97 protein-coding genes, 2 tRNA genes and 1 other RNA gene are annotated in these 114,554 nt (G+C 67.0%); 53 read left to right on the top strand and 47 right to left on the bottom strand.

Annotated elements, in window-relative coordinates; genetic code table 11:
- Positions 1–23: 23 nt before the first annotated feature.
- The 6 genes from IHE57_RS10910 to IHE57_RS10885 form a co-directional block, all read right to left on the bottom strand.
- On the bottom strand, positions 24–1,394 hold the full coding sequence (locus IHE57_RS10910; RefSeq protein WP_209325658.1) for a lyase family protein: 1,371 nt from the start codon (positions 1,392–1,394) through the stop codon (positions 24–26).
- A gap of 5 nt (positions 1,395–1,399) precedes the next feature.
- The gene (gene pcaG / locus IHE57_RS10905; RefSeq protein ID WP_209325656.1) at positions 1,400–1,984 is read right to left on the bottom strand and encodes a protocatechuate 3,4-dioxygenase subunit alpha; all 585 of its coding nucleotides are present in this window, start codon (positions 1,982–1,984) and stop codon (positions 1,400–1,402) included.
- Positions 1,977–2,789 (bottom strand): protocatechuate 3,4-dioxygenase subunit beta, encoded by an 813-nt coding sequence (gene pcaH / locus IHE57_RS10900; protein ID WP_209373009.1) that lies wholly within the window; start codon positions 2,787–2,789, stop codon positions 1,977–1,979. The genes pcaG and pcaH overlap by 8 nt, the downstream gene beginning before the upstream one ends.
- 59 nt (positions 2,790–2,848) lie before the next feature.
- The gene (locus tag IHE57_RS10895) at positions 2,849–4,033 is read right to left on the bottom strand and encodes a 4-hydroxybenzoate 3-monooxygenase (protein ID WP_209325653.1); all 1,185 of its coding nucleotides are present in this window, start codon (positions 4,031–4,033) and stop codon (positions 2,849–2,851) included.
- Between the two features lie 173 nt (positions 4,034–4,206).
- Complete coding sequence (locus IHE57_RS10890; RefSeq protein ID WP_209325651.1) at positions 4,207–5,043, bottom strand: phosphosulfolactate synthase; 837 nt, start codon at positions 5,041–5,043, stop codon at positions 4,207–4,209.
- 93 nt (positions 5,044–5,136) lie between these two features.
- On the bottom strand, positions 5,137–6,498 hold the full coding sequence (locus tag IHE57_RS10885) for an MmgE/PrpD family protein (RefSeq protein ID WP_366933930.1): 1,362 nt from the start codon (positions 6,496–6,498) through the stop codon (positions 5,137–5,139).
- A gap of 268 nt (positions 6,499–6,766) precedes the next feature.
- On the opposite strand from IHE57_RS10885, the gene IHE57_RS10880 reads away from it, so the two are divergent.
- Together IHE57_RS10880 and IHE57_RS10875 are read left to right on the top strand one after the other, a co-directional pair.
- Positions 6,767–7,822: a YeeE/YedE family protein gene (locus IHE57_RS10880; RefSeq protein ID WP_209325648.1), complete on the top strand. Its 1,056-nt coding sequence runs from the start codon at positions 6,767–6,769 to the stop codon at positions 7,820–7,822.
- Positions 7,819–8,043, top strand: coding sequence for a sulfurtransferase TusA family protein (locus IHE57_RS10875; RefSeq protein WP_127363865.1), 225 nt, complete (start codon positions 7,819–7,821; stop codon positions 8,041–8,043). Before IHE57_RS10880 ends, IHE57_RS10875 begins: the two co-directional genes overlap by 4 nt.
- A gap of 1 nt (position 8,044) precedes the next feature.
- On the opposite strand, the gene IHE57_RS10870 is transcribed toward IHE57_RS10875, so the two are convergent.
- Positions 8,045–8,815, bottom strand: coding sequence for a class II glutamine amidotransferase (locus IHE57_RS10870; RefSeq protein ID WP_209325646.1), 771 nt, complete (start codon positions 8,813–8,815; stop codon positions 8,045–8,047).
- 76 nt (positions 8,816–8,891) lie between these two features.
- On the opposite strand from IHE57_RS10870, the gene IHE57_RS10865 reads away from it, so the two are divergent.
- Positions 8,892–9,425, top strand: coding sequence for an O-acetyl-ADP-ribose deacetylase (locus IHE57_RS10865; RefSeq protein ID WP_209325645.1), 534 nt, complete (start codon positions 8,892–8,894; stop codon positions 9,423–9,425).
- 10 nt (positions 9,426–9,435) lie between these two features.
- Here IHE57_RS10865 and IHE57_RS10860 read toward each other — a convergent pair whose 3' ends face one another.
- The 3 genes from IHE57_RS10860 to IHE57_RS10850 all read right to left on the bottom strand — a co-directional run bounded on the left by IHE57_RS10860 (position 9,436) and on the right by IHE57_RS10850 (position 11,697).
- Positions 9,436–9,687 carry a hypothetical protein gene (locus IHE57_RS10860; RefSeq protein ID WP_209325643.1) on the bottom strand — a complete coding sequence of 84 codons (252 nt, stop codon included), beginning with the start codon at positions 9,685–9,687 and terminating at the stop codon, positions 9,436–9,438.
- Between the two features lie 130 nt (positions 9,688–9,817).
- A complete protein-coding gene (locus tag IHE57_RS10855) occupies positions 9,818–10,504 on the bottom strand; it encodes a response regulator (RefSeq protein ID WP_209373005.1) in 687 nt (228 codons plus the stop codon).
- Complete coding sequence (locus tag IHE57_RS10850; protein WP_209325640.1) at positions 10,501–11,697, bottom strand: sensor histidine kinase; 1,197 nt, start codon at positions 11,695–11,697, stop codon at positions 10,501–10,503. Before IHE57_RS10850 ends, IHE57_RS10855 begins: the two co-directional genes overlap by 4 nt.
- A gap of 152 nt (positions 11,698–11,849) precedes the next feature.
- On the opposite strand from IHE57_RS10850, the gene IHE57_RS10845 reads away from it, so the two are divergent.
- Positions 11,850–12,254, top strand: coding sequence for a hypothetical protein (locus IHE57_RS10845; RefSeq protein WP_209325638.1), 405 nt, complete (start codon positions 11,850–11,852; stop codon positions 12,252–12,254).
- Positions 12,251–13,738, top strand: a complete 1,488-nt coding sequence (locus tag IHE57_RS10840; RefSeq protein ID WP_209325637.1) for a multicopper oxidase family protein — start codon at positions 12,251–12,253, stop codon at positions 13,736–13,738. The genes IHE57_RS10845 and IHE57_RS10840 overlap by 4 nt, the downstream gene beginning before the upstream one ends.
- A 92-nt stretch (positions 13,739–13,830) precedes the next feature.
- Here the strand turns inward: IHE57_RS10840 and IHE57_RS10835 are convergent, their stop codons facing one another.
- Together IHE57_RS10835 and IHE57_RS10830 are read right to left on the bottom strand one after the other, a co-directional pair.
- On the bottom strand, positions 13,831–14,541 hold the full coding sequence (locus IHE57_RS10835; protein WP_246475933.1) for a GTP pyrophosphokinase: 711 nt from the start codon (positions 14,539–14,541) through the stop codon (positions 13,831–13,833).
- A gap of 51 nt (positions 14,542–14,592) precedes the next feature.
- Positions 14,593–15,348, bottom strand: a complete 756-nt coding sequence (locus IHE57_RS10830) for an IclR family transcriptional regulator (protein WP_209325635.1) — start codon at positions 15,346–15,348, stop codon at positions 14,593–14,595.
- 151 nt (positions 15,349–15,499) lie between these two features.
- Between IHE57_RS10830 and mdlC the strand changes: the two genes are divergently transcribed.
- Genes mdlC through IHE57_RS10810 form a run of 4 tightly spaced genes read left to right on the top strand, consistent with a single transcriptional unit; the run spans position 15,500 to position 21,030 of the window.
- Positions 15,500–17,116: a benzoylformate decarboxylase gene (gene mdlC, locus IHE57_RS10825; RefSeq protein ID WP_209325633.1), complete on the top strand. Its 1,617-nt coding sequence runs from the start codon at positions 15,500–15,502 to the stop codon at positions 17,114–17,116.
- A gap of 8 nt (positions 17,117–17,124) precedes the next feature.
- The gene (locus IHE57_RS10820) at positions 17,125–18,588 is read left to right on the top strand and encodes a benzaldehyde dehydrogenase (protein WP_209325632.1); all 1,464 of its coding nucleotides are present in this window, start codon (positions 17,125–17,127) and stop codon (positions 18,586–18,588) included.
- A 29-nt stretch (positions 18,589–18,617) separates the two neighbouring features.
- On the top strand, positions 18,618–19,868 hold the full coding sequence (locus IHE57_RS10815) for an MFS transporter (protein ID WP_209325630.1): 1,251 nt from the start codon (positions 18,618–18,620) through the stop codon (positions 19,866–19,868).
- 13 nt (positions 19,869–19,881) lie between these two features.
- Positions 19,882–21,030, top strand: a complete 1,149-nt coding sequence (locus IHE57_RS10810) for a PrpF domain-containing protein (protein ID WP_209325628.1) — start codon at positions 19,882–19,884, stop codon at positions 21,028–21,030.
- A gap of 79 nt (positions 21,031–21,109) precedes the next feature.
- Here IHE57_RS10810 and IHE57_RS10805 read toward each other — a convergent pair whose 3' ends face one another.
- Positions 21,110–24,583, bottom strand: a complete 3,474-nt coding sequence (locus IHE57_RS10805; RefSeq protein WP_209373002.1) for a bifunctional proline dehydrogenase/L-glutamate gamma-semialdehyde dehydrogenase — start codon at positions 24,581–24,583, stop codon at positions 21,110–21,112.
- Between the two features lie 109 nt (positions 24,584–24,692).
- Between IHE57_RS10805 and IHE57_RS10800 the strand changes: the two genes are divergently transcribed.
- The gene (locus IHE57_RS10800; RefSeq protein ID WP_209373000.1) at positions 24,693–26,234 is read left to right on the top strand and encodes an FCD domain-containing protein; all 1,542 of its coding nucleotides are present in this window, start codon (positions 24,693–24,695) and stop codon (positions 26,232–26,234) included.
- A gap of 21 nt (positions 26,235–26,255) precedes the next feature.
- Here the strand turns inward: IHE57_RS10800 and mgtE are convergent, their stop codons facing one another.
- On the bottom strand, positions 26,256–27,599 hold the full coding sequence (gene mgtE / locus IHE57_RS10795) for a magnesium transporter (protein WP_209325623.1): 1,344 nt from the start codon (positions 27,597–27,599) through the stop codon (positions 26,256–26,258).
- Between the two features lie 261 nt (positions 27,600–27,860).
- Between mgtE and udk the strand changes: the two genes are divergently transcribed.
- The 3 genes from udk (at position 27,861) to IHE57_RS10780 (ending at position 30,745) form a co-directional block, all read left to right on the top strand.
- Positions 27,861–28,472, top strand: a complete 612-nt coding sequence (gene udk / locus IHE57_RS10790; protein WP_209325621.1) for a uridine kinase — start codon at positions 27,861–27,863, stop codon at positions 28,470–28,472.
- A 51-nt stretch (positions 28,473–28,523) separates the two neighbouring features.
- Positions 28,524–30,110 (top strand): HNH endonuclease, encoded by a 1,587-nt coding sequence (locus IHE57_RS10785; protein WP_209325619.1) that lies wholly within the window; start codon positions 28,524–28,526, stop codon positions 30,108–30,110.
- Positions 30,111–30,199: 89 nt separating this feature from the next.
- Positions 30,200–30,745 carry a hypothetical protein gene (locus tag IHE57_RS10780; RefSeq protein WP_209325618.1) on the top strand — a complete coding sequence of 182 codons (546 nt, stop codon included), beginning with the start codon at positions 30,200–30,202 and terminating at the stop codon, positions 30,743–30,745.
- A 4-nt stretch (positions 30,746–30,749) separates the two neighbouring features.
- Here the strand turns inward: IHE57_RS10780 and IHE57_RS10775 are convergent, their stop codons facing one another.
- A complete protein-coding gene (locus IHE57_RS10775; protein WP_209325616.1) occupies positions 30,750–32,681 on the bottom strand; it encodes an FAD-binding monooxygenase in 1,932 nt (643 codons plus the stop codon).
- A 101-nt stretch (positions 32,682–32,782) separates the two neighbouring features.
- On the bottom strand, positions 32,783–34,207 hold the full coding sequence (locus tag IHE57_RS10770; RefSeq protein WP_209325614.1) for an MFS transporter: 1,425 nt from the start codon (positions 34,205–34,207) through the stop codon (positions 32,783–32,785).
- Positions 34,208–34,336: 129 nt separating this feature from the next.
- Here IHE57_RS10770 and IHE57_RS10765 point away from each other — a divergent pair, with 129 nt between their 5' ends.
- Genes IHE57_RS10765 through IHE57_RS10740 form a run of 6 tightly spaced genes read left to right on the top strand, consistent with a single transcriptional unit; the run spans position 34,337 to position 40,800 of the window.
- Positions 34,337–35,827 carry a fumarylacetoacetate hydrolase family protein gene (locus tag IHE57_RS10765; protein ID WP_209325612.1) on the top strand — a complete coding sequence of 497 codons (1,491 nt, stop codon included), beginning with the start codon at positions 34,337–34,339 and terminating at the stop codon, positions 35,825–35,827.
- Entirely contained in the window at positions 35,824–36,540 is a 717-nt protein-coding gene (locus IHE57_RS10760; protein ID WP_343071895.1) for a GntR family transcriptional regulator, read from the top strand. Before IHE57_RS10765 ends, IHE57_RS10760 begins: the two co-directional genes overlap by 4 nt.
- A complete protein-coding gene (gene hpaE / locus IHE57_RS10755) occupies positions 36,537–38,042 on the top strand; it encodes a 5-carboxymethyl-2-hydroxymuconate semialdehyde dehydrogenase (protein ID WP_209325608.1) in 1,506 nt (501 codons plus the stop codon). Before IHE57_RS10760 ends, hpaE begins: the two co-directional genes overlap by 4 nt.
- Positions 38,043–38,095: 53 nt before the next feature.
- The gene (gene hpaD, locus IHE57_RS10750) at positions 38,096–39,208 is read left to right on the top strand and encodes a 3,4-dihydroxyphenylacetate 2,3-dioxygenase (RefSeq protein WP_209325607.1); all 1,113 of its coding nucleotides are present in this window, start codon (positions 38,096–38,098) and stop codon (positions 39,206–39,208) included.
- A gap of 33 nt (positions 39,209–39,241) precedes the next feature.
- Positions 39,242–40,027 (top strand): fumarylacetoacetate hydrolase family protein, encoded by a 786-nt coding sequence (locus IHE57_RS10745; protein WP_209325606.1) that lies wholly within the window; start codon positions 39,242–39,244, stop codon positions 40,025–40,027.
- Complete coding sequence (locus IHE57_RS10740) at positions 40,012–40,800, top strand: HpcH/HpaI aldolase family protein (RefSeq protein ID WP_209372998.1); 789 nt, start codon at positions 40,012–40,014, stop codon at positions 40,798–40,800. Before IHE57_RS10745 ends, IHE57_RS10740 begins: the two co-directional genes overlap by 16 nt.
- A gap of 16 nt (positions 40,801–40,816) precedes the next feature.
- Here the strand turns inward: IHE57_RS10740 and IHE57_RS10735 are convergent, their stop codons facing one another.
- Entirely contained in the window at positions 40,817–42,760 is a 1,944-nt protein-coding gene (locus IHE57_RS10735) for an LPXTG cell wall anchor domain-containing protein (protein ID WP_209325604.1), read from the bottom strand.
- A 367-nt stretch (positions 42,761–43,127) separates the two neighbouring features.
- On the opposite strand from IHE57_RS10735, the gene IHE57_RS10730 reads away from it, so the two are divergent.
- Positions 43,128–44,681, top strand: a complete 1,554-nt coding sequence (locus tag IHE57_RS10730; RefSeq protein ID WP_253720176.1) for a PrsW family intramembrane metalloprotease — start codon at positions 43,128–43,130, stop codon at positions 44,679–44,681.
- A gap of 8 nt (positions 44,682–44,689) precedes the next feature.
- Positions 44,690–45,880, top strand: a complete 1,191-nt coding sequence (locus IHE57_RS10725; RefSeq protein ID WP_209325603.1) for a MarP family serine protease — start codon at positions 44,690–44,692, stop codon at positions 45,878–45,880.
- A 23-nt stretch (positions 45,881–45,903) separates the two neighbouring features.
- Here the strand turns inward: IHE57_RS10725 and IHE57_RS10720 are convergent, their stop codons facing one another.
- The 3 genes from IHE57_RS10720 to upp form a co-directional block, all read right to left on the bottom strand.
- On the bottom strand, positions 45,904–46,845 hold the full coding sequence (locus IHE57_RS10720) for an endonuclease/exonuclease/phosphatase family protein (RefSeq protein ID WP_209372996.1): 942 nt from the start codon (positions 46,843–46,845) through the stop codon (positions 45,904–45,906).
- A 91-nt stretch (positions 46,846–46,936) separates the two neighbouring features.
- The gene (locus tag IHE57_RS10715; RefSeq protein WP_209325601.1) at positions 46,937–47,755 is read right to left on the bottom strand and encodes a winged helix-turn-helix transcriptional regulator; all 819 of its coding nucleotides are present in this window, start codon (positions 47,753–47,755) and stop codon (positions 46,937–46,939) included.
- A gap of 252 nt (positions 47,756–48,007) precedes the next feature.
- Positions 48,008–48,646: a uracil phosphoribosyltransferase gene (gene upp, locus IHE57_RS10710; RefSeq protein WP_209372994.1), complete on the bottom strand. Its 639-nt coding sequence runs from the start codon at positions 48,644–48,646 to the stop codon at positions 48,008–48,010.
- 72 nt (positions 48,647–48,718) lie between these two features.
- Here upp and IHE57_RS10705 point away from each other — a divergent pair, with 72 nt between their 5' ends.
- The 12 genes from IHE57_RS10705 (at position 48,719) to allB (ending at position 63,142) form a co-directional block, all read left to right on the top strand.
- A complete protein-coding gene (locus tag IHE57_RS10705; RefSeq protein WP_209372992.1) occupies positions 48,719–49,267 on the top strand; it encodes a tRNA adenosine deaminase-associated protein in 549 nt (182 codons plus the stop codon).
- A 26-nt stretch (positions 49,268–49,293) separates the two neighbouring features.
- Entirely contained in the window at positions 49,294–49,725 is a 432-nt protein-coding gene (locus IHE57_RS10700) for a nucleoside deaminase (RefSeq protein WP_209325598.1), read from the top strand.
- Between the two features lie 85 nt (positions 49,726–49,810).
- Positions 49,811–49,901 (top strand) — tRNA-Ser (locus IHE57_RS10695).
- Between the two features lie 277 nt (positions 49,902–50,178).
- Complete coding sequence (locus tag IHE57_RS10690) at positions 50,179–51,645, top strand: NCS2 family permease (RefSeq protein WP_209325597.1); 1,467 nt, start codon at positions 50,179–50,181, stop codon at positions 51,643–51,645.
- Positions 51,646–51,863: 218 nt separating this feature from the next.
- Positions 51,864–53,360, top strand: coding sequence for a xanthine dehydrogenase small subunit (locus IHE57_RS10685; protein ID WP_209372990.1), 1,497 nt, complete (start codon positions 51,864–51,866; stop codon positions 53,358–53,360).
- Entirely contained in the window at positions 53,357–55,738 is a 2,382-nt protein-coding gene (xdhB, locus tag IHE57_RS10680; protein WP_209372988.1) for a xanthine dehydrogenase molybdopterin binding subunit, read from the top strand. Before IHE57_RS10685 ends, xdhB begins: the two co-directional genes overlap by 4 nt.
- On the top strand, positions 55,735–56,520 hold the full coding sequence (gene xdhC, locus IHE57_RS10675; protein ID WP_209325594.1) for a xanthine dehydrogenase accessory protein XdhC: 786 nt from the start codon (positions 55,735–55,737) through the stop codon (positions 56,518–56,520). The genes xdhB and xdhC overlap by 4 nt, the downstream gene beginning before the upstream one ends.
- A 42-nt stretch (positions 56,521–56,562) precedes the next feature.
- The gene (gene guaD, locus IHE57_RS10670) at positions 56,563–57,849 is read left to right on the top strand and encodes a guanine deaminase (RefSeq protein ID WP_209372986.1); all 1,287 of its coding nucleotides are present in this window, start codon (positions 56,563–56,565) and stop codon (positions 57,847–57,849) included.
- 189 nt (positions 57,850–58,038) lie between these two features.
- Positions 58,039–58,869, top strand: coding sequence for a hydroxypyruvate isomerase family protein (locus IHE57_RS10665; protein ID WP_209325592.1), 831 nt, complete (start codon positions 58,039–58,041; stop codon positions 58,867–58,869).
- Positions 58,870–58,902: 33 nt separating this feature from the next.
- Positions 58,903–59,790 (top strand): 2-hydroxy-3-oxopropionate reductase, encoded by an 888-nt coding sequence (locus IHE57_RS10660; RefSeq protein ID WP_209325591.1) that lies wholly within the window; start codon positions 58,903–58,905, stop codon positions 59,788–59,790.
- Between the two features lie 125 nt (positions 59,791–59,915).
- Entirely contained in the window at positions 59,916–61,709 is a 1,794-nt protein-coding gene (gene gcl / locus IHE57_RS10655) for a glyoxylate carboligase (RefSeq protein ID WP_209372984.1), read from the top strand.
- 77 nt (positions 61,710–61,786) lie between these two features.
- Positions 61,787–63,142 (top strand): allantoinase AllB, encoded by a 1,356-nt coding sequence (gene allB, locus IHE57_RS10650; RefSeq protein WP_253720173.1) that lies wholly within the window; start codon positions 61,787–61,789, stop codon positions 63,140–63,142.
- An 81-nt stretch (positions 63,143–63,223) separates the two neighbouring features.
- Here the strand turns inward: allB and IHE57_RS10645 are convergent, their stop codons facing one another.
- Positions 63,224–63,691 carry a peroxiredoxin gene (locus IHE57_RS10645; protein WP_209325589.1) on the bottom strand — a complete coding sequence of 156 codons (468 nt, stop codon included), beginning with the start codon at positions 63,689–63,691 and terminating at the stop codon, positions 63,224–63,226.
- The gene (locus IHE57_RS10640; protein ID WP_209325588.1) at positions 63,688–64,872 is read right to left on the bottom strand and encodes a glycerate kinase; all 1,185 of its coding nucleotides are present in this window, start codon (positions 64,870–64,872) and stop codon (positions 63,688–63,690) included. Before IHE57_RS10640 ends, IHE57_RS10645 begins: the two co-directional genes overlap by 4 nt.
- Before the next feature lie 205 nt (positions 64,873–65,077).
- Here IHE57_RS10640 and uraD point away from each other — a divergent pair, with 205 nt between their 5' ends.
- The 4 genes from uraD (at position 65,078) to aceE (ending at position 69,756) form a co-directional block, all read left to right on the top strand.
- The gene (uraD, locus tag IHE57_RS10635; RefSeq protein ID WP_209325587.1) at positions 65,078–65,572 is read left to right on the top strand and encodes a 2-oxo-4-hydroxy-4-carboxy-5-ureidoimidazoline decarboxylase; all 495 of its coding nucleotides are present in this window, start codon (positions 65,078–65,080) and stop codon (positions 65,570–65,572) included.
- Positions 65,569–65,892 carry a hydroxyisourate hydrolase gene (gene uraH / locus IHE57_RS10630; protein ID WP_209325586.1) on the top strand — a complete coding sequence of 108 codons (324 nt, stop codon included), beginning with the start codon at positions 65,569–65,571 and terminating at the stop codon, positions 65,890–65,892. The genes uraD and uraH overlap by 4 nt, the downstream gene beginning before the upstream one ends.
- A 166-nt stretch (positions 65,893–66,058) precedes the next feature.
- A complete protein-coding gene (gene pucL, locus IHE57_RS10625) occupies positions 66,059–66,943 on the top strand; it encodes a factor-independent urate hydroxylase (RefSeq protein ID WP_209325585.1) in 885 nt (294 codons plus the stop codon).
- Positions 66,944–67,020: 77 nt separating this feature from the next.
- A complete protein-coding gene (gene aceE / locus IHE57_RS10620; RefSeq protein ID WP_209325584.1) occupies positions 67,021–69,756 on the top strand; it encodes a pyruvate dehydrogenase (acetyl-transferring), homodimeric type in 2,736 nt (911 codons plus the stop codon).
- 28 nt (positions 69,757–69,784) lie between these two features.
- Here aceE and IHE57_RS10615 read toward each other — a convergent pair whose 3' ends face one another.
- Positions 69,785–70,570 carry an IclR family transcriptional regulator gene (locus IHE57_RS10615; protein WP_209325583.1) on the bottom strand — a complete coding sequence of 262 codons (786 nt, stop codon included), beginning with the start codon at positions 70,568–70,570 and terminating at the stop codon, positions 69,785–69,787.
- 164 nt (positions 70,571–70,734) lie between these two features.
- Between IHE57_RS10615 and IHE57_RS10610 the strand changes: the two genes are divergently transcribed.
- The 3 genes from IHE57_RS10610 (at position 70,735) to IHE57_RS10600 (ending at position 74,407) form a co-directional block, all read left to right on the top strand.
- Positions 70,735–72,114, top strand: coding sequence for an NAD-dependent malic enzyme (locus IHE57_RS10610; RefSeq protein WP_209325582.1), 1,380 nt, complete (start codon positions 70,735–70,737; stop codon positions 72,112–72,114).
- Between the two features lie 100 nt (positions 72,115–72,214).
- Positions 72,215–73,522 (top strand): DUF6986 family protein, encoded by a 1,308-nt coding sequence (locus tag IHE57_RS10605; protein WP_209325581.1) that lies wholly within the window; start codon positions 72,215–72,217, stop codon positions 73,520–73,522.
- 60 nt (positions 73,523–73,582) lie between these two features.
- The gene (locus IHE57_RS10600; RefSeq protein ID WP_209325580.1) at positions 73,583–74,407 is read left to right on the top strand and encodes a bifunctional allantoicase/(S)-ureidoglycine aminohydrolase; all 825 of its coding nucleotides are present in this window, start codon (positions 73,583–73,585) and stop codon (positions 74,405–74,407) included.
- Between the two features lie 112 nt (positions 74,408–74,519).
- On the opposite strand, the gene mqo is transcribed toward IHE57_RS10600, so the two are convergent.
- A complete protein-coding gene (gene mqo / locus IHE57_RS10595) occupies positions 74,520–75,995 on the bottom strand; it encodes a malate dehydrogenase (quinone) (RefSeq protein ID WP_209325579.1) in 1,476 nt (491 codons plus the stop codon).
- A gap of 214 nt (positions 75,996–76,209) precedes the next feature.
- Here mqo and IHE57_RS10590 point away from each other — a divergent pair, with 214 nt between their 5' ends.
- Both IHE57_RS10590 and IHE57_RS10585 read left to right on the top strand, forming a co-directional pair.
- Complete coding sequence (locus IHE57_RS10590; protein WP_209325578.1) at positions 76,210–77,277, top strand: aminotransferase class I/II-fold pyridoxal phosphate-dependent enzyme; 1,068 nt, start codon at positions 76,210–76,212, stop codon at positions 77,275–77,277.
- A complete protein-coding gene (locus tag IHE57_RS10585; RefSeq protein ID WP_209325577.1) occupies positions 77,274–78,668 on the top strand; it encodes an FAD-binding oxidoreductase in 1,395 nt (464 codons plus the stop codon). The genes IHE57_RS10590 and IHE57_RS10585 overlap by 4 nt, the downstream gene beginning before the upstream one ends.
- On the opposite strand, the gene mmuM is transcribed toward IHE57_RS10585, so the two are convergent.
- The gene (gene mmuM / locus IHE57_RS10580) at positions 78,643–79,575 is read right to left on the bottom strand and encodes a homocysteine S-methyltransferase (RefSeq protein ID WP_209372982.1); all 933 of its coding nucleotides are present in this window, start codon (positions 79,573–79,575) and stop codon (positions 78,643–78,645) included. The two genes, IHE57_RS10585 and mmuM, sit on opposite strands and share 26 nt — an antisense overlap.
- Before the next feature lie 21 nt (positions 79,576–79,596).
- Between mmuM and tgt the strand changes: the two genes are divergently transcribed.
- Positions 79,597–80,880 carry a tRNA guanosine(34) transglycosylase Tgt gene (tgt, locus tag IHE57_RS10575; protein ID WP_209325575.1) on the top strand — a complete coding sequence of 428 codons (1,284 nt, stop codon included), beginning with the start codon at positions 79,597–79,599 and terminating at the stop codon, positions 80,878–80,880.
- Here the strand turns inward: tgt and IHE57_RS10570 are convergent.
- Entirely contained in the window at positions 80,856–81,596 is a 741-nt protein-coding gene (locus IHE57_RS10570; protein WP_209325574.1) for a queuosine precursor transporter, read from the bottom strand. The genes tgt and IHE57_RS10570 overlap by 25 nt on opposite strands.
- Complete coding sequence (locus IHE57_RS10565; protein WP_209372980.1) at positions 81,577–84,183, bottom strand: M3 family metallopeptidase; 2,607 nt, start codon at positions 84,181–84,183, stop codon at positions 81,577–81,579. Before IHE57_RS10565 ends, IHE57_RS10570 begins: the two co-directional genes overlap by 20 nt.
- Before the next feature lie 95 nt (positions 84,184–84,278).
- Between IHE57_RS10565 and IHE57_RS10560 the strand changes: the two genes are divergently transcribed.
- Positions 84,279–85,349 carry an AI-2E family transporter gene (locus tag IHE57_RS10560; protein WP_209325572.1) on the top strand — a complete coding sequence of 357 codons (1,071 nt, stop codon included), beginning with the start codon at positions 84,279–84,281 and terminating at the stop codon, positions 85,347–85,349.
- 2 nt (positions 85,350–85,351) lie between these two features.
- On the opposite strand, the gene IHE57_RS10555 is transcribed toward IHE57_RS10560, so the two are convergent.
- Positions 85,352–85,564 carry a hypothetical protein gene (locus tag IHE57_RS10555; protein ID WP_209325571.1) on the bottom strand — a complete coding sequence of 71 codons (213 nt, stop codon included), beginning with the start codon at positions 85,562–85,564 and terminating at the stop codon, positions 85,352–85,354.
- 214 nt (positions 85,565–85,778) lie between these two features.
- Here IHE57_RS10555 and IHE57_RS16580 point away from each other — a divergent pair, with 214 nt between their 5' ends.
- From IHE57_RS16580 to IHE57_RS10540, 4 genes are all read left to right on the top strand, one after another.
- A complete protein-coding gene (locus IHE57_RS16580) occupies positions 85,779–85,913 on the top strand; it encodes a hypothetical protein (protein WP_281389152.1) in 135 nt (44 codons plus the stop codon).
- The gene (locus IHE57_RS10550; protein ID WP_209372978.1) at positions 85,913–86,539 is read left to right on the top strand and encodes a M23 family metallopeptidase; all 627 of its coding nucleotides are present in this window, start codon (positions 85,913–85,915) and stop codon (positions 86,537–86,539) included. Before IHE57_RS16580 ends, IHE57_RS10550 begins: the two co-directional genes overlap by 1 nt.
- 99 nt (positions 86,540–86,638) lie before the next feature.
- Entirely contained in the window at positions 86,639–88,162 is a 1,524-nt protein-coding gene (exaC, locus tag IHE57_RS10545; protein WP_209325569.1) for an acetaldehyde dehydrogenase ExaC, read from the top strand.
- Entirely contained in the window at positions 88,162–88,581 is a 420-nt protein-coding gene (locus IHE57_RS10540) for a DUF779 domain-containing protein (RefSeq protein ID WP_209325568.1), read from the top strand. The genes exaC and IHE57_RS10540 overlap by 1 nt, the downstream gene beginning before the upstream one ends.
- A 120-nt stretch (positions 88,582–88,701) precedes the next feature.
- On the opposite strand, the gene IHE57_RS10535 is transcribed toward IHE57_RS10540, so the two are convergent.
- From IHE57_RS10535 to IHE57_RS10510, 6 genes are read right to left on the bottom strand one after another with little or no spacing between them, the layout of a single operon-like run.
- Positions 88,702–90,030, bottom strand: coding sequence for an alkylhydroperoxidase domain protein (locus tag IHE57_RS10535; protein WP_209372976.1), 1,329 nt, complete (start codon positions 90,028–90,030; stop codon positions 88,702–88,704).
- Position 90,031: 1 nt separating this feature from the next.
- Positions 90,032–91,090, bottom strand: a complete 1,059-nt coding sequence (locus IHE57_RS10530; RefSeq protein WP_209372974.1) for a putative FMN-dependent luciferase-like monooxygenase — start codon at positions 91,088–91,090, stop codon at positions 90,032–90,034.
- Between the two features lie 5 nt (positions 91,091–91,095).
- Entirely contained in the window at positions 91,096–92,778 is a 1,683-nt protein-coding gene (locus IHE57_RS10525) for a dipeptide ABC transporter ATP-binding protein (protein ID WP_209372972.1), read from the bottom strand.
- On the bottom strand, positions 92,775–93,635 hold the full coding sequence (locus IHE57_RS10520; RefSeq protein ID WP_209372970.1) for an ABC transporter permease: 861 nt from the start codon (positions 93,633–93,635) through the stop codon (positions 92,775–92,777). Before IHE57_RS10520 ends, IHE57_RS10525 begins: the two co-directional genes overlap by 4 nt.
- Complete coding sequence (locus tag IHE57_RS10515; RefSeq protein ID WP_209372969.1) at positions 93,632–94,732, bottom strand: ABC transporter permease; 1,101 nt, start codon at positions 94,730–94,732, stop codon at positions 93,632–93,634. Before IHE57_RS10515 ends, IHE57_RS10520 begins: the two co-directional genes overlap by 4 nt.
- Positions 94,729–96,438: a TIGR04028 family ABC transporter substrate-binding protein gene (locus IHE57_RS10510; RefSeq protein WP_209372967.1), complete on the bottom strand. Its 1,710-nt coding sequence runs from the start codon at positions 96,436–96,438 to the stop codon at positions 94,729–94,731. Before IHE57_RS10510 ends, IHE57_RS10515 begins: the two co-directional genes overlap by 4 nt.
- A 399-nt stretch (positions 96,439–96,837) precedes the next feature.
- Between IHE57_RS10510 and IHE57_RS10505 the strand changes: the two genes are divergently transcribed.
- The 3 genes from IHE57_RS10505 (at position 96,838) to IHE57_RS10495 (ending at position 101,053) form a co-directional block, all read left to right on the top strand.
- The gene (locus IHE57_RS10505) at positions 96,838–97,506 is read left to right on the top strand and encodes a VOC family protein (RefSeq protein ID WP_209372965.1); all 669 of its coding nucleotides are present in this window, start codon (positions 96,838–96,840) and stop codon (positions 97,504–97,506) included.
- Positions 97,507–97,610: 104 nt separating this feature from the next.
- Complete coding sequence (locus IHE57_RS10500) at positions 97,611–98,411, top strand: DUF3152 domain-containing protein (protein WP_366933929.1); 801 nt, start codon at positions 97,611–97,613, stop codon at positions 98,409–98,411.
- Between the two features lie 95 nt (positions 98,412–98,506).
- A complete protein-coding gene (locus tag IHE57_RS10495; RefSeq protein ID WP_209372963.1) occupies positions 98,507–101,053 on the top strand; it encodes an ATP-dependent Clp protease ATP-binding subunit in 2,547 nt (848 codons plus the stop codon).
- Between the two features lie 89 nt (positions 101,054–101,142).
- On the opposite strand, the gene IHE57_RS10490 is transcribed toward IHE57_RS10495, so the two are convergent.
- The 3 genes from IHE57_RS10490 to IHE57_RS10480 all read right to left on the bottom strand — a co-directional run bounded on the left by IHE57_RS10490 (position 101,143) and on the right by IHE57_RS10480 (position 103,128).
- Complete coding sequence (locus IHE57_RS10490; protein ID WP_209372961.1) at positions 101,143–101,958, bottom strand: YidC/Oxa1 family membrane protein insertase; 816 nt, start codon at positions 101,956–101,958, stop codon at positions 101,143–101,145.
- A gap of 174 nt (positions 101,959–102,132) precedes the next feature.
- Positions 102,133–102,438 carry a hypothetical protein gene (locus IHE57_RS10485; RefSeq protein ID WP_209325558.1) on the bottom strand — a complete coding sequence of 102 codons (306 nt, stop codon included), beginning with the start codon at positions 102,436–102,438 and terminating at the stop codon, positions 102,133–102,135.
- Between the two features lie 51 nt (positions 102,439–102,489).
- Positions 102,490–103,128 carry an endonuclease gene (locus IHE57_RS10480; protein ID WP_209372959.1) on the bottom strand — a complete coding sequence of 213 codons (639 nt, stop codon included), beginning with the start codon at positions 103,126–103,128 and terminating at the stop codon, positions 102,490–102,492.
- Between the two features lie 180 nt (positions 103,129–103,308).
- Between IHE57_RS10480 and IHE57_RS10475 the strand changes: the two genes are divergently transcribed.
- Positions 103,309–104,337, top strand: a complete 1,029-nt coding sequence (locus IHE57_RS10475; protein WP_209372956.1) for an iron-siderophore ABC transporter substrate-binding protein — start codon at positions 103,309–103,311, stop codon at positions 104,335–104,337.
- Between the two features lie 5 nt (positions 104,338–104,342).
- Here the strand turns inward: IHE57_RS10475 and IHE57_RS10470 are convergent, their stop codons facing one another.
- The 4 genes from IHE57_RS10470 to IHE57_RS10455 all read right to left on the bottom strand — a co-directional run bounded on the left by IHE57_RS10470 (position 104,343) and on the right by IHE57_RS10455 (position 107,405).
- Positions 104,343–105,689, bottom strand: a complete 1,347-nt coding sequence (locus IHE57_RS10470) for a L,D-transpeptidase (protein ID WP_253720171.1) — start codon at positions 105,687–105,689, stop codon at positions 104,343–104,345.
- Between the two features lie 178 nt (positions 105,690–105,867).
- Positions 105,868–105,963, bottom strand: an RNA gene (ffs, locus tag IHE57_RS10465) — signal recognition particle sRNA small type.
- A 48-nt stretch (positions 105,964–106,011) separates the two neighbouring features.
- Positions 106,012–107,013 (bottom strand): RNA polymerase sigma factor, encoded by a 1,002-nt coding sequence (locus IHE57_RS10460; protein WP_253720169.1) that lies wholly within the window; start codon positions 107,011–107,013, stop codon positions 106,012–106,014.
- Positions 106,974–107,405 (bottom strand): YciI family protein, encoded by a 432-nt coding sequence (locus IHE57_RS10455; protein ID WP_209372954.1) that lies wholly within the window; start codon positions 107,403–107,405, stop codon positions 106,974–106,976. Before IHE57_RS10455 ends, IHE57_RS10460 begins: the two co-directional genes overlap by 40 nt.
- 191 nt (positions 107,406–107,596) lie before the next feature.
- On the opposite strand from IHE57_RS10455, the gene IHE57_RS10450 reads away from it, so the two are divergent.
- Positions 107,597–107,681 (top strand) — tRNA-Ser (locus IHE57_RS10450).
- 93 nt (positions 107,682–107,774) lie between these two features.
- On the opposite strand, the gene IHE57_RS10445 is transcribed toward IHE57_RS10450, so the two are convergent.
- The 6 genes from IHE57_RS10445 to IHE57_RS10420 all read right to left on the bottom strand — a co-directional run bounded on the left by IHE57_RS10445 (position 107,775) and on the right by IHE57_RS10420 (position 114,198).
- The gene (locus IHE57_RS10445; RefSeq protein WP_209372952.1) at positions 107,775–108,581 is read right to left on the bottom strand and encodes an Fpg/Nei family DNA glycosylase; all 807 of its coding nucleotides are present in this window, start codon (positions 108,579–108,581) and stop codon (positions 107,775–107,777) included.
- Between the two features lie 251 nt (positions 108,582–108,832).
- Entirely contained in the window at positions 108,833–109,879 is a 1,047-nt protein-coding gene (locus IHE57_RS10440; protein WP_209372950.1) for an ABC transporter ATP-binding protein, read from the bottom strand.
- Complete coding sequence (locus IHE57_RS10435) at positions 109,860–110,861, bottom strand: ABC transporter ATP-binding protein (RefSeq protein WP_209372948.1); 1,002 nt, start codon at positions 110,859–110,861, stop codon at positions 109,860–109,862. Before IHE57_RS10435 ends, IHE57_RS10440 begins: the two co-directional genes overlap by 20 nt.
- Before the next feature lie 5 nt (positions 110,862–110,866).
- The gene (locus IHE57_RS10430) at positions 110,867–111,778 is read right to left on the bottom strand and encodes an ABC transporter permease (RefSeq protein WP_209325547.1); all 912 of its coding nucleotides are present in this window, start codon (positions 111,776–111,778) and stop codon (positions 110,867–110,869) included.
- Complete coding sequence (locus tag IHE57_RS10425; RefSeq protein WP_209372946.1) at positions 111,775–112,779, bottom strand: ABC transporter permease; 1,005 nt, start codon at positions 112,777–112,779, stop codon at positions 111,775–111,777. Before IHE57_RS10425 ends, IHE57_RS10430 begins: the two co-directional genes overlap by 4 nt.
- A 3-nt stretch (positions 112,780–112,782) precedes the next feature.
- On the bottom strand, positions 112,783–114,198 hold the full coding sequence (locus IHE57_RS10420) for an ABC transporter substrate-binding protein (RefSeq protein WP_209325545.1): 1,416 nt from the start codon (positions 114,196–114,198) through the stop codon (positions 112,783–112,785).
- Positions 114,199–114,554 lie beyond the last annotated feature (356 nt).

Below are 114,554 nucleotides of genomic sequence, written 5' to 3'. Positions count from 1 at the left end.
TGTCACTTTCTCTGTCATTTGTCTCAGTCGTAGGAAGGCAGGTCGATCTCCTGCGGTCCGGCCCGGTCGATGGCGGCCAGGATGTCCCGGCGGATGTCCTCGGCCTCGCCGAGGTAGCTTTCGGGGGTGAAGAAGTCCTCGATCCCGTCCTCGTCTCCGACCGCCTTCCGCAGCGCGGCCACCGGGTCGGTGCCGGCAGCGACGATGGCGGCGAGTTCGTCCTTGGACAGACGGTCACCGTAGACGATGGCCAGCTTCTCGCCGAAGAGCCCGGGACCGGCGGCATCGAGGTTCGCGCGCATGGCTTCGGGCCTCACGCTCAGGCCGGCGATCATCTCGTCGAGGATGATCAGCGACGAGATCGCCAGGGTCATCAGCTCGGACAGGGCCGGCCATTCGGCGTGCCAGGCCCCGTCGGAGCGTTCCTCGACCGCCTCGGCGGCGGCCGTGGTCAGGGTCGACAGCGCACCGGGAACACGCATGCCGTTGCGGTGGAGCAGCACCGCCGAGGTGGGATTCGACTTGTGCGGCATCGCCGAGGATCCGCCGGTCGAAGCCAGGGACATCTCCCCGATCTCGGGGCGGACGCCGACGAGGACGTCGCGGGCGATCGATGCGCCGACTGTCACGCACTGGGCCAAGTGGGACCCCCAGGACAGGATGCGGACGCGATCGGTGTGCCAAGGCACGGAGACCCGCTTCAGCGCTGCATCGGGGCCGACCATCTGCATGTGGAACTCGCGCAGCAGCGATTCCGTCGACGCTCCGGCGAACCACCGGATCGCCGCCCGTGTTCCCGCGGCCCCTCCGACCTGCACGTAGTCGACGAAGGGAGCCAGGGTCTGCACCTCGATGACCTCGGCGGCCCAGGCTGCGGCCTTGAGCCCGAAGGTCGTCGGCAGTGCGGGTTGGGTCAGCGTCCGGGCCAGGCACAGGGTGTCCGCATGGGATTCGGACAGGTCGACGAGAGACGCGCCGATGACCTCGAGGCGGGCCTGCATCTGCCGGACGACACGGGAGACGAGCAGACCGATCGCGGTATCGATGACGTCCTGGCTGGTCAGACCCCGGTGCAGGCAGCGCGCGGCCTCCGGGCTCAGCCGGGAGCGGACGAGACCGAGGAACGGGATGACGGGATTGCCTCCCGCCTCGGCGTTCTCACCCAGAGTCTGGAGCTCTGCATGGTCGTCGGTCAGCGTCCTGATGGTCGCATCGATGGCGGCAGTCACCTCGGTGCGCGCCTCCGACGACACCAGCCCCACCCGTGCCTGGGCGATGATCCAAGCCGTCTCGACCTGGCCGATCGCGGTGATGAGCGCGGCGTCGTCGATGGCCTCGGCGCCGCGCAGATCACCGGGGGCGAAGAGGAATCGGGTGTGGGCGGTGTCGGTCATCGGTGTCAGTCCTCGTGGCCGGGGAATCGGAGGAAGGGCGTTTCCTCCTCACCCTGCAACCGTATGTCGAAACGCAGTGATCCGTCAGCCCCTCGGGTGGCGATCAGCCGGTTTCTCTCGGCCTCATCGAGGGAGGACAGGAACGGGTCGGCAGCCAGCGCCTCGGTGTGCTCGGGCAGATAGATCCTGGTGAAGAGGCGATTGAGCAGTCCTCGGGCGAAGACGACGACGCTGATGAAAGGCGCCTTGTCCGCCTCGGTGGGGCCGGGATCGACGGTCGAGAAGCTGAATACGCCCTCGGGGTCGACGGCGGCGCGTCCGAAGCCGGTGAAGGTGAAGCCGTTGCGGCGCAGCGAACCCGTTTCACGGGGGACGACGCCGTTCTCATCGGGCTGCCAGATCTCGAGGATGGCGTCGGGCACGGGGACTCCGGCACCGTCGTAGACGACTCCGGTCAGCTGCACGGCTCGGGCCGAGCCCGGTGGGACGAGTTCGCTGTCGTGGTCGTAGGGCAGGGCGTAGCCGTAGAACGGGCCGACGGTCTGCCCCGGGGTCGGCGTGAGGTCCGGGGTCGCGGTGTGGTCAGTCATCGTCCTCTTCTTCCATCCAGGTCCGGTCGGCTCCGGTGAGCACGATGTCCCAGCGGTAGCCCATGAGGAATTCGTGCTCGGTGATGTCGTGGTCATAGGTCGCGACGAGGCGGTCGCGGGCTGATCGGTCGGTGATCGACTGATAGATCGGGTCGAGTGCGAAGAGCGGGTCACCGGGGAAGTACATCTGGGTGATCATGCGCTGGGTGAACTCGGATCCGAAGAGCGAGAAGTGGATGTGGGCCGGTCGCCAAGCATTGTGGTGGTTCTTCCACGGGTAGGGGCCCGGTTTGATCGTGGTGAAGGAGTACGAGCCGTCATCGCCGGTCAGGGTGCGTCCGACACCGGTGAAGTTCGGGTCGATCGGGGCCGGGTGCTGATCGCGTTTGTGGATGTAGCGACCGGCCGAGTTCGCCTGCCAGATCTCCACGAGCTGATTTCGCACGGGCCGGCCCTGTCCGTCGAGCACACGCCCGGTGACGCGGATGCGCTCGCCGATGGGTTCGCCGTCGGCCTGGATGGTCAGGTCCGATTCGAGGGTGCCGATGTCACGGTGGCCGAAGGCCGGGGAGAAGAGCTCGATGGTCTCGGGATCGGCGTGGCGGGGATCCTTCGTCGGATGCCGCAGGATCGAGGAGCGGTAGGGCCGGTAGTCCAGGCGCGGCTGGGTCTCCGGCTTCTTCCCGCCGTCCACGTCCTCGGTGTAGGCGGATTCGATGTCTGCGATCTCCTTCGACAGCGTCGCCTGGGACTCGGCGGCGTCATCGGGACCTTTGGCGGTGTCCGAGGTCGGCTGTGGACTCATCGTCGAACCTTTCTTCGTCGGGGCTGAAAACGTTGTGGCAGTCGTTGGGGGAGAGGAGCTCAGCCGTTGGGCCATCCGGTGTAGCACTCGGCGAGGTAGCGTCGGCCGTGCTCCGATTCGAGGATGGACTGGAGCTCGCCGAGGCTGCGCTTCGTCTCGAACGCATCCTGACCCGGGTCGGAGTGGAGCATCCGGGTCATCTGGTAGGAGAAGTTCTGGGCCTTCCACACGCGCTTCGTCGCGGTCTGCGAATACCCGGCCAGCGCCTCGGGATCGGAATCCCTGAGCGCTCTGATCAGCGCCGGAGCGAGCACGGAGACATCGGCGAAGGCGAGATTGAGGCCCTTCGCGCCGGTCGGGGGGACCGTGTGGGCGCTGTCGCCGGCGAGGAACAGCGAGCCGTGCTGCATCGGTTCGGTCACGGCCGAGCGGAACGGCAGCACCGTCTTGTCGGTGATCGGGCCGGTCTTGAGCTCGAAGCCGTCGGGGCCTGCGACACGGGATTGGAGTTCGGTCCAGATCCGGTCGTCTGACCAATCGGCGACGTCTGTGCCGGGGGAGGTCTGGAAATACATGCGCTGGACGGTGTCGCTGCGCTGGGAGATGAGCGCGAATCCGCGTTCGGAGCGGGAGTAGATGAGCACCTCGTGGCTGGGCGGGGCCTCGCAGAGGATGCCGAACCAGGCGAACGGGTACTCGTGGAAGAAGCGCTGCCGGGTGTTCTCGGGGATCATCGCCCGGCAGGGTCCGCGGGAGCCGTCGGAGCCGACGACGTACCGGGCGTCGATGCGCAGGTCCTCGCCGTCGGCGGTGGTGGCCGTCACCCAGGGGCGATCGGATTCGACATCGCCGAGGCGGGTGTCCGTGACCGAGTAGCAGATCGGCTCCCCGGTGCGTTCGCGCGCGGCGGCGAGATCGACGAAGATCTCGTTCTGGGGGTAGAGCCAGACGGATTCGCCGACGAGTTCTGGGAAGTCGAAGAGGTGGGAGGTTCCGTCGACGCGGATGTTGATGCCGTCGTGGCGGTGCCCGTCCGTGTGGACGCGGGATTCGACGCCGGCGGCCTCGAGCATGCGCACAGACCCCGCCTCGAGGATCCCCGCGCGGTGGGTGTGGGCGATGTCGTCGCGGCTGCGATTGTCGATGACGACGGAGTCGACGCCTGCATTGTGAAGCAGGTGGGCGAGCATGAGCCCTGCAGGACCCGCGCCGACGATCGCGACGTCTGTCTGAAGTTCTGGCACCGTGGCCTCCTTGCCTGTCTCGTCCCCTCAGTGTGCGCCCAGTCACGGACGCGAGGCGATCCGGTTCTCAATGAATGAGAGACCGGAGGGTATGGCGAAGGCACCGACGGGAACCGCCGGTGCCTTCGTTTTCGCAAGGCCGGTCAGTCTGACCGAGCCGCCTCGGCCTCAGCTCACGGAGCCGGGTTGATCACCCGTCCCCAGGTGGACTTGTTGCCCCAGATGTTCTGGCGCAGGCCCTCGAGCTGGAGGATCTGCGAGTGGTCGACGAACAGGTTGCATTCGTTGCCGTAGTTCTTGATGTACCACTCGAAGACGGGTCCGTCGGCGGCCTCGAACATGACGTTCTCCAGGCCGAGACCGTTGATGATGGAGGCGGCGGCCGCCGTGTTCCACTCATCGACGTTCTCCGTGATGCCCTCGGACTCGATCATGATGATCGAAGCTCCGGCGTCGAGCGCCCGCTGTCCGCGATCGACGAGGTCGCCGATGTCCTTCGCGGACTCGGCGGCGAGTTCGGCCTCACCGGAGTCTCCGCCCGAACCGATCTGGATGCCCAGTTCGGGCTTGGCCTTGAGCCCGGCCCTGACGACCTTCTCGACGAGGCGCTCCAGACCCGAGGTCGGGAGCATGATGAAGCCGGTCGAGATCTCGATGACGTCGAATCCGACCTCCTTGGCCTCCTTGAGATACTGATCGACCGCCTCGTCCCCATAGCGCAGGACCGTCTCGATCCAGCCGCCCGAGGACACATAGGCCCCGTTCTCGTGTGCGATGTCGCTGAACGCCCTGACCTGCTCGGGCGGGACGAGCGAGAAGGATCCTCCCGCCCACTTGATGCCGTCGACCCACTGGCCGGCGACGTCGAAGACATCCTGGAGGTGACGGGTGCCGTAGGTCGAGTAGTACGGTGCGCGGATCTCGGTCATGCCGACGGTGCGTGGCTTGGCCGGGCGGTATGCGCGGGGAACGAAGTTCATGGACACATCGAAATCAATTGCGTTCGACATGGTCTTTCCTTTCTTCGAATGTCGGCGCAGGTGCCGACGGGGTGCCGGCTTTCTGCCGGCGGCTGCCGGATCCTCCGGCGGGGTGACGCAGCCTCAGCTGCGAGTCTGGGGGATGCGTGCGAGGACCTCCGTGAGCTCACGGATCCGGTGGTTCTCGAGATCGTGGACGAGTTCGGCGATCTCGTCACGCTGCTCCGCCTCGGCGAAGGGGGAGACCAGAGCGTCGAACTTCCGGCGCGCTCCCTCCCAGTCGAGCGGGTTCGTCGTGAACCCCTCGTAGTCCTCGGTGCTCGCGTGCAGCTGCGTGCCGTCGTCGAGGGTGACGACGAGGTCGGCGCACATGTGATCAGGGAAGCGGTCACTGAACTCGTCGGAGGGCGTGATCGTCACCTTGTGCATGAGATCCTGCACATCCTCGGCGGTGATCCGGTCGGGGTCGTACTGCTCCGGATTGAGCTCGCCGTCGAGGAGGACGACCGCGACCATCCACGGCAGCGAGTGATCGGCCTCCTCCTTGGTGCGGATGGTGCGTTTGTCGCCCTCCTCGCCGCCGCCGATGATCGAATAGGCGACATCGAAGGTAGTCAGCTCGACACCCGAGATGGCCTCGGCGCGGAATCCCTCCTGCCGGCGGATAGCCTGTGCGGCGTCGAGGGCCGACTGCGAGTGGATCTCGGCATTGTGCTTCTTGATGATCGTGTCGGTGACCTTCTCGAGGTCCTCGGCCGACCAGTCGATCTCGAAATCGCCCGCCAGGGCCTTGAAGCCCTTGTTGCCTTCGAAGACCTCGGCCGGGCCGGTGATGCCGCGGGCGGCCAGCAGGGCGTCGAAGACTCCTTCCTTCGACACGTGCGGATAGGCCAGTCCCTTCCAATGGCTGAGGTCTCCCGTCCGCGTCACCCGCAGGGCGACGTTGGCGGTGCCGGCCATGGCCGCGGCGTTGGCGATCTGCTCGGCATTCAGTCCGAGGGCCTTGGCTGCGGCGGCTCCGGCGGCGAAGGCGCCCTGCGTCGTGTGGTCGAAGCCGAGGTCGCGGACCGGGGCGACGTCCGAGAGCCGAGCGTGGATCTGATAGGCGACGGCGAAAGCCGTGAGGAAGTCCGCTCCGGAGGCGTCGGCGTGTTCGGCCGCGGCGAGCACCGCACCCATGTTGTCCGAGGGGTGGTTCGTCTCGCCCTTCGCGAGATAGGCATCCATGAAGTCGAGGTACCTGCTCAGTGCGGAGTTGAAGAAGGCCGCATGATCGGGGCTGGCGTGACCGCCGCCGATGAGGGTGGCCCCGTGCCCGGCGTCGAGGTCCTCGATCAGTGACCTGATCTCCTTGAGCGGCTGCGCGTCGAGGGCGCCGATGGCGACGCCGATCGTGTCGAGCACGCGGATCTTGAGCTGTTCGAGTGCCGTGTCGCTGAGCATCTCCAGCGAGGCTCTGTCGACGAACTGGGCGAGTGACTGCACTTCCGTGAGTGATTGCACTTCCGTGAGCGATTGCCTTGGCTGACTGTCTGTCATGATGACCTCTCCTCTGTAGGTTAGGTTAACCTAATCATCTCCCAAAAGTATCTTGACGTCAAGATACTTTGGAGGAGATGTGCGTCACATCGTGCGCCGTTGGCCCGCTGCATTGCGGCATATGACGACACGACGTTGACTCGACGATGATTGTTGAGCAAAATGGAGGGCTGTTGCTCGTCTTGCATATCTGTCATCCAGAGAAAGCAGTGCCATGATCATTACTGGGCTTGTTGTCGGCCTGATCCTCGGGTTCGTCTTCCAGCGAGGTCGATTCTGCGTCACCGGGGCGTTTCGCGATCTCACCCTGACGGGGAACACCCGCTGGTTCTCCGCTCTCATCGTTCTTGTCGCGGTCCACTCGATCGGCCTGTTTCTGCTCAACAGCTTCGGCGTCATCACTCTCGAGGCAGAGCCCTTCCCGTGGCTGGCCTCGATCGTCGGCGGCCTTGTCTTCGGCTTCTCCATGGTCTTCGCGGGCGGCTGCGCCACCGGCACCTACTACCGGGCCGGAGAAGGGCTCGTGGGCAGCTGGTTCGCCCTCATCTTCTATGCGCTGTTCTCGGCCGTCATGAAACTCGGGCCGGGCGCCGAATTCACCGAGGGCATCCGTTCGATCACCCTGGACAACGGAAGTCTCCCGGCGAGCATGGGCCTGAGCCCCTGGGTCTTCGTCGTCGTCATCTCGGCCATCGCCGTCTGGCTGACCGTCCACCACGCGCGCAAGCTCAAGACCCCGATGGCCGCACTGCCTCCCCGGAAGACCGGGCTTGCCCACCTGTTCACGGAGAAGCGCTGGAACCCCTTCGCCACCGCAGTGGTCATCGGCATCATCGCCACGGTCGCCTGGCCGCTGTCGGCAGCCACGGGGCGCAACTCCGGGCTGGGCATCACGACGCCCTCGGCCCACCTCACCGGCTATCTCGCCACCGGTGACGCCGAGCTCATCGACTGGGGTGTCATGCTCGTCATCGGCATCCTCGTCGGCTCCCTCATCGCGGCCAAGGCCTCCGGCGAGTTCCGAGTCCGCGTCCCCGATCAGGCCACCATCATCAGGTCGATCATCGGCGGCATCGGCATGGGCGTGGGCGCGGCCATCGCCGGCGGCTGCACCGTCGGCAACTCCATGGTCTCGACCGCGCAGTTCGAATATCAGGGCTGGGTTGCGACTCTGTTCATGATCGTCGGCGCGGGAGTCGCCGCCAAGGCAACCATCAAGCCCCGTAAGTCGTCGGCCCCGGCGCCGGCGGCGGAAAGCAGGACAGTATGAAACAGGTACTCGAAACGGACGGTCTCGTCTGCCCCTTCCCCCTCGTCGAGGCGAAGGAAGCCATGGACGGGCTGACGGGCGGCGACGAACTCGTCATCAACTTCGATTGCACGCAGGCCACCGAGGCGATCCCGCAGTGGGCCGCAGAGAACGGCTACCCGGTCACCCACTTCGACCGCGTCACCGATGCCAGCTGGACGATCACAGTCCAAAAGGCCTGACTCACAGGCGAACGATGGTCTCTGCACCATCGGCGACGGTCAACCGCATGATCGTGTTCTGCTCGATGAGGCTCCAACCCTTGTGTTCGAGCCCAGAGGAGGACACGATCGTGGCGCCGTCGGCGAAGCGCTGCCAGCTCATCCGGTAGTAGTGATCATGATGGTCCGGCGGCAGCGGTCCCTGAAGATAGGGCACCTCGGTGCCGGCCGTGGCGTGGACGACGATCATCTCCTCAGGCGTGAGCAGCAGGAGGTTGATGCTCGGATGGTCGAAGTCCGCCCGCAGCATGCGCACGGTGCCGGTGACTGCGTCGAGCAGGGGCTCACCGTGTCGGGCCCGGCGGAGAACGAGTGCGAGGATGATCGCCGAATCGGTCGTGCCGCCGACCTGATCGATCTCTGCGATGCTCACGTATTCGCGCAGCCGCTCGATCGGACGCACGGAGCCGTTGTGCGCCAAAGCGATGTCCTCGGCGAGGAACGGATGCGTGTTCTCCTCGAGGTCAATCAGTCCTGTCGTCGCCATCCGCAGGTGGCAGATCCGTGCTTCCGTCGCCTCCGAATCCAATGCCCGAGTCAGCCGCGGATCTTCGGTGCCCACGTGGGGCGTGCGGAACCGGGCGATCGACTCGGTGTCGGAATCGAGCCACGCAGTTCCCCAACCGTCGTCGTGGACACTGCCCATCGACTGCCACTGGCGGCACTCATCGACACCGATGAGATCCGCGGCGGTCGTCGGGGTGGGGGAGATGAAACCGAGCAGCCTGCACATGAAGCCTCCTTCGCGCTGTCTCCAGGCTACCCCGCAGGCGGTGTGCAACTCCTGCGACTCTGTCTAGACTCGAGGCATGAAGATCACGGTACTCGAAGGCGATATCACCGAGACTTCCGTCGACGCCATCGTCAATGCCGCGAATTCGAGTCTGCTCGGAGGCGGCGGGGTCGACGGAGCCATCCACCGCGCGGCCGGCCCCGCACTGCTCGAAGCCTGCCGCGAGGTCAGGCAGACCACCCATGTGCGCGGACTGCCGCCGGGACAGGCGGTGGCGACGAGCGCCGGCGACCTCGGGGCGAAGTGGGTCATCCACACGGTCGGACCGGACCGGAATGCAGGGGAGGCCGATCCAGAAATCCTTGAGTCCTGCTTCGAGTCGAGTCTCAACCTCGCCGAGGAGGTCGGAGCCACCTCGATCGCGTTCCCGGCCATCGGTGGGGGAGTCTTCGGCTGGTCGCCCAGAGACGTCGCCGAGGCGGCTCACAGCGTCATCGTCGAAGGACGTGAGCGCGGACGCTGGGAATCGATCACAGAAGTCCAGTTCGTCCTCTTCAGCGAGCAGATGACCAGCGTGTTCTGTCAGGTCTTCGACCACGATCAGTGGTGAGGCGGCGCGCTCACACGATCGAGTGCCGCAGCTTGCGCACGATCGCCGCCGCCAGCGCCGCGGCACCGCAGCCGGCGGCTAACAGCAGCGGCACCCCGGAGATGAGGGACTCCACGACATACTCGGGTCCGGTCTGCAGGATCGGGCCCACGACCTTGACGAGGAGGAATCCGAGGATTGCGATGAAGAGGAAGAATGCCGCACTCTTGCCGAGTCGGACCGGCAGGCTCTTCGGATAGTCAGAGATTCTGGTTGTGCTCATCGTCGATCACCTTCGACATCGTCGGAAGGTCCAACCTGCTTGGACTCTGCTTCGAGGCTACTCCTCGAAGCAGAGCATGCTCTCAGAGATCGAAGGACGTTCGATGGGAATCGGCCCCGCACACAGCGCCTCAGCGCCGAGGCTGCCCACCGGGACGCACCAGACCGGTTTCATAGGCGAGGACGACGAGGGCGGAGCGATCGCGAGCGTCGAGGCGGGTGAGCAGTCGGCTGACATAGGTGCGTGCCGTGGCCGGGCTGAGGAACAGCTCGGCGGCGATCTCGGCATTGGTCAGGCCGCGACCGATGCAGCTGAGCACCTCGACCTCCCTTTCGCTCAGCCCCTCGAGCACACCGGCGTCGAGTTCGGCAGTGCGGCCATCGGCCACGGCACGCATCACCGCGGCGGTGATCGACGGTGCGAGCTGGGCGTCGCCGGCGGCGACCGTGCGGATCGCTGTGCGCAGATCGACGGGGGAGACGTCCTTGAGCAGGTAGCCGGCAGCCCCGGCTCGGATCGCCGAATAGACGTTCTCGTCCTCATCGAAGGTCGTCAGCACGAGGACTCTCACCCCGTCGAGAGCGGGATCGGTCACGATCGTCCGCGTCGCCTCGATGCCGTCCATGACGGGCATGCGGATGTCCATGAGCACGACATCGGGGCGCAGCTGACGCACATGGGACAGACCGGCTCGGCCATCGGCCGCCTCGGCGATGACGGTGATGTCCTCATCGCGCTCGGCCAGGGGTCGGAGGCCGGCTCGGACCAGTTCCTGGTCGTCGACGATGATGATGCGAATCGGTGCGTTCGGGCTCATGTGCTCTCCCCGTCATCAGCGGGCGGGCCCGCGGGCAGCCGGGCGCGGACGGTGAATCCGCGCTCGCCGGGACCGGCCGCGAAGTCTCCGCCCAGAAGGTGCACGCGCTCGCGCATTCCCCGGATCCCCGCCCCCTCCACCGGATCGTGGGCGAGACTGGTGCCGTCATCGGTGATGTCGAGGACGAGCTCGCTGCCGTCGAGGCCGATGGCGATGGCCACATGAGTCGCCGTCGAGTGGCGGAGGACATTGGTCATCGACTCCTGCACGATTCGGAACGCCACGGCATCGACATCTCGCGGCAGCCGGGCCGCATCGACGTCGACCTCCGCGCTCACCTCGAGCCCCGCCGCTCGGGCGGACTCGGTCACCCGTTCGAGCGAAGCCAGACCCAGTGCCCCAGCGGGAGACTGTGCGTCCAGCGATTCGTCGCGGAGGACCTTGACCGTGCCCCGCAGCTCACGCAGCGCCTCCGAGGTGGCCGTGCGCACCCGTTCGAGGGCGGCCGCCGCCTCCTCCGGGTCGCGTGCCTCGGCGGCCACCGAGGTGTGCAGGGCCGCCACGGACAGGGTGTGACCGATCGTGTCATGGAGGTCGCGGGCGATCCGCATCCGCTGGGACTGCATGCGTGAGGCCGCGGCCCGGGTCTGTTCCGCGGCCGTCAGCGCGGCGATGTGAGCGGCCTGGGCGCGCGTGTGCCGGACCAGTCGGACCACGGATCCGAGTGCGATCGCCGCGGCGGCCAGGGCCAGTTCGGTAACGAATCCGTAGCCGGTGAGGTGGGCACGGGGGTCGAGGTCGTCGAAGCGAAAGAAGGAGGACACGGCCACGAGGACCGCGGCGCCGACGACGGCCCAGGAGGTGCGACGCAGCTCGGCAGTCGAGAAGAGGGCGCCGACGGCCGGCAGCACCATGCCGATCGGCGGCAGGTCGAGCGCGTAATAGGCGAAGATGCCGAGGACGGTGACCGTGAGCACGATGATGGGCAAGTGCCGGCGCAGAAGCATGAGCGCCCCGAATCCGGCGGCCCAGACGAGGCCGGGAAACGGTGAGGTCTGTGCCGAATCCGCGGCGATGACCAAGGCGATGACCAGCGTCATCGCCACCGCCAGAGAGGCGTCGACCAGTCGGGAGTCGAGGCGCTCACGCGTGCGCGCCGCCCCGTCCGTCTCTCCTGCATCGTCGATGGCCATGGGTCCAGAATACGGAGCTTCGAGCGCCGGCGCAGTCGCTCGGCGTCGATCGGGCAGTCGCCTGCAGGCGACTGTGCCCGCGCCTCGGGGCGAAGGCAGCTGACGCTTCGGGGTCGATGTGCCGCAGCCGACGGAGCAGGAGGGTTGAGAGTATGAATGACAAACCCCGAACACGAGATCCTCTGTCCTGGCCGCTCATCGTCGGCCTGTCCTCTCTGGCCCTGCTGTGGCCGCTGACCGGGCTGTGGCCGGTCCTCGGGGAGGGGGCACCCCGGGCGATCATCCTCATCGGAATCACCGGCGCGGTGTGGATCGGGACCGTCGGTTTCGCCCGCCCCGCCCGCCCCGTGCTCACCCTGACCATCTGCGGCGCGGCACACGGGTTCATCAACCTCGCCTTCGGCGGGCTGCTTGCGGGCACCGGGGCGATCGGCGCCGGTCCCGCCATGCTCATGGCGTTCATCCCCAGCCTGGCAATGGGTGCGGGAGTCGGTGCGCTGGCCGGTCTGGCAGCCGCGGGCATCCAGGCGATGCTCGGTCGGCGGGAGGAACGATGAGACTGCGCAGACCCGCAGCGGTCGCGACCGTCTCACTGTTCGTCGCGGCCGGGCTGGCTGCGTGCGGAGTCTCGACCACCTCGGTGACGGAACCTGAGTTCACGAACGAACTGGCCATCCCACCGCTTGCCGACTCGCACGTTGAGGACGGAGTCCGCATCTTCGACCTCAGCGCGCAGGAGGGCACGAGGGAGTTCGCCGGCCAGGACGGGCCCACCCGCACCTGGGGGTTCAACGGCGACTTCCTCGGACCGACGCTGCGGGCCGATCGCGGTGAGGAGATCGCAGTCGACGTCGAGAACGATCTGACCGAGCCGACGAGCGTGCACTGGCACGGAATGCATCTGCCGGCGGACATGGACGGCGGACCGCACCAGATGATCGAACCCGGGCAGACGTGGACACCGCGCTGGCAGATCGATCAGGCCGCCTCGACGCTGTGGTACCACCCGCACCCGCATGGACAGACCGAGGATCATGTGTACAGAGGGCTGGCCGGAATGTTCATCATCGATGACGATGAGAGCAGGAAGGCCGAACTGCCGCATGAGTATGGCGTCGACGATCTGCCGCTCATCGTCCAGGACAAGTCCTTCGACGGAGACGGTGAGCTCGAACTCACCCACGACGGTGCCGAACCCGGGATGCTCGGCGACACCGTCATGGTCAACGGCACCATCGGAGGGGTGCAGAAGGTCACGACCGAGAAGGTCCGCCTGCGCATGCTCAACGGGTCGACGGCTCGCACCTATGCCTTCGAGTTCCCCGACCGGCCGATGACCCTGACCGCCGGCGACGGAGGCTTCCTCGACGAACCCGCCCAGGTGGACCGGCTTCGGCTCGCGCCGGGGGAGCGCGCCGAGGTGGTCGTGGGCTTCTCCCCGGGCGAGACCGTGCGGATGCGTTCGGCCGAGGTCGATCTCGGTGGAGTTGCGGTTCCGTCGACGATGGGCGGGTCCGACTCCTTCGACGTCCTCGAATTCCGTGCCGCCGATGACTTGGCGGCCTCGCCCGAGCCCGCGTGGTCGCCGTCGCGGCAGGCCGAGGAGGATGCGATGGACGAGGCCGATGCGGTCAAGACCAGGAAGTTCGAGCTCTCAGAGCGGGAGATCAACGGCGAGAGGATGGATATGAGCCGCATCGACGAGGTCGTCCACGTCGGTGACACCGAGGTGTGGGAGGTCCGCAGCTCACAGCCGATTCCTCACAGCTTCCATGTCCACGATGTGCAGTTCGAGGTGCTTGACGTTGACGGTGAGGCCCCGCCGGTGCCGATGAGCGGGCGAAAGGACACGATCTACCTCGAACCGAACCGCGTCTATCGACTCCTCATGCGCTTCGAGGACTACACCGACCCGCACCTGCCGTATATGTACCACTGCCATATGCTCCTGCACGAGGACGAGGGGATGATGGGCCAGTTCGTCGTCATCGACCCCGGTCAGGAGGACGAGGTCGGGGTGCCGGCCGGGCACGAGCACTGAGGCGGCGGCAATCCCCGGTCAACGTCCACTATGCAGACGAGGTGAGGCGAACAGGGCGCCGGGTCGGCTGGGAGCCTACCGGCCCAAAAGGCCTAGCCCTCCCGCATGCTCAGATCCCACAGGATCCGCAGCGCCTCGTCATCGAAGTCCTCGCCCGAATCGATGTCGGGAGCCCCGTCGTGGACTTCGGAGTGGAGCTGCTCCATCCGTCGGTCGAGCTGATCGGCGGCGTCAGCGGCCTCGGCGAGCTCCTCGATGAGCCGGGCGGGGACGTCTCCGTTGAACTTGTAGTGGATCTTGTGCTCGAGGCTGGCCCAGAAGTCCATCGCAATCGTCCGGATCTGCACCTCACAGATGACCGGCACCGGTCCGCCGCGGAGGAACACGGGCACCTCGAGGATCGCGTGCAGACTGCGATACCCGTTCGGCTTCGGGCGAGCGATGTAGTCCTTGATCTCGACGACCCGGATGTCATCCTGAGCGGTCAGGAGTTCGAGCACATGATAGGTGTCGGCGATGAAGCTGCAGGTGATGCGGATGCCGGCGATGTCGGTGATCTTCTGACGAATGACATCGATCTCGAGCGGCAGCCCGCGGCGGTGGACCTTCTGCAGCAGACTCCGCGGTGATTTCACTCGCGAGGAGATGTGCTCGATCGGATTGTAGCTGTGTGCGTGGAGGGACTCCTCGCGCAGAATCGAGATCTTCGTGAGCATCTCGTCGACGACGAAGCGATGCTGCATGAGCAGTCGGGAGAAGTCGAGGCGCAGGGCACGGAGGCTCTCGATCTGCTGCGGCGACATAGCCGATTCCCCTGATCTCATGATCCTCCCGATGTCTGAGTCCGTCTCAGTCTAGTCGGCGGCCAGATCCTGCGTGATCCTCGCCGAGGCGGTCCGCAGGGCGCGCATGATCGCAGGCGACCCCGTGTGGTGCTCGGAGCCGATGACGACGCCGAGGCCGGCGATCGCCACACCGTCCGTGCCGAAGACCGGCACCGTGATGCCGGTCGTGCCCTCGTCGATGTGCCCCGACAGCTCGGCGAAGTGGTGCGAGCGGATTGCCGAGAGCATTCTCCGCAGCGCGGCCGGATCCGTCGTCGTCTTCTCCGTGATCGCCGTCAACGGCCCCCGCAGATATGCCTCCCGCACGTGCTTGGGCGCATAGGCGAGCAGCACCAGCCCGCACGAGGAGGCATGCGCGGGCAGTCGCCCGGCCGTCTTCGACCGGTGGACGACCGCATTCGGCGCCGACATCCGCTCGATGATGAGCACCTCACGCTCGCGCAGGATGCCCAGCTGGGTGTTCTCGCCGACGAACTCATGGACGGCCATCATGTGCGGTCGGGCCACCGAGGCGAGGTCGACGGCGTCGGAGGCTCGATTCGACAGCTCCCACATCCCCACGCCGATCCGGATCCGCCCGGTGGGATCGCGCTGCAGCAGGTCATGGCGCATCATGTCGCCCACCAGCCGGTAGGCCGTGGACTTCGGCAGTTCGGCGCGGTCGGCGATCTCATCGGTGCTCAGGCTCTGATGGTCGGGGTCGAAGGAGGCGAGCACTCGGACGAGTCGATCGATCATCGATTCGCCGGATCGGGAGTTCGCCATGGACCTGATTCTAGCGGTAACGACACGAGATTCTCAATGAATGGGATCAGTGTGGCCAGTGGTGGTTCGGGTCACTAATGTGACGAGATGTGCACCACAGTCCGCTGTCGAGGGTGCCCCCGGATCCATCACTTCAAGGAGCATCACGTCGATGACGACAGTTACGGTTCGCCAGGCAGTCCACGAGCTCATGGCCTTCCATGGGATGACCACGATGTTCGGCAATCCGGGCTCCAATGAGCTGCCCTTCCTCAAGGATCTGCCCGCCCGCTACATCCTCGGCCTCCATGAGGCGACCGTCGTGGCGATGGCCGATGGATACTCGCAGATCACCAACCGTCCCACCCTGGTCAACCTCCACGCCGCCTCCGGCACGGGCAACGGCCTCGGGGCGCTGACGAACTCGGTGATCTCGAAATCGAAGCTCGTCATCACCGCCGGTCAGCAGGTCCGGGACATGATCGGACCCGAGGTCATGCTCGCCAATGTGCAGGCCCCGAAGCTCGCCGAACCGCTCGTCCACCAATCACTCGAGCCCCTGAGCGCTCACGATGTGCCCCGTGCCTTCTCCCAATCCGTCTTCGCCGCCGAACACGGACCCGTCTACCTCTCGGTGCCCTACGACGACTGGGACGCCGAGGTCCCCGCCGACCGGATCCGCCAGCTCTCCCGTCAGATCACCTCCGCCCGGACCGTCGACCCCGCCGTCATCGGTGAACTCGCACAGAAGCTGTGGTCGGCCTCGGCGCCGGTCCTCGTCCTCGGCCCCGAGGTCGACGACGAACGCGTCTGGCACACCACGATCGCCCTGTCCGAGGCCCTCGACCTCCCCGTCTGGGCCGCCCCGTCGCTGTCGCGTCTGCCGTTTCCGAACCAGCACCCGAACTTCCGCGGAGTCCTGCCCGCCGGCATCGCCCCGATCGAGCAGATCCTCGGGCCCCACGATCTCGCACTCGTCATCGGCGCCCCCGTCTTCCGCTATCACCAGTGGCAGCCGGGTCAGTACCTGTCCGAGACCACCGAACTCATCCAGGTCGGCGAGGACACGTCGGCGGCCGCTCGCGCGCCCTTCGGCGATGCCCTCATCGCCGACCCTGTCGAGACCCTCCTCGCGCTGGCGAAGACCCTCGACATCGCCGACCCAGCCGCAGAGTCCGATGCCCCCATGGCACCGACACGGGAGATCGCGCCTGCGGTCACCTCGGCGACCGACGGGGTCCTCCATCCGGAGGAGGTCTTCGCCGGCCTGCGCGAGACGATGCCGCGCGAGACCCGCTACGTCGTCGAATCCACCTCGACGAATGCGGCGTTCTGGGCGCAGATGGACCTCGAGGAGCCCGGCTCCTACTTCTTCCCGGCCTCCGGCGGGCTCGGCTGGGGACTGCCCGCCTCCATGGGCGTCGCCCTGGCCGACCCCGACCGTCCGGTCGTCGCGATCATCGGCGACGGCTCCGCCCACTACTCGATCTCGGCCCTGCGCACCGCCGTCGAGGAGGACATCGGCGTCATCATCGTCCTGCTGCGCAACGGCACCTACGGAGCACTCGACTGGTTCGCCGACATGCTCGGCGTCGACAAGGCCCCGGGACTCGATCTCGGCGAGGTCGACTTCGTCTCCATCGCCGCCGGCTACCAGATGCCCGCCGCACACGCCGCGGACGCCGCCGAACTCGACCGGCTGCTCGCCGAGGCACAGGAGCGCGCCGGCCGCGGGCAGGCCAGCTTGATCGAAGTCAACACCGAGAAGACCCGTCCTGAGAAGAAGTGAGGCAGACGATGAGTGAGAACACGTTCCTGGGATCCGACTGGCACGAGAAGATCTTCACCGGCACCTGGGCCGACGGCGCGGGGGAGACCTACGACGTCATCGAACCGGCCACGGGAGAGACCCTCGGCCGCCTCGGCACCGCCAGCGCCGATGACGTCAACGCAGCCGCTGCCCGCGCGGCCGCCGCACAGAAGGAATGGGCGCGCACGACCCCGGCCGAACGCGCCGCCGTACTCCGCCGCGCCGGAGCCCTGTGGGCCGAACACGCTGCGGAGCTCTCCGACTGGATCGTCCGAGAAGCCGGCTCCATCCCGGCCAAGGCCGCACTGGAGATCAGCTCCGCCGAACAGATCTGCTACGAATCGTCCGCCCTGCCCAGCCACCCCAAGGGACAGGTGCTGACCTCGAACGAACCGCGCTGGTCCTTCGCCCGCCGTGTTCCGGCAGGAGTCGTGTCCGTCATCGCGCCCTTCAACTTCCCGCTCATCCTCGGCATCCGCTCGGTCGCGCCCGCGCTCGCCCTGGGCAATGCTGTCCTGCTCAAGCCGGATCCGCGCACCGCCGTGTGCGCCGGAGTGGCCATCGCGAAGGTCTTCGCCGAGGCGGGACTGCCCGACGGTCTGCTCCAGGTCCTGCCCGGCGGGCTCGACGCCGGTGAAGCCGTCGTCGCCGCGCCCGAGGTCTCTGTCATCTCCTTCACCGGTTCGACCGCAGCCGGCCGCAAGGTCGGCGAGGCCGCCGGGCGCCTCCTCAAGCGCTGCCACCTCGAACTCGGCGGCAACAATGCGCTCGTCGTCCTGCCCGGCGCGGAGGTCGGTCCGGCCACCTCGGCGGGAGCGTTCGGCTCGTGGATGCACCAGGGGCAGATCTGCATGACCACCGGTCGCCACCTCGTCCACGAGTCCGTCTACGACGACTACGTCGAACAGCTGGCCGAGCGCGCGCGGAACCTGCCGGTCGGCAACCCCGCCACCGAGGACGTCGCGATCGGGCCGATCATCGACGAGAAGCAGCGCACCCACGTGCGCGAGATCATCGACAAGGCCACCGCCGACGGCGCCCGGCTCGTCGCCGGAGGAACGGGCGAAGGCGCCTTCGTCCCGCCCACCGTGCTCACCGACCTCAGCCCCTCGAACCCGGCCTGGTCGCAGGAGATCTTCGGCCCCGTCGCCCCCGTGGCCCGGTTCTCGACCCTCGAGGAAGCCGCCGAGATGGTCAACGACAGCGAATACGGGCTCTCGCTGGGCATCCTCGGTGACGTGGGCATGGCCATGGACCTGGCCGACCTCGTCGACACCGGCAAGGTCCACATCAACGAGCAGACCGTCTCCGACGAGGCCAACGTCCCCTTCGGAGGGATGAAGGACTCCGGCAACGGCTCCCGCTTCGGCGGGGCCGAGGCCAATATCGAGGCCTTCACCGAAACCCAATGGGTGACGATGCGCTCGTCCATCGCCCCGTACCCGTTCTGATCCGACCCGCCTACCACTCGGAGACACCGATGTCCTCAACCGCTCCTTCCGCGCCCGCCGCTGCCGCCAGTTCGGCGAGCCGGTGGCCTGCCGTCCTCTGCTGGCTCGCCGTCGCCCTCGAGGGCTTCGACCTCGTCGTCCTCGGCGCGGTGATCCCCGAGCTGCTCGCCACCGAGGCGATCGGATTCACCCCCGAGGCGGCCACCCTCGTGGCCACGCTCAGCCTCGTCGGCGTGGGCCTGGGCGCCGTATCCGTCGGCCCCGTCGTCGACCGGATCGGACGTCGGTGGGCGATCATCGGCTGCGTCATCGGCTTCAGCCTCTTCACCCTCTTCGTGGCCTTCGCCCCGAACGTCGCTCTGTTCACGCTGTTCCGGTTCATCGCCGGCCTCTTCCTCGGCGCCGTGATGCCCAGCTGCCTGGCCTATATCAGCGAATACAACAAGTCGGGCAAGACCGGCAAGGCGACGACCCTGACGATGACCGGCTACCATGCCGGTGCCGTCGGCATCTCGCTGCTCGCCGTCGCCTATTCGCACAACTGGCATCTGCTCTTCGTCGCCGGCGGCGTCGCGGGCCTGGTCATGGTTCCGCTGCTGTGGTGGAAGCTGCCCGAGTCGGAGGCGTTCCTCGCCGCTCAGGAGGCGAAGCGGAATCCGGCGGCCGCCTCGGCGACGGTGGAGTCCACGGTCAAGACGGGGATGGCCGGGCTCTTCGAGGGCAAGCTCGCGCTGGTCACCATCGGTGTGTGGGCGTCGAGCTTCATGGGCCTCCTGCTCGTGTACGGGCTCAACACCTGGCTGCCGAAGATCATGGCCGACGCCGGCTACGAGGTCTCGGACTCCCTCGTCATGCTCTTCGTCATGAACATCGGTGCCGTCGTCGGACTGATCCTGGCCGGCTGGCTGGCCGATAGGCACGGAACGAAGAAGATCGTGCTCATGTGGTTCGTCCTCGCCGCGGTCTTCCTCGCCGCCCTGAGCATTCCGATGACGAGTCAGGTCCTGCTCAACCTCGCGGTCTTCATCACCGGCGTCTTCGTCTTCTCCGCGCAGGTGCTCGTCTACGCCTTCGTCTCCGCGATCTACCCGGCGCAGGCGCGCGGCACCGCACTCGGCATGGCCTCGGGCATCGGCCGCATCGGTGCCATCGTCGGGCCGTTCATCACGGGTGCGCTCGTGACCGCGGGCATCGCCTACCCCTGGGGCTTCTACCTCTTCTCCGTGGTTGCCGTGCTCGGCTTCGCGGCCATGGTCATCGTGCCGAAGTCGGTGAAGTGACTACTCTGGAGCCATGACCCGCTGGATCGAAGCCGCTTTCGTGCGCGGCGGTACGAGCAAAGGCCTCTTCTTCCGTTCGGATGCGCTGCCCGAACTCGGCGACGACGGGGATGCGAGCCAGTGGGATGCGATCTTCTGCTCCGCGCTCGGATCCCCGGACTCGTTCGGTCGACAGCTCGACGGGATGGGCGGGGGCATCTCCTCCCTGTCGAAGGTGATGGTGGTCTCGGCATCGAGGCGTCCCGGAGTGGATCTCGACTACACATTCGCCCAGGTCGCCGTCGCCGAGGCGGTCGTGGACTACTCCGGCAACTGCGGGAACCTCTCGTCGGGGGTTGTGCCCTTCGCCCTGCAGTCCGGGCTGCTCACCGCAGCCGACGGGTGGCACGTGTTCCGCCTGTTCAACTCGAACACCGGGCAGTTCGTCGATGTGGGCCTCACGGTCGAGGACGGCCAGGCCGCCGTCGAAGGAGCGTTCGAGCTTCCCGGCGTCAGCGGCAGGGCGGCACCGATCGAGCTCATCTATCCCGACCCGGCAGGCAGCCGCACCTCAGATCTGCTGCCGACGGGTCGGCCGAGTGAGCCCATCGAGGTCGGAGGTGCACGGTTCGAGGTCTCCATGGTCGATGCCACGCTTCCGGTCGTCATCGTGCCGGCCGCGGCGATCGGCCTCAACGGTGATGAGTCACCGGAGGCCATCGACGCGAACCGGCCGTCGATGCTGCTCATCGCCGAGCTGCGCCGGAAAGCCGCGGTCCGCATGGGACTGTGCCAGAGCCCGGAGGAGGCACCGCAGGTCGTTCCGAAAGTCGCGATCGTCACCTCGCAGACGCCGACGACCCTGCTGGACGGGACGAAGCTGGCGGCCAAGGACTCCGATCTGCCGGTGCGCATGATCTCCATGGGCCAGACGCACAAGGCCGTGCCCGGAACCGGAGCCATGTGCCTGGCCGCCGCCGCACTCATTCCCGATACGATCGTCAACCGCATCATCACCCGTGCGGAGACTCCTGCGTCGGGCCCCGAAGTGCGTCTCGGAACCCCTTCCGGAGTCGTCACCGCCTCCGCTGTCTGGGACGCTGAGCAGAAGACGGTGACGGCGACCTCCCTGTTCCGCACCGCACGCGTGCTCATGCGCGGACAGGTCGCCGTCACGGTCTGAACGGTCTTCAACCACTGACGGCGGCCGCCCAGCCTCACTCGAGGCTGCGCGGCCGCCGTCAGTCAGCAGCGCTGAAAGCTCAGGCCTTGAGCTGGGCCGCGAGGGTGTGGAAGTCGCGGCTGGGGTTGCCGAAGCGGTGCAGCGTCATCGACACCGCCTGCTCCTGCACGTAGTACCGCAGCTCCACCCGCCCCGAGGACGTCACGGGTTCGTCGATGAGGGCGACCTCCGGACGAGGAGCGGCCGCGGCCAGCAGTTCGTCCTCGAGACGACCGAGGATGCGGATGCGCGCACCCACAGTATCGTCGTAGCGCCCCTGGCCGACCATCTCGGCGAAGCCCTGTGCCGACTCCGTACGCGCCGCGACCCCGGCGTTCGTGACGGCGATCTTCACATCGGCGGACACATCCTCGGCGACGGAAAGCTGCACGGTCGAGCCGACGGTCCGCGCCGCGTGCAGGGACCGCTCGAGGTCGAACAGGCTCGCCTCGGCCGTCACGCGCAGAGTGACCGGGCGCGAACGGTACCGGAAGATGTTCGCCTCGGCGCTCAGCTGTGACGGATCCTTCGCGGCCCCGAACTCGCAGTCGTTCCACCGCCGGTCATCGGCCTTCGCCGCCTCGAGGCTCTGTGCGGAGCCCTGGGCACCCGGCAGGGAGGCCGGGTCGTCAGCGAAGTGGCCGAAGAGCATGAGGTAGTTCGGACCGCCGGCCTTCGACCCCAGACCCACCGAAGACTGCTTCCAGCCGCCGAAGGACTGCCGGCGCACGATGGCACCGGTGATGCCGCGGTTGACGTAGGCGTTGCCGACCTCGACGCGGTCGAGCCAGGTGGCGACCTCTTCGGGGTCGAGCGAGTGGATGCCGCCGGTGAGGCCGAAGTCGACCGCGTTCTGGAACTCGATGGCCTCGTCGAGGTCACGAGCGTGCATGAGGCCGAGCACCGGACCGAAGACCTCGGTGAGGTGGAAGAACGATCCAGGCTTGACGCCGTCCTTGATGCCGGGGCTCCAGAGGCGTCCGGTGTCGTCGAGCTGCTTGGGCTCGAGCAGCCACGACTCGCCGGGCTCGAGCGAGGTCAGCGCGCGCCGCAGTTTGTCCGAGGGATCCTCGGTCAGCGGGCCCATCGTGGACGAGAGGTTGGCAGGCCAGTCGACGACCATCGACGCAGCGGCGTCGACGAGCTGACTGCGATAGCGCTCGGAGTCGTAGGTCGACCCGACCAGGATGCCCAGCGAGGCGGCCGAGCACTTCTGCCCGGCATGTCCGAATGCCGAATGCACGAGGTCGGCCATGGCGAGGTCACGGTCCGCGGCGGGTGTGATGACCAGGGCGTTCTTACCCGAGGTCTCCGCGTTGACGTGGAGTTCGGGCCGGAACGACTTGAACAGGGCAGCGGTCTCCGACGCACCGGTGAGTATGACCCGGTCGACGTCGGGATGCGAGACCAAGTGCTGGCCGAGCTCTCGTTCGATCGGGGCGCACAGCTGCAGCACATCGCGGGGGACACCGGCCTGCCACAGGCAGTCGACGATGAGCGCCGAGCAGTGCGGCGTCGGCTTCGAGGGTTTGTGGATGACAGCGGAACCGGCCGCCAGAGCCGCGACGGTGCCGCCGGTGGGAATCGCCACGGGGAAGTTCCACGGTGGGGTGATGACGACCATCTCATCGGGGGTGAAGGTCGCCCCTTCGAGGTTCTCGAGCTCGAGGGAATTCAGCGCATAGTAGCGGATGAAGTCGATCGCCTCGGAGACCTCGGGGTCGGACTGTGCAGGCATCTTGCCCACCTCGGCGGCTTCGACGGCGAGGAACTCCGCGCGACGGGCGGCGAAGATGTCCGCGGCCCGGTGAAGGATCTCGGCCCGGCCGGCGGCCCCGAGCTCGCGCCAGTCCGCTGCGGCGGCCCGGCCGCGGGCGATCATCTCATCGAGTTCGGCAGTCGACTCCACGGCGGGAGCGTTCGGACGATCGTCGAGGTAACCGGGCGCGGTCGCCTCGGCGATGATCTTCCGCACCCACGCCTGGTTCGCCGGCAGAGAGGGGTCGGTGTCGGGTTCGTTGAAGAACTCCGTCGGGACAGACGTCTCACCGAGCGTCTCGGCCGAGCGGTCCTGGCGGCGGTTCGGTGCCGGGGCGGACTCGCCGTCGGCCTCGAGGGTGTCCTCGAGCTGCTTGACGGAGGCGGTGAAGCGGTCGGCCTCGCGCTTGAACACATCGTTGCCGTTGGCGAGGTCGAAGATGCCGGACATGAAGTTCTCGCTCGCCGAGTTCTCCTCGAGACGGCGGACGAGGTAGGAGATCGCGACGTCGAACTCCTTCGGATGCACGGCCGGAACGTAGAGGAGGAGGTCTCCGACGTCCTCGGTCACCGCGGCGGCCTGTTCGCTGGCCATGCCCTGGAGCATCTCGAATTCGACGCGGTCGGTGACCTCACGGTCGACGGAGAGGTGGTGGGCGAAGGCGATGTCGAAGAGGTTGTGGCCGGCCACGCCGATGCGCAGCCCCTTCATCCGCTCCGGGGTGAACAGCCAGTGCAGGACCCGCTTGTAGTTCGCGTCCGTGGACTGCTTCGAATCGCAGGTCGTCGTCGGCCACCCGGCGATCTCGGCGTGCACGGTCTCCATCGCCAGGTTCGCGCCCTTGACGAGGCGGACCTTGACGCCGACGCCGCCGTTCTCGACGCGTTCGGCGGAGAACTCGCTCAGCCGCTGGATCGCGCCGAGTGCATCGGGCTGGTACGCCTGGATGACGATGCCGGCCTCGAGGTTCTTGAATTCCGGCTCGGAGAGCAGGCGGGTGAACACCGCGATCGTGAGTTCGAGGTCCTGGTACTCCTCCATATCGAGGTTGACGAACTTCGCTCCGGTCGGAGCCTTCGCCGCCTGGCTGTAGAGGGGGCGGAGGCGATCGACGACATAGTCGACGGTCTCGTCGAAGGCCCACATCGAGATCTGGGAGGCGACCGAGGAGACCTTGACCGAGACGTAGTCGACATCCTCGCGGGCGAGCAGACGGTGGGTCTCCTCGAGGTGGTGATCGGCTTCGGTGTCGCCGAGCACGGCTTCGCCGAGGAGGTTGATGTTCAGCCGGTGGCCATCGCCGGTGAGCGTGGCCACGGTCTTGCCGAACTGCTTGTCGCGGGCGTCGACGACCATGTGGCCGACCATCTGGCGCAGCCGGGCGCGGGCGGCGGGCACGACGACCTGAGGGGCGACCTTGGCCAGGGCCGCTCCGGCCTTGATCTGCGCGCGGTCGAGGAACGACATGGTCTCGGGCGCGAGCTTGCCGACCTCGGCAAGGGCGTCGGCGGCAGCGTGCACGTCATCGGTGCGGACCACGCGATCGACGAACCCGACGGTGAAGTCGAGGCCGTTGTCGTCGGACAGGACCGCGGAGAGCCGTTCGGCGGCCGGATTCTTCGCCGCCGTCTTCGCCGTCGCCACCCGCAGCCACTTGCGGACGGTGTCGATCGACCGGACTGTGAGCTGATCGAGATCGGTATCGGTGTGCAGCAACTGTGCTCCCTGTCTGTCGTAGGCGGTGCTCTCACGCATCGACGCTGACCGTGGAGCTTTGACCTCAGTATGCGCCGCGGAATTCGGGTGGTGAAGAGGTCGAAGTGTCCCATACGCGTATTTGAGTCAGAAGTATTAGAATGGTGACATGTATTCCCCGGAGGACCGTCGTGCCGCGGTGGCGGCTCTGAAGACGGACACCATCGCCGAGGTGGCCGCGCGCACGGGTGCCTCACCGTCGACGCTGCGACGCTGGGCGGGCCGGAGCGACCTCGCGGACCGTCCCCGCAGCGGGCGCCCTCCGATCCAGGCTACGGCCGATCAAGTCGTCGAGGCGCTGGTCGCCACCGCCGGGGCCAGGATCTCGGGACGGGACTATTCGACCCGCGCGCTGTCGGAGGCGACCGGTCTGAGTCAGAGCATCGTCTCCCGGTCCGTGCGTTCGCTGACCGTCCCCGTCGCCGAGGTGACCGGAGGTCGCGAACTCGTCCTCGCGGCCAGCGGATTCCCCCTCGTCATCCTCGGCTTCCGCGCCGTCGACACTGGTGGCGACGACAGCAACGGCCGACCGGCAGTGCCGCCTCGGCGGATCCAGAGGCGCATCGCCGGGATCGCGGCGGCGCTGCGCTCGGCTGGTGTCCAACGTTGGGCACAGCGGTTCGGCAGTGAGCATCGACAGACCCCGACCGCCGATCTGCTGGCGCTGCTCGCGGGGGAGGAGAATGAGGAGCTCCTCGTCTTCGACCCCCTGGGCGAAGTCCCGGACGACACCGTCGCCGAAGCCGGACCCCGTGCGAGGGTGCACAGAGGCTTCGTGGAATTCGTCGCCGAACTCAAGAGCGTGCTCGCCGGCTGCCAGGACATTCCCGGCTCTCTGCTCGATCAGCTCGCTGCCCGCGTCAGGCATGGACTCGAGGGGGTGCTGTGGCGCGAATCGGTGCAGATCGAGCCGAGACGAACTTCTATTACTTCTGACTCAATGGAGATATCTTCGTGGCTGCCGAAGGAGACTCGTTCGATCACCGAGCACCTGGCGATCGCCCTGCGTGAGGAGATCATCGACTCCGGTTACGACCCCGGCGATCGGATCAATCCGCGGCTGCTGTCCCGACGCATGCGCGTGCCCCGTGCCTCCGTCGACGCGGCTCTGCGTCGGATGGTCGATGACAAGCTGCTCGACGGCTCTCGCGGAGGAGCCCGGATCCCGCTCATCACGACCGTCGACGTGCTCGACCTCTACGCCGCGCGCATGGCCATCGGGGAAGTCGTGCTGAGATCGCTGGCTCTGCGTCCGCAGCGCTACCTCGTCCCCGTGCAGCTGGCGCTGCGACAGGTCGAGGCCTCGGCGCCGACCCGCAGCGGAATCGACGTCGAGGACGCTGATCTGCACTTCCAACAGGAGCTGGCCCGGGCTTCGGGACTGCGCGAATCGGCGCGCACCTTCGAATCGCTCACGCTGCGCCTGCGGCTGTTCATCTCGATCCTCCAGCTCGACTACTCCCCGGCCAGCGACCGCATCGTCAGCGACGACCGAGCGATCTTCCGCTCCCTCAGCCGCTCGGATGCGAAGACCGCGATCGAGGTCTGGCGCGGCAAGGTCGACAATGCGGTCAGGCACATGGCCGGGCTGCTCGGCCGACGCCGCTTCGACCAGGAGCTGTGGACCCAGCTGACACGCAGCCTCGGGTGAACCCGGGCCGGGGGATCGAGCTCAGAGCCCGAGGAGCGCGATGGCGATGGTGAAGTACACGAGCAGTCCGCTGGCATCGCAGAAGGTCGAGATGAACGGCGTCGACACGACCGCGGGATCGACCCTGCACGCCTTGGCCGCGATCGGGATCGAGCCACCCACCACGGCCGCGATCGGGCAGTTGACCGTGAGCGTGAGCGCGATGACCGCACCGATCTCGATGCCGTAGAGAGGAGAGGCGATCGCAAATGCCGGTACGGCCAGCAGCACACCGAGCAGCAGACCTGTCGTCAGCTCCTTGCCGGCTACCCGGAGGAAGTCGCGCAGACCGATCTCGTCCATCGCCAGCGCCCGGGTCACAGTCGTCGCGGCCTGTGAGCCCGTATTGCCGCCGATGCCGGTCAGCAGCGGGATGAAGAGCGCGAGTGAGACCACCTCGGCCAGCGTCGATTCGAAGATCTCGAGCACATGGACGGTGAGCACCGCCGAGATCGCGAGCACGAGCAGCCATACGATGCGGGTACGCGCGATCGTGAGGATCGAGGTCGGCAGATACCGGCGGTAGAGCGGCTGTGTGCCGCCGGACAGCGCGTAGTCCTCCTCGTCGGCCTCGGCGATGATGCGTGCGGCGTCCTTGATCGGCAGGATCCCGACGAGGCGGCCCTCACGATCGCCGATGGGCAGGACCGTGACGTCCTCGCGCAGGGCGGCCCTGGCGGCAGCCTCCATATCGTCATCAGTGTGTGTGATCTCCTCGACGGGCACTGCCAACTCGTCCACACAGGTGGCGGGCGCGAAGCGGAGGAGCTCGAGGGCATCGAGAGTGCCGACGATCCGACGGTCGGGTGTGAGGACGGGGATGAGGCGGACGTCCTCGAGGTCGACCTCGGTGTCGCGCAGTCGCCCGGTCACCTCGGCGACGGTGTCGTTCGTCCATGCGATGACGGCAGTCGGCGACATCCGGCGGGCGATCGAATTCCGGCCGTAGCCGGCGATCGCCATCACCGCGCCGAGGTCGGAGGCGGGGACAGCGCTCAGCAGCTTCGTGGTGACGTTGGCGGGCAGCTCATCGACGAGGCGGCCCTGATCCTCGGGGTCGAGGTCGCTGAAGATCGTGCTCAGCTCCTCCGTGTGGAGGGCATCGATGATATCGGACCGGGTGCCGCGGTCGAGGTCGTCGAAGACCTCGACGGATTCGTCCTTGGGCAGGAGTCGGAAGACGATCGCGGCTTCGGTGGCCGAGAGCTCGGCGATGAGCTCGGTGGTCGCATTCGGACCGAGACCGCGGATGGCGGCACCGAGGGCGGCGAGGTCGCGGTTGTCGGTCAGTGAGCGGATGGTGGCGGCGTCGAGGACAGAGGTCATGACGTACTCCAAGCAGAGTCGAGTCGACGCGTGCGAGTCCGGCAGGCGTCAGCGGAGGTGGGGGAGGGGGCACAATCGACTGTCGGAATCCATTGACTACCACCTCCCTGGAATCTGCTCGAAGGAACTTCCGTGCGCGCCCTTGAAGCGCGATCCGAGTCTAACCGAATCCGGTGAGCCGAACGGAAACCGGGGGGAGTGCGCTCGCAGCCGGCTGGTATAGATTTGGGGAGGAGCGAAGCCGAGGAGGAGAACCGAACCGTGGAGACTTTGGTTGTGGGCGTGGCCGGCGGCACCGGCAGCGGAAAGACGACGCTGACCAGGGCGCTGCTGGACAAGTGCGAGGGCCCGCCCTCCGTGCTCTACCACGACAACTACTACAGACGGCGCGACGAGCTGACTTACGAGGAGCGCGAGAAGGTCAACTACGACGATCTCGACGCCTTCGACAACGATCTCTTCGTCGACCATCTCACGGCGCTGCGGGCCTCCCGACCGGTCGAGAGCCCGGTCTACGACTTCTCGATCCACAATCGCAGCGATGACACGACCCTGGTCGAGCCCTCATCGGTGATCATCGTCGAGGGGATCCTCATCTTCGCGGAGCCTCGCATCTGCAGTCTGCTCGACATCAGGCTCTTCGTCGACACCGATGCCGATGTGCGTCTGCTGCGTCGGATCAAGCGCGATGTCGTCGATCGCGGACGGACCCTGCAGTCGGTCGAGGACCAGTATCTGGGCACGGTCAAGCCGATGCACGAACTGTATGTCGAACCCTCGAAGCGCAACGCCGACGTCATCATTCCCGACGGCGGCCACAACATCGTGGCCATGGACATGGTCCTCAACCGGATCCAGCGCGGGGTCCGGTAGGAGCAGCCTTCGGTTCTCGGCTGTGTCAGTGCCGCGCGGTACCGTCTTCATATGGACGCCGACACCGTCCGGGACCCGATGGAGAGGCCCGATCCGCTGGCCGAGATCGCTCGGTTCGGAGCCTGCCTGCGTGCGTTGCCCACCGGCGGCACCGAGGCAGAGACGCTTGCCAGGATCACTGCGCTCGAAGAACTCAGAGCCACTGTCGCGTCGGTCCAGGCCAGAGAGGCCGTGGCTTTCGAGAAGCTGCGCCGCGAACGGGACCGGACCAATGGGGTGCCCGCGCGTGAATGCGGCGTCCGCGCCGGCGATGAGGTCGGTCTGGCCAAGAGGGTCTCGCCCGGTTCGGGGCGGAAGTTCCTGAGCACGGCCCGCACGGTCGTCAACGGCATGCCCCAGACGTTCGAGGCGCTGGCGATGGGCAGGATCTCCGAGGACAAGGCGCGCATCATGGTCGAGGAGACCGCAGTGCTCCGTCCCGATGACCGCCGCAGAGTCGACTCCAGGATGAAGCGCAGTCTGGAACCGGCGGGACTGCGCAGCCTGCGCACCGAAGTGCGGGCGATGAGCTGCGAAATGGACGCCGAGGCGGCTGCGAAGCGCGCGGCGAAGGCGGCGTCGCACCGGCGGGTGAGTCTCACTCCGCTCGACGACGCCATGGGACGGGTCTCGGCGATACTGCCGATGCCGCAGGCGCTCGCCGCCTTTGAGAGCCTCAAGTCCGGAGCCGACACGATCATCGCCGGCGGCTCGGCGAACGGGCGGAACCGGCAGCAGGTCATCGCCGACACCTTCGTCGAACGACTGAGCGGACAGGCGACGGCGTCGGCCGTGCCCGCGGAGATCCATATGCTGGTCGAGGCCGAATCACTGCTCTCCGACGGAATGGTGCCCGCCTGGCTGCCCGGATACGGTCCGCTGCCTGCGAAGACGGCTCGCGAGTTCGTCACCGCGAATGAGGCGCGGGTGTTCGTCAGCAGACTCTTCGCCCGGCCCGAGGACGGACAGCTGGTGAGGATGGAAGCGCGCGGCCGGGAGTTCTCCGGCAGGCTGCGTCAGATGATCGTCTTCCGCGACGACGTGTGCCGCACCCCCTGGTGCGATGCTCCCATCAGACACGCCGATCACGCCGAATCGTACGCCGATGGCGGGCAGACCACCTGGGAGAACGGTTCGGGACTGTGTGCGGCCTGCAACTATGCGAAGGAGCATCCGGGCTGGAGGCACGATGCCACCGCTGAGGGACTGACGGTCACGACACCCGGCGGACGGACCTACGAGGTGATGACCCCGCCGGTCGTGCGCCGCATGCGCTACCCCCGCGCCGGGCCCTGCGCGGACTCCGCCGGGCCGCTGCCGCCGGCAGAGGACTGGAGGATGGTCTTCTCCCGGTTCCTCGAGCCGGAGCGACCCGGGGCCCGGGAGGAGCCCGGGCTTCCGGAACACCGGTCCAGCGAGACCGTGAGGATCGAACCGCCCGCCGAGCTTCCCCGGAAGCTTCCGCCTCGATACTGCACCCGTGCCCGACAGATCGCCGAATGGCGCAGACGCAACCGGCATCTGCGCCCCTCGGCAGACTGCCTCGCAGGCAATCCCTTCGAAGAGCAGCTGGCGCTCATGGTCTTCGGTCCCGACTGAACGGCCCCTGGCGGTGACGGTCCGGGCGGTGTCGGATCTGCAACATCACCGGAACATCCGGCACATGAGAACCGCGGAGAATCGTTCTCATGGACAGACCAGACAGTGACGGCGGTCGACGACTGAATCTCGCGGCCAGAGTGCTGCCGCTGGGCGCGGTGGCGTGCTGGATGATCACGATCGTCGTTCCCGTCCTCGACAGCGGTGACCCGGATTCGACGCGGATCCGGGTCACCTCCCTCGGCTTGTCGCCCATCGACATGAATGACCTCGACGAGGTCTACCTCCTGCTCTGGATCGTGATCCTCGCCGGTGCGGTCACGGCCTGGCTGCTCGCCGCATCCAAATGGTGGTCGGTGGCCGCGATCGTCCTCGGCACAGTGCTGTGCCTGCGACTGCTGCAGATGGTCGTCGACCCGCCGTTCCTGATCTGGGACGGGCAGACTGCAAGCGGTCTTCCCGCCGGCGGGATGGAGATCGCCTATCCGGCGCCGGGCTTCGTCTTCTGGATCCTCGGCAGTCTGTGCTTCGTCGCGGCCGGAGTCTGCGGATTGACCGCCGAAGCCCGAAAGACCCGGCACCGACGAGCACGACTCAAACGCTGCTCGAAGAAGCACCACGGCCCCGCCGCATGAGAGCTCACTTCACAGGGGCGAAGACTCCGGCGAAGAACTCACCGATCTCGGCATGTGCCTCGAGCGGGAAGATGCCGGACACGTACTGGTCGGGTCGCACGACGACGACGGCGCCGTCACGGCTGATCCCGCGCGCGGCGAAGATGTCCTCATCGGGCAGGGCGGCATAGATCTTCTCCACGTACTCGAGGCCGAAGGCACCCACGTGCGGGCGGAAGACGGTCGGCACATCGGGGAACGAGAACTCCTTGTGCTCCTGCTGGTAGACCACGCTGAGCTCGATGAGGGCGTCGAGGTCCTCACCCTCCCGCCGATAGGCCACCAGCGGGGAGGCCGGATCGGATTCGAGCCACGACGCCAGGGCCTCGACCTTCGACCTGGCGGTTCCGGCGTCGCCCTCACCGGAAGTCGGCGCGGCGCGATCCGCGAAGACGTACATGCGCCAGCGACCGTCGGCCCTGGCCTCATGACCGAGGTGGATGAAGTTCGCATCGCAGCTGCGCTGGACGCGTGCGGACTTGAACCGTCTGCCGATCGGGAACCCGTCGGCCAGGTCCTGATGCTTCGAGGATGTCGTGATCATCGACTCTGTGTACTCGGTCATGAAGCCGGCGGGGAACTCGGCGGTCTTGACGTAGAAGTCCTCGAGGTAAGCCTTGTCGGGAAGCTCCTCCTGCGGGGTCGCCATGAGCGTCGACCATTCCTTGTCGAAGTCGATGAGGTTCTTCGCCGTCACCTGACGCTCGGCAGAATAGGTCCGCAGCAGCTCCGTCGACGACCGGCCCGAGACGACCTGACCGAGCTTCCATGCGATGTTGAACCCGTCCTGCATCGACACATTCATGCCCTGCCCGGCCTTCGCCGAATGCGTGTGGCAGGCGTCGCCGGTGATGAACACCCGAGGGCAGGAGGAGCCCGGGTCGGTCTCGTCGGTGTCGTCGAAGGCATCGGTGAGACGATGTCCGACCTCGTAGACCGAATGCCAGGCCACGTTCTTCACATCGAGGCTGTAGGGCGCGATGATCGCGTTCGCCCGGCGGATGATCTCGTCGATGCTCGTCTGCCGCACCTGGCGCGCGTCGTCCTCGGGAACCTCGCCGAGGTCGACGTACATGCGGAACAGGTGTCCTCCCTCGCGGGGGATGTGGAGGATGTTGCCGTGCTTCGAGGAGATCGCACACTTCGTTCGGATATCGGGGAAGTCCGAATTCGCGAGCACATCCATCACGCCCCAGGCGTGGTTGGCCTGGTCACCGGTCATCGTGCGACCGATGGACGAACGCACCTTCGAGCGGGCTCCATCGCATCCGACGACGTAGCCGGCCCGGATGATGCGCTCCTCGCCGGCGCGCTCACCGGCGGTGTAGCGGACTGTGACGGAGACCGGATGATCCGTCGCGGGGGAGTCCGCGGCACCGCTGTCGACGGCGAGGTCGACGAATTCGATGCCGTAGTCGGGAGTGATCCGGCCCGGGGACTGGACGGCGAACTGGGCGAAGTAGTCGAGAACCCGAGCCTGGTTGACGATGAGGTGCGGGAACTCGCTGATTCCGTGTTCGTCGTCCTTGGGCCGACCAGTGCGGATGATGTGCTCGGGGTTCTCCGGGTCCGGATTCCAGAACGACATCTCCGTGATGTGGTAGCCCTCGCGCATGATCTCCTCGGCGAAGCCGAACGCCTGAAAGGTCTCGACCGAACGGGCCTGGATCCCATCGGCCTGACCGATGACCAGGCGGGAACCGCGCTTCTCGATCATCCGGGCATTGACCTCGGGATACTGCGAGAGCTGGGCGGCCGCGATCATCCCGGCGGGTCCGCTGCCGACGATGAGGACATCGACCTCATCGGGCAGGTCCTGGCTGCGATCGATTCCGTACCCGGCGGCCTCTTCGATCCGCGGGTCAGCGGACACGTAGCCGTTCTGATGGAAATGCATGTCAACCTCCGGTTCATGACACGTCGTCGTGATACTCGAATACTAACAGTTCATATACGATCCGATGATCCGGTGGTGGTCCCGGTCACCGTTGTCGCAGGTCATTCGCGCGCGGTCGCCTCGACGCTGTGCTTGTCCGGACCGCGGTGCTTGTCCTGTCCGCGGCGCTCGACGTCGTCGCGGTGCTTGGAGCGGATCCCGATGACCGGGCTGACCGCCTGCTCGTCCTCATGGTCGGGGCCGAGCGGAATCCCGGTGCGATCGCGCAGGACCGAGGTTGCCGCCAGGGCGAGCACGGCCACGACTGCCAGGTACAGGGCCACCGAGGCCGTCGTGCCGGTCGCCGACACCAGGCCCTTCGCGATGGTCGGGGCGAAGGCCCCGCCGAGGATCGAGCCGATGGCGTAGGAGACCGAGACTCCGGAGAAGCGGACGCTGGAGGGGAAGAGCTCGGCGTACATCGCCGGCTGCTGGCCGTAGGTGAAACCGAGCCCGACGGTGAGGACGATGAGCCCCAGCAGGAGCATTCCGGCGCTGCCGGTGTTGACCAGCGGGAACAGGGCGACGATGCCGATGAGCAGGAAGGCCCAGCCGAGGAGATAGCAGTTCTTGCGCCCGACCCGGTCCGAGACGGCACCGGCGATGATCGTGAAGACCAGCCAGGACACCGCCGAGGCGGCCACGGCCCACAGCACGGGACCGCGCTCGAGGCCGATGGGGCCGGCGGGATCCGTGGCGTAGTTCTGGATGTAGCCGCCGGTGGTCATGTATCCGGCCGCGTTGTTGCCCATGAAGACCAGCGAGGCGAGGACGACGAGCAGCCAATGGCTCTTGAACAGCTTGCCCAGCGGGTTCGTCACCTGCTCCTTGCGTTCGGCGATCTCGTGGAAGACCGGGGACTCCTCGACGCCCCGACGGATCCAATAGCCGACGAAGACGAGCACGACGGAGAGGTAGAAAGGCACCCGCCAGCCCCATTCGAGGAAGGCATCGCCCGGGGCGATCGAGGTCATCAGCGCCAGCACTCCCGAGGACAGGAGCAGGCCGATCGAGACGCCGATCTGCGGGAAGGAGCCGCGCAGCCCGCGGGACTTCTCGTCCGCATGCTCGACTGCGAGCAGAACCGCTCCGCCCCATTCGCCTCCGGCCGAGATCCCCTGGACGATGCGCAGGGCGATGAGCAGGATCGGGGCGAGGACGCCTGCCGATTCGTAGGTCGGCAGGAAGCCGATGAGCGCCGTGGCCGCACCCATGGCGATGAGGGTGATGATGAGGACCACCCGGCGGCCGAGCTTGTCGCCGTAGTGTCCGGCGAGGAAGGCGCCGAGCGGCCGGAAGAGGAAACTGATGCCGACGGTCGCGAAGGCGACCATGGTCGACAGCGTCGAGCCGAGCGGGCCGAAGAAGAGTTCGTTGAAGATCAGTCCCGAGGCCGCCGCGTAGAGGAAGTAGTCGTACCATTCGATACTCGTGCCGACGACGGTCGCGAACGCCACTCGGGTCTGGGTGTGCTTCTGTGCTGCCATGACTTCTGTGTCCTGTCGTGCATGTGCGGTGTCTGCCGGACACCTTCGCTGTGTCCTGGATTACTTGTCCTCGGGAACCGTATCATATACGATCTCTCGTGAAGCCAATCGAAGTGAGGTGTGAGATCGATGTCGACTCCAGCTGGTGTTCCCGCCCGTCCGGGCAAGATCATTGCCGTGCATGTGGCCTACGAATCGCGCGCGGCCCAGCGCGGGAAGCGTCCTGCACAGCCGTCCTACTTCCTCAAGGCCAGCAGCTCTGCGGCCGCGACGGGGGAGACGATCGAACGGCCCGCCGGGACCTCGCTGCTCGCCTTCGAGGGAGAGATCGCCGTCGTCATCGGCACTGCCGCCCGGAACATCACCGAGGCGCAGGCCTGGTCCCATGTGGCCGGTGTGACCGCGTCCAACGACTTCGGCCTCTATGACATGAAGACCCCGGACAAGGGGTCGAACGTGCGCTCGAAGAGCCGCGACGGTTACACCCCGCTCGGTCCCGAGCTCATCCCCGCCGCCGAGGCGGATCCCGAATCCCTGCGCATCCGCACCTGGGTCAACGGCGCAGTCGTCCAGGACGACGGAACGAGCGCCCAGCAGCTCATCTTCAGTCTGCCGCGGATCGTCGCCGATCTCAGCCAGCACCTCACCCTCGAACCCGGTGACGTGATCCTCACCGGCACGCCCGCCGGATCCTCGGTCGTCGTCCCCGGCGACACGGTCGAGGTCGAGGTCACGGCCACCTCGGCGCGGGAAGGCACCCAGCTGAGCTCCGGGCGGCTGAAGACGACCGTGGTCGAGGGACCCGGCGACTTCGACGCCGAGCTCGGCAGCCTTCCGAGCATCGACGAGGCGCTGAGCGCCGACGCCTGGGGATCGCGCGAAGCCGCCGGTCTGCCGCCCGCGGACGAGGAGGCCCCGGTCGGCCCCGCGCTGGACGCAGGGATCGTCGCCAAGCTCGAAGAAGCCCCGACCGCGGGCCTGTCCGCCCAGCTGCGCGCTCGCGGGCTGAACAATGTCGTCATCGAGGGCGTCGCACCGCTGAAGCCGGGAGCGAAGATCGTCGGCACCGCGAAGACGCTGCGCTTCGTGCCCAACCGTGAGGACCTGTTCAGATCTCACGGCGGCGGCTTCAACGCCCAGAAGCGGGCCTTCGACTCGATCAGGCCTGGGGAAGTCGTCGTCATCGAGGCCCGCGGCGAATCGGGTTCTGGCACACTCGGCGACATCCTCGCCCTGCGTGCGAAGTCACTGGGTGCCGCCGGCGTCATCACCGACGGAGGGGTCCGCGACTCCGCCGAGGTGGCCGGCATCCTGCCCGTGTTCGCCACCGCCAAGAACCCCGCGGTGCTCGGCAGACGGCACGTGCCCTGGGAAGCGGACGTGGCCGTGGCCTGCGGCAACGCCACCGTCCTGCCCGGAGACGTGATCGTCGCCGACGATGACGGTGCCATCGTCATCCCCCGCGATCTCGTCGAGGAGGTCGTCGATGCGGCCCTGGCGAAGGAGACCGAGGACGGCTGGGTGGCCGAGCAGGTCGCGGCCGGTCACCCCATCGAAGGACTCTTCCCGCCCAAGGGCGAATGGAAGGCGAAGTTCGAGGACTGGAAGGCCTCACGGTGAGCACCGAGACCTCCGCACCCGTCGCCGACAGTGCGACGCCGGCGGCCTCACTGAGCAAGGCCGAAACCGCCTACCGGTGGATCCGCGAACGCGTCGCCGACCAGACCTACGAGCCCGGGCACAAGCTCGTCCTCGCCCAGATCGCGCTCGAACTCGACACCTCGGTGGTGCCGGTGCGCGAGGCCATCCGCCGGCTCGAGGCCGACGGGCTCGTGACCTTCGAACGCAATGTCGGGGCGCGGGTGGCCATGGTCGACCAGGGCTCCTACGCCCAGTCGATGGAGACCGTTGCGATCCTCGAAGGGGCTGCCATGGCGCAGGCCCGCGACCACCTCGGCGCGGCCGACCTCGAGGAGGCGGAGGCGATCAACGATCGGATGCGGGAACTGCTGAGCGACTTCGACGCCGCTGCGTTCACCCGACTCAACCACGAGTTCCACGAGACGCTGTTCCGCAGATGCCCGAACGAGCGGCTGCGCACTCTCGTCGGGCTCGAATGGGACCGGCTCTCCCACCTGCGGGACTCGACGTTCTCCTTCGTGCCCGAACGAGCTCTGGAATCGGTCGACGAACACTCCCGCATCGTCGCGCTCATCCGGGCCCGTGCCTCGGCGCAGGAGATCGAGAGCGCCGTGCGCGAACACCGCTCGGCCACACTGCACAGCTACCAGAACGCCCAATCGACCACAGTTTCAGGAAAGGACAGGTCATGACATCGTCCACCACCCCGCCGGCCAGCGTGCCGGAGAAGATCCGCCACTACATCAACGGCGAATTCGTCGATTCGATCGACGGCGAGGAATTCGACGTCCTCAACCCGGTGACGAACGAGCCCTACATCAAGGCGGCCTCGGGCAGGAAGGCCGATATCGAGGCGGCAGTCGCCTCGGCGAAGGCGGCCTTCGACGAAGGCCCCTGGCCGACGATGCTGCCGCGTGAGCGTGCCCGCATCCTGAACCGGATCGCCGACATCGTCGAGTCCCGCAAGGACGAGCTCGCCGCGATGGAGTCCTTCGACTCCGGTCTGCCGATCACCCAGGCCAAGGGCCAGGCGGCCCGTGCTGCGGAGAACTTCCGCTTCTTCGCCGACCTCATCGTCGCCCAGGTCGACGACGCCTTCAAGGTGCCCGGCCGACAGGCGAACTACGTCAACCGCAAGCCGATCGGCGTGGCCGGGCTCATCACCCCCTGGAACACCCCGTTCATGCTCGAGTCGTGGAAGCTGGGCCCGGCGATCGCGACCGGCAACACCGTCGTGCTCAAGCCTGCCGAGTTCACTCCGCTCTCGGCGTCCCTGTGGCCCGGCATCTTCGAAGAAGCCGGTCTGCCCCAGGGCGTGTTCAACATGGTCAACGGCTTCGGCGAAGAGGGGTTCGCCGGCGACTCCCTGGTCAAGCACCCCGATGTTCCGCTCATCTCCTTCACCGGAGAGTCGAAGACGGGCCAGACGATCTTCGCCAACGCCGCACCGTGGCTCAAGGGCCTGTCGATGGAGCTCGGCGGCAAGTCACCGGCCGTGGTCTTCGCCGATGCAGACCTCGATGCCGCCGTCAATGCCACCATCTTCGGCGTCTTCTCGCTCAACGGGGAACGCTGCACCGCGGGTTCGCGCATCCTCGTCGAGGAGTCGATCTACGACGAGTTCGTCGAGCGCTACGCCGCCCAGGCCAAGCGTGTGAAGGTCGGTCTGCCCTCCGAGGAGTCCACCGAGGTGGCCGCGCTCGTCCATCCCGAGCACTATGAGAAGGTCATGTCCTACGTCGAGATCGGCAAGACCGAGGCCCGCCTCGTCGCCGGCGGCGGACGTCCCGAGGGCTTCGAGACCGGCAACTTCATCGAACCGACCGTCTTCGCCGACGTGAAGCCCGATGCCCGGATCTTCCAGGAGGAGATCTTCGGTCCCGTCGTCGCCATCACTCCCTTCTCCTCCGACGAGGAGGCCCTCGAGCTGGCGAACGACACGAAGTACGGCCTCGCCGCCTACATCTGGACCTCGGACCTCAAGCGGGCGCACAACTTCTCGCAGGCAGTCGAGTCGGGAATGGTGTGGCTGAACTCGAATAACGTCCGCGACCTGCGCACCCCCTTCGGCGGAGTCAAGGCCTCGGGCCTCGGCCACGAGGGCGGCTATCGCTCGATCGACTTCTACACGGAACAGCAGTCCGTGCACATCAACCTCGGCGAGGTCCACAACCCGGTCTTCGGCAAGCAGTGAGCGCATCCGCCGCCCCACATTCCTTCGAATCACTGACCCTTTAAGGAAAACCCATGTCCACTGCCATCCCAATCCCGTCCGTTCCCGCTCCGGATGTCCTGCGCTGCGCGTATATGGAACTCGTCGTCACCGATCTGAAGAAGTCGCGTGACTTCTACGTCGACGTGCTCGACCTCCAGGTGACCGAGGAGGACGAGAACGTCGTCTATCTGCGGTCGATGGAGGAGTTCATCCACCACAACCTCGTGCTGCGGCAGGGTCCGGTGGCCGCGGCCGCGGCGTTCTCCTACCGGGTCCGCACCCCGGAGGACGTCGACCGCGCCGAGGCGTACTACCGTGAGCTCGGCTGCGAGGTCCGGCGCAGCAAGGACGGGTTCGTGCGCGGCATCGGCGATTCGGTGCGCGTGCAGGACCCGCTGGGCTTCCCCTACGAATTCTTCTACGACGTCGAGCACGTCGAGCGTCTGGCCTGGCGCTACGACCTGTACTCGCCGGGAGCGCTCGTCCGCCTCGACCACTTCAACCAGGTCACTCCGGATGTGCCGAAGGCCGTGGACTACATGGAGAAGCTCGGCTTCCGCGTGACCGAGGACATCCAGGACTCCGAGGGCACCGTCTACGCGGCGTGGATGCGTCGCAAACCGACCGTCCACGACACGGCGATGACCGGAGGCGACGGGCCGCGCATGCACCATGTCGCCTTCGCGACCCACGAGAAGCACAACATCCTCGCCATCTGCGACAAGCTCGGTGCACTGCGGCTGTCGGACTCGATCGAACGCGGACCCGGACGCCACGGCGTCTCGAATGCCTTCTACCTCTACCTGCGCGACCCGGACGGTCACCGCATCGAGATCTACACCCAGGACTACTACACCGGCGACCCGGACAATCCGCGGGTGACCTGGGACGTTCATGACAATCAGCGCCGTGACTGGTGGGGCAATCCGGTCGTGCCCTCCTGGTACACGGACGCCTCGCTCGTCCTCGACCTCGACGGAGTCCCGATGCCGGTTGTCGAACGCACCGATGACTCCGAGATGGAGGTCACCATCGGCGCCGACGGGTTCTCCTACACCCGTCGCGAGGACGCGGACTCGAGATTCGGTGCGCACTCGGGCGCCGATGACGGTGAGGACGAGTTCAAGCTCGGTCACCAGCTGTGATCCGAGTCGTTGACTTCGAAGAGAGGACTGATGATGCTCGATGAGGCAACGATCGCGGCCATCGCCGACGATCTCGCTCAGGCGGAGAGGACCGGCGAGAAGATCGGTCTGCTCACCGCGAAGCACCCGGACATGACCGTCGAGGACTCCTATGCGGTGCAGAACGAATGGCGCCGGCGCGGTGAGGCGGCAGGACGCCGACTGTACGGGCACAAGATCGGCCTGACCTCGAAGCCGATGCAGCAGGCCACGGGCATCTCCGAACCCGACTACGGCGCGATCTTCGCCGATCAGGTCTATGACACCGGCTCCGTCATCGACCACTCCCAGTTCTCGGGAGTGCGCATCGAGGTCGAACTCGCCTTCGTCCTGCGCGAGGAGCTGCGCGGGCCCGATGTCAGCCTCTTCGACGTCCTCCGGGCCACCGAGTACGTGGTTCCCGCGCTCGAGGTCCTGTCCTCGCGCATCGAGATGGAAGGACGCACGATCGTCGACACCATCTCGGACAATGCGGCACTGGGCGGGATGGTCCTCGGCGGCCGTCCGGTCGCAGTCGATGCCGTGGACCTGCGCCGGGTGAATGCGCTGCTCTACCGCAATGAGGCGATCGAGGACTCAGGGGTCGCGGCCGCCGTGCTCGACCATCCGGCTCGGGGCATCGTGTGGCTGGCGAACAAACTCGCCGAACACGGCGATGTGCTCAAAGCGGGGGAGACGGTGCTGGCCGGGTCGTTCACCCGCCCCATGTGGGTATATCCCGGCGACACCGTCCATGCCGACTACGGAGAGTTGGGAGTCATCTCATGCCGCTTCGCCTAGAACTTCCGCAGACCTTCGCCGACCGGGTGGCGGCCCTCGACGAGGGCCGGCACCTGGCCGGGATGTGGGTGTGCTCGGGTTCGCCCGTGGCCGCCGAGATCGCTGCGGTCTCCGGGATGCAGTGGGTGCTCATCGACGCCGAGCATTCACCGATCGGGCTCGAAACGGTGACGTCACTGCTGCGGGCGATGAACGGGTATCCGGCCACGCCGGTGGTGCGGGTGCCGGTCAATGATCAGGTGCTGATCAAGCAGCACCTCGATCTCGGTGCTCAGAATCTGCTGGTGCCGATGGTCGATACGAAATCCGACGCCGAGGCGGCCGTGGCCGCCGTCCGTTATCCCCCCAGGGGCGTGCGCGGGGTCGGTTCGGCCCTGGCCCGGGCATCACGGTGGAATGCCGTGGACGGCTACCTGTCCCGGGCCGAGGAGTTCGTGTCCCTGACAGTGCAGATCGAATCGGCGACCGCCGTCGACAATGCCGCTGAGATCGCTGCTGTCGACGGGATCGATCAGGTCTTCGTCGGCCCCTCGGACCTGGCCGCGTCGATGGGTCTGCTCGGCCAGCAGACGCATCCGGACGTCACGGACGCCGTGGCCAGGACCTTCGAGGCGGTGCGAGCGGCGGGCAAGCCCGTCGGCGTCAACGCCTTCGATCCGGAGCAGGCTCGGAAGTACCTTGCCGCGGGGGCGTCGTTCGTCCTCGTCGGCGCCGATGTCGGCCTGATGATGAACGGTGCCCGCGCCTGGGCGAAGGAATGGGTGCAGGACTGAGCCCGCGGCCTCGTGTTCAGCGCTCCTCACGGCGTCGTCCCGTGATGAGGAGGACGGTCGTGCCGAGTCCGACGAGGACGATGCCCAAACCGATGAGCACGCCGTTGCCCGTGGTGCCGGTGCGCGGCAGCTCGGCAGGCGCAGCCGGGGCTGCGGGAGTCTCGGCGACCGGTTCGGCCGCTGGGGGCTGCATGCCCTCCGGCTGTTCCGGGGCTTCGGGCTCCTCGGGCGGCGTGCTCGGCTGTTCCGGCGGGTTCGGCGGCGTGCTCGGCTCCTCCGGTTTCTCCGGCGGAGCCGGAGGCGTGCTCGGCTTCTCCTCTGGAGGCCGGTGCACCGTCTCGGCCGGAACTCCCCAGTCGCTCGTCCATGCCTCATTGACATCGCTGCCGGCGATGGCCGTCACATAGGTCACCCAGCCGAGGGGCATGTCGATCGGTTCGGTGCTGATCTCGGCGCGACCGTCGGCGTCGGCGACGACGGTGTAGTCCTGTGCGGACAGCTCCTCACCCTGCGGTTCCGACGACTGCTCGGGTTCGGTCGTCGAATGGTAGGCGGTCACGGTGAGCACGGCTTCGGAACCAGGGCGCAGTCCGGTCACGGCCACCTCGTCGTGGGTGGATGTCCCTTCGAGCACGGCCTCGGTGTCGGCTTTCGGGGTCCAGGGAACGAACCCGGTCTCTCGGGGCTGGCCGTGGATGCCTCTCCATTCCTTCGTCGACTTGTCACCGGCGATGGTCTCGGTGAAGTAGAGCCAACCGCGGAAATCCTCGGGCACCGTGATCTCCCCGGATGTGTGGGTACCGTTGCCGACGTCCCTCGAAGTCACTGAGCCGATGGCGCGGGCATCATCGTTCTGCGTGCCGAGCTTCGGCTGGGTGGCCGTCTGCCACAGGGTGTGCTCGACGGTGACCGTGTGATCGCCGATGAGACCGGAGACGGTGAACTCGTCGGTCACAGCTGTGCCGGGAGCCGGTGTCTGGTCGGAGATCTCGGTGGTCACCTTCGGCTGGGAACTCAGTTCGAGAGCCGCCTCGTCCGTGACCTCGGCGGGACTGTCCGGGGTGATGACCCGCTGCACACGAGTGCCCTTCGTCGGTTCGAAGAGGCGCACGGCCTCCGGGGCGACCTTCGCGGATGCGGTGACCGACAGTGTGCCGGGAGCGCTCGCCTGCAGCGTCGTGGTGACGGGCTCGTCTCCGGTGGTCAGGGTCTTCGGGGAGTCCTGCGCACCATCGGTGGAGAGTGTGATGGGGATGTCGGGAACCTGTGCTCCGGAGGCACTGGTCAGCGAGATCGTCAGCGTCGCCTCATCGGTGGGGGTGCCGAGGATCTTGCCCTTGTCGGTATCAGACTTCTCGGAGTCAGGAGAAGAGGCGGACTCCGCGGCGGCGTAGGGTTCGAGCACGGGCATCTGCAGGACCGGTTCGAGGTTGATATCAAGCGTATACGGGCCTGCGTACTTCTTCGCCTTCGCCAGGATCGTCGAGTGCTGCTTCGCGGCACCAGCGAACTTCTCGCCCAGATCGGCCGGCTTCTGCGGCGGCACCTGATGGTCGTGGGGGAGTGCTCTGTCGAGACGCGCCATGGCACTGAGCGCCGCCTGCACGTCCTTCGAGTCAGAATCCGCATATTCGTGCAGCGCCCAGGCCGTGCGGGGCGAGGTGATCCGTTCCGCCTCGGCACCTGGGAAGTGCTTCGACAGCGGAGACTTCTTCCCCGCATCGATGCAGTAGGCCCAGGTGTCGGGGAAGGTCCGATAGGAGCCGTACCATGTCTTGCCTGCCTTCGCGTGGTGCCAGATGCCCGGACCATAGGCGTTCGGTGCCGAGAGCACCGGCACCTCTCCGAGACCGACAGGCGGGCCCGCAGCCAGGGCCGGACCCAGCCCGAGCAGCGAGGCGATTGTGAGGACGGTGAGGAGCAGTGCGGTGCGCAGCGATGCGAGTCTGAAAGCAGTCATGCGTCGATTCGACACGGAGCGCATTGCCGAGGGCCAGGGGCATCGCAGTGCCTGTGGAAAGCGGTTCGGGGGTCCACAGGAAACCGCGTGCGAGTCGGCGAGGTCGAGTTCGGCGCCGGGAAGGCGAGTGGGTGGGAGATCCGGAGGCGTCCGGCAGTCTGCGTACTTCGAGATCCCCTCGAGACGGCCACTGGTCACTTCGTCGTCCACAGCCGAATACGCCCGAGTCGGACGCCCGGCGGGCTTCCGAAGACGGTGTCAGTCGGCTGAAGTGTTGCTGGACGGATACATCAACGGGCCCCTGCCGGCGGTGTTCGACCCTAAACTTGGAGGAGCGGTACTTTCCCCAACTGAAGAAGGACGATCTATGTCGGCACAGAACGGTCCCGGCTCGCAGGGGCCGAACCAGCCCGGGCCGTGGCGCCCCCAGCCGCCTCGAGTGCAGGATCCGCAGGGAATGCCGCCGCAGGGGCAGGTGCCGCCGCAGCAGCAGAACAATGACCGCTTCCGGCCACGCCCTCAGCCCCAGGGCGCGCCACCCGTCCAGGGCCCACCGCCGATGCAGGGCCAGCCGGTGATGCAGGGCCAGCCGGTGATGCAGGGCCAGCCGGTGACGCAGGGCCAGCCGGTGATGCCCGGGCAGGTTCCCATGCAGGCCCGTGTCTACGCGCAGCCGCGATTCGCTCCGACCGTCACCCAGGAGATGCGCATCCGAGCCGGGATGCAGGCGCCTGCGCAGGTGGTGACCGAGACCCCGTGGACGGGGGCGGTGCGACAGTCCCAGCCGCAGACCGAGCCCGATTCGACCGGAAACATCGTCCGGCTCGTCATCGCCATCGTCGTCCTCGTCGGCCTCGTCGCAGGCCTGCTCATCCTCGCCCTCATCGGAGGAATCGCCTTCGGTGTGCGCCTGTTCGCGCTCATCGGACTCTCGGCGATCCCGCTCATCGGCATCATCGCCTACGTGCTGTGGCTCGATCGCTGGAAGCCGCAGCCGAAGCTCCTCTTGGGCATCTGCCTCCTCTGGGGCGCCGTCGCCGCCGTCATCCTCACACTCGTCTTCTCCTTCGTCAGCGACGTCGCGCTCTACATGGTCGGCATCAACGGGGTTCCCAATGTCATCGGGGCGATCTTCCAGGCCCCGGTCGTCGAGGAGTCGACGAAGACCGTCCTCCTCGTCGTCATCGTCCTCGCAGCTCGGCGCTTCTTCGAGGGGCCTCTCGACGGCCTCGTCTACGGTTCTCTCATCGGTGCGGGGTTCGCCTTCACGGAGAACATCCTCTACCTCGGCGGGGCCTGGAACGAGCAGCAGGTCGACGGGCTGATCGAGATCTTCATCCTGCGCTGCCTCTGCGCTCCGCTGCTGCACACGACGTTCTCGACCTGTGCCGGTGTGACCATCGGCTTCGCCGCACGCAAATGGCCCTGGTGGTCGCTGATCCTCATGTGGCTGCCCGGCCTCCTCGTGGGCATGGGTCTGCACAGCTTCTGGAACGGCTCGATGACTCTGCTCGGAGCCTTCCCCGAGATCGTCAATCGGATCGGCCTCATAGCCTTCAGCCTCATCTTCTCCGCCGCCTGGGTGGCCCTCGGCCTCGTCCTGCGCCGCAGCGAGCGGATGCACACGCAGAACATGCTCGGCGACTATGCGAACTCCGGATGGCTCACCCACGCCGAGGTCGACATGCTCGGCACTTGGAAAGGACGGAAGAACGGCCGCAGATGGGCCCATTCCTTCCCCGGTGGCAAGGAGGAGATGCGCACCATGATCCGCCTCTCGGGCAGGCTGTCGACCACCCGCATGCGCGTGCTCGCCGGCATCGGCGGCGAGCAGGAGCGCAAGATCGAGAGGACAGAGCTCAAGCAGTTCTCCGACGCCCGCGATCGGCTGCTGGCCGCATCCAGACGCCCGGCTCGGTAATCCTGCCCGTGACCGTCGTCGACATCCTCCTCATCGCCCTGGGCATCGGCGCGCTGTTCGCCGGCTTCCGTCAGGGACTCATCACCGGCCTGGGCACGGCCGCGGGCTTCGTCGTCGGGTGGATCCTCGGGCGCCTGCTCTCGCCGCTGGTCGAATCGCTGAGCGAGGGCACGACCGCGATGGAGAATCCCGGTGTGCTCATGCTTCTCGCTTCGATGCCGCTGGTCCTCAGCGTCCTCTTCGCCTTCGCCGGAAGCGGCATCGGAGCGTGGATCAAACGCTCGATGGACTCCGATCTGGGGCAGGGTCTCGACGCCGTCGGCGGCACCATCACCGCCGGCATCGTATATGTCCTCGTCGTCTGGCTCGCCGCCGGTTTCGTCCGCACCACTCCGCTGGTCGAACCGAATCGATGGGTCGCCGACTCAGCGGTCATCGCGGCCATCGACCGGACCATCCCCTATTCCTCGCAGACGGCCCTCGGCGGTCTGGCGAAGGGGCTGAGCGCCACCGGATTCCCTCAGGTGTTCTCCGGACAACCCGAACAGATCCGCGGAGTCGGCGAACCGGACGAGGCCATGGTCGACGTCGGTCGCGGTGCCGAGGACTCGGTCGTCAAGATCACGACCACGGCCACCACCTGCCCCGCCGGTTCGGAAGGCTCCGGCTTCGTCTTCCGCGACGGGCTCGTCGCCACGAACGCCCACGTGGTGGCAGGATCGTCCGAACTCGCCGTCCAGGTCGCAGGCAGAGGACGGCCGTACTCCGCAGAGGTGGTCGGGTTCGACGCCGAGGCGGACGTGGCCGTGCTCCGTGTCCCCGAGCTCGAGGCCCCTGCCCTCGACTTCGGCGACGGGCTCGGCCCCGGTGACGACTCCGTGGTCGTCGGCTTCCCGGCCAACGGGCCCTACACGATCTCACCGGCGCGCGTGAGAGAGAAGATCAACGCCCGCGGGCTCGACATCTACGATTCGAACCCGGTCGTCCGTGAGGTCTATTCGGTGCGCGGCATCGTCCGCGAAGGCAATTCGGGCGGACCGCTCCTCGACGCCGAGGGCGATGTCGTCGGCATGATCTTCGCGCGGTCGGCCACCGATGGTGAGACCGGTTATGCGCTGACTCGGGCCGAGATCGCCGATGAGCTCGAGGCCGGGGCGAACAGCCGCACTCCGCAGCCGACGGGGCAGTGCACGAACTGAGCCGGTCCGTGAACCGGGCCGGCCTACTCGAGGTCGAGTCCGACGAGCACGGCTCGGTGGTCGCTCGACCCTCGGTCGAGCACCTCGTCCGAGGCGGCGTCGAATCCACGGTAGAGGACGTGGTCGAGCCGGGTCACGGGGAATTGGGCCGGCCAGGTGAAGCCGAAGCCGCCTCGGGCCTGCTCGCGCGAGTCCTCGAGCGGGGGAACCAGAGTCGAGAGGTTGTTGTCGGTCGAGGCCGTATTGAAGTCACCCGCGACGATGACATGGTCGGCATCGTCGGTCTCCACCGCAGTCGCCAGGCGCCGCAGCGCGGCGTTGCGCATCGATTCGTGGCCCGGGCGCACGGACGGCATATGCACCGAGTAGAAGCGGATGTCGCCGTGGTCGGTCGAGATCGTCGTCGCGAACGCGCGCGGCCACTGCAGGCCGAGGTCGATCTCCTCGGGGTCGGACATCGGCCATTTCGACCACACTCCGATGGTGTCGACGACCTGGGAGTGCGTGAATGCGGAGTCGAGCTCCTTGTGGATGATCTTGCCGGACAGGGACTCGAGTTCCTGGATCGTGACGATGTCGGGATCGTGGTCGACGAGGTTCTGCGCCGCGGCCGTCGGCTGCGGCATCCTCGCCCCCACATTGTGGGTGGCCACGGTCAGGTCCGCCTCGCCGGAGTTCTCGTTCGGCAGCAGCGCGGGCCCGAACATGCCCGCCCACACGAGAGCGGGGACGAGGAACCCGATGGCCGACAGCCACGAGAAGCGGATGAGGAACATGAGCAGCACGAGCGCGAGGAAGACTCCCGTCCACGGCAGAACCGATTCGACGATGAGCGCGATGCCCATCCTCGTCGGGAGCAGACTGTGGAGGAGCAGGAACGCCGCATAGAGGATCCCGAAGATCAATGCGGTGATGCCCTTCGCGGGGCTGTGCCGTCTGCGCGCTGGTGAATATGCCTGGTTCATCGATCAATGATCATAACCGGGAAGTCTGGTTCCACGCTGGGTGGGCAGTGCGATGCGGCCCACAGTCTGGGTGCGCGGGGGCGAGAGGGCCTCATCCGCGCGCGGTGGCGCTCCACACGGTGACGTCCGGGTGCGTGTCGTAGCGATAGCCCGAACCCCTCATCGTCCGCACGACCGAGGCATATTCGCCGAGGCGGCGGCGCAGGCGGCGGATGTGCACGTCCACGGTGCGTTCGTCGGGCACCTCACCGCCGGACCAGACGGCGCTGATGAGCTCCTCGCGGGGCAGGGTCTCGTCGGCGCGGGAGACGAGGGTGGCGAGCAGGTCGAATTCCTTCGTGGTGACATCCACGAGCTCACCGTCGATGCGGACCTCCCGGCGGGGGATGTCGATGCGCAGACGTTCGCCGGCGGCACGAGTGTAGACATCGCCGGCCCGGCCGCCGAAACCGCGCGGCGCGGGCGCCGCCGGGGCAGCGTCCTCGCGCAGGGTCGGCGGGTGGATGCGGTTGGGAATCCGGGAGCGCACGGGCCCGTGTGTGGCGGCCGGGGCGCCGGTCGCGGCGGGCGAACCGGTGGCCACGGCACGGACGGCATCGATGTCGCTGCCCCGGCCTTCCGGAGCCAGGGCGATGACGGCCTGGGTCTCGGCCTGGCTGGCCAGCTCCTTCGCATAGGCCTGCAGCTCACCGGCGATGGCGGAGAGATTCGTGCCGTCGGCGGCGGCTTTCGACTCGTCGAGTCCGATGTAGACGATGATGCCGCGAGCGGCCTTCGGTGAGGGGACGACGCCGGCAGGGCCGTAGGTGTGCGGGGCGTTCTGCGGGTCGACTGCGCTCAACCTGGCTCCTGCGCGACGGGTGGCCACTGCGCTGCGTGGATGGATGTAGGCGGGTTCGGGATTCGTCATGGCTGTCCTTTGCTCCGACCGTCAGGTCGATATGACTGAATGAGTCCGCTGCTTCTGGGTGCGTGTACTCGTTCGAGGCCGGACAGCGGGAGGGTGATCACCGACCGCGAACGCAAGGCATACACATGGCTGCCGCAGGCATTCGCATCGGGTCGATCACTGAAGTCATGGCTTCATTATTTGTCACACAGCAGATCGCCTGCAATGGAACGGGCGAAAATGAGACGATTGTGACGAAATATGACGAAGTGCTCAGTCGACGATCCCGTACATCCGATCCCCGGCATCGCCGAGCCCGGGCACGATGTAGCCCTTCTCGTTGAGCTTCTCGTCCAGGGCCGCAGTATAGATCTTGACCTCGGCGGAGTCGCTGTAGTCGCGTTCGATGCGCTGCACGCCTTCAGGTGCGGAGACGAGGCAGACGGCGGTGACGTCGCGGGCCCCGCGGGCGAGCAGGAAGTCGATGGCCATAGCCAGGGTGCCGCCCGTGGCGAGCATCGGGTCGACGACGAAGATCTGCCGGCCCGTGAGGTCGTCGGGCAGCCGATCGGCGTAGGCGGTGGGTTCGAACGTGGTCTCATCGCGGACCATGCCGAGGAAGCCCACCTCGGCGGTGGGGAGGATGCGCAGCATCCCGTCGAGCATGCCCAGCCCGGCGCGCAGGATCGGGACCACGATGGGGCGCGGTTCGGCGATCCGGGTGCCGGTGAAGCGTGAGACCGGGGTCGAGATCTCCTTGTCCTCGACCGCGACCGAACGAGTGGCCTCGTAGGCCAGCAGCATGACGAGCTCTTCGGTGAGCTGGCGGAAGCGGGCGGAGTCCGTGTTCCGATCGCGCAGGGCGCTGAGTTTGTGGGCGATGAGCGGGTGATCGGCTGCGTGAAGATGCATACCCAAATGGTACGGGAGAACTCCTCGCCGCCGGCAGTGGTCAATGCGGGCGGGAGAGTTCACAATGGAGGCATGTCGTACTTCACTGAGATCCTGGCCGACTCCGGCGACGGCTTCCGAGCAATCGACGGCGACGTCGGCGACGCGAACGACCTCGACGACCTGGTCGATATGATGCGCAACTCCGGGGGCGACGCAGGCGAAGCGGTCGCCGTCATCGAGCACGAGGACGAGTGGTTCGGCCTCGTGCGCCTGTGCGAGAACAACGAGGTCAAGGTCTTCCTCTCCGACCTCGCCGCGGTCGAGGCGAGTCCGTTCGCGGAGATGTTCGCCGACCTCCTCGACTCCCGCCCAGACGCCTATGAGGCCGAGCCCGAAGAGGACTTCGGCATCGAGGAGGACGAGGCCGAGGACGACGATGAGGACGACGACGAGGTCGAGATGCTCGAATTCGACCTCGATGCCGAATGGGGCGGGGACGCCGACATCTTCGCCGATCGGGGAGTGCCCGCGTCCGCACTCATCGAGCAGGTCGAGCAGCACCGATCCGACCCGGCCCGCGTCGTCGCCCACGTCGGTGAGACCGTGGGCTTCGCCGACCAGCTCGAGGCGGCGCGCTGACCGCGGATCCGACGTACGCGGAATGGATGGGCCTGGCCCTCGCCGAGGCGGCTCTCGCGCCCGCTCATGACGATGTTCCCGTCGGGGCCGTGATCGTCGACGGGGCCGGCGCGGTGATCGGGCGCGGGCACAACCGCCGGGAGGTCGATGCCGATCCGCTCGGCCACGCGGAGCTCATGGCGATCTCCGCCGCTGCGGAGGCGCTCGGACGCTGGCGCCTCGACGACTGCACCCTCGTCGTCACCTTGGAGCCCTGCGCGATGTGCGCCGGCGCGCTCGTCGGCTCCCGCATCGCCCGTGTCGTCTTCGGGGCCTTCGACGACAAGGCAGGCGCCGTGGGGTCGATCTGGGACCTGCTCCGCGATCGCGCCGCACTCCACCACCCCGAGGTCACCTCCGGGGTGAGAGCGGGGGAGGGGCGGGAGCTGCTGCGGGAGTTCTTCGCCTCCCGACGGTGAGTTTCGCGGTCCCCGGCAGAGGCGTGGCTCAGCTCACATCCTGACGATTTGGCGGTCGAAACAGCACCGCTGTACAGTTGTCGGCGGTGGCGTGTCCGAGCGGCCGAAGGTGCGACACTCGAAATGTCGTGTAGGGCAACCCCCTACCGTGGGTTCAAATCCCACCGCCACCGCCATGTGAAACCCCTGCCAGTCTCAGCGCTGAGCAGGGGTTTTACTGTGTCGAGAAGCTGTTCGCGGGCAATCATGCTCAAACGGGGGCGGAGTGTGATGTTTGACACACCCCCTCCGCGCGAGCAGACTATGCCGATGGAATAGAAACAGGTTTCCAAGATGCGAAAACACGGTTCCTCGCGGAGCCGGTCTATTCCGGTGCGCAGGTTCAAGGCGCAGGGCCTGTGACAATGCGGTCGCAGGCTGACCGAATCGAACAGATCAAGGGGTCCCATCTCAATGGCTGACAACGACCAGACCACAGCGGTGAAGACCGCGTCCGAGAGACCCGGTCTCTTGGACAGATTCTTCGAAATCACCAGTCGCGGCTCATCGATCAAGCAGGAGATCCGCGGAGGCATCGTCGCCTTCATCGCGATGGCCTACATCGTCGTGCTCAACCCGCTCATCCTCGGCGGATCCGAGGACGTGGCGGGCAGCGCGCTCGACTTCGCCCAGCTGACCGCGGTCACCGGGCTCGTCGCCGGCGTCATCACGATCCTCTTCGGAGTCGTCGCGCGTCTGCCCTTCGCCCTGGCGGCGGGCCTGGGCATGAACTCCTTCCTCGCCGTCTCCGTCGTCGGAGAGGTCACCTGGCCGGAGGCGATGGGTCTGACGGTGATCAACGGCGTCATCATCGTCGTCCTCGGGGCCACGGGCATCCGCACAGCGATCTTCAACGCCGTTCCCCACGCGCTCAAGGTCGCGATCACCGTGGGCATCGGCCTGTTCATCGCCTTCATCGGCTTCGTCAACTCCGGTTTCGTCACCCGCACCCCGGAGGGTCCTCCTGTCCAGCTGGGGCAGGACGGATCGATCGCCTCTCTGCCGACGCTGGTCTTCGTGCTCGCGCTCATCCTCATCGGAACGCTCGTGGCCCGGCAGGTCCCCGGAGGAATCCTCATCGGCATGGCAGTGGCCACGGTCATCGCGATGATCATCCAGGCATTCGCCAAGCTCGGGACCGTCGGTGACCCGGTCGATCCCGACCCGCTGGGCTGGAACCTCAGTGCGCCCGAACTGCCCGGCCAGATCGTGGCGATCCCCGACTTCGGACTGCTCGGCGCCTTCGACCTCTTCGGCTCGTTCGAGCGGATCGGCGTGCTGGCCGCGACGATGCTCGTCTTCACCCTCGTATTCACGAACTTCTTCGATGCGATGGGAACGATGACGGGTCTGGCGCGCGGGGCGGGACTCCAGACCAGTGACGGAATGTTCCCCCGCATCCGCGGTGCATTCGTCGTCGAGGGACTGGGGGCAGTCGCCGGCGGTGCCGCCTCGGCGTCGTCGAACACCGTCTTCGTCGATGCTGCGGCAGGGATCGCAGAGGGGGCCAGGACCGGTCTCGCTGCGCTCGTGACCGGTGCGCTCTTCCTCGTGTCGATGTTCTTCGCCCCGCTCATCGGAGTGATCCCGATGGAGGCCGGAGCCGCCGCCCTCGTCGTCGTCGGCGCGATGATGGTCACCCAGGTCAAGGAGATCGACATGAGCGACTTCCGCACCTCGCTGCCGGTCTTCCTCACGATGGTCACGATGCCGCTGACCTACTCGATCGCCAATGGCATCGGCGTCGGATTCATCTCCTGGTCCCTCATCCACGTGATGAGCAGACGCGGTCGCGATGTCCACTGGCTGCTGTGGGTGGTCTCGCTCGGATTCATCCTGTACTTCGTTCGCGGACCGATATCGGCTATCTTGGGAGGATGATCACATTGACTGAGCATCACGCCTGGGGCAGGGGGCAGATCGCCCACGGAAGATGACGGCCGTCCGCGGCCGTCGACACGATGCACACGTCGTCGTCTCGACAGCACTTGGGAGTTCTTCGCTGCTGTTCGCATGGATAACCAGAAGTTTCGAAGAACCAGCAAATGCTCCAACCATGCACTGTGCGCCTCAGGGAAGAGGCGCAGGAGGTAATTGGGATGTCTGCAGTGACGACAGACACATCCGGATGCCGGATCACTGTCAATGGGATCACCCGGGATCTGACCGGGCCGACTCATACGAACGCCTTGGACTTCCTTCGCGGTCAGGGACTGACCGCAGCGAAGGAAGGCTGCGCTGAAGGCGAATGCGGGGCCTGTGCGATTCTCATCGCCCGCCCCGATTCCGACGGAACGACCCGTTGGACCTCGATCAATTCATGTCTCCTCCCTGCCGCTGCCCTCGATGGCCAAGAGGTCATCACCGCCGAGGGTCTGGCAGACGGCGAGACGATCCACCCCGTCCAGGAGGAGATGGCCGTCCGCGGAGGCTCGCAGTGCGGATACTGCACTCCCGGCTTCATCTGCTCGATGGCCGCCGAATACTACCGGCCCGAACGTGCCGAGGTGCGCGATGAGCAGACCGACCACCACTGCGGGGCCAACGGCTTCGACCTCCACGCCCTGTCCGGCAATCTCTGCCGCTGCACCGGCTACCGTCCCATCCGCGACGCCGCCTTCGCACTCGGGCAGCCCGAGGAGGGCGACGCTCTCGCCGCGCGACGCAGCCGGCCCGCCCCCGAGGCGGTGGCCACGGACGTGCACCGGACCGACACCGCCGGCGGTGAGCTCGGACGCTACCGTCGCCCCGGCACGCTGACCGAGGCGGTGGAGATCCTCGCCGCCGACTCCGAAGCCGCCGTCGTCGCCGGATCCACCGACTGGGGTGTGGAGGTCAACATCAAGGGAGCGCGTGCGAAGTCCGTGCTCGCCATCGACCGCCTGCCCGAACTGCGCGGCGTCCGTCGCACCGCGGACTTCATCGAACTCGGCGCGGCCCACACGCTGTCCGAGCTCGAACGAGAGCTCGCCGGCGACATCCCGCTGCTGGGCAAGCTGTTCCCGCAGTTCGCGTCCCGCCTCATCCGCAATGCGGCGACGATCGGGGGCAACCTCGGCACCGGCTCACCCATCGGCGACGCCCCGCCGGCGCTGCTGGCGCTCGAGGCGGAGCTCGTGCTCACCTCGGCCCGGGGACAGCGCCGCGTCGCCCTGAGCGAGTACTTCACCGGCTACCGGCAGACCGTGCGCGAGCCCGATGAGCTCATCACCGCCATCCGCATCCCGCTGCCGCTGGCGCCGCTGACGTCCTTCCAGAAGATCGCCAAACGCCGTTTCGACGACATCTCCTCGGTCGCGATCGGCTACGCCGTCGACGTCACCGACGGGATCGTCACGAAAGCCCGGATCGGCCTCGGCGGAGTCGCGGCGACCCCGCTGCGGGCGCGGTCGACCGAAGCCCGGCTCGAAGGCCTGCCCTGGACGCTCGAGACCGTGCACGCAGCGGCCGAGACCCTCGCCGCCGAAGGCACACCGATGGACGACCACCGGGCGAGCGCGAAGTACAGAACCGCGATGCTGAAGTCCTCGCTCGAACGCTTCTACGCCGAGCAGCTCGGCCGCACGGCCGCGACCAGCAAGGAGGTCAAGTCATGAGCCGGCTCTCCCAGCGCCCCGTCGACCCGATCGTCGGTGAGCGCCACCCCCACGAAAGCGCCTTCGGCCACGTCACCGGATCCGCGCTCTACACCGACGACCTCGTCGGGCGCCTGACCGGAGTCCTCCACGCCTACCCCGTCCAGTCGACGGTGGCCCATGCGCGCCTGCACTCGCTCGACGCCGATGGCGCGTACCGGGTGCCCGGAGTCGTCCGGGTCATCACCGCCGCTGACATCCCCGGAGTCAACGACCAAGGCGTCAAACACGATGAGCCGATGCTGCCGGAAGACGAGATCATGTTCTTCGGCCAGCCGCTGGCCTGGGTGCTCGCCGAGACCCTCGAAGCGGCGAAGGAGGGTGCGGCCGCAGTCGTCGCCGAGACCGAGGAGCTCGCATCCCTCGTGACCGTGCGCGAGGCGATCGCGGCCGACAGCTATCACGGCGAGGCGCTGACGATCGACAAGGGCGAGGTCGACTCCGCGCTCGCCGATGCCGCGCACGTCTTCGAGGGTGAGTTCGAATTCGCCGGACAGGAGCACTTCTATCTCGAGACACAGGCCTGCCTGGCCCATGTCGACGAGAACGAGCAGATCTTCGTCCAGTCCTCGACCCAGCACCCGACCGAGACGCAGGACATCATCTCGCACGTGCTCGGCGTCCCCGCCCACGAGGTGACGGTGCAGTGCCTGCGCATGGGCGGCGGATTCGGCGGCAAGGAGATGCAGCCCCACGGCTATGCCGCGCTCGCGGCACTCGGGGCCACACTGACGGGCCGGCCGGTGCGGCTGCGACTGGACCGGACGCTGGACATCACGATGACCGGCAAACGCCACGGCTTCCACTCCTCCTGGAAGGTCGGGTTCACGGAGGAGGGCAAGATCCTCGCGCTCGACGCGAGCCTGACCGCCGACGGCGGATGGAGCCTCGACCTGTCCGAGCCCGTGCTCACCCGGGCCATGTGCCATATCGACAACGCCTACTGGGTGCCGAATATCCGGGTGAACGGCCGCATCGCCAAATGCAACAAGACCTCGCAGACGGCCTTCCGCGGATTCGGCGGGCCGCAGGGCATGCTCGTCATGGAGGACATCATCGGACGGGTCGCACCGAAGCTCGGCCTGAGTGCGCGCGAGCTGCGTCGCCGCAACTTCTATGCCGAGGGCCAGGACACTCCCTACTATCAGCCGGTGCGCCACCCCGAGCGGATCGGAGCCTGCTGGGACCAGCTCATCTCCGAATCCGATCTGGAGGCCAGGGAACTCGAGATCGAGGCCTTCAACGCAGGCAGCGAATACCTCAAGCGCGGTCTGGCGATCACCCCGGTGAAGTTCGGGATCTCGTTCAACCTCACCGCCTTCAACCAGGGCGGAGCCCTCGTGCTCGTATACAAGGACGGTTCCGTCCTCGTCACCCACGGCGGCACCGAGATGGGGCAGGGCCTGCACCAGAAGATGCTGCAGGTCGCGGCCACCACCCTCGGTGTGCCCCTGTCGACCGTCCGCCTGGCGCCCACCCGCACGGACAAGGTGCCGAACACCTCGGCGACGGCGGCCAGCTCCGGCTCCGACCTCAACGGCGGAGCGGTGAAGGACGCCTGCGATCAGATCCTCGACCGCCTCAAGCAGGTCGCAGCGGGACTGCTAGGCGCACCCGCCCACGAGGTGGTCATCTCCCGCGGCATCGTCTCGGCGCTGTCCTCGTCGAAGACCGTGACCTGGGAGGAGCTGATCAATACCGCCTACTTCCAACGCATCCAACTCTCGGCCTCGGGCTTCTACCGGACCGAGGGACTGCACTGGAACCTGTCGCAGATGCGCGGCGAGCCGTTCAAGTACTTCGCCTACGGCGCTGCCGTCTCCGAGGTCGAGGTCAACCGCTTCGACGGCTCCTACACTCTGCGCCGGGTCGACATCGTCCACGACGTCGGAGACTCCCTGTCCCCGCTCATCGACCTCGGCCAGATCGAGGGCGGCTTCGTCCAGGGCGCCGGTTGGCTGACCCTCGAGGACCTGCGCTGGGACGACTCCGACCGGCCCAGCCGCGGGCGCCTGGCCACGCAGGGGGCGAGCACCTATAAGATCCCGAGCTTCTCCGAGGCTCCGGAGGTCTTCAACGTCTCGCTGCTCGACAAGGCCCACGAGGAGGGTGCCGTCTACGGTTCGAAGGCCGTCGGCGAACCCCCGCTCATGCTCGCCTTCTCCGTCCGCGAGGCCCTCCGCGAGGCCGTGGCCGCCTTCGGCGCGTCCGACGCCTCCGTGCAGCTGGCCTCCCCGGCCACCCCCGAGGCGGTGTTCTGGGCGATCGAGGACGTGCGCTCCGCAGCGGGCGGGGCTCCGATCCGGGCGGCTGCGGAAGGACAACGAGTTCCGTCATGACCTGGATGGACACCGCAGCCGAGCTCCGCAGGGCTCGGGTGCCTGCCGTCCTCGTCACGCTCGCCTCGGTGCGCGGCCATGCCCCGCGCGAGGCCGGAGCGAAGATGATCGCCACCGCCGACGGTCTGTTCGGGACCATCGGCGGTGGCAATCTCGAGATGACGGCGGTCACCCGTGCCCGCGAACTGCTCGCCGAGGACCAGCGGGTCCCGGAGATGCTCACCCTGCGGCTCAACGACAAGGCCCCGGCCGAGTACGGTCGGCAGTGCTGCGGCGGGGAGGTCACTGTGCTGTTCGAACCGCTGCCCGTCCCCGCCTCGGCGGCGATCTTCGGCATCGGCAACATCGGGCTCGAACTGACTCGGATCCTCGCCCGGCACGAGATCGACCTCGTCGTGTCCGACTCCCGGCCCGAACAGCTCGAAGCCCTCGACGGGCTCGAGGCGCCGGTCGCGCGCATCCGCCGCGAGTTCGCCGTCGTGGGGGAGGAAGTGCTCGCCGGGCTTCCGCCCGGCACGCACGTGCTCATCATGACCCACGACCATGCCGAAGACCTGCACCTGTGCATCGCGGCCCTGAGCCGCGGCGACCTCGGCTCGGTCGGTCTCATCGGCTCGAGCGCCAAATGGCAGCGCTTCCGCAAGAACCTCGTGGCCGAAGGCTTCGCGCCCGAAGCCGTCGACACCATCCGGTGCCCCATCGGCCTGCCCGAACTGCCGGGCAAACAGCCCGCGTTGATCGCCGTCAGCGCCGCCGCGGACCTGCTCGCCCGCATGGCCTGAGCGCCATCCCCGTCTCACCCATCCGAACCAAGGAGAACCACCGTGGTCATCTACCGTGCGCGTGTCTTCGACACCCCGGACAGCCCGTTCACCGGAGGGCACCTGCGCTCCGCATCCGATATCGCCCTCGTCGTCGACGACGGACTCATCACCGCCCGCACCGACTGGTCCACCGCCCGAGCCGCCCATCCGGAGGCCGAGGTCGTCGACCTGCGCGAGGGCGTGCTCATCCCGGGGCTCGTCGACACCCATGTCCACCTCCCGCAGGTCCGTGCCATCGGACACCTGGGCAGGCCTCTGCTCGACTGGCTCGACCACTGCGCTCTGCCCGAGGAGGCGAAGCTCGCAGACGATGCCTACGCCGAGGCGGTGGCCGGAGAGTTCCTCACAGGGCTGCAGGCGGCGGGGACCACCTCGGCGATGGTCTTCGGCTCGCACTTCGCATCCGCCATGGACATCTTCTTCTCCGCCGCCGCCGAGGCGGGCCTGCGGATCACCTCGGGACTGGTCACCAGTGACCGGAACCTGCCCGAGCCGCTGCTGACCGATGTCGACCGCTCGGTGGCCGAAGGCCAGGCGCTCATCGACCGGTGGCACGGCGCCGGCCGGCTCCGGTACGCGGTGACTCCGCGCTTCTCGTTCTCCGCCGGCCCCGAACTGCTCGCCGCCGGCGGAGCCCTGGCGGAGGCCAACCCGGACATCTGGGTCACCTCCCACCTGAACGAGAACCGCGACGAGATCGCCGGAGTCGCCGAGATCCACCCGAAGGCGCTCGACTACCTCGACACCTACGACCGGGCGGGGCTGCTCGGCCGGCGCACGGTGCTGGCCCACAACGTCCACCCGCAGGATCGGGAGCTGGCGCGCATGGCCGAGGTCGGGGCGGTCGCGGCACACTGCCCGACCTCGAACTCGGCACTGGCCAGCGGCTTCTTCCCGCTGCGGCGCCACCTCGAGGCCGGAGTGCGTGTCGCGCTGGGCTCCGATGTCGGGGCGGGCACGGGATTCAACCTGCTCAAGGAGGGCGTGCAGTCCTACTTCATGCAGCAGCTCGACCCGACCGGGGGAGTGGCGCTGGGATCCACGCACCTGCTGCATCTGGCCACGGCCGCCGGCGCCGAGGCGCTTCAACTCGACGAGGTCGGCGACCTGTCGGAGGGCAAACGCTTCGACGCCGTGCTCATCCGGCCGGCCGCAGGCGAGCCGCTCGACGTCGGCATCCGGCATGCCGGCGATGACGCCGACGCGCTGGCCACGATCTTCGCCATGGGCACCCCGGCCGATATCGCCGAAGTCTGGGTCGACGGTGAGCCCGTGAAGGCCGCCTGACCCCACCCCGCTGCCGACTGACGGCGGTCCCGCCACCTCGGACGAGGCGGCAGGGCCGCCGTCAGCTGTGTTCGGGGCCGGCCACCGGTGAGGGTTGACTCGGCGCAGGGAGGCTGTCTATGCTTATTTCACGCAATGGAAATACACTTCCGCAATACGGAAACAGCGTGAATCTCAAAGGAGAGCTCCATGACCGCGACATTCGACTTCACCACTGCCGACAGCTACGTCCTCAACTGCTCCACACTGCTCACCGAGCTGCCTGTCATGGAGCGGGCACAGGCCGCGAAGGACGCCGGGTTCGACCGCGTCGAGTTCTGGTGGCCCTTCGACGGCAACCCGACGCCGAGCCCCGCCGAGGTCGATGAGTTCATCGACTCCCTCGAATCGGCCGGAGTCGAGCTCGCCGGACTGAACTTCTGGGCCGGGAACATGGCAGGCGGCGACCGCGGAATGGTCTCGGTCCCCGGCGCCGAGGCGGACTTCGCCGCGAACGTCGACATCGTCGTCGAGATCGGCCGCCGCACCGGATGCAAGGCCTTCAACGCCCTCTACGGGCTGCGCATCGAGGGGCAGGACGCCGCCGACCAGGACGCCACCGCCGTGGCCAACCTCGCCCTGGCCGCCCGCGCCGTGGCCGAGATCGGCGGCACCGTCCTCGTCGAGCCCGTCTCCGGGGCCGAGGCCTACCCGCTCAAGCGCTTCGCCGACGCCGCCGAGGTCGTCGCCCGGGTCCGTGCGGACGGGGCCGAGAACGTGGCCGTGCTCGCCGACTTCTTCCACATGTCGGTCAACGGCGACGACGTCGCCGCGGTCATCGAGGCAGAGGCCGCGAACTTCGGACACATCCAGATCGCCGATGCCGAGGGCCGGGGCGCACCCGGCACCGGACAGCTGCCGCTTCAGGAGTGGATCGACCGCGCCTTCGAGCTCGGCTACGACGGACCCATCGCCCTGGAGTACAAGCAGGAGCAGGCCACCGCATTCGACTGGCTCAGCCGCGCCGCGCAGACGGCCTGAACCACCCGCAACCCCGACACGAAGGAACTTCCAATGAGCAAGACAATCGCATTCATCGGACTCGGAATCATGGGCCTGCCGATGGCCAAGAACCTGGTCTCCGCCGGCTTCACCGTCCGCGGCTACAACCGCACCCCGGCGAAGGCCCAGGCACTCGCCGAGGCGGGCGGAAAGGCCGCCGGCACCATCGCCGAGGCCGTCGACGGAGCCGAGGTCATCATCACCATGGTCCCGGACTCGCCCGACGTCGAGGACGTGCTGCTCGGCGAGGACGGGATCCTCGCAGCCGCCTCGTCGGGCGCGACCTGGATCGACTTCTCGACCATCCGCCCCGATGTGGCCAAGAGCCTGGCCGAGCAGGCCGCGGCGAAGGGGCTCAAACCGCTCGACGCCCCCGTCTCCGGCGGTGAGCCGGGAGCCATCGACGGTGTGCTCTCGATCATGGTCGGCGGCGACAGGGGCGACTTCGACGCCATGGCAGACGTGTTCGCCGCCGTGGGCAAGACGATCGTGCTCGTCGGCCCCTCGGGTGCGGGACAGACCGTCAAGGCCGCCAACCAGCTCATCGTCGCCGGAAACATCGGACTGCTGGCCGAGGCCGTGGTCTTCCTCGAAGCCTACGGAGTCGAGACCACCTCGGCGCTCGAGGTGCTCGGCGGCGGGCTCGCCGGCTCCAAGGTGCTCGAGCAGAAGGGCCAGAAGATGCTCGACCGGTCCTTCGACCCGGGATTCCGTCTGCAGCTGCACCACAAGGACATGGGCATCGTCACCGCCGCCGCCCGCGAGGCCGGGGTCGCGATCCCGCTCGGCTCGACCGTCGCCCAGCTCGTGGCCTCGACGGTGCAGCAGGGCAATGGGGGACTGGACCACTCCGGGCTCTTCACCGTCGTCGAACAGCTCTCCGGCAAAGACCAGGGCTGAGCCACCGCCTCGACGAGGCACACGATCCGGGCGGGGCCGTCGGCCCAACGACACTGCCGGCCCCGCCCCACCACCAGCAGAGCCGGCGACAGAGTCGTCGCCGGCTCATGAACGAAGGAAGAACAATGACACGTATGCGCGCAGTCGACGCAGTGGCGCTCATCCTCGAGAAGGAAGGGGCCACCGAGACATTCGGTCTGCCGGGAGCGGCCATCAACCCGCTCTACTCGGCGATGCGGGCCCACGGCGGAATCCGCCACACCCTGGCCCGCCACGTCGAGGGAGCCTCGCACATGGCTGACGGCTTCACCCGGGCGGCGGCCGGGAACATCGGAGTCTGCCTCGGCACGTCCGGGCCGGCCGGCACCGATATGATCACCGGCCTCTATGCGGCCGCGGCGGACTCGCAGCCGATCCTGTGCATCACCGGACAGGCTCCCGTGGCAGTGCTCGACAAGGAGGACTTCCAGGCCGTCGACATCGCCTCGATCGCGAAGCCCGTGACGAAGATGGCCAAGACCGTGCTCGAAGCCGGTCAGGTCCCCGGAGTCTTCCAGGCCGCCTTCCAGCTCATGCGCTCGGCCCGTCCGGGACCGGTGCTCATCGACCTGCCGCTCGATGTGCAGCAGACGGAGATCGACTTCGACATCGACACCTACGAGCCGCTCGCCCCTTCGAAGCCGGCGGCGACCTCGGCGCAGGCGGAGAAGATCCTCGATCTCATCGCCGAGGCGAAGCACCCGCTCATCATCGCCGGCGGCGGCATCATCAACGCCGACGCCGCCGATCGCCTCGTCGAATTCGCCGAGCTCACCTCGATCCCGGTCTCACCCACTCTCATGGGCTGGGGTGCGATCCCCGACAACCACGATCTGCAGGCCGGCATGGTCGGCATCCAGACGCATGTCCGCTACGGCAACGCCTCCTTCCTCGACTCCGACCTCGTCATCGGCATCGGCAACCGGTGGGCGAACCGGCACACCGGCGACCTCGGGGTCTACCGGAACGGGCGGAAGTTCGTCCACATCGACATCGAGCCCACCCAGATCGGACGGGTGTTCGCTCCCGACTACGGCGTGGTCTCCGATGCCGGCGCCGCCCTCGACGCACTGCTGAGCGCCGCTCGCGGCCGGGCGGGCAGTCTCCCGGACTTCACGGACTGGGCCGGCGAGTGCACGGCTCGGAAGTCGACCGAACACCGGAAGACGAACTTCACCGAGGTGCCGATCAAGCCGCAGCGGGTCTACCAGGAGATGAACGCGGCCTTCGGCGAGGACGTCACCTATGTGTCGACGATCGGGCTGAGCCAGATCGCCGGGGCGCAGATGCTCCACGTCTACCGTCCCCGCCATTGGATCAACGCCGGCCAGGCCGGGCCCCTGGGTTGGACTGGACCGGCGGCGCTCGGCGTGGCCAAGGGCAAACCGGGCGAGACCGTCGTCGCGCTCTCCGGCGACTACGACTTCCAGTTCATGATCGAAGAGCTCGCCGTCGGCGCGCAGCACCAGATCCCCTATGTCCACGTCGTCGTCAACAACTCCTACCTCGGCCTGATCCGCCAGTCCCAGCGCGGCTTCGAGATGGACTACGAGGTCTCGCTGGCCTTCGAGAACATCAACTCCTCGGGATCCGCTTCGTCCGGATACGGCGTCGACCATGTGGCCGTGGCCCTCGGGCTCGGGTGCAAGGCTGTGCGGGTCGAGGATCCAGAACTCATCGGCGAGGGCCTGCGCGTGGCCAAGGAGCTCATGAGCGAACATCAGGTGCCCGTGGTCGTCGAGGTCATCCTCGAACGCGTCACGAACATCTCGATGGGCACCGCACTCGATGCGATCAACGAGTTCGAGACGCTCGCTCAGACACCCGCCGACGCCCCGACGGCACTGACCCCGATGGGAGAACTCGCCGCGGCAAAGTAGGCTGGGAACGGTATACCGCTGAAGGTGCTTGAGCACCGCATCCACCGGCCGTCGGGTCGGGCGACTGAGGAGGAAATTTGAGCAAAGACGCCACCTTTGATCTGGTCATCCATGCCGAAAGGGCTGTGTTCCCCGGTGGCATCGACTCCGCCCGGATCGGAGTCAGGGACGGCCGGACCGTCGAGATCGCCCGCGGTGGGGACGAACTGAGCGGGACCGCCTCGGCGGGGGTGGACGTCATCGAGGTCGGCAGCGACGAGGTGCTGCTGCCCGGGCTCGTGGACACGCACGTGCACGTCAACGACCCCGGTCGCGCCGAATGGGAGGGCTTCGCCAGCGCCACCCGCGCGGCCGCGGCCGGGGGCGTGACGACGATCGTCGACATGCCGCTGAACTCCCTGCCGCCGACGGTCGACGTCGCAGCGCTCGAGACCAAGCGCGAGGTCGCAGGTCCGAAGGCCTTCGTCGACGTCGGCTTCTGGGGCGGGGCGATCCCCGGCAACACGTCTGAGCTGCGGCCACTGCACGAGGCCGGGGTCTACGGGTTCAAATGCTTCCTCGAAGACTCCGGCGTCGAGGAGTTCCCGCCGCTGGAGCCGGCCGAGATGCAGACCGATATGGCCGAGATCGCCTCGTTCGACGGGATGCTCATCGTCCACGCCGAAGACCATGAGGTGATGACCGGGGCGCCGAAGAACTCGGGCCCGAAGTTCTCCGACTTCCTCGCCGCCCGCCCGCGTGAGGCCGAGAACGTCGCGATCGCCCGCGTCATCGACGCCGCCCGGGCCACCGGGGCTCGGGCCCACATCCTCCACCTGTCCTCGGCCGATGCGCTCGAGCAGATCGCAGCGGCCAAGGCCGAGGGCATCAAGCTGACGGTGGAGACCTGCCCGCACTACCTCGTCTTCTCCGCCGAGGAGATCCCCGATGGGGCCACGACGCACAAATGCTGCCCGCCGATCCGCGAGGAATCCAATCGGGAAGCGCTGTGGCAGGGGCTCATCGACGGCACGATCGACTGCATCGTCTCCGACCACTCACCCTCGACGGCCGAGCTCAAACTGCTCGACACCGGGGACTTCGGTGCGGCTTGGGGCGGGATCTCGTCCCTGCAGCTCGGACTCTCGCTCGTCTGGACCGAGGCTGCGAAGCGCGGGATCGATCTCGCCGAGGTCGTGCGCTGGATGTCCGCGGCTCCGGCCGCAGTGGCGCGGGTGGAGAACAAGGGCGCGATCGCGGAGGGCAACGACGCGGACTTCGCCGTGTTCTCGCCTGACGAGGAGTGGACGGTGCGCGCAAGCGACCTCTACCACCGCAACCAGATCAGCGCCTACGACGCCCGCACCGTCCGCGGCCGCGTCACCCGCACCCTCCTGCGCGGTGCCCCCGTGGACTTCGACGAGCCCCGCGGGACCCTCCTGACCGCGCGCTGACACCTCTTCGCACGAACCGACGGCGGCCCTGACACCTCGCTGAGTGTCAGGGCCGCCGTTCGTCGCTGCCGCGGGGGAGGATCAGACGCCGAGCTCTTCGCGCAGACGGGCGACGTGGCCCTGGGCGTCGACATTGTATTCGGCGCGGTCGAGCGTGCCGTCCTCGGCGATGACGAAGGTCGAGCGCAGAGTGCCCTCGAAGGTCCTGTCGCCGATCGTCTTCTCACCGAAGCTGCCGTAGGCCTTCGCGACCTCGGCGCCGGGGTCGGACAGCAGCGGGAAGGTCAGGCCCTCATCGGCGGCGAAGGCCCGGATCGACTCGGCGTCGTCGGGCGAGACTCCGAGGACCTCGAATCCGGCCGCGGCCAGGGACGAGAGGTTGTCGCGGAAGTCGCAGGCCTCGGTCGTGCAGCCGGGCGTCGCGGCCTTCGGGTAGAAGTAGAGGATGACCTTCCTGCCGGCGAAGTCCGCCTTCGAGAAGGTCGTGCCCTCGGCGTCGGCCAGGGAGAAATCCGGGGCGGTGTCCCCCGTGCTGAGCTGAGTGGTCATAGTGCGTCCTTTCGTTGTGTCATTCCTGCGGCCACGAGCGAGCACGCATGTGCGGCCGTGTCCTCGATCAGGGTGTCTGCCCGCTCGGACAGGGTCTTCAGGTCCGCCGGCCCCGGTGCGATCGACAGGGCCGCGGTGATGTTCGCCTCCCGGCATTCGGCCGGTGAGAGCCCGACGCGTCCGGCGACGACGACGATGTGCGCCGAGGCGGGGGCATGGTCGCGCACTGCCGCGACGACTTTGCCGCCCAGGGACTGGGAGTCGAAGGACCCCTCCCCGGTGAGCACGATGTCCGCGTCAGCCAGCGCCTCGGTCAGGCCCACGGCCTCGGCGACCATCGTCGACCCGGGCACCACCTCGGCACCGAGCAGGGCCGTCAGGGCCATCGGCATCCCGCCGGCGGCGCCGAAGCCGGGCCGTGCAGCGAGTGTCTCGGCCTCGGCGGGCGAGTCGGCGAGCACCTCGGCGAGGTGGCTCAGACCGGCGTCGAGGGAGGCCACCGCCTCGGAATCGGCCCCCTTCTGCGGTCCGAAGACCGCGGCGGCGCCGCGCGGTCCGGTGAGCGGATTGTCGACGTCGACGGCGATCCGCCACCGCACCGAGCGTGCTCGCGGATCCAGCTCCGAGGCGTCCACGGATGCCAGGGCGGACAGCCCTCCGCCGCCCGGTGCGATCGGGGCGCCGTCGGCATCGGCGAAGCGCGCGCCCAGCGCGGAGACGAGACCGACTCCGCCGTCGGTGCTCGCTGATCCGCCGATGCACAGCAGGATCTCGTCGACGCCGAGGTCGAGCACAGCGCGGGCGATGAGCCCGACGCCGAAGGTGTCGGCGCGTTCGGGCTGCAGCGGGACATCTGAGACCTGCGGCAGACCGTTGGCCTGGGCGGCCTCGATGACCGCGGTGCGACCGTCGGCGGAGATGCCGAAGAGCGCCGAGGCAGGGCGGCCGAGCGCATCGACGACCTCGACCGTCTTCGCCGGCGTGCCCCAGACGGCCAGGAGCGCATCGAGTGTGCCTTCGCCGCCGTCGGCGAAGGGCAGCTCGGTGACCGAGGCGTCAGGGAGTGCCGCGCGGGCCCCGCGAGCGAGCGCGGCCGCCGCAGCCGGGGCGGAGGCCGAGCCCTTGAAGGAATCGGGGGCGCAGACGATTCTCGGGCCCGGTGACGCAGCTTCGATGCTCATGACCTCATTCAACCTCATTGTCGTGATCGCGGTGGTGCGGCGCTCACGGAACGGACCGCGACACCGCCAGAGACCATTATCCACAATACGGAAGAAAGTTTCCAGAATAACGTGTGAGCAATTTGACATCGGGTCGAGCGGACAGCAGACTCGAAGCATCTGTTTGGAAAGAGTATTCCGAAACGCGAAAGCCAAGGAGGTCATCGTGGACCTGACCGAGTTCAATCGGCTCCCCGCCGACGAGGCCCGGGAAGTGCTGCGCCCGTGCCTGGACGTCGACCGCTGGATCGAAGCGGTCGTAGCCGCACGGCCCTTCGCCGACCGCGAGGCCGCACTCGCCGCGGCCCGCGATGACGCCTCCCCGCTGCGCGCCGACGAGATCGACTCCGCGATGTCGCACCACCCCCGGATCGGGGAGAAGGCGAAAGGCGATTCCGCCGAGGCGGCCCATTCCTCCCGCGAGCAGGCCGGACTCGGCGCTCTCGGCGACGATGTGCAGACGCGACTGGCCGCAGGCAACTCGGCCTATGAGGACCGCTTCGACAGAGTCTTCCTCATCCGCGCCGCAGGTCGGACGCCCGAAGAGATCCTGTCCGAGCTCGAGAGGCGGATGGGCAACACCGAGGCGGACGAGGACGTCGAGGTCGGCGAGCAGCTGATCCAGATCGCAGCCCTGAGACTCGAAGGAATCCTGTCATGAGCTTCATCACCGCCCACGCCCTCGACTCCACCGTCGGGACCCCCGCCGCGAACCTCGAGGTCACCCTCTTCGACGGCGACGAGGTCATCGTCTCGGCCCGCACCGACGACAACGGGCGGGTCTCCGACTTCGGACCCGAGCACCTCGAGCCGGGCGACTACCGGATCGTCTTCGCCACCGGCGAGTACTTCACCGCCCGCGGCCAGGACCATTTCCACCCTGTCGTCACGATCGACTTCACCGTGCAGCCGGGACAGGCGCACTACCACATCCCGCTGCTGCTCAGCCCCTTCGCCTACAGCACCTACCGCGGCAGCTGAGCCACCTATAGACATCAGGGGAAGCAGGCCCCCTGCAGGATCAGATCCTCAACAAACCGCCGAAGCCCACCGGGACCCGTGTCCGGCAGGCCTCGCAGATCGATTGGTCACGGCGTTCGCGGCGCATCTGCGCGCCCGCGCGCCGAAGAGCTATAGGAGCAAGAAGATGAGCAAGGTCAAACTGACGTCGAACCAGTACGGCAAGGCGGAGAACCGGTTGATGAGGGTCTACCGCGACTCGGAGCGCCATGAGCTGCGCGACCTCAACGTCACCTCGCAGCTGTGGGGCGACTTCGAGACCGCCCACACCGAGGGCAACAACGAACACGTCGTCGCCACCGATACGCAGAAGAACACGGTCTTCGCCAAGGCCAAGGAACTGGGCGTGAGCTCGCCCGAGCAGTTCCTCCTCGGCCTGGCCGAGCACTTCACCTCGAGCTTCGACTGGGTCACCGGCGGACGCTGGGCAGCCGAGGAATACGGCTGGGACCGCATCAACGACCACAACCACTCGTTCTTCAAGTCCGCCCCCGAGGTGCGCACCGCGGTGCTCACCCGCGACGGCGACAAGGACACGCTGATCTCGGGATTCTACGGGCTCACTGTGCTCAAGACGACCGAATCCGGATTCGTCGGCTACCCGAAGGACAAGTACACGACCCTGCCGGAGACCGAGGACCGGATCCTCGCCACCGACATCGCCACACGCTGGGTCTACAACACCACGGACCTCGACTTCGAGGCCGTCTACACCCGCGTGAAGGAGATCATCCTCGATTCGTTCACCGACCACTACTCGCATGCCCTCCAGCACACCCTCTACCAGATGGGTGAGAAGGTCATCGAGGCCGTGCCGGAGATCGACGAGATCCGCTTCTCCTGCCCGAACAAGCACCACTTCCTCTACGACATCGAGCGCTTCGGGCTGGAGAACCCGAACGAGGTCTTCATCGTCGCCGACCGTCCCTACGGCCTCATCGAGGCCACCTTCACCCGCGACGGCGTCGAGGAGAACAAGGAGGCCTGGGCGCAGATCGCCGGCTTCTGCTGAGTTCGGAAATTTCCATCTCCGGGCTTCCAGGGCGCCGCTCTGGGAGCCCGGAACCCCGTGAGAAGGAAAACCCCGCAATGACACAGGACACCACCTCGGCGATCCCGAGAATCACCACCGACGAAGAGGTCGATGAATGGCTCGAGTCCTGGGAGGGACTCGTCAGCGAACGCGGCACCCTCCGTGCCAGCGAGATCATGGATGCTCTGCGCCGGCGCGCGGCCACGAACTCCGTGGCCCAGCCCAAGGTCACCACCACCGACTACGTCAACACCATCCCCGCCGATCAGGAACCGACCTACCCCGGCGACGAGCGCATCGAACGCAGATACCGCAGATGGCTGCGCTGGAACGCGGCCATGCTCGTCCACCGCGCACAGCGGCCGGAGATCTCCGTCGGCGGCCACATCTCGACCTACGCCGGAGCGGCGACGCTCTACGAGATCGGGTTCAACAACTTCTTCCGCGGCCAGGACCACCCGGGCGGCGGCGACCAGGTCTTCTTCCAGGGCCACGCCTCCCCGGGCATGTACGCTCGCGCCTTCCTCGAGGGACGGCTGAGCGAGGCCGACCTCGACGGGTTCCGGCAGGAGGCCTCGAAGGCCCCGCACGGGCTGAGCTCGTACCCGCATCCGCGGCTCATGCCCGAATTCTGGCAGTTCCCGACCGTGTCGATGGGCCTGGGGCCGATCAACGCGATCTACCAGGCGCAGATGAATCGCTACCTGCACAACCGGGGCATCAAAGACACGTCCGATCAGCGGGTGTGGGCCTTCCTCGGCGACGGGGAGATGGACGAACCCGAATCGCGCGGGGCCCTGCAGCTGGCGGCGAACGAAGGACTGGACAACCTCACCTTCGTCATCAACTGCAACCTCCAGCGCCTCGACGGGCCGGTCCGCGGCAACGGCAAGATCGTCCAGGAGCTCGAAGCGACCTTCACCGGTGCCGGATGGAACGTCATCAAGGTGCTGTGGGGACGCGAATGGGACTCTCTGCTCGACGCCGACCGCACCGGCGAGCTCGTGCGCATCATGAACGAGACCCTCGACGGCGACTACCAGACCTTCAAGGCCGAGTCCGGCGGGTTCATCCGCGACAACTTCTTCGGACGTTCGCCGGTGACCAAGGGCCTCGTCGAGCACCTGAGCGATGACGACATCTGGAACCTCAAGCGCGGCGGGCACGACTACCACAAGGTCTTCGCCGCCTACCAGCGCGCCGTCGAGACGGACGGCAGGCCCACTGTCGTCCTCGTCCAGACGGTCAAGGGCTATGGTCTGGGCACGACGTTCGAGTCGCGCAACGCCACCCACCAGATGAAGAAGTTCACCGCCGCGGACATCAAGGCCTTCCGCGACCGGATGGACATCCCGATCAGCGACAAGGTCATCGACGACGATCCCTACGCGGTGCCCTACTACCACCCGGGCAACGACTCCGAGGAGATCCGGTACATGCTCGAGCGCCGCCGGGACCTCGGCGGCTTCCTGCCCGCACGCAGACCTGAGAACTCCTCGGTGACCCTGCCAGCGGCCTCCGACAAGGCCTTCGCGCAGACGAAGAAGGGTTCGGGGCAGCAGAAGGCGGCGACGACCATGGCCTTCGTCCGCCTGCTCAAGGACCTCATGCGTGAGAAGGGCCTGGGCGAGCGGATCGTGCCGATCATCCCCGATGAGGCGCGGACCTTCGGCATCGACGCGTTCTTCCCGACCGCGAAGATCTACAATCCGAACGGACAGAACTACCTCGCCGTCGACCGCGAGCTCTTCCTCTCCTACAAGGAGGCGACCTCCGGTCAGCTGCTCCATGTCGGCATCAACGAGGCCGGAGCGGCCGCGGGCTTCACCGCCGCCGGGACTGCGTACTCCACGCACGGCGAACCGATGATCCCGATCTACGTGTTCTACTCGATGTTCGGCTTCCAGCGCACCGGCGACGCCTTCTGGGCCGCCGGCGACCAGATGACGCGCGGATTCATCATCGGCGCCACCGCCGGGCGGACCACTCTGACCGGCGAGGGGCTGCAGCACGCCGACGGACACTCGCCGGTGCTGGCAGCGACGAACCCGGCCGTGCGCGTCTTTGACCCGGCCTACGGATACGAGATCGGCCACATCGTCCGCGACGGGCTGCACCGGATGTACGGCGAGCACGACCTCGGCGAGGACGCCCGCAACGTCATGTACTACCTCACGGTGTACAACGAGCCGATGCTCCAGCCGGCCGAACCCGAGGACGTCGACGTCGAGGGCATCCTCAAGGGCATCCACCGGGTCGCCGAGGCGGCCGAGGGCACCGGTCCGAAGGCGCAGCTGCTCGCCTCCGGGGTCGCCGTGCCCTGGGCGCTCGAGGCTCGGGGGATCCTCGCCCAGGAGTGGGGCGTCGACGCCGCCGTGTGGTCGGTGACCTCATGGGCCGAACTGCGCCGGGACGCCCTGGAGTGCGAAGCCGCGAGGCTGACCGACGTCGAAGCCGCGCCGCGCACGCCCTATGTCAGGCAGCGACTCGGCGGCGAAGCCGGGCCGATCGTGGCCACGAGCGACTTCGACTCGACCCAGCCCGACCTCATCCGTCCCTTCCTGTCCCAGGAATTCGCCACCCTCGGCGCGGACGGATTCGGGTTCTCGGACACGCGAGCCGCCGCGCGCCGGCACTTCAAGACCGACGCGCATTCCATGGTCGTGCGCACGCTGCAGCTGCTCGCCGACCGCGGCGAGGTGGATGCGAGTGCGCCGGTCGAGGCCGCGAAGAGGTACCGCCTCGGCGAGGTCACCGCAGGCACTTCGGGCACCGCCGGAGGCGATTCCTGAATCAGTCCCGCGGAAGGGGCGGGGCGGTCTAGGCGCCGCCGCGCATGTCCTCGGAGATCTGAGTGGCCGCCGAACGCAGCAGGGGCACGGCCCGGTCGGCGAAGTCCTGGTCGACGCGGCTGATCGGACCGGACACGGAGATCGCCAGGGGAGCGGGGGCATCGGGGATCGACATCGCGAAGCAGCGGACCCCGAGCTCCTGCTCCTGCTCGTCGATGGCGTAGCCGCGCTGCCGGATGCGCTCGAGTTCGGCCTCGAGGTCCGCGATGCTGCCGATGCTGTACTCGGTCGGCGTCGGCATCCCCGCGGTGGTGACGATGTGGCGGACCTGCTCGGCGTCGAGCTCGGCGAGGATGGCCTTGCCGACCCCCGTGTCGTGCATATGGGTGCGGCGCCCGACCTCGGTGAACATCCGCATCTGTCTCTCGGAGGAGACCTGGTCGACGTAGACGATCATGTCTCCGTCGAGGGTCGCGACGTTCGCGGACTCGCCCAGCTCCTCCACGAGGGTGCGCAGATAGGGCCGTGCGATCGCGCCCAGCTGGGCCCCGGCGAGGTTGCCCAGACGGACGAGTCCCGGGCCGAGGGCGTAGCCGCGGTTGGGAAGCTGGCGCACCACACCGAGGTTGACCAGAGTATTCAGCAGGCGGTGGATCGTCGGCAGGGGCAGGTTGACATCGGCGGCGATATGGCTGAGCGTCGCCGATCCGGAGGAGTTCGCGATGCACTCGAGCAGTCCGAAGGCGCGCTCGACGGACTGGACTCCGCCCTTCGATTGGCGGATCGCGGGAGTCTTCGTGTCCTTGCTGCTCATCGATGTTCCTTCTTCAGTAAGTGAGTTTCGGCGGTGAAACTTCCGTTCAGTCTAGTCTGGAAATGGAAGAAAGTTTCCAGATTGCGATGCCTCGGCTAGAATTTCCGCTAGGTAGAAGTTACTATCCATAATACGGAAAACCAATATCAGGGAGGATATTGCTCATGGCTGCCACCAGTCCCGGATACTCCATCACCCTTCGCGTCAGCACCGCGGTCGGACAGTCCGCGACCTCGGACCTCGTCGCCGCTGCCGCAGCGACCGGAGCCGGCGTGACCGGCCTCGACGTCGTGGAATCGACACCGCACACCGTCATCATCGACGTCAGCGCCGACACCCGCGACGTCGCCCACGCCGAGGAGGTCTCCGAAGCGCTCGAGGCGCTGCCCGGCGTCGAGGTCCGCAAGGTCTCCGACCGGACCTTCCTGCTCCACCTCGGCGGCAAACTCGAATCCGCCCCCAAGGTGCCCCTGCGCAACCGCGATGACCTCTCCCGCGCCTACACCCCGGGCGTGGCCCGCGTCTGCAAGGCGATCGCGGAGAACAAGGAGGACGCCCGCCGTCTGACGATCAAACGCAACACCGTCGCCGTGGTCACCGACGGAACCGCGGTGCTCGGCCTCGGCGACATCGGGCCCGAGGCAGCCATGCCGGTGATGGAGGGCAAGGCCGTGCTGTTCAAGCAGTTCGCCGACGTCGACGCCTGGCCGGTGGCCCTGGACACGAAGGACACCGAGGAGATCATCTCCATCTGCAAGGCCATCGCACCGGCCTACGGCGGCATCAACCTCGAGGACATCGCCGCTCCGCGCTGCTTCGAGATCGAGGCTCGGCTGCGCGAAGAACTCGACATCCCCGTCTTCCACGACGACCAGCACGGCACCGGCGTCGTCACCCTCGCCGCGCTGAAGAATGCGCTCAAGGTCGTGGGCAAGCAGATCGAGGACCTGCGCATCGTCGTCTCCGGAGTCGGAGCGGCCGGCAACGCCATCATCCGCCTGCTCCAGGTCGCCGGGGCGAAGAACATCATCGCCTGCGGCCGTGACGGGGCCATCGGACCGAACTCGAAGGTCGACACCGACCACAAGGTGTGGCTGCAGGCCAACACGAACCCCGAGGGCTTCGAAGGCACCCTCAATGAGGCCGTCGTCGGCGCCGACGCGTTCATCGGCGTCTCCGCCCCCAACGTCCTCGACGGCAGCGACATCCAGGCGATGAACTCCGATGCCCTTGTCTTCGCCATGGCCAACCCGGACCCCGAGGTGGACCCGGCCGAGGCCCTGAAGCACGCGGCCGTCGTCGCCACCGGACGCAGCGACTACCCGAACCAGATCAACAACGTGCTCGCCTTCCCGGGCATCTTCCGCGGTCTGCTCGACGCCGAGGCCCGCGATATCGACGAGAACATCATGGTCGCGGCCGCCGATGCGATCGCCGACTGCATCCCGGCCGACGAACTGCATCCCGGCTACGTCATCCCCTCGGTCTTCGATCCCGAGGTGGCGAAGAAGGTCGCCGAGGCTGTGGCCGCGGTGTCCTCCTGAGCGTCGCCGTGCCCGGGCGGGGAGAATGAGAGACAATGAGCACAGGCTCGGCGCCGCCGCCTAGCCGATGTCACCTGTGCAGAGAAAGAGAATGTGAAAAGTGGAACAAACAACCCTGGCCGACATCGATTCGCTGCTCAAGGACACGGATGAGCTTCTGGCCACCCGCTATCCGGGGGAGCGTGATGTGCGCCAGCCGGTGCACACCGTCTACGTTCCCGGGCATCTCTCGACTCCGGACCTGCCCCGCAGCTGGGGCGAGCAGGCATTGGACTTCGTCGATGCGCACGGCGGCATGCTGCAGCTGGCCGAACGGGTCATCACCGCCGCCCGGAAGGAAGCGGGTCCGCAGGCCGGAGGGCAGATGCCGAGTCTGCACCAGGTCGCGCGAGAAGCCGATCTGCTCGCCGAGGCGGTGACCTCGAAGCTGCGGCGCGAACCGATCGAGGACCTCCGCATCGACTTCGAGGACGGCTTCGGCGACCAGGGTGACGAGGCAGAGGACGAGTGGGTCGCCCGCGCCGCCCGCGACGCGGTGGCCGGGCAGTCCGAGACCGCAGCGCCGGCTTTCTACGGCATCCGCTTCAAATGCATGGAGGAGCCGACCCGGGCCCGGGGGCTGCGCACTCTCGACCGCTTCCTCGCCGAGGTGCTCGCCGCCAACGGCTCCCTGCCGGCCAACCTCGTGCTCACCCTGCCCAAGGTCAGCACCGTCGACCAGGTCAGGGCCATGGTGCTCGCCTGCCGCGACATCGAGGCCCGGCACGGTCTGGCCGAGGGGTCCGTCACCTTCGAGATCCAGGTCGAGACCCCGCAGCTCGTCCTCGGCGCCGACGGCACCGTGCCCCTGGCCCCGGCCCTGCACGCGGGGGCCGGCCGGGTCACCTCCCTGCACTACGGCACCTACGACTACTCGGCCTCCATCGGAGTGGCCGCGGCCTACCAGGCGATGGACCACCCCGTGGCCGACTTCGCGAAGAACCAGATGATGCTCGCCGTCGCAGGCACCGGTGTCCACCTCTCCGACGGCTCGACGAACATCCTGCCCCTGGGTGAGCCCGAGGACGTCCACCGGGCGTGGAGCCTGCACGCGAGTCTCGTCCGCCGTCACCTCAAACGCGGCATCTACCAGGGCTGGGACCTCCACCCGCACCAGCTGCCGACCCGCTTCCTCGCGACCTTCGCGTTCTACCGCGAGGGCGGCCCCAAAGCCGCGCAGCGCCTGCGCAACTACGTGTTCAAGGAGGACTCGACGGTGCTCGACGAGCCCGCCACCGCGAAGGCACTTGCCCGCTATCTCAGCCGTGGCCTCGCCTGCGGGGCCCATACCGAGGAATTCGTCACCACGCGGACGAACCTCAGCCTCGGCGAGCTCGAGAACCTCGCCCGCACCGGCTCCCCGAACTGAGGCCTCCGGACCCGCCACGAACCGTTCGAGCGACACCACGAAACGAAGGAGAACCCACCGATGACGACGACCGACCCCTACACCTACTGGGCGCCGACAGGCGGCCACCCGCCGCAGTCGGATCTGCTCACCGACCGGGCGCTGGTGACCGAGGCCTATACGGTCATCCCACGCGGGGTGCTGCGCGACATCGTCACCTCGAACCTGCCCGAATGGACCGGGACGAGGTCATGGGTGCTCAGCAAGCCGGTGGCCGGCGGAGCGGTGACGTTCTCCCAGACCATCCTCGAAGTGGCACCCGGCGGAGGCTCCGACGCCCCCGAACCGCAGCCCGAGGTCGAGGGGTTCCTCTTCGTCATGGCCGGCCAGCTCGACATCACGCACGAGGGACAGACCCACACGCTGACCCCCGGCGGTTTCGCCTTCCTGCCCGCCGGTTCGACCTGGAGTGCGAAGTCGACCGGCACCGAGGCGGCCCGCTTCCACTGGGTGCGCAAGCGCTATCAGCCGGTGGCCGGGCTGACGCCGGAGGCGAAGTTCGGCAACGAGGTCGACGTCGAACCCTCCCCGATGCCGGGCACCGACGGGCGCTGGCGGACCACTCGTCCGCTCGACCCCGACGACCTGGCCTATGACATGCACGTCAACATCGTCACCTTCGAAGCCGGGGCGGTCATTCCGTTCGCGGAGACGCACGAGATGGAGCACGGTCTCTACGTGCTCGAGGGCAAGGCCGTCTACCGGCTCAACGGCGACTGGGTCGAGGTCCAGGAAGGCGATTTCATCTCGATGCGCGCCTTCTGTCCGCAGGCCTGCTACGCCGGGGGACCGGGACGATTCCGTTACCTGCTCTACAAAGACGTCAACCGCCAGGTCGAGCTCTGAGCCGCTGACGGATCCGAGAACGCGACAGCCGCCCGGCAGAAGTGTGGGAACACTTCCGCCGAGCGGCTGTTCGTCTCCCGGCAGATCCCGGGACGGCCCGGGCGAGCTGCGGTCAGACGAGCTGCAGGGTCCGGGCGGTGTACTCGGAGAGCTCGGACAGCAGGGTCTCGTCCTCGGCGAGGCTGCGACCCAGCGAGGGGATCATGTCCTTGAGCGAGGACTCCCAGCTGGCGTACTGACGCGGGAAGCAGGTCTTGAGCAGGTTGGTCATGATCGACACGGCAGTCGACGCACCGGGGGAGGCCCCGAGCAGAGTGGCGAACGAGCCATCGGCCGAGGACACGAGCTCCGTGCCGAAGGCCAGCACTCCGCCGCTCTTGGAATCCTTCTTCATCACCTGGACGCGCTGCCCGGCCTGGATGAAGTCCCAGTCGGAGGGGTCGACCTGCGGGATGAACTCGTAGAGCGAGTTGTACCGGGACTTCTTCGACGAGGCGAGCTCGGTGAGCAGGTAGGTGACGAGGTCGGTGTTGTCCTTGGCGACATTGAGCATCGTCGCCAGGTTGTTCCCGCGCACGGAGAACGGCAGATCGGTGAAGCGGCCGCCCTTGAGGAACTTCGGCGAGAAGCCGGCATAGGGGCCGAACAGCAGATAGTCGTCGCCGTTGACCACGCGCGTGTCGAGGTGGGGCACGGACATCGCCGGAGCACCGAAGGACGCCTGACCGTAGACCTTCGCCTGGTGGCGGGAGACGAGATCCTGGTTCGAGGTCCGCAGGAAGATGCCGGAGACGGGGAAGCCGCCGTAGCCGCGTCCCTCGGGGATGCCGGACTTCTGCAGCAGAGGCAGCGCTCCGCCGCCGGCGCCGACGAAGACGAACTTCGCGCCGACCTTGTGCGTCTCGCGTGCCAGCAGGTCACGCACGGTCACGGTCCAGCCGTCGGCGGAGCGATCGAGGTCGGTGACCTGATGGCTCGTGCGGATGGTGGCACCCTTGTCGGCGACATAGCTGAGCAGCTGACGGCTGAGCGAGCCGAAGTCGACGTCGGTGCCGATCTTCGTCCGCGAGATGCCGTTGACCTGGCCGGGACCGCGGCCTTCGAACATCAGCGGCAGCCATTCGGCCTGAGTCGCAGGATCGTCGGTGTACTCCATCTCGGCGAACAGCGGGTTGCGCACCATCTGCTCGTACCGGTTCTTGATGTAGTCCCGGCCCTTCTCGCCACGACCGTAGCTGATGTGGGGGACCTGATTGATGAAGGTCTTCGGATCCGGCAGGACGCCGTTGTCGACGAGGTGCGACCAGTACTGACGGGACTGATGGAACTGCTCGTTGATCTGCGAGGCCTTCTTCAGATCGATGTGGCCGTTCGAGTCCTCAGGCGTGTAGTTGAGCTCGCACAGCGCCGCGTGACCGGTGCCGGCGTTGTTCCACGGGTCCGAGCTCTCCGTGGCGACATAGTCGAGCTTCTCGTAGACACGGATGTCCCAATCGGGCTGGAGCTCGGTCAGCATGGCGCCGAGCGTGGCGCTCATGATGCCGCCGCCGATCAGGACGACGTCAACCTTTTCCTGCGTGGAGGTCATTTGGACTCTCATTCCTCGTCGCTGACTGCATGTATTCGTCTCTCAGACTACTCTCCGGCGCTGTCGCACCTGTAACCCGGGCCGGAGCATCATGCGCACCTGCGAGCATTATCACAGCGGATGTGCGTCCGGGGCCAGACCCCGATTCCGACCGTTCGGACACTTCGTCCGGACAGCCTGTGTCCGCGGCCACAAGGTGTGCAACTATGGGCACATGTCGAAACGCTTTCTGCTTCGTGACGCCCTAGCGCAGTTCCCGCCCTATGTTCCGGGCAAACCTCCTGTCAGCGCGCCGGGGCTGACCCCGTACAAACTGTCATCGAACGAGCACCATCTGCCGCCGCTGCCGAGCGTCGTCGAAGCCCTCACGGCCGCCTCGGCGGTGCCGGGCAACTACCCGGATCCGTCCGCGGGCCGGCTCGTAGCCGACATCGCCGCCCACCTCGATGTCGACGCCGCCGAGGTGGTCCCCGGCGCCGGTGCCTCCGAGGTGCTGTCGGCGCTGACGAACATCACCCTCGAGGCCGGCACCTCCGTGGTCTACCCGTGGCCGTCGTTCGAGATGTATCCGATCCTCGCCTCCGCCCGCGGCGCCGAGAAGCGCCCGGTCGCGCTGTTGGACAACGGCCGCCACGACTTCCAGGGACTGTCGGCGGCCATCGACGACACGACTCGACTCGTGCTGCTGTGCTCACCGAACAACCCGACGGGGCCGACGATCACCGCTGCAGAGCTCGACGGCTTCATGGCCGAGGTCCCGCCCGAGGTCATCGTCGTCCTCGACGAAGCGTATATGGAGTTCGCCACCGATGCCGAGGCCGCGGACGGGGTGGCCGCCTTCCGCCGGCACCCGAACCTCGTCCTCGCCCGCACGTTCTCGAAGGCGCACGGGCTCGCCGGGCTGCGCGTGGGCTTCGGGATCGCCGATGCGGAGATCGCCGGCGCCCTACGTCAGGTCATCGCCCCCTTCAGCGTCACCGCCGCCGCCCAGGCCGCAGCCGTCGAGTCCCTGGCCAAGGTCGACGAGGTGGCCGTGCGAGCCAAGGAGATCGCCGCCGTGCGCGACCGCTTCGCCCAGGACCTTCGGGACCTCGGATTCACCGTCCCCGATGCGCAGGGCAACTACGTGTGGGTCGCCCTCGATGCAGAGGCGGCAGTGGCCTTCGAAGGTGCGTGCGCGGAGGTCGCCGTGGCCGTCCGCCGGCTCCAGGGCGGAGTGCGGGTGAGCATCGGCCCCGACGAGGCGCTCGACCGCGTGCTCAAGGTCGCAGCCGAGCTGTGAGTGCGGACCTCAGACTCGAGGAGCTGGCCGCCCGCCTGAGCCCGGGGGCCCTGGTCACCGATGCCGACGTCGTCGGAGCCCATTCCTCCGACAAGGCGCTGTTCTGCCCCACCGGGACGGCTCTGGGGCTGGTCCGGGCCGCCGCTGTCGACGATGTGGTGGCGGTGATGCGGTTCGCCACCGAGCACCGGATCCCCGTGGTCACCCAGGGTGCCCGCACCGGTCTGTCCGGAGCCGCGAACGCCGTCGACGGAGCGCTGCTGATCAACGTGGCGAAGATGGACTCCGTCCTCGACATCGACGAGGTCGAGCAGACTTGCCGGGTCCAACCCGGTGTCATCAACCAGGACCTGAAGAACGTCCTGGCCGAACGCGGACTGTCCTATCCGCCGGATCCCGGCTCGGTGGCGATCTCGACGATCGGCGGCAATGTCGCCACGAACGCCGGCGGCATGTGCTGCGTGAAGTACGGGGTGACGAAGGACTATGTGCGGGCCCTGACCGTGGTGCTCGCCGACGGGACCGTGACGAAGCTCGGCCGGCAGACGGCCAAGGGCGTAGCGGGCCTGGACCTGGCCGCCCTGTTCGTCGGCTCCGAGGGCACGCTGGGCGTCATCGTCGAGATCACCCTGGCTCTCAGACCCCTTCTGACACCGCCCCTGACCGGCGTCGCCGTATTCCCCGATATGGAATCGGCCGGGCACACGGTCTCGGCATTCATGGCCTCCGGCGCCGCACCGTCGATGCTCGAGCTCATGGACGGGGCGACGGTGGCGATGATCAACGACTACGGCGACTTCGGCCTTCCCGACGGGGCCGGGGCGCTGCTGCTCGTGCAGTCCGATGCCGCCGGCCCCACGGCCGTGGCCGAGCTCGAGGCGTTCCAGACGATCGCCGAGGCGCAGGGAGCCGCCGAGGTCTTCTTCTCCGACGACCCGGCCGACTCCGAGATGTTCGTCGCCGCCCGGCGGGCGGTGTCCCCGGCGATGGAGCGGTATGTGGGCGCCCACGGCGGGGGAGAGCTCATCGACGATGTGTGCATTCCCCGGTCCCGCCTCGGCGAGTTCTTCGCCCGGCTGTCCGAGATCGACGCGAGATACGACGTCGAGGTGGCCACGGCAGGCCACGCCGGGGACGGCAACATGCACCCCAGCGTGCTCTTCGACGCCTCCGACGAGGAGAGCATCGCCGCGGCCAAGGCGGCGTTCGCCGAGATCATGGCCCTGGGACTCGAACTCGGCGGCACGATCACCGGCGAGCACGGCGTGGGTTATCTCAAGCGTGACTGGCTGGTCCGCGAGCTCGACGAGGGCGCTCGACTGCTCCAGACCCGGATCAAGGAGTCCGTGGATCCCCTCGGACTGCTCAACCCGGGGAAGATGCTCGGCTGAGCACCGAGATGTCGGCCGGAGTCGTCCGGCAGCATCCCCCGATCAGCCGGGCGCCGAGGCGGGTCCACTCGTCGACCGGCCAGGAGTCGGAACCGGACTCCGCGGTCTTAGGCAGCCACTGCATCGACTCCGCCGCATAGCGCTCGCCCGAATTCGGGTAGGCGATGAGCGGCAGGTCGGTGTGGGCCGACAGGGCCCGCAGGGCCGGGGCCACGGCCGAGGGAGGCACGCAGTTGACCCCGACCGCGGCCACCGCCGCCGAGGCCGACGCTTCCTCGGCGAGGTCCGCGAGGCCGGAGCCGTCGGGCAGGCCGCCGGCATCTCCGAGGGTCACGCTCAGCCAGGCGGGCAGACCGACCTCCTCCGCCAGCTGCACGAGGATGCGGATCTCGTCGAGCCGCGGCTGGGTCTCGATCGCGAGCAGATCGACTCCCGCAGCAGCCAAGGCTGCGATGCGTCCGTGGTGGAAGTCAGCATATTCGGCGGCGGTGAGCCGGTAGTCGCCGGTGTACTCCTCGCCGCCTCCCAGCGCCGCCCCGAAGGGGCCGACGGAGCCGGCGACGAGCGCGCGGGCCGCACCCGTGGAGCCGGCCACCGCCTCGGCGGCGGTCCGTGCGACCTCCACGCCGGCGGCGATGAGGTCCCGTCCCTCCGCGACCGGGACAGCGGCGCGGGCGAAGCCGACCGGGGTGGCCTGGTAGCTGGCGGTCGTGAGGATCCGGGCACCCGCGGCGGCGAAGGCGGCATGCACCTCGGCGATGGCCTCGGGGCGGCGGCGCAGCAGATCGGCCGACCACAGGGCGTGGTCGAGGTCGACGCCGCGCTCCTCGAGCGCGGTGCCCAGGCCGCCGTCGATGACGATCGGGGCGTCGGCCTCGGCGGCGGTGAGCATCTGGGTGAAATCCATGCTCTTAGTTAAGCTTGTCCGGTGAGCTCAAACGAATCCCCGGCAGCATCCGAGACCGTGCCCGTCAACGACCGATCGCAGTTCGGCTTCGAGGTGGGTGCTCGTCTGGACAGCGGCGGTCGCACCGGCGTCATCCGCACCCCGCACGGCCGGATCGAGACCCCGGCGTTCATTCCCGTGGGCACCAAGGCCACGGTCAAGGCGGTGCGCCCCGACGAGGTCGCCGAACTCGGCGGTCAGGCGGTGCTCGCCAACGCCTACCACCTCTATCTGCAGCCCGGCTCGGACCTCATCGACGAGGCCGGCGGGCTGGGGAGGTTCATGAACTGGCCCGGTCCGACATTCACCGATTCCGGTGGCTTCCAGGTCATGAGCCTGGGCTCGGGGTTCAAGAAGGTCATCTCGATGGAGGCGACGGGCCAGCGCAGCGACGAGCTGGTGGCCGTGGGCAAGGAGCGGCTGTCGAACGTCGACGACGACGGGGTGACCTTCAAATCCCATCTCGACGGAGCGATGCACCGCTTCACGCCGGAGATCTCGATGCGCGTCCAGCACGAGATCGGTGCGGACATCATGTTCGCTTTCGACGAGCTGACGACCCTGATCAACACCCGCGGCTACCAGGAGGAATCGCTCGAGCGCACCCGGCTGTGGGCGATCCGCTGCATCGAGGAGCACTTCCGCCTCACCGAGGCCCGCTCCCACCGGCCCTATCAGGCGCTGTTCGGAGTGCTCCAGGGCGCGCAGTACGAGGACCTGCGGCGCAAGGCCGCCCGAGACCTGGGAAGCATGGACTTCGACGGCTTCGGCATCGGCGGGGCTCTGGAGAAGGAGAACCTCGGCACCATCATCCGCTGGGTGTGCGAGGAGCTGCCGGAGGACAAGCCGCGGCACCTGCTGGGCATCTCCGAACCCGATGACCTGTTCGAGGCGATCCGGACCGGCGCTGACACCTTCGACTGCGTCTCACCCTCTCGCGTGGCCCGCAACGCCGCGATCTACACCCGCGACGGCCGCTACAACCTCACGGGAGCGAAGTACCGCCGTGACTTCGGCCCGCTCGATCCCGACTGCAGCTGCTACACCTGCCGGAACTATTCGCGCGCCTACCTGCGGCATCTCTACAAGGCCAAGGAGATGCTCTTCTCCACCCTGTGCACGATCCACAATGAGCACTTCGTCGTCAGCCTCGTCGCAGAGATCCGCCAGGCGATGATCGACGGCCGATTCAGCGAACTCGAAGCCGAGGTGCTCGGCCGCTACTACGCGAAGCGGCGCGGTCAGGAGCCCTCGACGAGCTCGTAACTGGGTTCGTGGCGCTTGACGAGCGTGATGACCCGGTAGGTCACCGGCATGAGGACGATCTCGACGGCGACCTTGTAGACGAAGCCGACGATGATGTAGTTGAGGAAGTCGAGACCGGGGATGACCCCGGCGAAGGCGATGACGCAGAACAGCAGGGTGTCGACGAATTCGCCGACGCCGGTCGAGGTGAGCAGCCGCACCCACAGCTTCGATTCGCCCATCCGCCGCTTCACGGCCACGAGCACCCACGAGTTGAGCAGCTGCCCGACGAAGTAGCCGACCAGCGAGGCCGCGACGATGCGCGGATAGAAGCCGAGGACGGCGGCGAAGGCGTCCTGATTCTCATACCCCGGCCCGGGCGGGGAGATGAGGACGAGCCAGAACACGAAGGTGGCCAGAATCTGCAGGCCGAAACCGGTGATCACGGCCTTGCGGGCGGCTCTGAAGCCGTAGACCTCGCTGATGACGTCGCCGAGGATGTAGGCGATGGGGAAGAGGAAGGCTCCGCCGTCGGTGACGATGGGGCCGAAGCCGATGACCTTCGTGGCCGAGATGTTCGAGATGATGAGCACCGCGCAGAACACGGCGAGGAAGACGGCGTAGTAGCGGCCTCGCGAAGATGCGAAGGCGGCGAGTCTCGTCGCGGTCGGGGAGGTCGCCGAGTCGCTGCTGCGACCCGGCTGTCCAGACTCGCTCTCAGGCGTGGGCGTCGGCAACGGTGATCTCCCTCCCGTGCGTGATCGTCAGCAGCTGCTCGTAGGTCAGCGGCATCATCGAGTTCGGGGTGCCGGCCGCCGCCCAGAGCACCGGGTGCTCGCGCAGCGCGACATCGACGTAGGTGGGTATCGGCTCGGGATGGCCGCAGGGGGCGACGCCGCCGATGACCTGGCCGGTGGCCTCGCGGACGAGGTCCTTGTCGGCGCGGTCGAGGGAGGCGATGCCGAGCTGAGCGGCGACATGGTCGGTGTCCACACGGTGGGCTCCCGAGGTCATGATGAGCACGGCGGCGCCGTCGGAGGAGAAGATCAGGCTGTTGGCGATGGCGCCGACCTCGATTCCGAGCTTCTCCGCCGCGGAGGCCGCCGTCGGCGTCGCATCACCGAAGAGCCGGATCTGCGGTTCGATCCCGTGCTCCCGCAGCTCGGCCTCGACCTTCGCATGGTTGCGGTGCTGCTTGGGGACGTCTGCGGCCGGTGCGTCGGACTCGTCGTCGAGCGGATCATCGATCTCGGGATCGTCGGGGGAGGGGTCCGGGACGGGCTCCTTGACGGGCTCGGCCAGTCCGCGTCGGCGCAGCAGTGGAGCGACGTCGGGACGGGTGCCGAAGAAGCGCTCGATCGCCGACATCGGATCGATCGAGTGTCCCGGGGCGAGGATGGCCTCGCGGAAGGCGGTGCCGGCCTCGCGGTTGAGTCCGCCCTGGGCTTCGAACCATTCGCTCACCCATGCGGCGATGACCTCGGAGTAGAGGTAGGAGTAGTATCCGGCTGCATACCCGGAGGCGAAGATGTGCCCGAAGTAGGTGGTGCGGTACCGCGGCGGGACGAGCGGAGAGAACCCGGCGGCGGCGAGCACCTCGGACTCGAAGGACAGCACATCGGTGATGTGCTCTCCGGCTTCGAGCGAATGCCACGACAGATCGAGCATGGCCGCGGCGAGGTATTCGATCGTGTCGAAGCCCTGCCCGAACCTCTCGCTGGCGATGAGTGCGTCGACGAGCTCCGCCGGCATCGGCTCACCCGTGTCGACGTGTTTGGCGAAATGGGGGAGGACCTGCGGGTGGAACCGCCACATCTCATTGAGCTGGGACGGGAACTCCACATAGTCGCGCGGCACGGCGGTGCCGGCCGTCGACGGATACGTCGAGTTCGCGAACAGACCGTGCAGGACGTGGCCGAATTCGTGGAAGACCGTGGTCAGCTCGGTCGGATTGAGCAGGGTGGGCCTCCCCGGCCCCGGCTTGGAGAGGTTGAGCGAGAGCGTCACGACCGGCAGCAGCCCGGTCAGGCGCGAGGCGGGCACGAGCTGGTCCATCCACGCTCCGCCGCGCTTCGTGTCCCGTGCGTACGGGTCGATGAGGACGAGGCCGAGGGCGCGCTCGTTGACGTCGGTGACCTCATAGGCGCGGACGTCCTCGTGCCAGCCGGTCACTCCCTCCCGCGGGGCGAAGGTGATGCCGTAGAGGCCGGTGGCCGCGCGGAAGACGCCCTCGGTGAGGACGGTGTCGAACTCGAAGTACTTGGCGACCTCATCGGGGTCGATGCCGAATTCGTCGGCCCGGTACTTCGCGAGAAAGTGCTTGACGTCCTCGGCCGCGACCTCCTCGAGGCCGTAACGTTCCTTGACCCTGGCCAGTTCCGCATCGAGCTGAGCATTCGCGGGGTTGATGAGGGAGGAGACGATATCGGCCGCGGCATCGGGATTGCCGGCGGTCTGATTGTCGATGGCATAGGAGGAGTACGAGGGGTAGCCGAGCAGGCTCGCCTGCAGCGCCCGCAGGGCCGTCGTGTCGGCGACCTGGGTGCGGGTGTCTCCGTCTCCGCCGCGAGAACCGCGGGCCATCGAGTTGTTCAGCACGTGCCGGCGGGTCTGTGCGGTGTCGAGGGACTCGAGCACGAGCTGCTGGGTGAAGTTATTCAAGGTCAGCAGATAGCCGTCGACACCGCGCTCCGCCGCCCGATTCGCCGCCGCAGCGATCTGGTCCTCGTTCATCCCGGCCAGCGACTCGGCCTCGCCGAGGTGGACGGCCAGTTCCCGGGTGTCCTGCTGCAGGGCGCGGGAGAACGAGGTCGACAGACTCGTCAGTTCCGCCGCGATCGTGGCCATCTGGTCCCGCTCCTCCGCGCCGAGGCGGGCTCCCGACCGGACGAAGAGCTCCACCGTGAGCTCCTGCTGCCGCTTGTCCTCCGGATTGAGGTCGGCTGCGGGGACCTGCTCGATGCGGTGGAAGAGATCGACGTCGAGGAGGATCTCGGTGCGGGTCGCCGACAGGGTCTCCCACACCTCGGCGACGGCGTCGGTGAGCTCGGGACGAAGATGGTTCGACTCGACGGCGCTGACCACGGAGGCGATGCGGGTCATCGGCACGGACGCGGTCTCGAACCGAACCGTGGTGTTGAAGAACGTCGGGTCGGTCTCGTCGGCGACGATCCCGGCCACCTCGGTGCGGGCGAAATCGGCGGCCGCGTGCACCGCGGTCAGCAGCGTCTCCGGGGTGACGGCGGCGAAGTCGGGCAGTGAGAAATCGTTCTGCGGGTCGAGGAAGGCCTCCCAGACATTGATGCTGTTCGGATCGGGGCTCATGCTCGACGTACCACTTTCTTCACGGTTGGGATCTCACCGACGATCCTAACGTGAGAGTGCCGACCGGTGCATGATCGCTGGTTACACTTGAGCCCATGGGCACCGGTCAGGGCAGATCCCTCACACTCAACAGCGCATTCAGAGTCGGATTCACCGGCACTCTGGGTGTGGGACTGGCGATCGCTGTGATGATGGCTCTGCAGTCGCTGGCCACCGTGCTCATCTACATCGGATTGGCCCTGTTCCTGTCGCTCGGTCTCGAACCGATCGTGCAGTGGTTCGTCGAGCGCAAGGTGCCGCGGTCGGTGTCGGTCATCCTCGTCATCCTCGCCTTCGTCCTCATCGTCGTCGGTGCCGGGCTGCTGATCGCCCCGATCGTGATCAGCCAGATCCAGACCTTCGTCGGCGATCTGCCTGACATCGTGGCGAATCTCGCGGCGACCGGCTGGGTGTTGGAGCTCGAACAGCAGTTCACCGGCGCGATCGACGTCGACGCGATCTTCGCGAACCTCGGAGACTGGGTCTCGGATCCGAAGAATGTGCTGTCGGTGGGCGGAGGCGTCGTGACGATCGGGGCCGGCATCCTCAGCTTCATCACCGGCGCCATCATCGTCGTCATCCTCACCATCTACTTCGCCGTGACCATGCCGACGATCAAATCCGCCATGTTCTCACTGGTCGCGGCCTCCTCCCGGCCGACGGTCGAATCCGTCACCGAGGAGGTCACCCGCTCCATCGGGCGCTACGTCCTCGGGCAGCTGTCCCTGGGCATCGTCAACGGGGTGTGCTCGGCGATCTTCCTCACCATCATCGGCGCCCCGCTGCCGGCGCTGTTGGCGTTCGTCGCGTTCCTCGGCTCGCTCATCCCGCTCGTCGGCCCGATCACCGGCGCGATCATCATCACCGCCTCGTGCCTCATGGTCTCCCCGGGCCTGGGCATCGCCGCCGGAATCTACTATCTCGTGTACATGCAGGTCGAGGCGTATCTGCTCAGCCCCCGCATCATGAAGGCCGCAGTCGATGTGCCCGGTGCGCTCGTCATCATCGCCGCCATCGCCGGCGGAACCCTGGGCGGTGTGCTCGGCGCCGTGGTCGCGGTGCCGGTGGCCGCCTCGGCGCTCATCGTCATCCGCAAGGTCGTCGTGCCCGCGCAGGCGAAGAGGTAGGGTCAGGAAGGATCGTCGTCGTCGATGCGCGTGATGATGACGTGGATGATGAGCTTGGACAGATAGTAGACGCCGAAATAGGCGGCGGCCGCGAAGAGGAGGCCGGCGAGCAGGTCCCCGTCTCCGCTGAGTCGGGGCAGGGCGATGAAGATGGCCGCGGTGATCGCCGCAAGGTACGGGATCAGACGCAACACTGGACTGTCGGGCTCGCTCATGGTGGTCATTTTAAATGGGGTGAAGGCGGATATGAAGCCTAGGATGGGGTCCATGTCGCAGACGGATCGGGTGACGCAGCGCGAAGAGGCGGTTCCGGGGGAGGCGCGGGGTCAAGTCGCTGATATGACGAGCCCCGCACTTCCGCCATGGCCCGCGACTGCTCCTGCTCGTGGTCGTGTTCGCCTGCGAGCGGTGGAAGCGCGAGATGGTGCGATGGCGCGTGAACTCTCGACCGATCCGTATGTGCCTCTGACAGGATCGCTGCCGAGCCGCGCGACTCAGATGATCGACGGGGAGCGCCGCGATATGGCTCTCTACGCCGCCATTCGGCAGACCGGAGACAGATGATGACGGATCCGTTGCAGGCAGCTGCGCTCAACCTGGAGTACCCCTTCATCGGGCGGTGGATGGTGCAGAACAGTCCCGCCGATCGTGTTCCGAGCCATGGAACCCCACGGTTCGCATCTTCGTTCGCCATCGACTTCGTGCCGGTCGACGAATCGCTGAGGTCGGCGCGATTCGGCGTCGTATCGCTGCTGCGCCCGGAGCCTCCGGAGAAGTTCGCCGGCTTCGGCCGTCCCGTGACCGCCCCTGTCGACGGCACCGTTGCTGCCGTCCACGATTCCGCACCCGATCACCCTGCCTATCGGGGTCTGCCCTCACTCGGCTATGCGCTGACTCAGCGCAGTCGGATCGAGGCGGGCTGGCGGGAGCTCGCCGGCAACGACATCATGATCGACACCGGATCGGCCGTCGTCGCACTCTGCCACCTGCAGCGCGGGAGCACGCGGGTGCAGGTCGGACACCGGGTCCGGGCCGGCGACCTCGTCGGACGCTGCGGCAATTCCGGCAACAGCATCGAACCCCACCTGCACCTGCAGGCGTTCGACAGTCTCGACGTCGAACACGCGACGGCAGTGCGCATTCGGTTCGCAGGAGGGGTTCCCCGCAACGGCGCACTCGTCCACGTGTGAGTCCGTCCGCCTATTGTTCGGCCGCCTCGGCGGGCCTATGGTGGGAAGACACGGACACGTCCGCTCCGCGGGGCGGATGGACTCACACGAAGGAGTGTCATGGCAGTCTACTCAGCACCCGGTACCGACGGTTCGCTCGTCACCTTCAAATCACGCTACGAGAACTACATCGGCGGCGAGTGGGTGCCGCCGAAGAACGGTGACTACTTCGAGAACGTCACTCCCGTCACCGGACAGGTCTTCACCGAGGTCCCCAGCTCCACCGGTGACGATATCGAGACCGCCCTCGACGCCGCATGGGCGGCGGCACCGGCCTGGGGCAAGACCTCGACGACGGAGCGGGCGAACATCCTGCTGAAGATCGCCGACCGGATCGAGGCGAACCTCGAGATGCTCGCTGTGGCCGAGACCTGGGACAACGGCAAGGGAATCCGTGAACCGCTGGCCGCGGACCTCCCGCTGGCCGTCGACCACTTCCGCTACTTCGCCTCGGCGATCAGAGCGCAGGAAGGCGGCATCTCGCAGATCAACGACGACACGGTGGCCTACCATTTCCACGAGCCGCTCGGCGTCGTCGGACAGATCATCCCCTGGAACTTCCCGCTGCTCATGGCCACGTGGAAGCTCGCTCCGGCGCTCGCCGCCGGCAACTGCGTCGTGCTCAAACCGGCCGAGCAGACCCCGGCGTCGATCCTCGTGCTCGCCGAACTCATCGGCGACCTGCTTCCGCCCGGCGTCCTCAACATCGTCAACGGCTTCGGCGCCGAGGCCGGCAAGCCCCTGGCTTCGAACAAGCGCATCCGCAAGGTCGCTTTCACCGGAGAGACGACGACAGGGCGTCTGATCATGCAGTACGCCTCGCAGAACATCATCCCGGTGACCCTCGAGCTCGGCGGCAAATCGCCGAACATCTTCTTCGACGATGTCATGGCCGACGACGACAGCTACCGCGACAAGGCCCTCGAGGGCTTCGCGATGTTCGCGCTCAACCAGGGCGAGGTCTGCACCTGCCCTTCTCGCGCACTCGTTCAGGAATCGATCTTCGACGACTTCGTCGCTGCCGGCATCGAACGTGTCCGATCGGTCAGACAGGGCAATCCGCTCGACACCGACACTCAGGTCGGCGCGCAGGCCTCGAACGACCAGTACGAGAAGATCATGTCCTACCTGCAGATCGGCAAGGACGAGGGCGCCGAGGTGCTCATCGGCGGTGACAGAGCCGAGCTCGACGGCGACCTCGCCGGCGGCTTCTACATCCAGCCGACGGTCTTCAAGGGCACGAACTCGATGCGTCTCTTCCAAGAGGAGATCTTCGGCCCAGTCGTCGCTCTGACCTCGTTCTCCGACTACGACGATGCGATCTCCATCGCCAACGACACCCTCTACGGCCTCGGCGCCGGGGTCTGGGCCCGCAACGGCAACACTGCCTACCGGGCGGGACGTGACATCCAGGCCGGTCGCGTCTGGGTGAACAACTTCCACTCCTACCCCGCACACGCGGCCTTCGGCGGGTACAAGTCCTCGGGCATCGGACGCGAGAACCACAAGATGATGCTCGACCACTACCAGCAGACGAAGAACCTGCTGGTCAGCTACTCCGAGAACGCGCAGGGATTCTTCTGATGAGCGATACGACCGAAACCGCCGCCCTCGAATCGACTCCCCGGATCGAGGGCGAAGAGAGGTCACGGGTGGCGATGACCCAAGCGGCCCTCGACCTGCTGATCACGCTTGTCGACAAGCACGGTCAGCTGATGTTCCATCAGTCCGGCGGGTGCTGCGACGGGTCGTCTCCGATGTGCTTCCCCGAAGGCGACTTCCTCACCTCGGAGGCGGATGTGCTGCTCGGCCACTTCGAGCTGCCCATCGACGACGCCGAGAAGGCCGGACTGGACTTCTGGATGTCGGTCGAGCAGTTCGAGTACTGGAAGCACACGCATCTGACCATCGACGTGGTACCCGGACGGGGGAGCGGCTTCAGCGTCGAAGCCCCGACGGGCAACCGCTTCATCATCCGCTCGGCGCTGATGGACGTCGCCTGAGCGGCGTCTCCTGCGGGCGGATCCGCTGTGAAATCTCACGGGATTTCACAGTGGATCCGCCCGCAGAACGCACGTGCACGCAACTGGCGCCGAGGCGCTCGATCCGTTTCTCGGTGGAGCTCAGTTCAGCGCCTCAGGTTCGCCGAGGGAGAGCATGAGGCGGTTGGCCCAGTTGAAGAACGCCGCGCTGCCGAGCACGTCGACGATGTCGCCGTCGCCCAGTCCCGCCTCCCGCAGCGCCGACAGGTGCGAGGATCCGAAAGCCGGCGGAGTCACGGTGAGAGCGACCGAGGCGTCGACGACGGCGTCCCAGACCGAATCGCCGAGGCGAGTCCCGATGCCCTCGTCGAGCAGCCGTTGCACGAGATCCCGGCGTCCGGACTCCTCGGTGGCACGTTCGGAATGGACGGACGCGCAGAACAGGCACCCGTTGAGCCTCGAGGCCGCCGTGGCGGCGAGTTCCCGCTCGGCCCGGCCGAGGCCGTCGGTGGTGTTGAAGAAGATGTCGAGATCGGTCAGCGTCCTGGCTCTGAGTGCGTCCGGGTCCCGGGCGAGCAGCCGGAAGTAGGGATTCTTCGCTCGGCCGGCCTCGATGAGAGCCTCGCGCTGAGTCCCGGTCAGCTCCGCCTCGGCGACCGGGGCGATCCAGGGCACCCAGCCGAGACCGGACTGCTGGAACTGCTCGGGACGGGCGAGATCCGGGTAGGTGCTCACCCGGTGTCCGAACTCGGCCAGCGCCCGCTCGGCCCGAGCCGAGGCGGTGCCTCCGGGTTCGGAGGTCGGCTCCGCGGTGGTGGCCGCCAGCGGCTCGGGCACCGCGGGGTCCGACGGGGCTGTCGCAGCGAGGGCGGCCAGGCCCGTGCTCATGCGGATCTGGAAGTTGAGGAAGGACACGAGCTGGGCCAGTGTGACGATTCCGTCCTCGTCCCAACCGGCCGCGAGCAGCAGCGCCAGATGCTCGGGTCCGCAATCGCGCGGGTGGAGCACGAGCAGATGGGCGAATTCGAGCCCGGCGACGAGCTTCTCACCCAGCGTCTCCGCTGATGCCCCAGTCGCGGTGAACCACGGTCCGGGCAGGTTCTCCTCCGCCAGCGACTCGGATTCGAAGATCCCGTAGGGACCCTGCACTCCCACGCCGAAGCCGGTGTCCGAGTCAGCTGACGCGATGGATTCGTCGAGGAGTTCGGCGACCACCCACGACGCGGATTCGTCCTCGTCGCGGAGCAGGTCGCGGTAGAACTCCTCGGCGGCGGGGGTGCCGAGGAGGCCGGCGGTGAATGCGGCGACCGCGTAGCGTTCGCGGTAGGTCACCCCGGCCGGATCGGAGGGTTCGAGGAGCGCCTCGAAGCTGAGCTGGGCGTTCTCCTTGGCCTGGGGCCGGTGGTCGCGGAGGACGTCGAGAGAGTCGTTCGCCGCGATGCCGGCGAGGACGTTGACGATATCGGTCATCTCAGCGCACACGCTCCTCGGCGACGTCCAGACCCAGGGCCGGAGCCACCTCGGTGGCCAGCAGTTCGATCGAGCGCAGGGCGGCCTCGTTCGTCGCCGGCACCGAATGCACTTGGAAGCTGACATCGGTGACGCGATCGAGCACGCGGTCGGCGCTCATGCGTTCGATCACCTGTTCGGACGTGCCGAGGTAGGTGTCGGTGGCGACGAGCAGCTCATCAAAGCTCAAGGAGGAGGTGTCGTAGCCGACGAGGCGATCGGCCTCGGTCCGCAGCGCGGGTTCGGTGATCTCCCGCAGCCGCGGCAGATCGGCGGCATCGGCGACCACAGCTGTACGCGAGGCGAGGATGCGCGGCGCGGCGCCGTCCGGCAGCTGGGAGAGATAGGTGTCGATGACCGGCAGCTGCACCTCGTCGAGGGCCGCCTCCGGTCTGCCCTGCGGGCGCGGTTGGGTGCGCGAGAGCATCAGCCCGTCCCCGGCGGCCCCGGCGGCCCCGGCACCGCCTGAGGAGAAGGTCGCCTGCCACAGGCGCTGCCCGAGACCGGGACGGCCCGCATCCGCGGCGTCGGGTTCGGGATAGAGCAGATGCTCGGTGGGCAGCGAATCCCCTGAGAACAGGGTGCGCAGGGTCGCGAGGTTGTCGGCGAAGACCTCACGGCGCTCATCGAAGCTCGTGCCGAAGGCGGGGAAGGACTTCGGGTTCCCGCCCGAGCCCAGCCCGATCTCGAGGCGGCCCTCGGCCAGGACATCGAGCACGGCGACGTCCTCGGCCACGCGCACGGCGTTCTCCATCGGCAGTGTGATGATGGCCGTGCCCAGTGTGATCCGCCGGGTGCGGGCGGCGGCGTGGGAGAGGAAGACGAGCGGGGAGGGCAGTCCGCCCTCCGCGGCGGAGAAATGGTGCTGGGCGACCCATGCGGAGTGCATGCCGAAACGCTCGGCCGCTTCGATCTGTTCGAGGGCGAAACGGTAGCGCTGCCCGGCCGGGGCGTCCTCGAGCAGTCGGGTGAAGAACCCGAGCCGCGGTCCGCTGGTCTGCTCGGTGGTGGTTTCAGTCATGGGTCTCAGCTTTCTGCCGCTGCGGTCAGGGCGAGTGCGGGGTGGGGGTCGGCGTGGCCGGAGAATGCCACTGGGTTCGGGATCGCATCGAGCAGTGCCCGAGTGACATCAGTGCTCGGGTGTGCGAAGACCTCCTCGGTCGCGCCGCTTTCGACGAGACGCCCGCGCGACATCACGGACACCGTATCAGCGATCTGCCGCACCACGGCCAGGTCGTGGGTGATGAAGACATAGGTCAGTCCCAGTTCCCGCTGCAGCCGGTCGAGGAGAGTCAGTATCTGCGCCTGCACCGTGACGTCGAGGGCCGAGACGGCCTCGTCGAAGACGACGAGTTCGGGTTCGGCGATGAGGGCTCGGGCGATCGCCACTCGCTGCAGCTGGCCGCCGGAGAGTTCGGCCGGGCGCCGGTCGAGGAACTCCGCCGGCAGCGCCACCCTCTCCAGGGTCTCGGTGACCAGACTGTCTCGTGTGGCGCGGGTGCCGATGCCGAAGTTGCGCAGAGGCTCGGTCAGGGTCGCCCGGATCGAGTGCTTGGGATCGAGTGCCGAATACGGGTTCTGGTGTACGAGCTGGACGGTGCGCCGGAACTCCCGGATCCGGGCCCGTCCGCGCACCCCGCGTCCGGAGCGGCCGAACTCGGCGGCGTCGAAGTCTCCGATGCGCACACGGCCCGACTGCGGTGCGAGGAATCCGGCCAGGGCCTTGCCCGTCGTGGTCTTGCCCGAACCGGATTCGCCGACGATGCCGTGCGTAGTGCCGCGGTCGAGGGTGAAGCTCACGTCCTCGACGCCGATGACCTGATCGCCGGAGCGGTCGAAGACCTGGGTCAGCGAGTCGACGGAGACGAATGGGCGCATGGGGAACGCGGCCGCCTCGGGGAGGGAGGGGCGGGCCTTCGTCTGCAGGGCGGGGGCGTCGGCGAGCAGGCGGGAGGTGTACTCGGTCTCCGGGCGGGAGAAGATGCGACCGGCCTCCCCGGACTCGACGACCGTCCCGGCCTGCATGACCAGGACATCGTCGGCGCGTTCCCCGGCGACGGCGAGATCGTGGGTGATGAACAGGATGCCCATCCCGGTTTCGGCGCGCAGTTCGTCGAGGAGGTCGAGGACCTGTTTCTGCACGGTCACGTCCAGGGCCGAGGTCGGTTCGTCGGCGATGAGCAGGCGGGGGCGCAGGGCGATGGCCGCGGCGATGAGCACACGCTGCCGCATCCCGCCGGAGAGCTCGTGCGGGAACTGATCGGCTCGCTTCTCGGGCCGGTCGATGCCGACCCTGCCCAGCAGTTCGATGACCCTGTCCCGGGCCTCGGCACGATTCGTGCGACGGTGGATGCGCAGCGCCTCGGCCACGGACTTCCCCGTCGTCTGCAGCGGATTGAGCGAACTTCCGGGGTCCTGCGGGACGTATCCGATCTGAGCCCCGCGCACCCCGCGCCAGCCGACCGGTCCCATGCGGGTGAGGTCGAGGTCGCCGAGGCGGATCTGCCCGGCCGTGATCCGAGCCGAGGAGGGCAGGAGTCCGATGACCGCGTTCGCCGTCGTCGACTTCCCCGAGCCGGACTCGCCGACGACGGCGGTCATCGCACCGGAGTCGACGGTGAGGTCGAGGCCGCGCACGGCCGGGGAGCCGCCTCGGCGGGCGTAGTCGACGGTGAGGCCGTCGATGTGCAGCAGCGGAGATGCGGTCATGATGTCACCTTTCGCAGGGTGTTGCCGATCTGATGGGTGGCGAGCACGATGGCCATGACGACGAGGCCGGGCAGCACGGTCAGCCACCAGGCGGTGGCCACGAAGTTGCGGCCCTCGGCGATGATGAGACCCCATTCGGGCGTCGGCGGCGGAGTGCCGTAGCCGAGGAACCCGAGAGTGGAGATCTGGAGGATCGCGGATCCGATCTGCAGCACGGCCAGCGAGAGCACCGGCGAGATCGAATTCGGCAGGATGTGGCGGACGAGGACGGAGAAGAAGGTGCCGCCGGAGCCGTAGGCGGCGGCCACGTAGTCGCTCGTGCCGATCTGCACCGCCTGGGAGCGGGCGAGGCGGGCGAACTGGGCGATGGCTGTGACGCCGACGGCGATGGCCGCGTTGATCGTGCCGAAGCCGAGGACGACGACGATCGAGAGGCTGAGCAGGATCGCGGGGATCGAGAGCAGCACGTCGATGGAGCGCATGAGCACATCGTCGACGAGTCCGCGGCGGGTGCCGGCGATGAGACCGATCGCGGTGCCGATGAGGAGACCCACGCCCACGGCCACGAGTGCGGCGAGCAGGGACTGGGAGGCGCCGTAGACGACGCGGGTGAAGGCATCCCGACCGGTCTGGTCGGTGCCGAACCAGTGCTCGAGGCTGGGCGCCAGCAGGGCCGGGGTGTCGCCGCCGTCGTTCGGGTCGAAGTGGGTGAAGAGCCCGGGGAACAGGGCCCAGGCGATGGCGATGAGCAGGACGAGTGCAGAGACGGCGGTCGCCGAGGTGACCGCACTGCGGGCGGCACGGGTGCGCGCGCCGGCGGTGTCCTCCGCGCGGGTGAAGACATCGGTGAGGCTCATGGGTTCGTCGCTTTCGTCTCGGTGCTCGTCTCGGCAGCGGTGTCGTCAGTCCAGTCGAGGTCGACGCCGACGCTGGCGGCGGTCGCCGTCAGCGCGCTGCGGGTGCTTGCATCGCTGTTCTTCAGCCCCTTGCCGGAGGCCGTCGTGCGCTGAGTGCGCAGACGGACGTCGATGACGGGGTAGAGGAGGTCGACGGCGAGGTTGATGATGACGTAGCCGAAGGTGGCGATGACGACGACTGCCAGCAGGATCGGGTTGTCGCGGTGGGTCACGGCCTGGGCGGTGATCAGTCCGATGCCGTTGCGGCCGAACACCGTCTCTGTGACCACGGCACCGGCGACGAGCTCACCGAAGACCAGCCCGATGATCGTCAGCCCCGGCAGCACCGCGTTGCGGGCGACGGTGTGGACGAGCATCCACATCTCGGAGGCGCCCTTGGCTGTGGTCACCTTCACGAATCCGGAGGCCTGGACCTCGGTGATGGAGCGGATGAGCACTTGGGTGATCGGAGCCGACAGCGGCACCGCCACGGTCAGCGTCGGCAGCACGAGCGCCTCGGCGGGACCGGGGGAGACCACGGAGACGAAGCCGAACTGGAAGGAGAAGACCTGGATGAGCAGGATCCCGAGCCAGAACACGGGGACGGAGATGAACAGGCTGGGCACCGAGTCGAGGGCCCGTCGGACCCAGGCGAAGGGGCCGGTGGCCGGACCATAGGTGGCGGCGACCGCGATGGCGACGGCGAGGACGAGTGCGGTGAGGAAACCGGAGACCGCCAGCACCGCCGTCGAGGGCAGGGCCGCGGCGATGATCGTCGACACGGCGGCACCGGTCTGGACCGAGTACCCGAAGTCGCCGGTGAGGAAGCCGGTGAGGCTGAGCAGATAGCGGCTGAACCAGGACTCGTCGGCTCCCGTGGCCTCGCGGATCTGGGTGATCTGCTCGGAGGAGAGACCCAGCGCCGGGTCGGCGAAGCGGGCGGTGAGCCCGTCGCCGGGGATGAGGCTGAGCAGGACGAAGGCTGCGGTGAAGGCCAGCAGCAGGACGAGGACGGCCTGGCCGAGGCGCAGGAGCAGATAGCGTGTGTCGAGGATCATCTCTCTCCTGTCAGCCAGGTGCTGTAGAAGTCGGGGCGCCCCACCGGTTCTGTGGCGAAGCCGTGGACGCGGCGGCGGAACGCGAAGACCTGGGGCTCTTCGAAGAACGGCAGGACATAGGCCTGCTCGACGAGGTAGTCCTGGACCGCCTCGGCGGCCTGCTGCCGTTTCCCGGGGTCGGGCTCCGCGGCGAGAGCGTCGAGGAGCTCGTCGATGCGCGGGTCGATCGAACCGTCGTCGGCGTCGGAGCGGTCTGGTCCGTTGAGGAAGACGTCACGGTTGGCCGACGAGTAGTTCGAGCGCAGGTTGTCGAAGTCTGCACGGGCGACCATCGAATGGTAGATCTGCACGGTGTCGAGTTCGAGGGCGTCGAGCGTCTGCTTCGACTGGTCTCCGGGGTTGATCGACAGATGCACGCCGACGCGGCGCAGCTGCTGTTGGATGAGCGTCTGGACCTCGTTCGACCGCGGCTGCGGCAGGGCGATATTCACGGCCAGGGCCAGCGTCTGCCCGTCCTTGACGCGGTAGCCGGCGGTGTTGCGTTCGGTCCATCCCGCCTGATCGAGGAGGCGGTCGGCCCTGTCGGGATCGTGGACCCAGGAGCCCGACTGGTCCGTGTAGCCCATTGCGCCCTCGGCCAGCAGTCCGGTGGCCAGCGGATAGTTGGGGGTGAAGAGCTTGTCGACGATCTCCTGCCGGTCGATGGCGGCGATGAGCGCTCGCCGGACGGAGACGTCGGCCAGGAGAGCGTGCCGGAATCGGAAGTTGATGCTGTTGTTGATCCCGTTCGTCGCCTTCGCGTAGAGGCGGAGCCCATGCTCGCTCACCCGTGATTCATCGGGTGCCTGGACGTCGCGCACACCGTCGGCCTGTCCGGACAGCACGGCCCCGATGCGCACCGAGTACTCGTTGTTGGTCAGGTAGTCGATGCCGTCGAGGTGGGCCCGCCCCTGGTGTGCCAGGTGCGGGGGAGCCCAGTCGTAGTCCTCGCGGGCCCTGACCGAGAGCTTCTGGCCGATGGTCTCGTCGGTGATGTGGAAGGGCCCGCAGGTGTGGATCCGGGTGGCCCCGCCGGGCCCGAATCCCTCGGCATCGAGTGCGAGGGTGGAGTCGGCGAGCAGCCCCGCGTTCATCGTCGAGGTCGCCTGGGCGAACCCGGGAGAGGGGGCCGAGAAGTGGAAGCGCACGCGACGATCGTCGAGGACCTCGCTGCGTTCGTAGTTCGAGATCTGTTCGGACACGGGGAGCGTGCGCGCCTCGTCGCCGCGGCCGAAGAGGTCGAAGTTCCTCGCCACATTGGCAGGCGTCAGCGGTGTTCCGTCCGAATAGGTCACTCCGTCGCGGATGGTGAAGGTGTAGGTCGTCGCGTCGGCACTGATCTCCGGCAGATCCGTGGCCAGCCACGGGTGCAGCTCCAGAGTCTCCGGATCCTGCCACAGCAGCCTCGCGGAGATGTTGTTCATGATTCCGCCGTTGGGGTAGAAGCCGACCGACGGCGGATAGAGAAGCGTCCAGGTCTGAGGCTCGAAGTAGGTGAGCACCCCGCCTCGGACGGGGTGTCCGGAGGCCGACGTGCCGGTGTCGCGCGGTGTGCAGGCGCTGAGGGTGATGAGGGTGCCGAAACCCAGTCCGAGGCTGAGGATCGATCGCCGGTCGAGGTCGTGTCCGGCGACGCGCGCCGAGGCGGTGGGACGGAGGTCGGTCATGGAGAGAGGTCCTTTGGGCCGAAGTGAGGTAACTGCGAACTGAGGCGAAGATAGTTCAACAATAATGAGCGCAGGTCGTTGCCGAGGGACGGAGGCAGGGGGGGGCGGCTTGCGCGGGGCCCGGGGGTGAACTGCATGGTTCGAGTAAAGCGCATCGGCGCAATCTCAGTCAATTCGGGGGCTTCACATTGAGACATGTTGAACGCTTCCGTCTTCGGCCGGCAGGCCGGCGAGGGCTACGGGAATCGTCATATGTGTTGAGCAATAATGTGTTCCGGGTGGCGAATTTCCCACCCAGGAGCAGAATCGCATCGCCCGCGGAACCCCGGGCATTGCCCTCGACGTCCGGGCGGGGGAGACTGATGGCCTACACGCTCGTTTGAAAGGTCCAGGTGGATCATGGACGCTCTGAACACCGTTCCCGCTGAACTCGACCATCTCGTCATCACGGTGCCCGACCTCGACGCAGGTGTCGCCGCCGTCGAGGAGGCCACGGGCGTTCGCGCCGTCCCCGGAGGTGCGCACCCCGATCGGGGGACCGCGAACTGCCTCCTCGGGCTCGCCCCGACCGGCTGGGCAGACGGCGCCCGCACCTATCTGGAGATCCTCGGCCCCGACCCGCAGCAGGATCCGCCTGCGGACGGGAGGCTGCCGCTCGACGCGCATCTGGCCGCGGGGCTCACTCTGCAGACGTGGGCGATCCATCCGCCGGCCTTCCTCGCGAAGATCGCGGCCGCGAACACGGCGGGCATCGACTTCGGGGAGGTTGCGGAGATGGCGCGCGACACCGCGGAGGGCGAGCGGCTCGAATGGCGGCTGACCACGCGGTCGCCGCTGCCGCAGCAAGGTGTGCAGCCCTTCCTCATCGACTGGGGAGAGTCCGCCCACCCCGCCGAGGCGGCGCTGCCGGCCCTGGAGCTGACCGAGTTCTCGATCGAGACCCCCGAGGCCGAGGCGACCCGTCAAGTGCTCGAGGTGCTCGGCGCCGGCGATACCCGCGTGGTCGAGGGCCCCGAACCTCGGCTGCACGCCAGACTGCACGGCCCGGGCGGTGTCCTCGAGTTCTGAAGTCCTCGAGAGGCGGACTCGGCGTCGAGACGCGGCGCGTACACGCGCGCCTCGGCGCTTGACCGGTTTTCGACGAATCTGTGCCGGTGGCTAGACTCAAAGGCGTGCCCAGTCGAACCCGCCCCGCCTCCCGTCCGCGTCTCCGGGCCCTGACATCCCTTGCCGCGGCCGCCCTGCTCATCGGGTTGAGCGCCTGTGCTCCCGAGTCCGGCCAGCAGACCCGGCCGAGCCCGCAGGAGCCCGAGACCATCGGGGCCTCCGCGAGCCCGACGGAGCAGCCGAACGGGTCGCGCGAGGCCGGCGAGCCGTCCGACTCGGGCGAGCCCACCGAGTCAGCAGACGCCGACGACGCGGGAGCCGGCGGTCTGACAGAAGACGATATCGACGCCGGCGGCAGCGGGAACTGGAAGCGCCCCTCCGAGGAGACCGGACCCAACAGGGAGGAGGGGAAGACCTTCAAGGTCGCCGTGCGCGTCGAGGACAACCTGCCCATCGACGTCGACCGGGCCGGTGAGTTCATCATCGACACCCTCCAGGACGAACGGGGCTGGCAGGACATCGACGACGTCTCCATCGAACTCGTCGACTCCGGGCAGGACACGATGATCTCCATCGCCAGCCCCGACACCGTCGACGAGGTGTGCCTGCCGCTGCGCACCCTCGGCAAGCTCTCGTGCCGCAACGGCCCCGACGTCATCCTCAACGCCAAGCGGTGGGTCGCAGCCACCGAGGAATTCGACGACATCGTCCAATACCGGCAGTATCTGATCAATCACGAAGTCGGCCACGCCCTGGGCCACGGGCATGAATCCTGCCCCGGTGATGGCCGGACCGCGCCGCTCATGCAGCAGCAGACCAAGGGGCTGCAGGGCTGCGAACCCAACGGCTGGCCCTCGCAGGGCTGAGAAGATGGGCGGGATCACTCGCCTCCGGGAATAACTGCGCGCCCCCTCCTGTTGATTGAGTCGTATACGCTCAACTTTGAAAGAGGAGGTCAGCTTTGGCCGCATTCTACGGATCCGCAGGCTCGGGCGGCGACTCGTTCGACGAGTTCCTCGCTCGTTTCCTCCAGGGTCAGAACGGAGCGCGCAGAGGCCGTTCCGTCGACATCAACCGGCTGCTGAGCAAGCGCAGCCACGAAGTCATCGAGGCGGCGGCGGAATTCGCCGGTCGCCACGGGCAGTCCGAGGTCGACGCCCTCCACATCCTGCGCGTGATGGTCGATTCCGAACCCGGAATCTCGGCCGTTCGCCAGGCGGGGGCCGATCCCGAAGCCATCGCCCACGGCATCGAAGAGCGCCTTCCGGCGGCCACCGACATCGAGGCGGATTCCTCGCCCTCGCTCACCGGTTCCGCCCAGCGCGCCCTGCTCGACGCCTATCAGGTCGCACGCGCCTTCGGTTCGACCTACATCGACCCGGAGCACATCTTCTTCGCCTTCGTGCTCAATCAGGAGATGCCCGCCGGACGCATCCTCGCGCAGGCCGGGGTGACCCAGTCATCCCTGCAGGCCGGGGCGGAGGCCGCCGAGGCCGGAATGCAGCCCGGACAGGCCGCCGAAGGAGAAGACGCCCAGGAGTCCGTGCTCGAGAAGTACGGCACCGATCTCACGGCGCTGGCCGCGGATGGCCGTCTCGACCCGGTCATCGGCCGTGCCGAAGAGGTCGAGCAGACGATCGAGATCCTCGCGCGCCGGACGAAGAACAACCCCGTCCTCCTCGGCGAGGCGGGAGTCGGCAAGACAGCGATCGCCGAAGGTCTGGCCCAGGCCATCCACTCCGGTGACGTGCCCAAGCAGCTGCACGGCAAGCGCATCATCGCCCTCGATCTGCCCGGCATGCTCGCCGGAACCCGCTACCGCGGAGACTTCGAGGAGCGGCTGACCGGGGCGCTGAACGAGATCGCCGAGGACGGAGACATGATCGTCTTCGTCGACGAGCTCCACACCCTCGTCGGAGCCGGCGGCAACGGCGAGTCGAATTCGATGGATGCCGGCAACATCCTCAAGCCCCGTCTGGCCCGCGGCGATCTGCACATGATCGGCGCCACCACGCTCAAGGAATACCGCACCATCGAGAAGGACTCGGCACTCGAACGCCGATTCCAGCCGGTGACTGTCGGTGAGCCGAGCGTGGAGGACGCCGTGACGATCCTCGAGGGACTCAAGGACCGCTACGCCGAATTCCACGAGGTGACCTACACCGACGAGGCGGTGCGGGCGGCGGTCGAACTGTCGAACCGCTACATCACCGACCGGTTCCTGCCGGACAAGGCCATCGACCTCATCGACCAGGCCGGTGCGCGGATGTCGCTGGCACGCGGACCCGCCGTCGACGTCGAAGCGCTCAAGCGCAGCCTCTCCGAGCTCGAGGCCGAGAAGAAATCGGCGATCGAGGCCGAGGACTACGAACGCGCCGGACGCCTGCGCGATGAGACCAACGAGGTCACCGCGCGGATCGAGGCGGCCGAGAATCCGGACGCGGCAGCTTCGGCGACCGCTGCCTCCGAGGCGATCATCGGCGAGGAGGAGATCGCCCAGGTCGTCTCCCGGGCCACCGGCATCCCGGCGGCGCGGATGACGCAGAGCCAGAAGGCCCGTCTGGCGAACATGGAAGAGGTCCTCCACGACCGAGTGGTCGGGCAGGACGAAGCCGTGACCTCGGTCTCGCGCGCCATCCGCCGCAGTCAGACGGGGATGAGCGATCCCGATCGGCCGATCGGCAGCTTCCTCTTCCTGGGCCCGACCGGTGTCGGCAAGACGGAGCTGGCCAAGGCGCTGGCGCAGACCCTGTTCGACGACGAAACCGCGATGATCCGGTTCGACATGAGCGAGTTCGGCGAACGCCACACGGTCTCACGTCTCGTCGGTGCCCCTCCCGGCTATGTGGGCTACGATGAGGCCGGCCAGCTGACCGAGCAGGTCCGTCGGCGTCCGTATTCGGTCATCCTCCTCGACGAGGTCGAGAAGGCGCACCCGGATGCGTTCAACCTGCTGCTGCAGGTCCTCGACGACGGCCGCCTCACCGACGGTCAGGGCAGGACGGTCGACTTCCGCAACACCGTCATCATCATGACCTCCAACCTCGGCTCGGAGTTCATGTCCGGCAACCCCCTGGGCTTCAACTCCGGTCTCGCACAGGACACGGAGAAGGATCTCAAGGCCAAGGTCATGGGACGGCTCAAGGAGTTCATGCGGCCCGAGTTCCTCAACCGCATCGACGACACCGTCATGTTCTCGCGGCTCGAGCGTGAGCAGCTGCGGTCCATCGTGGAGCAGCAGCTGGCGGCCAGCCGCAAGCGAGTGGAAGCGCAGGGCATCTCTCTCGATGTCTCAGCCGATGCCCTCGACTGGCTTGCCGAGAAGGGCTACGAGCCCGAATTCGGTGCCCGTCCGCTGCGCCGGGTGATCCAGCGCGAGCTCGATGACCGGATCGCGGACCTCCTCGTCACCGAGGCGGTCGACGAGGGCGGACGCATCCGCGCCGCCGTCTCCGACGGAGAACTGACGGTCGAGGCCGAGGTCCGACCGCAGATCCTCGCAGTCTGAGGCCGGAGGCGGACCTCAGGGCGTCTGCCGCTGCCAGGGCCCGGGCCGAAGGAACCGTTCCTTCGACCCGGGCCTTCCGCATGCCTGGCTCAGTCGGTCACCCGGGTGCTCTCGTCCGGCTGAGGATCGTTCGCGCCGAGGACACGGTTCAGCACCAGCCGCTCGGCGAGCGTCCATGTGGTCGTCGTCGCCAGGTAGACGGCGGCGGCCAAGGGCACGAAGAGCGCGAAGACAGCGGTGAGGAAAGGCATGAAGCTCAAGGTCTTCATCACGCCGGAGAGGTCCGGCATCTGAGGAGCGTCCGATCCGCCTCTGGCCTGGGCCGGTGCAGCGGGAGTCTCCGGAGCCGCGGGTGTGAGCAGGTGGCGGGAGAATCCGGCGACGACGGCGATGAGCACGACGAGGACGAGGTAGACGGTGGTCGCCGTGGCGGTCAGATCTCCTGCGCCGAGCAGCCTGACGAAGCTCGTGTCCAGTCGCAGACCGAAGAGCGTGTGTCCGAGCAGCTCATTGGCGTGGCCGCCGATCGTGGAGTTGATGAACAGTCCGTAGACGGCCATGAGCACGGGCATCTGCGCCAGAACCGGCAGGCATCCGGCGAAGGGGGAGGTGTTCTCCTCCTTGTACAGCTCCATGAGCTTCTGCTGCATGACTTCGGGCTGCTGCTTGTGCTTCGTCTGCAGCTCAGCGATCTTCGGTGCCAGTCGCTTGCGCGTGATGCCGGCTCTGACCTGCGAGACTCCGACGGGGATGAGCAGGGTCCGGACGAGGACGGTGAGCACGATGACGGCCAGGGCCGCGCTGTGGGCTCCGGCGAGGGGGTCGAGGAATGAAGTGAGCGTCGTGACCACTTCGTAGGCGGCTTCGACGAGCAGGCGGATGGGCAGGAATTCGTAGATGTTCATGAGGTCTGTGTCCTTGGGCAGGGCGCGCCTGAGCGCGGGTCGGTTGGGCCGATCGAGGCCATCACCGTGTCGATGCGAGAGGACACTTCGCGGGTGGGACGGAGGCGCAGTGGGGGAAACGGGTTCCCGCGCCGAGGTGCCGACCGTTCCGATCGGAAGGCGAAGAGGCTTCGTTCAGGCGATGGCGTGAACGACGCGCGAAGGTGCTCTGGCCAATGCGGTGCCGGGCGTGCCGGGCTCCTCGGGCATGCGGAACTCGCGCACGCCTCTGCGGACATCGGGCAGCGAGGGTGCGCGCGAAGCCAGCGACAGTACGCGCAGGAGCGCGATGCCAGCCCAGGACGCGATGGGCGTCAGAAGGGCGGCGCCGAGCAGTGCCAGGACGATGAGATGGGTCGGGGACTGGGGTACGACCGAGTCGAGGTCGGCAGAGAGCACGACGACGAACAGCTGCAGTGTCAGCCACAGGTTCGTCAGCATCTCATCCCCTCTCCGATCCGTCGATGCTAGCACGCGCGTCTGCGGACCCGCTCAGCTGTCGAGATCGTCCAGCAGGGCGGGATCGCGGGCGACCCGGACGAGGGCCGATGCCAGGTTGGCGAATTCGTCTTCGCCGACGAGCTCGGCGAGCGCCTGCGCCTCCTCGGGCAGTTCGGCGGCCTTCGCTCCCTTCCTGACGAGAGGGTCGACCAGGGGGCGCACCTGAGGCCACACCGCTTGCGCCTCGCGCAGGAAGATATCGGCTCCCGTCGGACCGATGCCGGTGAACTCCTGGAGCAGCGACGACAGGCGGGAAGAGTCTGCTTCGGCCTCATCTCTGAGTCGACGCAGATCGCCTGACCACCGGTCCATGAGCAGGGCTGCGGCTTCGTCGAGGCGCGTCGCCGTGCTCTCGTCATAGCGTCGATAGCCGCCGCGACCGAGGGCATCGACGCGCTGCTGCCAGGTGCTCTCCCGCAGGTGCTGCGGAGTCCTCCAGCCCGCAGAGAAGAGTTCGCGAGCAGTGGCGAGCGCGATTTCGGAGCTGATCCGGGTCGACAGCAGAAGTGTGAGGACGAGCAGCTGCCACAGCGGCGCCGGCTTGTCACGGAGAGTGATCGAAGCCTCTGCGGCGAAAGTGCGACCGTGCTTGTCGACGAGGAGCCGGGCACGATCTCGCTGTGTGCTCATAGCACCGATCGTAGCTGCGTCCGTCCCGGAAGCGTCAAGACCCTTCTCGTTCCGAACGCATCAGACCGGCGAGTGACGTACCTCACGTCCACTTCGAACTCGGGCTGAGCTTAAGTTAGGCTGACCTACGTTGATGCCGCGGGGCCGATGCGGCTCCCACCCCTTGTCGAAAGGACAGAAATGCCAGTTCCTCACAGCCGCCGGGCCGTCCTCGCTGGAGCCATCGTCGCACTCTCCCTCACCGCCGCCGGCTGCGAGCAGGGCTCCGAGGACTCCGGCAGCGCAGGGTCCGCGGGTTTCGAGACCGTGACGATCAAGCACGCTCTCGGCGAAGCCGTCATCGAATCGGAACCCGAACGCGTCGTCACCCTGGGCCAGGGGTCGACCGAGACCGCGATCGCTCTGGGCAAGACCCCGGTGGGCATGGAGGAATACGCCTGGGGCAGCGACGACACCGGATACATGCCGTGGATCTACGAGGCGGTGAAGGACAGGGGCGACAAGCTGCCTGAACAGTTCCAGGGGGATACGGAGCTCGACGTCGAGGCCGTCGCCGCACTCGAACCCGATGTCATCCTCGCCCCCTGGTCCGGTGTGACCGCCGAGCAGTACAAGCAGCTCGATGCCATCGCCCCGACCGTGGCCTATCCCGAGCAGCCGTGGACGATCGAGTGGGACGACCAGATCACCACGATCGGCAAGGCCCTGGGTCACGAGAAGGAATCCGAGGGGCTCGTCAAGGACATCAGGAAGCAGCTTTCGGACGCCAAGCGGGAAGAGTACAAGGGCCTGACGTTCTCGTTCGTCTACAACTCCGGCCCGGGCACCCTGGGCGTCTTCTACCCCACCGAACAGCGCGTCGCGATGGTCTCGGCTCTCGGCCTGACCCCCGATCCGGTCATCGACGAACTGAAGAAGGAGTATGACGAGCCGGGAACGGACTCCGCACTCATCGGACTGGAGAACGCCGACAAGCTCAACGACTCCGACCTCCTCTTCACCTTCTACTCCGATGAGAAGAATCGGAAGGAAGTCGAGTCCCAGGGGCTGTACGCGAACATCCCCGCGGTCAAGGCCGGTGCCGTCGTGGCGCCGAAGGACCATGCCTTCGTCACCGGTTCCTCGATCATCAACCCGCTCACGGTTCCGTGGACGCTCGAGCGGTATGTGCCGATGATCGACAAGGCCGTGGAGAAGCTCGACAAGTAAGACGGTCAGTCGAGGGCGCTGAGCTCCTGCCAGTCGTCCCAGCTGTAGACCCAGTCGGAGATGTCGCTGTCCTGCGTCGACAGGCTCACCTGCGACCCGGTGATCTCGACCGGGTCGCCGAAGATCGCGGAATCGAAGTATTCCTTCGCCCGCGCCGTCGTGAGGTTGACGCAGCCGTGGGAGACGTTCTGGGAGCCCTGAACACCCGCCGACCACGGGGCGGCGTGGATGAATTCGCCGTTGTTGTGGATGCGCACGGCCCACTGCACATCGGTCTCGTAGTCCCACTGTTCGGAGGTCATCGTGTATTCGGCGGCCTTCGACATCACGACATGGGTGCCGTTGTAGGACGGTGACTTCGGTGCTCCGAGCGAGGCCGGGAAGTCCATGACCTCCTTCCCATCGCGAGTGACGACCATGCGGTGGGTCTTCACGTCGGCTTCGACGACCTGTTTGCGTCCGATCTCGAAGTCGAGTGTGAGATCGTTCCGTCCCACGCTGTGCTCACCCGTGGGGACGTTCTTCAGCGGCACATCGACGGAGACCTTCGAATGCGCCGGCCAGAACTCCTTCGGTCGGAAGTGCAGACGGGACTGCGGGTTGTCGTAGAGCCAGCCCCAGGATCCCTTGACCTTGCGCTTCTTGCCGTCCTCGTCGGTGACCTCGACCGAGAGCCTGCGTTCGATGTCATCGCGGTACTCCTCGGACACCGTCGAGCCGAAGTTGAGGATGATCGGAGCCGCGACGCCCACGGTCTGGTCGTCGGCGAGGGTGGTTCGCACCGACATCGGTGAGGCGTCGGTGGCGCCGACGGTCACCTCGGCCGCAAGCTCGACCTCGTCGCCCTCGGAAGTGGTGGCCGTGGCGTGGACTTCGTAGCTGCTGTCGGCGACGAGGTCGTAGGTCGAGATCCATGCCGTGGATTCGTCCGGTGCTTCGAGCGCGTGGCCGCTCGCGTCGAAGAAGGTGCCGGGGTCGGCGGCGACTCGGGGGTGCTCGGTCTCGGTGACGGTGATGTCGTCGAGGGCGGCATTGTCGACGAAGACGCCGATGCGCTGCCCGGGGTCCAGTTCGAGTTCGTCACCGGATTCGACGACCTCGCCGAACCTGTCGCCCGAGGGGATGCCGGCGGCCGATGACGTCGGCTCGGCCGATGGGGTCGGCTCGGTGGACGAAGCGGTCTCGGCGGCTTCGTCGGTGATCGTCCCGACGCGGAAGACCGGTTCGGCGTCTGCCTCGGCGGTCTTGGCGTCATTGCGAGTCGCATCGGGGTCGGAACTCGACGGCGTGCACGCCGTGAGCAGGGCCAGCGCCGAAAGGGCGGCGACGGCCCCGTGGATCTTCGTGGACAACAGGGAACCTCGTTCGAGCACAGGGATGAGAACTGCGAATAATGGTAGTGAAGCGAAATCACGAAAGTGGTAACAGAAGCGTCTCCCAGTGCTGAAACAGGCGGACACAAGCCCATGATGGCGGAGCTGACCTGGGCCGACAGGGGATAAGGGGAGTTGTGGAATTGTGATCTCGGAGAAAGAGGACTCCCCGTGCACCCGCCAGAGCTCGCTTACCCTTGCTGCCTTCCGGCCCTGGGGGAGTTCACAAGATGACGCCACACGGGGAGCCAGAGGCCAGTCTAGTCGAGAGCTGCCCGCGGTCCAAAACGCTGAGAACAGATCAACTCAGGCGTCGGGCCTTGTCCTCGAGGACCTCGCGTTCGCGGTCGTTCGTCGCCAGCTTCGCCGCACGGTGGAATTCGGCGCGGGCCTCCCTGATCTCACCGAGGCGTGCCAGCAGCTCCCCGCGGACACTGGGAATGAGGTGGAAGCGGGACAGGGCGCCCGCCTCGGCGAGGGCATCGACTCTTTCCAGCCCGGCGGCCGGACCCCTGGCCTCAGCGATCGCGATCGCCTTGTTGAGGTCGGTGATCGCCGAGGGCTTGATGCGACTGAGGTCGCCGTAGAGGGTGACGATGCGTTCCCAGTCGGTGTCGTCGATCGTGCGGGCGGAGGCGTGCACCTCGGCGATCTGGGCTTGGATCGCGTATGTCCCGCGGGCCTCACGCAGGTCCAGCGACCGTTTCAGAGCAGCCCCACCGAGGCGGATGAGAGAGCGGTCCCACCGGCTCCGATCCTGGTCGGCGAGCAGGATAGGTGCACCTGTCGGATCGAGTCGGGCTGGGAATCGGGACGCGGTGAAGGCCATGAGCGCAACGAGTCCGTGCGTCTCGGATTCGCGGGGGAGCAGACCTGCCGTGATGCGGGTGAGGCGGAGGGCGTCGAAGGCGAGTTCGGGGCGCATCCAGTCCGAGCCGGATGTGGCGACATGGCCTTCGGAGAACATGAGATAAAGGGACCCGAGGACTCCTCCGAGTCGCTCGCTCCACTCGCTTGCAGATGGGAGTTCGAAGGGGATCTCGGCTGCCGCGAGCACCTTCTTCGCGCGGACGATGCGCTGCTGGACAGTGGGGACCTCTGGCCAGGACGTCAGCGCGTCGGCGAAGGCCTCCTGAGCGAAGTCCTCGGCGAGGGCGAAGTCGCCGACGTAGCGAGTCACGGTGGCGATGATCCTCGCCGCATCGATCCGCCATGTCCCCTCGACAGCCCGCCGCGCCGATGCCGCCGCGGCCGGGGCGGGGCTCAGCCGCGGCTGGTCTTCAGCTTGCCCTGGTTGATCCATTCCTGTTCCTTCTGGATCCACTCGTTGTCCTGAGGGAAGTCGTCGACGTCGTTGATCCGGCGGATCTCGAGCTGGGAACCGGGCCCGAGCGGTGCGCGTTTGGCCCACTCGATCGCCTCCTCCTGGGTCGAGACGTCGAGGATCCAGAAGCCGTTGAACAGCTCGCGCAGTTCGCCGTAGGGGCCGTCGGTGACGATGGGGTCCTCGTCGGAGAAATCGACGACCGACCCTTCCTCGGGCTCGGAGAGTCCTGCCCCGTCGGCGAGCACACCGGCGTTGACCATCGATTCGTTGTAGGCGCCCATGGCGGCGATGACTTCGTTGAAATCGGTTCTCGCGAAGTTCTCGACCGCCCGCTGGTCGACTGCGCGCATGATGAGCATGTACTTCATGATGACTCCTCGGTCATTCGTGATCGGCGGAAAGCCTCGGTCAAGGCCTTCTCATGCACTTCGTCGAACAAGGCTATGCGCAATCGACAGGCAGGTGAATGTTTCTCGAAGAACTATTCCGGAAGTGGGATGGTTCACACTCGACTGTCTTGATTTCGCATTGTCGTCATCACTCGGATAAGCTGTCTCGCGGAGGATTCGCCTAGTGGCCTATGGCGCTCGCCTGGAACGCGGGTTGGGTTAACGCCCTCAGGGGTTCGAATCCCCTATCCTCCGCCGCAGAGAGTCCGTGGCCTGCTTCGCGCAGGCCACGGACTCTCTTCTTCGTCTCCGGCATTTCGGGGTTCGGTTCCGGTCCGGGGGCTGCCGTCAGGCGGCCTGGCACACCGGGCACCAGAAAAGGTTCCGACCTGCGATCGTGTTCGTCAGGATCGGGCCGCCGCAGATCCAGCAGGGCTGGTTCTGCCGCCGGTAGACGTAGACCTCACCGCCGTGGTCGTCCTGCCGAGGAGGCCGCCCCATGGCCTCGGGTTCGTGCTCGGGACGGACGGTGTCGATGCGGCCGCGCTGTCGACCGATCTCCATGAGTTCGACGGTGTCCTGCCAGATCTCCTCGGCGCGTTCTGATCCCAGCGATCTGCCGGGCGTGAGCGGATCGATGCCGAGGCGGAACAGGACCTCCGCACGATAGATGTTGCCGGTGCCGGCGATGACCGATTGATCCATGAGCAGGGTCGCGATCGTCGATCGGGACCGCAGGACTCTGTCGATGAACTTCTGCGCATCGGCATCGGGGCGCAGCGGGTCGGGGCCGAGTCGCTCGATGACGGCGGTGACCTCGGCGGGGTCGAGCAGCGCGCAGGTGTTGGGACCGCGCAGATCAGCCGTGTTCTCAACATCGGTGAGCCGCCAGCGGACCTGTCCGACGACCTCGGGCCGCCCTTCCAGCAGCCGCATCGTGCCGTAGATGCCCAGGTGGATGTGGACCTGGGCTGCGGTCGAGGCGAAACCGACGAAGAGGTGCTTGCCCCAGGCTTCGGCGCTCTCGAGCACATCTCCGTCGAGCAGGCCGGCCCCGGTGAACCGTCCCTGCGGACTGGAGGAGGCGATGCGATGACCGGCGAAGGTGTCGACGAGGTCACGGGCCAATCGATGGATCACATGGCCTTCCGGCATACGCGCCCTTCCCCTCTCTGCCACTGGCATGATCTGCCTGATCTCCCAAACGCACAGGCCCTCTCCGGGCTAACGTCGTCAGTCGCGGCTGACTTCGGCCATGCGCGCCACAGTACCGCTCGTCTCATCCACTGACTGTTTCGCTCCACCAAGGTGGCATCTTACCGGCCGCAGAGGATGTCCATTGTCGAACCGGCGGCGAATGGGGTAAAGCTCAAGGGCTCGTTCGCGAAGTGGCCTGCCTTCCTGCTTCACCTCGCCGTTGTGACGGCATCCTGCTCCTCGCGAGGGGTGATTGTGCCAGAAGCGATCTCGTCTGCCCAGTGGCAGGCGACCTTCTGGCCGGAGCTGTGTTCGACCAGAGCAGGACGCTCGTCTGCACAGCGAGTGGGCTGCCGGAACGGGCAACGGGTATGGAATCGGCAGCCTGTCGGCGGATCGGCCGGTGAGGGCAGTTCACCAGACAGGAGCATCGGTTTCCGCTCATCCTCAGCCTTGGGGTCCGGCAAAGGAACAGCGGACAGCAGAGCCTTGGTATAAGGGTGCATCGGATGCTCATAAAGCTGCTCGGCGGGGGCCTGTTCGACGATCACGCCGAGATACATGACGGCGATCTCATCGGACACGTGCCGGACCACAGCGAGGTCATGAGCGATGACGATGTAGGTCAGCCCCAGTCTCTCCTGCAGTTCGCGCAGAAGATTGATGACCTGGGCTTGGATGGACACGTCCAAAGCCGATACCGGTTCATCGGCGATCACCAGTTCGGGTTCGAGTGCCACTGCTCGAGCGATACCGAGACGCTGTCGTTGGCCTCCCGAGAATTCATGAGGGTACCGATTCGCGGCACTGTGGGGCAGGCCGACCAGATCAAGCAGCTCGGCGACCTTAGTTTTCGGATCGAAGTCGAGCCGGTGTGCCTTCATCGGCTCGGTCAGCAGCGTCTCCACGCTCTGGCGCGGGTTCAGCGACGACAGCGGATCTTGGAATATCATCTGCATCCGGCGGCGCAGCCGCCGGAGCCGCTCGCCATAGATCTGCGAGATATCGGAGCCGTCGAAGCTGATCGTGCCTTCGGTCGGCTTGATGAGCTTCAGAAGAGCCTTGCCGAGTGTGCTCTTGCCACAGCCGGACTCTCCCACGATTCCGAGAGTCGTTCCGCTCTTGACCGTGAGATCGACGCCGTCGACGGCCTTCACGGCTCCGACTTGCCGTCGAATGAGACTGCCCGCCTTGATCGGGAAATGGACTTTCAGCCCGCTCACTTCGAGCACAACCTCATCGGTCTCGCTTGTCATCTTCGTCTCCTTTCAGTGGGTTGAAGCAGCGAAGCATCCGGTCCTCGTAGGGCTCCAGGTGTGGAGTCGCTTCCAGACACTGATCGATGGCGTGAGGGCACCGCGGCTGGAACGCGCAGCCGTCGGTCCAGGGGATCGTGTCGGTGGGGGATCCTTCGATCGGGCGCAGAGGCTCATCCTGTGGGGAATCCAGACGAGGAACCGATTGGAGAAGCCCCCCTGTGTAGGGGTGTCGGGGGGTTGTGAACAGCTGATATCTGCGCGCAGATTCCACGATCCGTCCCGAATACATGACATGGACGCGATCACAGAGACCTGCAATCACTCCGAGGTCGTGGGTGATCATGATCAATGACGTACCGGTGTCTGCGACAAGCTCTTTGAGCTCATTGAGGATCTGGGCCTGGATAGTGACATCGAGCGCCGTGGTCGGTTCGTCAGCGATGAGCAGCCGGGGCTCACAGGCCAAAGCGATTGCGATGAGCACGCGTTGTCGAATTCCACCCGAGAGCTGGTGGGGATACTCGCGCAACCGTCTTCTCGGATCGGGGATCCCGACGCGGTCAAGCATCTCGGCTGAGCGGTTCGCCGCCTCTTTCGACGATACTCTGTGATGTCGTCTGATCACCTCGCTGATCTGAGTGCCGATTGTGACAACGGGATTGAGAGAGCTCATCGGGTCTTGAAATACCATGGCGATCTCACTTCCGCGGATCTGATTGAGCTGTCTTCTGCTCATGGACAGCAGATCCTGCTCTCGGTATGTCGCGCTTCCTTCGACGGTCGTTCCGCGCTCGGGCAGGAGCCCCATGAGAGCCATCGCCGTCACGCTCTTTCCGCTTCCCGACTCGCCGACGATTCCGACGTGTTCGCCTTCAGCAATGGTGAAAGAAACTTCACTCACCGCTTCGACAGGATCACGTCCGCGGCGACTGAAGGTGACGGACAGGCCATCGACGCTCAGCAGCTGCTTCTCGTTCATCAGCGTCACCTTCTCTGTTTGGGATCGAGGGCTTCACGCAGCGATTCGCCGAGCAGAGTGAAGCCCAGCGCGGTAATCGCAATGCAGATGCCCGGATAGAATGCGAGCCACGGAGCGATTTCAAAGCGATCTTGGGCACTGACGATCATTCGCCCCCATTCGGCTACGGCGGGGTCTCCTTCGCCCAAACCGAGATATGACAGAGCTGCCACCTCAATGATGGCCGTCGCGAGATTGAGCGTGGCCTGGACGATGGTGGGCCCCAGGGAGTTCGGCAGAACATGCCCCATGACGATCGTGCGTCTGCGCAGACCGAGAGCATCGGCGGCCAGCACATAGTCTGCGTTCTTCTGACCGAGCATCGAACCGCGGAGCAGGCGCGCGAAGATCGGGACTTGGCCCACGCCGATGGCGATCATCAGTGCAGCTGAGCTCTTCCCCAGGATGGCCGCGATGCTGATCGCCAGCAGCAGACTGGGAATCGAGAGCATGATGTCGACGATTCGCATGACGATCATATCCACCCAACCGCCGAAAGCTCCGGCCAAAGTGCCGAGAGCGGCTCCGGCGAGAAGCCCGATAGCAGTGGCGACCACACCGATGATCAGTGACTGGCGTGCTCCGAAGATGAGCTGGGTCAGCATGTCCGAGCCCCATCGATCGATGCCTAACGGGTGCCCGGGGCCGTGCCCCTGGACCCAGTAGGGTGTCGACAGCTGCGTCCATTCGGTGCTGGCAGGTTCATACGGGGCCAGCACAGGCGCGAACGTGGCCACGATGAGGAAGACGACGACGATGAGAGCACCTGCGATTGCCATGGGGCTGCGGGAGAGACGCCGAAACGCTCCGCGCCACAGGCTGTCTCCGTGCGAACGCTGTGCGCGTGCGCGTGGCCCGTTGATGGTTCCCTCGGTCATGATTCACGCACCCTCGGATCGATGAGGCCATAGGACAAGTCGACGATCAGTGTGATGAGAGCGTAGATGAGCGCGATGAGCAGAATGAATCCCTGCAGAACCGGGTAGTCGCGGTCTCTGATGGCCTGATAGAGATATTGCCCGACGCCGTCGAGAGCGAACACCGTCTCAGTGAGCACAGCTCCGGAGAACAGCAGTCCCAACTGCAGACCCAGTGTCGTCACTACGGGCAGCAGCGCATTGCGCATGACGTGCCGCACTGTGATCGTCGTGCTGCGAAGGCCCTTTGCTCGGGCAGTGCGCACATAGTCTTCGTTGATGACCTCAGCCACTGCGCCGCGAGTCTGGCGGACGACGACCGCCAAGGGGATCGTCCCCAGTGCGAGGCCTGGCAGGACCAGGTGTTTGAAAGCATCGAAAGCAGCAGCGAACTGACCATTGATGATTCCGTCGAAAATATAGAAACCAGTGGTGTGCGCAGCATCTAGACGGGCGTCCTGCCGTCCCACACTGTCGAAGAACTCGAGCTCTATGGAGAAGACATATTTCAGCAGCAGGGCCAGGAAGAATACGGGAACGACGCTGCCGAGCAGCGACAGGGTGACGATTCCACCATCGACATTCGTGCCGGAGCGTTTTCCAGCCAAGTAGCCGAGAGGAATACCGACTACGACAGCGAACAGGAGAGCCACTACGGACAGTTCCACAGTGGCCGGGAGCTTATCGAAGAATGCCGATAGGACCGGTTCGTGCTTTTTGATGGATTCGCCGAAATCTCCGTGGAAGAGAGCAGACAGATACATGCCGTACTGCTGGATCAAAGGCTCATCGAAGCCATACGTATCGTTGATCCGCTCGATGGCTTCCGGCGTCGCCCGATCCCCCAACAGGGCCCGCGCCGGATCTCCCGGCAACGCCCTGACCCAAGCGAACAGGAGGACGGAGAGCCCGAACAGCGTCGGGATGAGCTGAGTCAGTCTGACGACGATGAATCTCAGCACGGCTCACCTCTCCTCGACAGTCACTGTGTCCCAGGTCTCGTCTTCGACTGGACTGGGCACATAACCGGAGACGCCCGGTGCGAGAGCGAGCACAGGAACGCCGCTTCCCAGCGGCACCCCTGGCAGGCGGTCCATGATCATCTCATTGGCCTTCCGATATGCCGACCGTTGTTTCTCCGGAGTCGGGAGGCCGCGTGCCTCAGCCAGCTGGTCGAACACCTTCCGGTCTTTGAATCCGAACTCAGGTGTGGTGGCGCTGAACTTGGCGCCGAGGAAGCTGTCGGCGTCGTTGTATTCGCCGGTCCACCCGAGCAAGTGGATGTCGTGATCTTCGCCGCCGTGGATCTTCGACAGGTAGACGGTCCACTGGTCGGCGACCGGACGGACAGTGATCCCCACACGCTGCAGGTCATTGCGAATCTGATTGAATGAGTCCTGCGGGCTGGGCAGGTAGGGGCGACTGACGTCCGACGGATAGTTGAAATCGAGAGTGAGATTCTCCTGCCCTGCTTCTTTCAGCAGCTGCCGCGCCTTGTCGGGGTCGTAGTCGTATTCGGTGACCTCATCGCTGTAGCCGTTGGTGGTCGAGGGCACGAACTCATCAGCGACTTCGGAACCGGGCGTCATCGTGCTCTTCATCAGCTGCTCGCGATCGATCGCATGGGCGATAGCTTGTCGTACTCTGATGTCGTCGAGCGGTGGACTGGCCTGATTCATTCCCAGGTATTGGATGTTGTACGGAGGTCTGTGGATCAGATCGAAGCCCTCGTTCTTCAGACCCGGGATGTCGCCTGGGGCCACGAGGTCGAAAGCGTCGATATCTCCTGTGCGGAGGGCGTCCGCACGCGCCTGCGGATCCTCAATTGTCTTGATCGTCACTTTCGGCGTCTTGGGCGGCCCTGCCCAGTAGTCGTCGAAGCCGATGAGATCGACGGATGTGCCGCGGTTCCAGGATTTGAAACGATATGGTCCGGTTCCCGTGGGATGTGCGGTGGCGTATTCAGTTGCCGTCGGGTCATCGCCGGGCTCCGTTCGGCCCCACTTCTTCAACGCTGTAGGGCTCTGCATCGAGAACGCGGGTATGGCCATCGCGTTGACGAACGAGGCGAACGGCTCTTTGAGCCTGATTGTCACCGTGTTCTCATCGGAAGGGCTGCAGGAGTCATAGATGCTGTCTTCGCCGAAACCTTTGAACAGCGTGGACCAATGATAAGTGACGTCTGCGCTCTGGGCCATGCCTTTCGGCTGGTTGTTCCAATGTTCGAAGTTCCAGCACACAGCTCTTGCGTCGAAATCGGTTCCGTCGTGGAACTTCACTCCGTCGCGCAGAACGAACTCGAATTTCTTGCCGTCTTCGGAGGAGGTCCAGTCTGTGGCCAGAAGCGGTGCTGGTCCGGGTCCGCACGGTTCCGCTTCCACGAGCCCTTCGAAGATCTGATGGGCGACGCGAAACGAATCGCTGTCTGAAGCGTGGAGCGGGTTGAGAGTCGTCGGGCTTGCTGAAGCTCCGAACACGAACGTGTCCGCGCCACCCGCAGAGTGGGCAGAGTCTGCGCGATCAGCGAGGGTTCGGCATTCCTGCTGAACGTCGATCTCGGGCTGTCCGGAATTCTCCGGTGGAGTCGAGGTCCCACAACCACTCAGCACGAGAGTGAGCATGAGGACGAAGGCTGCCGAAAGGTTGCGCCCTGAGGCTACCCTCGAATAGTGGACACCCAAGTTAGCGGGATTCCCAGTCCTGCTGGAAGGATGTTCAATATGTCAGATCAGAAGCG

Source organism: Brevibacterium renqingii, assembly GCF_017808105.1.
GTDB classification, from domain to species: Bacteria; Actinomycetota; Actinomycetes; order Actinomycetales; family Brevibacteriaceae; genus Brevibacterium; species Brevibacterium renqingii.
Note: the sequence above shows the minus strand (reverse complement) of the source record. Positions and strands in the feature narration are given on the sequence as shown.

What these genes read in the sequence shown, in the direction of transcription:
- mqo (WP_209325579.1), bottom strand. Translation starts at nt 75,995, where the DNA reads ATGACCTCCACGCAGGAAAAGGTTGACGTCGTCCTGATCGGCGGCGGC.
- IHE57_RS10590 (WP_209325578.1), top strand. Translation starts at nt 76,210, where the DNA reads ATGTCGAAACGCTTTCTGCTTCGTGACGCCCTAGCGCAGTTCCCGCCC.
- aceE (WP_209325584.1), top strand. Translation starts at nt 67,021, where the DNA reads ATGACACAGGACACCACCTCGGCGATCCCGAGAATCACCACCGACGAA.
- IHE57_RS10550 (WP_209372978.1), top strand. Translation starts at nt 85,913, where the DNA reads ATGACGGATCCGTTGCAGGCAGCTGCGCTCAACCTGGAGTACCCCTTC.
- IHE57_RS10780 (WP_209325618.1), top strand. Translation starts at nt 30,200, where the DNA reads ATGGACAGACCAGACAGTGACGGCGGTCGACGACTGAATCTCGCGGCC.
- pcaH (WP_209373009.1), bottom strand. Translation starts at nt 2,789, where the DNA reads ATGAGTCCACAGCCGACCTCGGACACCGCCAAAGGTCCCGATGACGCC.
- IHE57_RS10835 (WP_246475933.1), bottom strand. Translation starts at nt 14,541, where the DNA reads ATGTCGCCGCAGCAGATCGAGAGCCTCCGTGCCCTGCGCCTCGACTTC.
- IHE57_RS10460 (WP_253720169.1), bottom strand. Translation starts at nt 107,013, where the DNA reads ATGGATCAACCAGGGCAAGCTGAAGACCAGCCGCGGCTGAGCCCCGCC.
- IHE57_RS10520 (WP_209372970.1), bottom strand. Translation starts at nt 93,635, where the DNA reads ATGAGCCTCACCGATGTCTTCACCCGCGCGGAGGACACCGCCGGCGCG.
- IHE57_RS10810 (WP_209325628.1), top strand. Translation starts at nt 19,882, where the DNA reads ATGACCCGCTGGATCGAAGCCGCTTTCGTGCGCGGCGGTACGAGCAAA.
- IHE57_RS10645 (WP_209325589.1), bottom strand. Translation starts at nt 63,691, where the DNA reads ATGACCACTCAGCTCAGCACGGGGGACACCGCCCCGGATTTCTCCCTG.
- IHE57_RS10890 (WP_209325651.1), bottom strand. Translation starts at nt 5,043, where the DNA reads ATGTCGAACGCAATTGATTTCGATGTGTCCATGAACTTCGTTCCCCGC.
- IHE57_RS10685 (WP_209372990.1), top strand. Translation starts at nt 51,864, where the DNA reads ATGTCTGCAGTGACGACAGACACATCCGGATGCCGGATCACTGTCAAT.
- IHE57_RS10840 (WP_209325637.1), top strand. Translation starts at nt 12,251, where the DNA reads ATGAGACTGCGCAGACCCGCAGCGGTCGCGACCGTCTCACTGTTCGTC.
- IHE57_RS10815 (WP_209325630.1), top strand. Translation starts at nt 18,618, where the DNA reads ATGTCCTCAACCGCTCCTTCCGCGCCCGCCGCTGCCGCCAGTTCGGCG.
- uraH (WP_209325586.1), top strand. Translation starts at nt 65,569, where the DNA reads ATGAGCTTCATCACCGCCCACGCCCTCGACTCCACCGTCGGGACCCCC.
- mgtE (WP_209325623.1), bottom strand. Translation starts at nt 27,599, where the DNA reads ATGACCTCTGTCCTCGACGCCGCCACCATCCGCTCACTGACCGACAAC.
- IHE57_RS10435 (WP_209372948.1), bottom strand. Translation starts at nt 110,861, where the DNA reads ATGAACGAGAAGCAGCTGCTGAGCGTCGATGGCCTGTCCGTCACCTTC.
- IHE57_RS10535 (WP_209372976.1), bottom strand. Translation starts at nt 90,030, where the DNA reads ATGACCGATATCGTCAACGTCCTCGCCGGCATCGCGGCGAACGACTCT.
- IHE57_RS10715 (WP_209325601.1), bottom strand. Translation starts at nt 47,755, where the DNA reads ATGACGAATCCCGAACCCGCCTACATCCATCCACGCAGCGCAGTGGCC.
- IHE57_RS10515 (WP_209372969.1), bottom strand. Translation starts at nt 94,732, where the DNA reads ATGATCCTCGACACACGCTATCTGCTCCTGCGCCTCGGCCAGGCCGTC.
- IHE57_RS10660 (WP_209325591.1), top strand. Translation starts at nt 58,903, where the DNA reads ATGAGCAAGACAATCGCATTCATCGGACTCGGAATCATGGGCCTGCCG.
- IHE57_RS10855 (WP_209373005.1), bottom strand. Translation starts at nt 10,504, where the DNA reads ATGAGCCCGAACGCACCGATTCGCATCATCATCGTCGACGACCAGGAA.
- IHE57_RS10485 (WP_209325558.1), bottom strand. Translation starts at nt 102,438, where the DNA reads ATGCTGACGAACCTGTGGCTGACACTGCAGCTGTTCGTCGTCGTGCTC.
- IHE57_RS10720 (WP_209372996.1), bottom strand. Translation starts at nt 46,845, where the DNA reads ATGAACCAGGCATATTCACCAGCGCGCAGACGGCACAGCCCCGCGAAG.
- mdlC (WP_209325633.1), top strand. Translation starts at nt 15,500, where the DNA reads ATGACGACAGTTACGGTTCGCCAGGCAGTCCACGAGCTCATGGCCTTC.
- IHE57_RS10865 (WP_209325645.1), top strand. Translation starts at nt 8,892, where the DNA reads ATGAAGATCACGGTACTCGAAGGCGATATCACCGAGACTTCCGTCGAC.
- IHE57_RS10430 (WP_209325547.1), bottom strand. Translation starts at nt 111,778, where the DNA reads ATGACCGAGGGAACCATCAACGGGCCACGCGCACGCGCACAGCGTTCG.
- IHE57_RS10610 (WP_209325582.1), top strand. Translation starts at nt 70,735, where the DNA reads ATGGCTGCCACCAGTCCCGGATACTCCATCACCCTTCGCGTCAGCACC.
- IHE57_RS10870 (WP_209325646.1), bottom strand. Translation starts at nt 8,815, where the DNA reads ATGTGCAGGCTGCTCGGTTTCATCTCCCCCACCCCGACGACCGCCGCG.
- IHE57_RS10860 (WP_209325643.1), bottom strand. Translation starts at nt 9,687, where the DNA reads ATGAGCACAACCAGAATCTCTGACTATCCGAAGAGCCTGCCGGTCCGA.
- IHE57_RS10565 (WP_209372980.1), bottom strand. Translation starts at nt 84,183, where the DNA reads ATGAGCCCCGATCCGAACAGCATCAATGTCTGGGAGGCCTTCCTCGAC.
- IHE57_RS10735 (WP_209325604.1), bottom strand. Translation starts at nt 42,760, where the DNA reads ATGACTGCTTTCAGACTCGCATCGCTGCGCACCGCACTGCTCCTCACC.
- IHE57_RS10705 (WP_209372992.1), top strand. Translation starts at nt 48,719, where the DNA reads ATGTCGTACTTCACTGAGATCCTGGCCGACTCCGGCGACGGCTTCCGA.
- IHE57_RS10475 (WP_209372956.1), top strand. Translation starts at nt 103,309, where the DNA reads ATGCCAGTTCCTCACAGCCGCCGGGCCGTCCTCGCTGGAGCCATCGTC.
- IHE57_RS10740 (WP_209372998.1), top strand. Translation starts at nt 40,012, where the DNA reads ATGCCGCTTCGCCTAGAACTTCCGCAGACCTTCGCCGACCGGGTGGCG.
- IHE57_RS10530 (WP_209372974.1), bottom strand. Translation starts at nt 91,090, where the DNA reads ATGACTGAAACCACCACCGAGCAGACCAGCGGACCGCGGCTCGGGTTC.
- IHE57_RS10455 (WP_209372954.1), bottom strand. Translation starts at nt 107,405, where the DNA reads ATGAAGTACATGCTCATCATGCGCGCAGTCGACCAGCGGGCGGTCGAG.
- IHE57_RS10490 (WP_209372961.1), bottom strand. Translation starts at nt 101,958, where the DNA reads ATGAACATCTACGAATTCCTGCCCATCCGCCTGCTCGTCGAAGCCGCC.
- IHE57_RS10480 (WP_209372959.1), bottom strand. Translation starts at nt 103,128, where the DNA reads ATGAGCACACAGCGAGATCGTGCCCGGCTCCTCGTCGACAAGCACGGT.
- IHE57_RS10820 (WP_209325632.1), top strand. Translation starts at nt 17,125, where the DNA reads ATGAGTGAGAACACGTTCCTGGGATCCGACTGGCACGAGAAGATCTTC.
- IHE57_RS10510 (WP_209372967.1), bottom strand. Translation starts at nt 96,438, where the DNA reads ATGACCGACCTCCGTCCCACCGCCTCGGCGCGCGTCGCCGGACACGAC.
- IHE57_RS10745 (WP_209325606.1), top strand. Translation starts at nt 39,242, where the DNA reads ATGCTCGATGAGGCAACGATCGCGGCCATCGCCGACGATCTCGCTCAG.
- IHE57_RS10875 (WP_127363865.1), top strand. Translation starts at nt 7,819, where the DNA reads ATGAAACAGGTACTCGAAACGGACGGTCTCGTCTGCCCCTTCCCCCTC.
- hpaD (WP_209325607.1), top strand. Translation starts at nt 38,096, where the DNA reads ATGTCCACTGCCATCCCAATCCCGTCCGTTCCCGCTCCGGATGTCCTG.
- upp (WP_209372994.1), bottom strand. Translation starts at nt 48,646, where the DNA reads ATGCATCTTCACGCAGCCGATCACCCGCTCATCGCCCACAAACTCAGC.
- IHE57_RS16580 (WP_281389152.1), top strand. Translation starts at nt 85,779, where the DNA reads ATGGCGCGTGAACTCTCGACCGATCCGTATGTGCCTCTGACAGGATCG.
- exaC (WP_209325569.1), top strand. Translation starts at nt 86,639, where the DNA reads ATGGCAGTCTACTCAGCACCCGGTACCGACGGTTCGCTCGTCACCTTC.
- IHE57_RS10700 (WP_209325598.1), top strand. Translation starts at nt 49,294, where the DNA reads ATGGGCCTGGCCCTCGCCGAGGCGGCTCTCGCGCCCGCTCATGACGAT.
- xdhC (WP_209325594.1), top strand. Translation starts at nt 55,735, where the DNA reads ATGACCTGGATGGACACCGCAGCCGAGCTCCGCAGGGCTCGGGTGCCT.
- IHE57_RS10525 (WP_209372972.1), bottom strand. Translation starts at nt 92,778, where the DNA reads ATGACCGCATCTCCGCTGCTGCACATCGACGGCCTCACCGTCGACTAC.
- gcl (WP_209372984.1), top strand. Translation starts at nt 59,916, where the DNA reads ATGACACGTATGCGCGCAGTCGACGCAGTGGCGCTCATCCTCGAGAAG.
- IHE57_RS10910 (WP_209325658.1), bottom strand. Translation starts at nt 1,394, where the DNA reads ATGACCGACACCGCCCACACCCGATTCCTCTTCGCCCCCGGTGATCTG.
- IHE57_RS10785 (WP_209325619.1), top strand. Translation starts at nt 28,524, where the DNA reads ATGGACGCCGACACCGTCCGGGACCCGATGGAGAGGCCCGATCCGCTG.
- IHE57_RS10850 (WP_209325640.1), bottom strand. Translation starts at nt 11,697, where the DNA reads ATGGCCATCGACGATGCAGGAGAGACGGACGGGGCGGCGCGCACGCGT.
- IHE57_RS10640 (WP_209325588.1), bottom strand. Translation starts at nt 64,872, where the DNA reads ATGAGCATCGAAGCTGCGTCACCGGGCCCGAGAATCGTCTGCGCCCCC.
- IHE57_RS10505 (WP_209372965.1), top strand. Translation starts at nt 96,838, where the DNA reads ATGGACGCTCTGAACACCGTTCCCGCTGAACTCGACCATCTCGTCATC.
- IHE57_RS10690 (WP_209325597.1), top strand. Translation starts at nt 50,179, where the DNA reads ATGGCTGACAACGACCAGACCACAGCGGTGAAGACCGCGTCCGAGAGA.
- IHE57_RS10730 (WP_253720176.1), top strand. Translation starts at nt 43,128, where the DNA reads ATGTCGGCACAGAACGGTCCCGGCTCGCAGGGGCCGAACCAGCCCGGG.
- IHE57_RS10555 (WP_209325571.1), bottom strand. Translation starts at nt 85,564, where the DNA reads ATGAGCGAGCCCGACAGTCCAGTGTTGCGTCTGATCCCGTACCTTGCG.
- IHE57_RS10765 (WP_209325612.1), top strand. Translation starts at nt 34,337, where the DNA reads ATGTCGACTCCAGCTGGTGTTCCCGCCCGTCCGGGCAAGATCATTGCC.
- pcaG (WP_209325656.1), bottom strand. Translation starts at nt 1,984, where the DNA reads ATGACTGACCACACCGCGACCCCGGACCTCACGCCGACCCCGGGGCAG.
- IHE57_RS10615 (WP_209325583.1), bottom strand. Translation starts at nt 70,570, where the DNA reads ATGAGCAGCAAGGACACGAAGACTCCCGCGATCCGCCAATCGAAGGGC.
- IHE57_RS10600 (WP_209325580.1), top strand. Translation starts at nt 73,583, where the DNA reads ATGACGACGACCGACCCCTACACCTACTGGGCGCCGACAGGCGGCCAC.
- xdhB (WP_209372988.1), top strand. Translation starts at nt 53,357, where the DNA reads ATGAGCCGGCTCTCCCAGCGCCCCGTCGACCCGATCGTCGGTGAGCGC.
- pucL (WP_209325585.1), top strand. Translation starts at nt 66,059, where the DNA reads ATGAGCAAGGTCAAACTGACGTCGAACCAGTACGGCAAGGCGGAGAAC.
- IHE57_RS10440 (WP_209372950.1), bottom strand. Translation starts at nt 109,879, where the DNA reads ATGACAAGCGAGACCGATGAGGTTGTGCTCGAAGTGAGCGGGCTGAAA.
- IHE57_RS10560 (WP_209325572.1), top strand. Translation starts at nt 84,279, where the DNA reads ATGGGCACCGGTCAGGGCAGATCCCTCACACTCAACAGCGCATTCAGA.
- IHE57_RS10805 (WP_209373002.1), bottom strand. Translation starts at nt 24,583, where the DNA reads ATGCGTGAGAGCACCGCCTACGACAGACAGGGAGCACAGTTGCTGCAC.
- IHE57_RS10665 (WP_209325592.1), top strand. Translation starts at nt 58,039, where the DNA reads ATGACCGCGACATTCGACTTCACCACTGCCGACAGCTACGTCCTCAAC.
- IHE57_RS10540 (WP_209325568.1), top strand. Translation starts at nt 88,162, where the DNA reads ATGAGCGATACGACCGAAACCGCCGCCCTCGAATCGACTCCCCGGATC.
- IHE57_RS10770 (WP_209325614.1), bottom strand. Translation starts at nt 34,207, where the DNA reads ATGGCAGCACAGAAGCACACCCAGACCCGAGTGGCGTTCGCGACCGTC.
- IHE57_RS10830 (WP_209325635.1), bottom strand. Translation starts at nt 15,348, where the DNA reads ATGGCGAACTCCCGATCCGGCGAATCGATGATCGATCGACTCGTCCGA.
- IHE57_RS10800 (WP_209373000.1), top strand. Translation starts at nt 24,693, where the DNA reads ATGTATTCCCCGGAGGACCGTCGTGCCGCGGTGGCGGCTCTGAAGACG.
- IHE57_RS10445 (WP_209372952.1), bottom strand. Translation starts at nt 108,581, where the DNA reads ATGCCGGAAGGCCATGTGATCCATCGATTGGCCCGTGACCTCGTCGAC.
- IHE57_RS10880 (WP_209325648.1), top strand. Translation starts at nt 6,767, where the DNA reads ATGATCATTACTGGGCTTGTTGTCGGCCTGATCCTCGGGTTCGTCTTC.
- IHE57_RS10845 (WP_209325638.1), top strand. Translation starts at nt 11,850, where the DNA reads ATGAATGACAAACCCCGAACACGAGATCCTCTGTCCTGGCCGCTCATC.
- IHE57_RS10775 (WP_209325616.1), bottom strand. Translation starts at nt 32,681, where the DNA reads ATGCATTTCCATCAGAACGGCTACGTGTCCGCTGACCCGCGGATCGAA.
- mmuM (WP_209372982.1), bottom strand. Translation starts at nt 79,575, where the DNA reads ATGGATTTCACCCAGATGCTCACCGCCGCCGAGGCCGACGCCCCGATC.
- hpaE (WP_209325608.1), top strand. Translation starts at nt 36,537, where the DNA reads ATGACATCGTCCACCACCCCGCCGGCCAGCGTGCCGGAGAAGATCCGC.